Annotated in this window: 86 protein-coding genes and 2 pseudogenes (1 of these 88 cut by a window edge); 55 read left to right on the top strand and 33 right to left on the bottom strand. The window is 41.4% G+C overall.

Annotated elements, in window-relative coordinates; genetic code table 11:
* The coding region (locus AB0756_RS19750) for an AAA family ATPase (RefSeq protein WP_408104003.1) at positions 1–743 on the bottom strand (743 nt) is incomplete at its 3' end.
* Positions 744–987: 244 nt separating this feature from the next.
* Between AB0756_RS19750 and AB0756_RS19755 the strand changes: the two genes are divergently transcribed.
* Both AB0756_RS19755 and AB0756_RS19760 read left to right on the top strand, forming a co-directional pair.
* On the top strand, positions 988–1254 hold the full coding sequence (locus AB0756_RS19755; protein WP_137986558.1) for a hypothetical protein: 267 nt from the start codon (positions 988–990) through the stop codon (positions 1252–1254).
* Positions 1255–1337: 83 nt separating this feature from the next.
* The gene (locus tag AB0756_RS19760) at positions 1338–2450 is read left to right on the top strand and encodes an S-(hydroxymethyl)glutathione dehydrogenase/class III alcohol dehydrogenase (protein ID WP_038080916.1); all 1113 of its coding nucleotides are present in this window, start codon (positions 1338–1340) and stop codon (positions 2448–2450) included.
* A 224-nt stretch (positions 2451–2674) separates the two neighbouring features.
* Here AB0756_RS19760 and AB0756_RS19765 read toward each other — a convergent pair whose 3' ends face one another.
* Positions 2675–4141: a carotenoid oxygenase family protein gene (locus AB0756_RS19765; protein ID WP_038080915.1), complete on the bottom strand. Its 1467-nt coding sequence runs from the start codon at positions 4139–4141 to the stop codon at positions 2675–2677.
* Between the two features lie 183 nt (positions 4142–4324).
* A complete protein-coding gene (locus AB0756_RS19770; protein WP_137986559.1) occupies positions 4325–7021 on the bottom strand; it encodes a PAS domain-containing hybrid sensor histidine kinase/response regulator in 2697 nt (898 codons plus the stop codon).
* A gap of 263 nt (positions 7022–7284) precedes the next feature.
* Here AB0756_RS19770 and AB0756_RS19775 point away from each other — a divergent pair.
* A pseudogene (locus AB0756_RS19775) lies at positions 7285–7926 on the top strand (alkaline phosphatase); the annotation flags it as partial.
* A gap of 171 nt (positions 7927–8097) precedes the next feature.
* Here AB0756_RS19775 and AB0756_RS19780 read toward each other — a convergent pair.
* Positions 8098–8274, bottom strand: coding sequence for a hypothetical protein (locus AB0756_RS19780; protein ID WP_162002200.1), 177 nt, complete (start codon positions 8272–8274; stop codon positions 8098–8100).
* Positions 8275–8447: 173 nt separating this feature from the next.
* Between AB0756_RS19780 and AB0756_RS19785 the strand changes: the two genes are divergently transcribed.
* Positions 8448–10379, top strand: a complete 1932-nt coding sequence (locus tag AB0756_RS19785) for a protein kinase domain-containing protein (protein WP_167844796.1) — start codon at positions 8448–8450, stop codon at positions 10377–10379.
* A gap of 664 nt (positions 10380–11043) precedes the next feature.
* Here AB0756_RS19785 and AB0756_RS19790 read toward each other — a convergent pair.
* Entirely contained in the window at positions 11044–12003 is a 960-nt protein-coding gene (locus tag AB0756_RS19790; protein WP_038080914.1) for a 50S ribosomal protein L11 methyltransferase, read from the bottom strand.
* Positions 12004–12137: 134 nt separating this feature from the next.
* Between AB0756_RS19790 and AB0756_RS19795 the strand changes: the two genes are divergently transcribed.
* Complete coding sequence (locus tag AB0756_RS19795; protein WP_038080913.1) at positions 12138–13544, top strand: ATP-binding protein; 1407 nt, start codon at positions 12138–12140, stop codon at positions 13542–13544.
* Positions 13545–13700: 156 nt separating this feature from the next.
* Here the strand turns inward: AB0756_RS19795 and AB0756_RS19800 are convergent, their stop codons facing one another.
* From AB0756_RS19800 to AB0756_RS19810, 3 genes are all read right to left on the bottom strand, one after another.
* On the bottom strand, positions 13701–14927 hold the full coding sequence (locus AB0756_RS19800; RefSeq protein ID WP_038080912.1) for a cytochrome P450 family protein: 1227 nt from the start codon (positions 14925–14927) through the stop codon (positions 13701–13703).
* 107 nt (positions 14928–15034) lie between these two features.
* On the bottom strand, positions 15035–15628 hold the full coding sequence (locus AB0756_RS19805) for a TetR/AcrR family transcriptional regulator (RefSeq protein WP_038080910.1): 594 nt from the start codon (positions 15626–15628) through the stop codon (positions 15035–15037).
* 204 nt (positions 15629–15832) lie between these two features.
* On the bottom strand, positions 15833–15973 hold the full coding sequence (locus AB0756_RS19810; protein WP_153021423.1) for a hypothetical protein: 141 nt from the start codon (positions 15971–15973) through the stop codon (positions 15833–15835).
* Between the two features lie 216 nt (positions 15974–16189).
* Here AB0756_RS19810 and AB0756_RS19815 point away from each other — a divergent pair, with 216 nt between their 5' ends.
* Positions 16190–17059 carry a DUF72 domain-containing protein gene (locus AB0756_RS19815; RefSeq protein WP_082051868.1) on the top strand — a complete coding sequence of 290 codons (870 nt, stop codon included), beginning with the start codon at positions 16190–16192 and terminating at the stop codon, positions 17057–17059.
* A 27-nt stretch (positions 17060–17086) separates the two neighbouring features.
* Positions 17087–17998, top strand: coding sequence for a competence protein CoiA family protein (locus AB0756_RS19820; RefSeq protein ID WP_038080928.1), 912 nt, complete (start codon positions 17087–17089; stop codon positions 17996–17998).
* Positions 17999–18039: 41 nt separating this feature from the next.
* Here the strand turns inward: AB0756_RS19820 and AB0756_RS19825 are convergent, their stop codons facing one another.
* From AB0756_RS19825 to AB0756_RS19835, 3 genes are all read right to left on the bottom strand, one after another.
* On the bottom strand, positions 18040–19371 hold the full coding sequence (locus AB0756_RS19825; protein ID WP_038080909.1) for a serine/threonine protein kinase: 1332 nt from the start codon (positions 19369–19371) through the stop codon (positions 18040–18042).
* Positions 19372–19458: 87 nt separating this feature from the next.
* Positions 19459–19638: a hypothetical protein gene (locus AB0756_RS19830; RefSeq protein ID WP_137986560.1), complete on the bottom strand. Its 180-nt coding sequence runs from the start codon at positions 19636–19638 to the stop codon at positions 19459–19461.
* A gap of 7 nt (positions 19639–19645) precedes the next feature.
* Positions 19646–21514 (bottom strand): lipoxygenase family protein, encoded by a 1869-nt coding sequence (locus AB0756_RS19835; protein WP_050046589.1) that lies wholly within the window; start codon positions 21512–21514, stop codon positions 19646–19648.
* A 345-nt stretch (positions 21515–21859) separates the two neighbouring features.
* On the opposite strand from AB0756_RS19835, the gene AB0756_RS19840 reads away from it, so the two are divergent.
* From AB0756_RS19840 to AB0756_RS19860, 5 genes are all read left to right on the top strand, one after another.
* Complete coding sequence (locus AB0756_RS19840; RefSeq protein ID WP_237265997.1) at positions 21860–22555, top strand: hypothetical protein; 696 nt, start codon at positions 21860–21862, stop codon at positions 22553–22555.
* Positions 22542–23426 (top strand): nucleotidyl transferase AbiEii/AbiGii toxin family protein, encoded by an 885-nt coding sequence (locus AB0756_RS19845; RefSeq protein WP_063779557.1) that lies wholly within the window; start codon positions 22542–22544, stop codon positions 23424–23426. Before AB0756_RS19840 ends, AB0756_RS19845 begins: the two co-directional genes overlap by 14 nt.
* A gap of 4 nt (positions 23427–23430) precedes the next feature.
* Positions 23431–24021: a TetR/AcrR family transcriptional regulator gene (locus AB0756_RS19850; protein WP_050046590.1), complete on the top strand. Its 591-nt coding sequence runs from the start codon at positions 23431–23433 to the stop codon at positions 24019–24021.
* Between the two features lie 67 nt (positions 24022–24088).
* Entirely contained in the window at positions 24089–25045 is a 957-nt protein-coding gene (locus AB0756_RS19855; RefSeq protein WP_050046591.1) for an aromatic ring-hydroxylating oxygenase subunit alpha, read from the top strand.
* Positions 25046–25155: 110 nt separating this feature from the next.
* On the top strand, positions 25156–25764 hold the full coding sequence (locus tag AB0756_RS19860) for a Uma2 family endonuclease (RefSeq protein WP_038080905.1): 609 nt from the start codon (positions 25156–25158) through the stop codon (positions 25762–25764).
* Between the two features lie 10 nt (positions 25765–25774).
* Here the strand turns inward: AB0756_RS19860 and rfbB are convergent, their stop codons facing one another.
* The 3 genes from rfbB to AB0756_RS19875 form a co-directional block, all read right to left on the bottom strand.
* Positions 25775–26836 (bottom strand): dTDP-glucose 4,6-dehydratase, encoded by a 1062-nt coding sequence (gene rfbB / locus AB0756_RS19865; protein WP_038080903.1) that lies wholly within the window; start codon positions 26834–26836, stop codon positions 25775–25777.
* A gap of 49 nt (positions 26837–26885) precedes the next feature.
* A complete protein-coding gene (locus tag AB0756_RS19870) occupies positions 26886–27917 on the bottom strand; it encodes a bifunctional heptose 7-phosphate kinase/heptose 1-phosphate adenyltransferase (protein ID WP_038080900.1) in 1032 nt (343 codons plus the stop codon).
* A 738-nt stretch (positions 27918–28655) separates the two neighbouring features.
* The gene (locus AB0756_RS19875) at positions 28656–29930 is read right to left on the bottom strand and encodes a sensor histidine kinase (protein WP_038080898.1); all 1275 of its coding nucleotides are present in this window, start codon (positions 29928–29930) and stop codon (positions 28656–28658) included.
* Positions 29931–30133: 203 nt separating this feature from the next.
* Here AB0756_RS19875 and AB0756_RS19880 point away from each other — a divergent pair, with 203 nt between their 5' ends.
* On the top strand, positions 30134–30433 hold the full coding sequence (locus AB0756_RS19880; RefSeq protein ID WP_038080895.1) for a 30S ribosomal protein PSRP-3: 300 nt from the start codon (positions 30134–30136) through the stop codon (positions 30431–30433).
* 169 nt (positions 30434–30602) lie between these two features.
* On the opposite strand, the gene atpC is transcribed toward AB0756_RS19880, so the two are convergent.
* The 3 genes from atpC to AB0756_RS19895 all read right to left on the bottom strand — a co-directional run bounded on the left by atpC (position 30603) and on the right by AB0756_RS19895 (position 34130).
* Positions 30603–31016: an ATP synthase F1 subunit epsilon gene (atpC, locus tag AB0756_RS19885; RefSeq protein ID WP_038080893.1), complete on the bottom strand. Its 414-nt coding sequence runs from the start codon at positions 31014–31016 to the stop codon at positions 30603–30605.
* A 312-nt stretch (positions 31017–31328) separates the two neighbouring features.
* Entirely contained in the window at positions 31329–32777 is a 1449-nt protein-coding gene (atpD, locus tag AB0756_RS19890) for a F0F1 ATP synthase subunit beta (protein WP_050046592.1), read from the bottom strand.
* Between the two features lie 300 nt (positions 32778–33077).
* Positions 33078–34130, bottom strand: coding sequence for a DUF1194 domain-containing protein (locus AB0756_RS19895; protein ID WP_237265996.1), 1053 nt, complete (start codon positions 34128–34130; stop codon positions 33078–33080).
* Between the two features lie 724 nt (positions 34131–34854).
* Here AB0756_RS19895 and AB0756_RS19900 point away from each other — a divergent pair.
* Positions 34855–35673: a SirB1 family protein gene (locus AB0756_RS19900; protein WP_038092709.1), complete on the top strand. Its 819-nt coding sequence runs from the start codon at positions 34855–34857 to the stop codon at positions 35671–35673.
* Between the two features lie 37 nt (positions 35674–35710).
* On the opposite strand, the gene AB0756_RS19905 is transcribed toward AB0756_RS19900, so the two are convergent.
* On the bottom strand, positions 35711–36160 hold the full coding sequence (locus AB0756_RS19905; protein WP_038092712.1) for an SRPBCC family protein: 450 nt from the start codon (positions 36158–36160) through the stop codon (positions 35711–35713).
* Positions 36161–36323: 163 nt separating this feature from the next.
* Here AB0756_RS19905 and AB0756_RS19910 point away from each other — a divergent pair, with 163 nt between their 5' ends.
* The 3 genes from AB0756_RS19910 (at position 36324) to AB0756_RS19920 (ending at position 39448) form a co-directional block, all read left to right on the top strand.
* Entirely contained in the window at positions 36324–37964 is a 1641-nt protein-coding gene (locus AB0756_RS19910; RefSeq protein WP_038092715.1) for a mechanosensitive ion channel, read from the top strand.
* 606 nt (positions 37965–38570) lie between these two features.
* On the top strand, positions 38571–39161 hold the full coding sequence (locus AB0756_RS19915) for a fasciclin domain-containing protein (protein WP_038092735.1): 591 nt from the start codon (positions 38571–38573) through the stop codon (positions 39159–39161).
* Between the two features lie 89 nt (positions 39162–39250).
* On the top strand, positions 39251–39448 hold the full coding sequence (locus AB0756_RS19920; RefSeq protein WP_137986561.1) for a hypothetical protein: 198 nt from the start codon (positions 39251–39253) through the stop codon (positions 39446–39448).
* Positions 39449–39673: 225 nt separating this feature from the next.
* Here AB0756_RS19920 and AB0756_RS19925 read toward each other — a convergent pair whose 3' ends face one another.
* From AB0756_RS19925 to AB0756_RS19935, 3 genes are read right to left on the bottom strand one after another with little or no spacing between them, the layout of a single operon-like run.
* Positions 39674–42469: a CHAT domain-containing protein gene (locus AB0756_RS19925; RefSeq protein WP_038092717.1), complete on the bottom strand. Its 2796-nt coding sequence runs from the start codon at positions 42467–42469 to the stop codon at positions 39674–39676.
* Between the two features lie 43 nt (positions 42470–42512).
* Entirely contained in the window at positions 42513–47687 is a 5175-nt protein-coding gene (locus AB0756_RS19930) for a two-partner secretion domain-containing protein (protein WP_408019760.1), read from the bottom strand.
* A 46-nt stretch (positions 47688–47733) separates the two neighbouring features.
* Positions 47734–49566 (bottom strand): ShlB/FhaC/HecB family hemolysin secretion/activation protein, encoded by a 1833-nt coding sequence (locus AB0756_RS19935; protein ID WP_038092721.1) that lies wholly within the window; start codon positions 49564–49566, stop codon positions 47734–47736.
* Positions 49567–49907: 341 nt separating this feature from the next.
* Between AB0756_RS19935 and AB0756_RS19940 the strand changes: the two genes are divergently transcribed.
* Together AB0756_RS19940 and AB0756_RS19945 are read left to right on the top strand one after the other, a co-directional pair.
* Positions 49908–52013 (top strand): serine/threonine-protein kinase, encoded by a 2106-nt coding sequence (locus AB0756_RS19940; RefSeq protein WP_038092725.1) that lies wholly within the window; start codon positions 49908–49910, stop codon positions 52011–52013.
* Positions 52014–52247: 234 nt separating this feature from the next.
* Positions 52248–52835 (top strand): fasciclin domain-containing protein, encoded by a 588-nt coding sequence (locus AB0756_RS19945; RefSeq protein ID WP_038092729.1) that lies wholly within the window; start codon positions 52248–52250, stop codon positions 52833–52835.
* A gap of 260 nt (positions 52836–53095) precedes the next feature.
* Here AB0756_RS19945 and AB0756_RS19950 read toward each other — a convergent pair whose 3' ends face one another.
* The 3 genes from AB0756_RS19950 to AB0756_RS19960 all read right to left on the bottom strand — a co-directional run bounded on the left by AB0756_RS19950 (position 53096) and on the right by AB0756_RS19960 (position 61271).
* Entirely contained in the window at positions 53096–55891 is a 2796-nt protein-coding gene (locus AB0756_RS19950; RefSeq protein WP_167844795.1) for a CHAT domain-containing protein, read from the bottom strand.
* A 226-nt stretch (positions 55892–56117) separates the two neighbouring features.
* The gene (locus AB0756_RS19955; protein WP_050046597.1) at positions 56118–59378 is read right to left on the bottom strand and encodes a two-partner secretion domain-containing protein; all 3261 of its coding nucleotides are present in this window, start codon (positions 59376–59378) and stop codon (positions 56118–56120) included.
* Positions 59379–59417: 39 nt separating this feature from the next.
* Entirely contained in the window at positions 59418–61271 is a 1854-nt protein-coding gene (locus tag AB0756_RS19960) for a ShlB/FhaC/HecB family hemolysin secretion/activation protein (protein WP_038104227.1), read from the bottom strand.
* A 1327-nt stretch (positions 61272–62598) separates the two neighbouring features.
* Between AB0756_RS19960 and AB0756_RS19965 the strand changes: the two genes are divergently transcribed.
* The gene (locus tag AB0756_RS19965; RefSeq protein ID WP_167844794.1) at positions 62599–63015 is read left to right on the top strand and encodes a hypothetical protein; all 417 of its coding nucleotides are present in this window, start codon (positions 62599–62601) and stop codon (positions 63013–63015) included.
* A gap of 911 nt (positions 63016–63926) precedes the next feature.
* On the opposite strand, the gene AB0756_RS19970 is transcribed toward AB0756_RS19965, so the two are convergent.
* Entirely contained in the window at positions 63927–65216 is a 1290-nt protein-coding gene (locus AB0756_RS19970) for a Glu/Leu/Phe/Val family dehydrogenase (protein ID WP_038078350.1), read from the bottom strand.
* 740 nt (positions 65217–65956) lie between these two features.
* On the opposite strand from AB0756_RS19970, the gene AB0756_RS19975 reads away from it, so the two are divergent.
* Together AB0756_RS19975 and AB0756_RS19980 are read left to right on the top strand one after the other, a co-directional pair.
* Positions 65957–66619, top strand: a complete 663-nt coding sequence (locus AB0756_RS19975) for a cysteine dioxygenase family protein (protein WP_038078352.1) — start codon at positions 65957–65959, stop codon at positions 66617–66619.
* Positions 66606–67367 (top strand): class II aldolase/adducin family protein, encoded by a 762-nt coding sequence (locus AB0756_RS19980; RefSeq protein ID WP_038078354.1) that lies wholly within the window; start codon positions 66606–66608, stop codon positions 67365–67367. The genes AB0756_RS19975 and AB0756_RS19980 overlap by 14 nt, the downstream gene beginning before the upstream one ends.
* A gap of 967 nt (positions 67368–68334) precedes the next feature.
* Here AB0756_RS19980 and AB0756_RS19985 read toward each other — a convergent pair.
* Positions 68335–69432, bottom strand: coding sequence for an LLM class flavin-dependent oxidoreductase (locus tag AB0756_RS19985; RefSeq protein WP_038078356.1), 1098 nt, complete (start codon positions 69430–69432; stop codon positions 68335–68337).
* Positions 69433–69820: 388 nt separating this feature from the next.
* On the opposite strand from AB0756_RS19985, the gene AB0756_RS19990 reads away from it, so the two are divergent.
* Together AB0756_RS19990 and AB0756_RS19995 are read left to right on the top strand one after the other, a co-directional pair.
* Complete coding sequence (locus AB0756_RS19990) at positions 69821–71014, top strand: acyl-CoA dehydrogenase family protein (RefSeq protein ID WP_072040821.1); 1194 nt, start codon at positions 69821–69823, stop codon at positions 71012–71014.
* An 88-nt stretch (positions 71015–71102) separates the two neighbouring features.
* Complete coding sequence (locus AB0756_RS19995; protein WP_038078359.1) at positions 71103–72173, top strand: NADH:flavin oxidoreductase/NADH oxidase; 1071 nt, start codon at positions 71103–71105, stop codon at positions 72171–72173.
* Here AB0756_RS19995 and AB0756_RS20000 read toward each other — a convergent pair.
* A complete protein-coding gene (locus AB0756_RS20000) occupies positions 72170–72496 on the bottom strand; it encodes a hypothetical protein (protein ID WP_038078360.1) in 327 nt (108 codons plus the stop codon). The genes AB0756_RS19995 and AB0756_RS20000 overlap by 4 nt on opposite strands.
* A gap of 173 nt (positions 72497–72669) precedes the next feature.
* On the opposite strand from AB0756_RS20000, the gene AB0756_RS20005 reads away from it, so the two are divergent.
* Positions 72670–73083: a heavy metal-responsive transcriptional regulator gene (locus AB0756_RS20005; protein WP_038078391.1), complete on the top strand. Its 414-nt coding sequence runs from the start codon at positions 72670–72672 to the stop codon at positions 73081–73083.
* Between the two features lie 211 nt (positions 73084–73294).
* On the opposite strand, the gene AB0756_RS20010 is transcribed toward AB0756_RS20005, so the two are convergent.
* The gene (locus AB0756_RS20010) at positions 73295–74419 is read right to left on the bottom strand and encodes an RNA-guided endonuclease InsQ/TnpB family protein (protein WP_038081879.1); all 1125 of its coding nucleotides are present in this window, start codon (positions 74417–74419) and stop codon (positions 73295–73297) included.
* On the opposite strand from AB0756_RS20010, the gene AB0756_RS20015 reads away from it, so the two are divergent.
* On the top strand, positions 74418–74603 hold the full coding sequence (locus tag AB0756_RS20015; RefSeq protein WP_237265861.1) for a ribbon-helix-helix domain-containing protein: 186 nt from the start codon (positions 74418–74420) through the stop codon (positions 74601–74603). The genes AB0756_RS20010 and AB0756_RS20015 overlap by 2 nt on opposite strands.
* Positions 74604–74779: 176 nt before the next feature.
* Here AB0756_RS20015 and AB0756_RS20020 read toward each other — a convergent pair whose 3' ends face one another.
* Positions 74780–77164 carry a PAS domain S-box protein gene (locus tag AB0756_RS20020; RefSeq protein ID WP_167844793.1) on the bottom strand — a complete coding sequence of 795 codons (2385 nt, stop codon included), beginning with the start codon at positions 77162–77164 and terminating at the stop codon, positions 74780–74782.
* Positions 77165–77795: 631 nt separating this feature from the next.
* Between AB0756_RS20020 and AB0756_RS20025 the strand changes: the two genes are divergently transcribed.
* From AB0756_RS20025 to AB0756_RS20045, 5 genes are all read left to right on the top strand, one after another.
* Positions 77796–78476, top strand: a complete 681-nt coding sequence (locus AB0756_RS20025) for a TetR/AcrR family transcriptional regulator (protein WP_038085829.1) — start codon at positions 77796–77798, stop codon at positions 78474–78476.
* Between the two features lie 92 nt (positions 78477–78568).
* Positions 78569–79849 carry an HlyD family secretion protein gene (locus AB0756_RS20030; RefSeq protein WP_038085826.1) on the top strand — a complete coding sequence of 427 codons (1281 nt, stop codon included), beginning with the start codon at positions 78569–78571 and terminating at the stop codon, positions 79847–79849.
* Positions 79846–81768, top strand: coding sequence for an ATP-binding cassette domain-containing protein (locus AB0756_RS20035; protein WP_038085822.1), 1923 nt, complete (start codon positions 79846–79848; stop codon positions 81766–81768). The genes AB0756_RS20030 and AB0756_RS20035 overlap by 4 nt, the downstream gene beginning before the upstream one ends.
* A gap of 167 nt (positions 81769–81935) precedes the next feature.
* Complete coding sequence (locus AB0756_RS20040) at positions 81936–83036, top strand: ABC transporter permease (RefSeq protein WP_038085819.1); 1101 nt, start codon at positions 81936–81938, stop codon at positions 83034–83036.
* A gap of 12 nt (positions 83037–83048) precedes the next feature.
* On the top strand, positions 83049–84185 hold the full coding sequence (locus AB0756_RS20045) for an ABC transporter permease (protein ID WP_038085817.1): 1137 nt from the start codon (positions 83049–83051) through the stop codon (positions 84183–84185).
* 56 nt (positions 84186–84241) lie between these two features.
* Here AB0756_RS20045 and AB0756_RS20050 read toward each other — a convergent pair whose 3' ends face one another.
* The 3 genes from AB0756_RS20050 to AB0756_RS20060 form a co-directional block, all read right to left on the bottom strand.
* Positions 84242–84451 (bottom strand): type II toxin-antitoxin system HicB family antitoxin, encoded by a 210-nt coding sequence (locus tag AB0756_RS20050; protein ID WP_038085814.1) that lies wholly within the window; start codon positions 84449–84451, stop codon positions 84242–84244.
* A gap of 63 nt (positions 84452–84514) precedes the next feature.
* The gene (locus AB0756_RS20055; RefSeq protein ID WP_038085812.1) at positions 84515–85273 is read right to left on the bottom strand and encodes a DUF4058 family protein; all 759 of its coding nucleotides are present in this window, start codon (positions 85271–85273) and stop codon (positions 84515–84517) included.
* A gap of 345 nt (positions 85274–85618) precedes the next feature.
* A complete protein-coding gene (locus AB0756_RS20060) occupies positions 85619–86251 on the bottom strand; it encodes a type I restriction endonuclease (protein WP_038085809.1) in 633 nt (210 codons plus the stop codon).
* A gap of 617 nt (positions 86252–86868) precedes the next feature.
* Between AB0756_RS20060 and AB0756_RS20065 the strand changes: the two genes are divergently transcribed.
* On the top strand, positions 86869–87381 hold the full coding sequence (locus AB0756_RS20065; RefSeq protein ID WP_038085807.1) for a hypothetical protein: 513 nt from the start codon (positions 86869–86871) through the stop codon (positions 87379–87381).
* A 9-nt stretch (positions 87382–87390) separates the two neighbouring features.
* Here AB0756_RS20065 and AB0756_RS20070 read toward each other — a convergent pair whose 3' ends face one another.
* Positions 87391–88005, bottom strand: coding sequence for a YdcF family protein (locus AB0756_RS20070; RefSeq protein ID WP_408019759.1), 615 nt, complete (start codon positions 88003–88005; stop codon positions 87391–87393).
* 41 nt (positions 88006–88046) lie between these two features.
* Here AB0756_RS20070 and AB0756_RS20075 point away from each other — a divergent pair.
* The 23 genes and pseudogenes from AB0756_RS20075 to AB0756_RS20185 all read left to right on the top strand — a co-directional run.
* Positions 88047–88247: pseudogene (locus AB0756_RS20075) on the top strand (hypothetical protein); the annotation flags it as partial.
* Between the two features lie 642 nt (positions 88248–88889).
* Positions 88890–92309, top strand: coding sequence for a DUF4347 domain-containing protein (locus AB0756_RS20080; RefSeq protein ID WP_050046601.1), 3420 nt, complete (start codon positions 88890–88892; stop codon positions 92307–92309).
* A 1335-nt stretch (positions 92310–93644) separates the two neighbouring features.
* On the top strand, positions 93645–94955 hold the full coding sequence (locus AB0756_RS20085) for a glycosyltransferase family 4 protein (protein ID WP_038085805.1): 1311 nt from the start codon (positions 93645–93647) through the stop codon (positions 94953–94955).
* Positions 94956–95734: 779 nt separating this feature from the next.
* The gene (locus AB0756_RS20090; protein WP_038085851.1) at positions 95735–96160 is read left to right on the top strand and encodes a hypothetical protein; all 426 of its coding nucleotides are present in this window, start codon (positions 95735–95737) and stop codon (positions 96158–96160) included.
* A 7-nt stretch (positions 96161–96167) separates the two neighbouring features.
* Positions 96168–97007 (top strand): ABC transporter permease, encoded by an 840-nt coding sequence (locus AB0756_RS20095; RefSeq protein ID WP_050046602.1) that lies wholly within the window; start codon positions 96168–96170, stop codon positions 97005–97007.
* A gap of 311 nt (positions 97008–97318) precedes the next feature.
* A complete protein-coding gene (locus tag AB0756_RS20100; RefSeq protein WP_167844792.1) occupies positions 97319–98590 on the top strand; it encodes an ABC transporter ATP-binding protein in 1272 nt (423 codons plus the stop codon).
* On the top strand, positions 98520–99437 hold the full coding sequence (locus tag AB0756_RS20105) for an acyltransferase (protein WP_167844791.1): 918 nt from the start codon (positions 98520–98522) through the stop codon (positions 99435–99437). Before AB0756_RS20100 ends, AB0756_RS20105 begins: the two co-directional genes overlap by 71 nt.
* Before the next feature lie 13 nt (positions 99438–99450).
* Entirely contained in the window at positions 99451–100125 is a 675-nt protein-coding gene (locus tag AB0756_RS20110) for an FkbM family methyltransferase (protein ID WP_202048678.1), read from the top strand.
* 128 nt (positions 100126–100253) lie between these two features.
* On the top strand, positions 100254–101369 hold the full coding sequence (locus AB0756_RS20115) for a CgeB family protein (RefSeq protein WP_038085803.1): 1116 nt from the start codon (positions 100254–100256) through the stop codon (positions 101367–101369).
* 51 nt (positions 101370–101420) lie between these two features.
* Positions 101421–102224 carry a xenobiotic acyltransferase family protein gene (locus AB0756_RS20120; protein WP_063779558.1) on the top strand — a complete coding sequence of 268 codons (804 nt, stop codon included), beginning with the start codon at positions 101421–101423 and terminating at the stop codon, positions 102222–102224.
* A 212-nt stretch (positions 102225–102436) separates the two neighbouring features.
* Positions 102437–103456 carry a glycosyltransferase family 2 protein gene (locus tag AB0756_RS20125; RefSeq protein ID WP_050046603.1) on the top strand — a complete coding sequence of 340 codons (1020 nt, stop codon included), beginning with the start codon at positions 102437–102439 and terminating at the stop codon, positions 103454–103456.
* A gap of 57 nt (positions 103457–103513) precedes the next feature.
* On the top strand, positions 103514–104503 hold the full coding sequence (locus AB0756_RS20130; RefSeq protein WP_038085801.1) for a glycosyltransferase family 2 protein: 990 nt from the start codon (positions 103514–103516) through the stop codon (positions 104501–104503).
* Positions 104504–104526: 23 nt separating this feature from the next.
* Positions 104527–105885, top strand: a complete 1359-nt coding sequence (locus AB0756_RS20135) for a glycosyltransferase family 4 protein (RefSeq protein ID WP_038085799.1) — start codon at positions 104527–104529, stop codon at positions 105883–105885.
* A 5-nt stretch (positions 105886–105890) separates the two neighbouring features.
* Complete coding sequence (locus tag AB0756_RS20140; protein ID WP_153021424.1) at positions 105891–106052, top strand: hypothetical protein; 162 nt, start codon at positions 105891–105893, stop codon at positions 106050–106052.
* A 16-nt stretch (positions 106053–106068) separates the two neighbouring features.
* Complete coding sequence (locus AB0756_RS20145) at positions 106069–107217, top strand: glycosyltransferase (protein ID WP_237265995.1); 1149 nt, start codon at positions 106069–106071, stop codon at positions 107215–107217.
* Positions 107218–107395: 178 nt separating this feature from the next.
* Positions 107396–108496: a glycosyltransferase gene (locus AB0756_RS20150; RefSeq protein WP_038085793.1), complete on the top strand. Its 1101-nt coding sequence runs from the start codon at positions 107396–107398 to the stop codon at positions 108494–108496.
* Complete coding sequence (locus AB0756_RS20155) at positions 108493–109188, top strand: class I SAM-dependent methyltransferase (protein ID WP_038085790.1); 696 nt, start codon at positions 108493–108495, stop codon at positions 109186–109188. Before AB0756_RS20150 ends, AB0756_RS20155 begins: the two co-directional genes overlap by 4 nt.
* Before the next feature lie 9 nt (positions 109189–109197).
* Positions 109198–110205: a CgeB family protein gene (locus tag AB0756_RS20160; RefSeq protein ID WP_038085788.1), complete on the top strand. Its 1008-nt coding sequence runs from the start codon at positions 109198–109200 to the stop codon at positions 110203–110205.
* A gap of 20 nt (positions 110206–110225) precedes the next feature.
* Positions 110226–111413 (top strand): glycosyltransferase family 4 protein, encoded by a 1188-nt coding sequence (locus AB0756_RS20165; protein WP_038085785.1) that lies wholly within the window; start codon positions 110226–110228, stop codon positions 111411–111413.
* 70 nt (positions 111414–111483) lie between these two features.
* The gene (locus AB0756_RS20170) at positions 111484–112341 is read left to right on the top strand and encodes a class I SAM-dependent methyltransferase (RefSeq protein ID WP_050046604.1); all 858 of its coding nucleotides are present in this window, start codon (positions 111484–111486) and stop codon (positions 112339–112341) included.
* 16 nt (positions 112342–112357) lie between these two features.
* A complete protein-coding gene (locus AB0756_RS20175; protein ID WP_038085783.1) occupies positions 112358–113332 on the top strand; it encodes a glycosyltransferase family 2 protein in 975 nt (324 codons plus the stop codon).
* A gap of 340 nt (positions 113333–113672) precedes the next feature.
* Complete coding sequence (locus AB0756_RS20180; RefSeq protein ID WP_038085781.1) at positions 113673–115037, top strand: hypothetical protein; 1365 nt, start codon at positions 113673–113675, stop codon at positions 115035–115037.
* Between the two features lie 44 nt (positions 115038–115081).
* Positions 115082–115343, top strand: partial view of a glycosyltransferase gene (locus AB0756_RS20185; protein WP_038085779.1) — the 5' end (the start) only. It continues 896 nt past the right edge of the window; only the first 262 of its 1158 coding nucleotides appear in the window; its start codon is at positions 115082–115084; the stop codon falls past the right edge of the window.

The raw sequence follows: 115343 nt of genomic DNA on the forward strand, positions 1-115343 counted from the left end.
GGGTCAAACGGTGCTGGTATTGGCGGCAGTGCTGAAACCTGCTGTTGCAGTTGTGCGGTGCTTTGGCTTAAGTGTTCTATTTGCTGTAGCTCCGAGCGCTGGTTAAATGCCTCTGTTAACGAGCTCATAGAAGCTTGTAACTGCTGAATTTGTTGCTCTAGCCCGGTAGGGTCAAACGGTGCTGGTATTGGCGGCAGTGCTGAAACCTGCTGTTGCAGTTGTGCGGTGCTTTGGCTTAAGTGTTCTATTTGCTGTAGCTCCGAGCGCTGGTTAAATGCCTCTGTTAACGAGCTTATAGAAGCTTGCAACTGCTTAATTTTCTGGTTAAAGTCTTCGATTTCCTGCTTGGTGGCACTCTGGCTGGTAATCTGTTTTGTGTGGATAAGTGCTGTTTTCAGTTCCTCAATCTGTTGCTCCAGGTTAGTGGGGTCAAAGGGTGCTGGTATTGGGACAGCAGACAGAGTTTCAACTGAGGTGCGTACCGATTCCATCTGTGCTGACAGTTGCCGATCTACGTGTGTGACGCGAGTGCCCATTTCAGACGAGACAGCAGTTATATTCTCCTGTAAGCCCTGCTCAAATCGGCGTCGGTTGATCAGGCTCAGCGAGAGGGCTAAACTCAGGGGCGCAACCGCATAGATCAGCTGCTGGGAAAAAACTGCAAATACTGACCCAGCGACAGAACCCGCTACAGATACAGTTTCTGTTATTTCCAACCCATTGCGGTTAATGGAGTCTTTCATGCGCTACACCCTCAGTGTTTTCTTTGCCTATGATAGAAAACTTAACATATCCGCAGTCCCAGAAGAGTTGCAGAGTTTTTATAGCAAAATTCTATCCATCTTATATATAACGATAAAACTTGTCGAAGTACACAGTGACGAACTGTGCGAATTGTATCCCGTGTTAACCAGCGGTATTGATTGAAAAATCGACTTAAAGCTCTTGCAGACTTTGTTTGGCTGTGTTCAGGTAAAGGACGACCTGGTGCTTTTAAAAACAATCCCCTTGATTGTCTTTCTGGTACTGGGTCAGCGAGACAGCAGTGAAAAATTACAAATTCAACCACTAAATTTAAGTGCGATCGCGCTTCTTTATAGGGCTGTTGATGTTATGTTGGCGGTAACTCTGATAAGTCATCACCTGATGGTTGGGGACTTGGTCTTAACCAAGATTTTCAAAACTTCAAACCAATTGCCACTTAAAAAAAGAACAAAGGAGTCAGTCGTCAGAATCTTGCCTCCAGTACGCTAGAAGAATTTTAAAAAAAGATATGAAGTCATCTGCGGTTGAGTAAACTCAAGTGAGTTAGTATAGCTGATACAGGAAGGCTCAACTTGGAAGTTAAAGCAGCAGTGGCTCACGGAGCTAATAAGCCGTTAACAATTGAAACCGTTCAACTTGATGGACCCCGTGCGGGGGAAGTGATGGTTGAAATTAAAGCCAGTGGCGTTTGCCATACCGATGCATATACCCTTTCTGGTGCCGATCCCGAAGGTTTATTTCCAGCAATTTTGGGACATGAAGGTGCTGGGGTGGTTGTGGAAGTAGGGGAAGGTGTCACTAGTGTTAAGCCTGGTGACCATGTTATTCCTTTATACACCCCAGAATGCCGCCAGTGCGAATATTGTCTGAGCATGAAAACAAATCTCTGTCAGGCAATTCGTGCGACACAAGGACGTGGTGTTATGCCCGATGGTACCAGCCGCTTTTCAATTGATGGGCAAATGATTCACCATTACATGGGCACATCTACGTTTGCCAATTATACAGTCTTGCCAGAAATAGCTGTAGCAAAAATTCGTGAGGACGCACCTTTTGATAAGGTCTGTTATATTGGGTGTGGTGTAACAACGGGTATTGGTGCTGTCATCAATACAGCTAAAGTAGAACCAGGAGCCAATGTCGTGGTTTTTGGTTTGGGTGGAATTGGTTTAAATGTCATCCAAGCTGCAAGGATGGTAGGAGCCAATACAATCGTGGGAGTCGATATTAACCCCAAGAAAAAAGCTTTGGCGGAAAAGTTTGGCATGACTCACTTCGTCAATCCAAAAGAAGTTGAGGGTGACTTAGTTCCCTATCTCGTTGATTTAACTAAGGGTGGTGCTGATTACAGTTTTGAATGCATTGGCAATGTAAACGTCATGCGCCAAGCATTGGAATGTTGCCATAAAGGTTGGGGTGTCAGCGTCATTATTGGTGTTGCAGGTGCAGGTCAGGAAATTAGTACTCGTCCTTTTCAACTTGTAACGGGGCGGGTATGGAAAGGTTCGGCATTTGGTGGAGCAAGAGGGCGTACTGATGTGCCAAAAATTGTGGATTGGTATATGCAGGGCAAAATTAACATCGACGATCTCATTACTCATGTGATGCCTGTGGAACGTATCAATGACGCTTTACAGTTGATGCATGAAGGCGAATCCATTCGTAGTGTGGTGACTTTTAGTTAAATGTAGGGTGGGCAATGCCCCACCCTACCTGGGGAATTCGCCAATCCCCAACTCCATTTCTCCGATTTATACATAAGAAATATTTATATGTAAAATTACCCTTAATTATGTCAAAAGTTTGAAGTCATAATTAAAAATTTCAGAGAGAATAGAGAAAATTCTATGGTTTGCACGCTGAAACCGCCTTTTAAAGGCGGTTTTCTCTACTACCTTCATGGAGCTAGCTATGCAGGTTTCCACGTACCGTGGAAACTGTGGGGAATAACGCTTGGTAATTCCAATTTGCACGCAGGTTCTTTGTCTAAACCATCTGCGTCATAAATCCAAACTTCACTGCGATCGCCTTTGGCGCAAGCTGTACCCAGCTTATCGCAATTCCCATCATACACAACTGTGATGACCCAACCTTTGTCGGGATTTTGGGAATCTGGAGCGTAAATGGCTTCGGAACAATAGCGATTTTCACCACTATCAGCAACCGTTAAAGTATCAGTTTTGTGGTCAAAACGGGCGATCGCACCAAAGATTTCTTTTCGAGAATCGACTCCAGTACGCTGTACGGTGAGATAAGTTTGACTGCTAGCTTGTCCCTGGTGTTGTGGCGGTACCACAGGGAACTCACAATGACGATCCATAATTTCTGCCATTGCTTTGACTTTACCCGTCAAAGGATCGAGGCACATTCTCCACAATGTACTGACTGCTAAAGTATGAGTCTCTCCCGTTGCGACTTCTCTTAAATACTGGTTAGTCTGAAAATCGGGATACCTGACTATATCTACAATAACCGCTCCACCAGCATCTACATAGCCGTTAGCAAAATGCCACTGATACCACGGTTCTGCTTCACCGCGACTCACCACTTGCAATGTGTGACGGTCAACGACTAAAATTTGGGTTCCCTTGTTTGATTGCCACTGCAAAGCATGACCAAAATCACTCAAGCCTATAGCGGTCGGCAAAAGGTTAAGCCGCACGGGGGGAATACAAAAGACAAGATATTGCCCTGCAAAAACAAAATCATGCACCAATGGAACTCCATCTAGGGCGTGCGATGCTTTTTGGACAATTTTACCCGACTTATCGCTTCTATAAATATTTAAGATTGCATTTAATCCTGGAGTGACGCCAAAGTTAAAAATTTCCCCTGTCTGCGGATCGCGCTTGTAGTGAGCAGAATAAGGCATTCCCACCGTTAACGCACCTAAATCATCTTCACCGAGAGTTGCCAAAGTTTGCAAATCAAGACCGTGAGGTTTACCACCTTCCCACAATGCCAAAAGTTTATCGGGCAATGCCAGTACACTAGTATTAGCAGCGTTCTTAATCGGTTTCAACCATTGATTCCATATCGGTCCGGGTGCAGTCATGCCATAATTGCCATAAAGCAAACGATCTTTTGCTTCTTCTTCTTGATAACCAACCGTTTGTACGTAGCGATATAGCCCAGTCGCCCCTGAATCTGTAAAATGTACGGCAAGAATGGCTCCATCACCATCAAACCAATGTCCCATCTGAAGACCGTTGCGTTGCAATCTTGCAGGACCGTTACGGTAGAGTGTACCCCGCAAACCTTCAGGAATTTTGCCAGATAGGATTTGCAGTGGAGTTTGTGGAAATTCTTTGGCTGGTTGGGCTAGGGCTTTTGCCCACGCTTTTTTTGTTGACTTTTTTTTGTCAATTGTTTGCATGAATTGCTCTTAACCGTACTAACAACTGGGGTAGGGATACTACCTCTCTATAAATTTATTATCGTGGCACTTTTGTTACATTGCTTCATCCAATAGCAAGAGCTCATTGTTTCCAGTTTGTAAACAACCACTAGTGGTCTGTCGCAAAAGTTTTGTATTAGACTATACTTTTATCGAAGTGACTCATAATTGCGTATTAACAAACTGCTGAGATAGTTCCAAGAGCATATCTAGACGAAAATTATTGACCAAATCCGTGAGAACTTGAGCTAAAGAAGATTCCTTCTCTGGAATTTGCTCGATTAAGTCTAATATTATCTCGTCATTAGCGCACAACACTGCATGGTGTAGCTGTTCTATCCATTCAGGAGGCATAACACTTAGATCTTCAGCAGTCAGTTGCTTAAATGTGGCTGCAGGTTGTGGTGAGACGAGATGATTCTCTTCTTCATAGATATAACGCACTCCCAAGTGCCGAGCCATGATGTCAAACAATACTGCTTCTTGAAAAGGTTTACGCACGAAGTCATCACAGCCCGCAGACAAAATTTGCGATCGCTCTTCTTCAAATGCACTAGCAGTTAAGGCAATAATAACGGTAGACGGACCTTTGTTTGTTGCTTTAATTTGTCTGGTAACCTCATAACCATTCATCACTGGCATTCGCATATCCATCCAAATAAGATGCGGTTCCCACGTTGACCACAAAGCCAGTGCGTCAGAACCGTTAACTGCTTGATACACTTGAAATCCCAACGGTTCTAGCAATTTAACGAGTAGCAGGCGGCTCTCATCTATATCATCCACAACTAAAATGCGATAGGTTGGTTGGTTGGGTTGAAGCCCAATAACTCGCTTGCTGGTAGATGAAATTTTATTATCGTCGATAGTCGTTTTGCTAACTACTACATCAAATATAAAACTTGTTCCCTTACCTACTTGGCTGTTAACGGTGATGTTTCCTCCCATCAAACGCACATATTCTCGGCTAATAGCTAAACCCAAACCCGTTCCTTGCATTGATTGACGACCTGTTTCTGTTTGGAAAAAGGGCTCAAACAAAGTAGCTATTTCCTGTTGTTCCATTCCAGGTCCAGTATCTTCGACTGCAAACTTGATTTGGTATTGGGGATTAGCGATTGGAGATAAGAAACTCTTAGTTTTCAATTGCAAGTCTCCTGTTTCCGAACTCACTCGCAAAATCACACCGCCTTTGTTAGTAAATTTAATGGCGTTTTCTAATAAGTTAATTAAGACTTGGCGCAACTTACTTTCATCAGTTCGCACGTATTGGGGAATGTCTGCCGATCGTTCAAAGATAAAATTTAAATTTTTGACACTAGCTTTAAACTGGAGCATCTTTTGAATGTCGTTCAGTAGCTCAAACAAGTCAAAGCTATTTTCATTAAGAGTGATTTGACCTGCTTCAATTTTAGACATTGACAAAATGTCGTTAATGAGATTTAGCAAATGTTCGCCACTGCGATTGATAATTTGTAGTTGTTCTTTGTCCTTGGGGCAAAGCGAATGACTGCGAGCCATCAACTGGCTAAAACCGAGAATAGCGTTGAGTGGTGTTCTCAGTTCGTGGCTCATGTTGGATAAGAACCGACTTTTGGCAATTGATGCCGTTTCAGCTTCGGAGAGTGCTTGCTGTAGGACGGCTTCGCTTTGTTTGCGATCGCTAATATCCTCGACTATATAAGAAAATCTCGGACGACCGTTAGGACCAATTGCGATCGGGCAAACGCTAACAGAGAACCATTTAGAACCCGTAGGAGTCTCTTGAATATATTCAAATCGCACGGGTGCTTGAAGATCGTTTGCCTTTTGGTAATGGTTCATCCACAGTTGTCGGGTTGCTTGGGACGAGCCCATGTCACTGCTGAACCGATTTTGCATTTCTTCGGGAGTTCTACCGAAGAACTTGGCTGATTCTAAATTATCAGAAAGATGCAAGATATCATTATCATACAGTTCAACAATACCCATCATCATTGAGCTACTGTTGAAAAAGCTACGCAGTGTTGATTCGCTCTGCCGCAGGGCTTCTTTTGCAAGCTGACGCTTAGTAATATCAACATAAGCAATTGCCACACCATAGCCGGGAAGGGGAATCGGTGAAGCCGTAACGCTAATCCAAGTAGTCTCACCATTTGGTTTGACGATTCCCATCTCTACATTTTCCACAACTCGCTTTTCTGTAAGCGCTCTCACACTGGCAAACTCTTGGGGTGGCATGGGGGTTTTATTGAGACGAATGCAAACCCACTCAGACGCATCATATTTACGTGCTGTATGTTCGGAGCTAGATATGCCTAAAATTTTCTCAGAAGCTGGATTGACTTCTACCACTTGTCCTACTTCATCGGTAATAGAGATACCAATAGGAAAGATTTCAAACAGGGTTTTATATTTTGTTTGACTTTCTTTTAACGCCTCTTCTATTTGTTTGCGTTCGCCAATTTCACGCTCTAGTTCGCGGTTTGCTGCTTCTAATTGTGCGGGGCTCGGAAGAGCAAGTGCCTTGGGCACCATCGGGATAATTTCAATAGCTGTATAAAGTGATGCAATAGCAGTAATAGCCTTGACACAACCACTTAACCAGTAGGTGGGATACCAGAGCGTCCACACCTCCATAATATGGCTTGTGCCACAAGCAATAATAAATGTTCCAAATAGCAGAAATACCTGATTGAACGGTAAGTCCTGACGCTTGCGGACAAAATACACTAGGGTGATGGGAATTGAATAATAAGCAAGTGCAATTAAGCAGTCCGATAAAAGATGCAGTTCCACTAACTCTGGCTTCCAGAGATAGCAATGACCGTGTGGAATAAATTCAGTATAAGCAAAAAAAATTTTTGAAAGTTCTAACATTCAGTCTATTGTCAAAAACACACCATGCTTCGCATTCAGGGTAGCAAGTATTACGGATATTTGGCTTCAGAATTTATACTGAAAATTCACTTTGCAGCTAACCTTGTGCCGTAAAAGCACGCTAATAGGACATAATTATGGAATTGGCATCTATAACTTTAGGTTATTGACTTAAATTAAAGTATATGCAATTAAATTTCAAAGCGGTACAAAAAATTAACAGAAAATTTGTTGTTGATTTAGCGCTCGTGACTCTGATAGTTATGGTGGGTTGTGCTGCAATACCTACAGCCAAGACTGGTTCGCGTCAGGGTAATGTCATATTCATTCATCCTGATGGTACGAGTGCATCTCATTGGGGTGCAGCCCGAATGCTTCACTACGGTCCTGATGGGAGACTGAATTGGGATAAGATGTCCAATCTCGCTGTATACCTCGGACACATGAAAAACCAACTGACAGCAACTTCCAATGCAGGTGCAGTTACTCATGCAACAGGAGTGAAGGTGAATGCAGACTCCTATGGCTTAGATGAAGCGGGTAAACCAGTGGTAGCAGCTTCCGGTAAACCTAAGACTATTATGCAGGAAGCTATAGCCGCAGGAAAAGCAACTGCGATCGTTAACTCCGGTATTATTCCCGAACCTGGAACAGGTGCATTTTTAGCCAAATCAGCAAGCCGCCGTAATTTTGATGAAATTACCAAACAAATTGTTGAGTCAGGTGCAGATGTGATTTTGGGAGGTGGCGAAGCATGGTATCTTCCCAAAGGAACTGTAGGAAGACACACAACTGCAGAACAAGCCCAACGTACTGATGGATTGAATTTGATAGAACTGGCAAAAAGTAAGGGTTACACGGTCGTTTACACTCGTGATGAACTTTTGAATTTACCAAGCAATTCCTGGAATTGGTTGCACAGAACCAGAGCGAATTTCTGAACGTCGCTATCTGGGAACGAGGTGGTACAAAATTTCTGGAGCCCCTTAAAATTGATGTAGAAGACCACTTGTCACTGATTAGAGGACGGACTGTGGCTGCTTGCTTTCAACTATTAAGTGCTATTCCTAATATTCCTAACGTTGCAAATCATAAAAAGTGTTATCTTCCTCAACTATGGCTAATAAATAATCTGGTTTGAGTTTGATTGCTTGTTCGTAAGCTGCGATCGCTCGATTGTAATTGCCAAAATTGTTGCTGTACGTATAGCCTAGCAAGTCCCAAACCAGAAAATGATTTGGTTTAATTTTCACCAGGGATGTTTATTGCTTCATACCAATCATCCCTACAGTCTTAGCAATATAATCTCGGTTTTTGCTTGTAGTAGATTTTTGCAACATAACCGAAAAAATACCGTCAGTACTTGTAGTGATTGTTTAAGATTAAATAAAGTTTTTACTAAAAATACTTTTAACTCGGCTGTCTTATGAGCAACAACGTATCTATTAAAACAATTTTAATACTATCTGCCAATCCAAAAGGTACAACTCGGTTAGAAGGCAGTGAAGAAGTCAGGGAAATTGGCGAGGCATTGAGGCGTGCAAAGAAGCGCGAGCAGTTTAAACTAGAAATGGAGTTGGCTGTAAGGATTGATGATTTTTATCGAGCGATTCTAGATTATCAACCCCAAATCGTTCACTTTAGCGGACATGGATCTGGGGAAGATGGGATCGTGTTAGAAAATGACACGGGACAACCAGCTTTTTTACCAGCAGATGAGCTTGCTGGTTTGTTTAAGGAATTTGCTACTAAGGGTGTAGAGTGTGTGGTATTAAATGCTTGTTACTCAGAAGTACAAGCTAATGCTATTAGCCAATACGTTAATTATGTGATTGGTATGCATGAGTCTGTTGGAGATAGAGCGGCTATTGATTTTGCTGTCACATTTTATGATGCTATCGGAAGTGGAGAAAGTATAAAATTTGCCTTTAATTTAGCCCGCAATCGACTCATTCATTTAGGAGAAAACGAAGCTCCAGTATTGAAAATTAATTCTTCAGCAATCAACAAAGATACCTCAGAGGATTTATCATTAATTGAATTTAACAAACTTGTAGAGCCCAGATATCAAATATTAGGAAAAATTATTCAAAGTAGTGTTGCTCCAGTATATAAAGCATACGATCGCACGTTGGAACGGAATGTAGCTATCAAAGTCTTAGCACGTGAAGATTTACAAGTAGATTTTGATGCAAGCCTTAGAAAGGCAGTTAATATTTCCAATGAAGCAAACTTTATTACTATTTATGATGCGTATTTAGAAACACAACCTCATTACTGTATTCTGCAATTTATTGATGGGGAAACCATCCGACAAACGTTAACAGATAAAGGTAAACTACCATTTACTGTAGTCAGCAAACTCATATTAAAGATTGGAGATACACTTGTTCGAGCCAGAGAACTAAAAAATATTTATGGAAATATCAAGCCATCAACAATTATGCTTCTTTGTAAGGAGAATGAATATGAGCCTTTTATTTCGCCCTTAGACTTGTGTAAAGATTTTTCTCCCAATCGAATTTTAGAAGAACTCGAGCGGAAGTCAAAAACTTATGGAAAGCAAGCCATTTTAGAAGATTTAGCGTACTTACTTCCTGAAAATTTTAGTAAAGTATCAATCGATTCTTCTACACCCGATCAATCCGATCAGTACAGTCTCGGTCTTTTAGCATATGAACTTCTCACAGGTCAATTACCACCTACCATAAAGGATATTAAAGACTTAAAGAAAAATGGTGATAAAGCATTTAAGTCTCTCATCTCAATAACAGACAAATGCCATGGATGTCCTACTATCTTTGAAAAAGCCATTCTTAAGATGACATCACGCGATCCAGCAAATCGTTATGAAACACTTGAGGATGCGTTAAAAATTATTCGTGGTGTTAGTTTTTATTTGAACACAGCAAAGGAAAGTTATGCAAGGTGTACGAGTGATGCAGATTTTGATAAAAAGTTTTTCAAAACTTTCTATCATAAATTTTTGACACAATTTTGTCCTCATGCTGCACAAAAGTTTCTTTCTCTTGAGGCTGAAGGGCGTTGGAATCACCAACATCAGCAGCTAAAAGAAGCTATTGTTTTATTATTTGCATATTACGAACACAATGAGCGATTTCCCCAGGAAAACGAGCAAGAAGAACCCAATGTTCTCAGCCGTATTGCTGAAATGCACAGTCATACCAAGCATGATATTCCCAAAAATTTATATACAGACTTTGTCAATGCTTTGATTGATACAGTCCTTGAATTCGATCCTTTGTGTCAGGAAAATGATGATTATCAGGAATTAATTGGGAAAGCTTGGCAAAAAGTTGTGGCTCCGGGAGTTGAATACATGAAATCAAAATATTAATTTTTAACGAATACCAATTCTATGTGAAGTTGCACATTATTGCCCTCACCCTAGAAGGGTGGACGGCAGGCTAATTGTAGCATCTTCATAGAAAATTGGTATAACTAGCGTTATCAATATGAAAACTGTCAGGCTTGGAGAAAATGTTCGCAGTTGGGCTTTAGCACTAAAGCCCAACTGCGAACCTAAAAGAATCTTATATTCAATTTGTTTGAGCTTTTTATCATATGTTTGTCAATCATTACTGGTGGGTATGAAAAATAGCCCTAGTAAATGTAGAGAACAATCTGGTACGTACTTTGGTCAAAACAGCCCTAGTAAATGACATACCCACCAGTAAGAACAATCATCAAAAACAGCCCTAGTAAAAACATACCTACTGGTTTGTCCCATTAATTTTGATAGGCTGCCACCTCGTTCCCAGGCTCAGCCTGGGAACGAGATAAAACGAGAGTGGGTAGTGCGTTCACTTACCTATGAGAATTTATGCGATGGACCACTAGTAATGACATACCCACCAGTAAAAACAGCCCTAGTAAATATTGATTATCGTAAAGCTTTTACTATAAGTCCTAAATAATGCGTGTCCGCAACTTCAGTACAAGCATGGGAGGGTATTTATTTACGTATAGGTACTTTGGGTAGACTTTATCGAGCAGCACAACTATTCTTTGAGCTGGTAAGCAATAGCAACCCATTCATCCAATTGTTCCTTATCGATCGCTTCAAATCCAACTTCTGTAAAAGTTGCAGTTACCGCATCCTCATAGTCTGTATCAAAACCTGACGCAATCAACAGACCCGATCGCATCGCATCCCGACGTAAAGCTTGTCGGTAATCTGGGGCAAGGGTAATGTGTATCCGTGCAAGGATATTTGCGGTAATCAAGTCAAAGGTTTGTGTTTCCTGGATAGTTGACACATTATCAACAGTACCAATGCCCATCCAATGCCCCAATTCACTACCGCGTCCGAGGCTTCCTCGCATAACTGTGACTTGTTGCTCTACCTCATTGCGATTGACAGCATCTTGAGTGGATTGCACGGCAATACTATCGTTATCTACTGCCAAAACAGATGCTCCAAGTTTTGCCATGGCGATACTCAAAATCCCGGAGCCAGAACCAACATCGAGAACGTTCATCTTAGGGACTACGTGGCGTTCGAGGAGCCGCAGATTAAGAATGGTTGTCGGATGCAAACCACTGCCGAAGGCAAGATTGGTTTTGAGTCGCAAGACAATTTCGTCAGATGTGGGCGTGTAGGGGGTTTCGGGTGTCAGGACGACAAAGCGCTGTCCAATACGGTTAATTATAGAGTTAACTCCTCCCAACTGAGGTTTTTTCTCTACAAGAGCTTCTTGAAGAGGGCTGCACAGTCTGGCTCGTTGCAAGGATAAGAGAGAGTCAGCAATTTCTTCTATGTATGTATCGCTAGCTAGGTAGAGACGGATTGTAAACGCCCATTGGGGTTGTATGACATCTGGATTGATTGGAAGGTTTGTATCTAAATGAGTATATTGAGTTACATAAATCTCATCTGTGTAGTGGGTTGCAGCTAGCAGTGTACAAACCCAATCAACAGCCTCGTGTGTGATATTGAGGCTTAATTCTACCCATGACATATTTTCTATCTTTTATTTTAACTCATGCTTTATCATAACAAGAGGTCTGGAGTCTTTTGTTAAGGTTGCAAACCGAGCGGCAGTTAAGTGTGTTGGATAGCAAATCATCTTGATGAACGGGGAGATAGCTTGTTATGCTGTGCGTTGATGATTTACTGAAACTAGACGCCTTTCGACAGCTTACACCAAAGCAATTGGAATGGGTATGCGATCGCGTGGAACCCATCGATTTGCATCAGGGAGAACCCCTCATTCATGAAGGTGATGCTGACAGTACCACAGGCGTGTTTATCTTGGCTAAGGGAAGAATGAGCATTACTCGCATGAGCGATCGCGTTGAAATGCCCATCGGTCAACACAGTGCTCCTAATTTTTTTGGAGAAGTCCCAGTTTTGACGGAAGAACCAATGGCAGTAACTATGCGAGCCATCACAGCTTGCAAGCTATATAAACTCGCAGCTGGTGACTTTCTCTCACTGCTACATGAATGCCGTGATTTTGAAAGAGTTATTTTTCGCACCTTTGAACGGCGAATGCGGGGTTTGGAGTCTTTTATTCGCACCCGTGAAAAGATGGCTGCATTGGGAACTCTAGCAGCAGGATTAGCTCATGAAATTAACAACCCAGCCGCCGCTCTGGTGCGATCGCTCAATGGGATGATTCCCGCAGTCCGAGAGCTAGAGCGGATGAACTTGATTTACGGACAACAACGCGCAGACCCCGAACATACTCAGCAATGGCTGGACGTGAGAGATGCTGGAGTAGATTCTATTGTTAACGATTTGGTTGACCCCATTACGTTAAGCGATCGCGAAGATGAGCTTTTAGAATGGTTGGAAAATTATGGAGTTGAGCAGGCGTGGAAACTAGCAACACCTCTAGCATCAGCAGGTATAAAGGTAGAGATTCTTGAGAAACTGACCCAACCTTGGCGAAATACAACTACGGAACTCCGGGATTTGGGGATTCGCTGGCTGGCACTATCATTTGAGGTAACATCTATGATACGTAGCGGATTGCGTGGAGCCGAAAGGATCGATACATTGGTAACCGCAATGAAATCCTACTCCTATCTTGACCGAGGCGCACAACAAATCATCGACATTCATGAAGGGATAGAAGATACATTACAGTTATTCTCCCACAAATTAAAAGAGGGTATTGCGGTAAAGCGTTCTTACGATCCATCCCTTCCCAAAATCTCAGCTTATGGCAGTGAATTAAACCAAGTTTGGACAAATCTTATCGATAATGCGTTATATGCAATGAACGGTCAAGGTATTTTAGAAATCAAAACTTTATCTAAAGGACATCGCGTCCTCGTTGAAGTTATTGACTCAGGTTCGGGCATTCTCGCGGATATACAATCTCGGATTTTTGAGCCATTTTTCACGACTAAGCCTGTCGGTAAAGGGTCAGGTTTGGGTTTGGAAACCGCTAGAAGAATTGTGGAAAATCGACATCACGGAACTATTATAGTTGAGTCCGTACCTGGAAGAACCTGCTTTACTGTCTGCTTGCCCATCAATAAAGATACTTAAATCAATACCTTTGCCAAAATGCCCTCACTCTGGAAGAGTAGGGCTGTACAAACAAAGCCCACCTGCGTGGGCAACATTTATGTAGCCACAGACTTCCAGTCTGTAGGGCTTTTGAGAAATTGGCAAAGGTATTGTTAAATGCAACTGGGTATCCATTCAGAACTTGACGGGAATTGCTTTGACTCCTCGGGTAATCAGACCAGAACGCCAACGCAGATTTTCGGGCTTGACGGCGAGCCGAATATTTGGCAAACGCTCGAACAGCACTTGGAACGCAACGTTGGACTCAAGCCGTGCGAGAGGTGCGCCAAGGCAGTAGTGTATGCCAGATCCAAAACCAACGTGTTTATTGTTTTGTCGGTCTAGCATTAGCGTTTCTGGATTCTCAAATTGTGATTCATCATGATTAGCCGAGCCAAGTGCAGCAAGCACCAACTCGCCTTTGGGAACAAGCGTTCCAGCGATCTCCAGATCTTCACGGGCATAGCGTGTTGTGGCGAACAACACTGGGGGTGTGTATCTCACAAGTTCTTCGATCGCAGATCTCATCAGTGTGGGCTCGTTGCGTAAGCGATCGAGTTCTGTAGGGTGTGTTAGCAACGCCAGCACGCCATTACCAATTAAATTGACTGTGGTTTCGTGACCGGCACTTAGCAAGAGTCCGACCATACCAATCAATTCGTCTTCAGATAATTTTGAGCCTTCTGATTCCGCTTGGAGTAGGGCGCTGGTTAAGTCATCTTGGGGATTTAAACGATGTTCGCGGAAAAGTCGGCGCAGAAACCTAATGAATTGATACAAACTGGGGATGGCAAGAAGACCGTCAATAGGTTTGCTTACGCTAACCATGACGTTTGACCAACGGTGAAAAGCTTCCCGATCCCGTTCGGCTACGCCGAGTATTTCGCTAATGACAACCATTGGGATTGGCAGTGCAAAGTCACGAATTAAATCCATTTCGCCTTTGGCTTGCACGCGATCGAGCAGCTCGTGCGCGAGGAGATGAATACGGATTTGCATTTGTGCAATCAGGCGTGGCATGAACGCCTGATGTACCAAAGAACGCAACCGGGAATGATCGGGTGTGTCGGTGTCAAGCATATTAGTTTGAAGGGGCTTGATGAATCCCGGTATCCACATTTGTTGTTGCTTTTTATTGGGAGATGGAGCATTGCGGCGGTCTTTGACGAGGCGTTCATCTGTGAGAGTAGCTAGCACATCGTTGTAGCGGGTAACAATCCAGGCTCGTTCCCCAAAGGCTTGGACTGGCACAACGGGTTGAGTATCTCGCCAGCGTTTGAAAGTTGGGAATGGATTAGCTCTGAAACTGGGTGAGGTAATATCAACTTGTTCAAGGGTGATGTTTGGGTAGGTTGTTGTCATAGTGGTTGTTTGGAACTGAATAAAGGTTTGGTAAGGGTTCGAGAGCGTTTTATGGGAGCGGAGTTATTTATAACTAACTGATTAGTTATTATTAAGTCAAAAAAAAACTATCTTGCTGTTTGTAGGTTAGGATCGAGTCCTCGCCACAGCAAATTGACAAACTCCTCAAGAAAGGTGCTGGTGTCTAGGGAAACAGTCGTGTTTTGCAAAGTTTGGCTCATAGTGAAGCCAACGACAGTATGCAGTAAAGTCATAGCCGGGATAATTGGGTCGCCCCGCACAATCCGTCCGAGCGCCATCTCACGCCCGATATACGCAGCGATCGCGGTAAAATCGGGTTCTATTCCTGGCGGTTTGACGATCTCCCCAGGTTGCCGTATTGACCACGCCAGCATCATTCGCGGTAATAACTCTTCTGAGTAAGATGCAATCCGTAAAGCGATTTTTAGCAGGTCAGATCGAGGATCTCCCTGTCCAATTTCAGCTTCGAGTTCTGCTGTCCAAATGCGATCGCGAGGCGTATCTGACATTGCAGCAAAGAACAAGGATTCTTTAGTTGGAAAGTGCTTGAAGATACTAGCACTTGAGATGCCTGCACGATTTGCAACATCCGCCGTGGTAGCGCTGAACCCCTGTTCGAGGAAGACTGCTCGGGCAGCTTCAAGAATCTGGGACTGGGTAATGGTTGGGTTTCTTGCCATATTGCAATAGTAACCAGTCAGTTATTTATTGTCAAGGCATAGAGTTGTTCTGCCGATAGCTATTACGCTCGTTTCCAGGGCGGCAAAACTCGCCCGCTTACCGTCTAACGTATATTTCAACAATCAAATAGGAGTTTTGAATGAGAGCCAAAGAGGATTTTCAATTTAATTTTGAAACTGACTTGATAACCTGCAACGACCCAGTTACAGTGTGCTATTTTTACGTATAACCGCTTCTAACTTAGCAGAAATTTTGTCAATTCTCTGCTTGATTTTCTCAGGATCTATATTCTTCCAAATATCTACACCTATAGATTGTTTGTTATCTCGACTGGTATCAGACATGGCACACCTACAAATAATTGACCTAACACCTTATTCTTTACCTACTATCTTTACAAATTTTAATAATTTGGGATTCTTTCTTTCGGTGTAAATCGATTTTGTACTCCCTTATACCTTACACCCAAACGCTACAAGTTGAAACAATTTGCAAAACATTTGACAAAAGCTTTGCTAACGTAGGTACTATGAACTACGAACAAATTAAAGTCTAAGGCTGTGCTGTCCGGTCAATCTCCATTTTTTATTGGTTGTGCTGTTTGGGCTTATAAGGGGTGGGTAGGTGAACTCTACCCCCAAGGCACTCGTTCTGCTGAATTTTTACAATTGTATAGCAGGCGTTTTACCACTGTTGAAGGCAATACAACTTTCTATGCCGTACCTAATGCTGAAACTGTCACTCGTTGGGCTGCAGATACCCCTGCTGGTTTTGAGTTTTGCCTAAAGTTGCCAAGAGATATTACCCACAAAGGTTTGCTAACACCTAATATTGCTGCTGCTTTAAAATTTTTTGAAGAAATGAGCCTTTTAGGTAAACGTCTCGGACCTATCTTTGCCCAATTACCCCCAAGTTATTCACCTAAGTTAATTGATGACTTAGCTACTTTTCTTGAAGCATGGCAACAGACAGGAACTCGTTTAGCATTGGAAGTCAGGCATCCGGACTGGTTTTCAGAACCACAGACACATCATTTAACAGCATTGTTGGAAAAGCTTCACGTAGGTAAAGTCTTGTTAGACACGCGTCCTATCTATAGTGGAGATGATGACCCTCAAATACAATCAGAACGGCGCAAACCCAAACTGCCAGTACAATTTGGCGTCACAGCATCCTTTAGTTTGATTCGGTTTATTTCCCATCCCACCTTATCGGTCAATCAACCTTTTATGAAAGAGTGGGTCAATCAAATTAAGCAGTGGCTCGAGCAAGGAAAGCAAATTTATTTTTTTGTTCACTGTCCTGTAGAAGAAAAGTCACCTAGCACCGCACGCTACTTCCAAAAATTGTTAGAAAAAAGTCATGCGGAAGTTCCTTCTCTACCTTGGAATACTCTTGATAGCCCCCCCAATCAGCTGAGTTTGTGGTAATTGTGGCGTGAAATTAATGGTTTTCTTATGTGGTTAAAGTATGGTGTAGATAAAAATGGAGCATTAGTCGGTATTGAAGATGTTCCAAAAGGGAAAACTCCGTTGCAGTGTCCCTATTGTAATGGAAGTCTCACCGCTAAAAAAGGCAAGATAAAAGAGCATCACTTTGCTCATACTGAAGAAACCTGTCGTGCTGTTGCAGCGACTAATAAGGAGATACCCGTACTGCCTTTATACGAAAATTTTAATCTTCAGCTTTCAGGTAAGGAGTTCGATCGCTTACAGCTTCTTTGGCGGGAATATGGCTCGAAGAATCAAATTATTATTAGAGAATTGATTGTTACCAGCTTTTTATATCGGGAATTGTTACAAGAAAAACCTGGATTCAACCCTCCAGTTTATGAATTTACCAAATTGGGAAAAATCCCTTTTGGTGGTTTACCACTTGTACATTTTAATCAAGTGCAAGAACCACTTCTATTAAAAAAACTATCTGACTTAGAAGAGAAAACTGAACGCGCCCAACTTATCAACTTATCTAACTTACCGGAATTGCTTGTTGATTTACGAATATACCGCACCCAATTGAAAAGAATTTTTTCGACAACTCTTTATTACTTAAAAATTCAAGTTGATGGAAAAATACTCCATAAAATTGGAGTGACACAGCGGTCTGTAGATGAACGAATTGAAGAGATCAAATCCGATCTCAAAAAGTACTTTCAGACAGTGAATATAGAAGTGCTGGGAAGTTGGTTACACCGAGGAAATGTAGAAAAATATTTCAAGCATCGCTACCAAAAATTCAATTACCCTATAGGAAGTTTAACAGAATACTACAACTTCAATACTGAGGATGCTAACATTGTGTTGCGGGATTTACAACAAATGAAGCCAAAAGTTCTCAGTCAAGTTGAATTAGATATTCTCCAAACATAAGCTGAAAGAACACTTTAGTACCCTTCAAGACAGAAAAGTTTTCATGGTAGCAAAACATTCAGTATCAAGACAGTACTGCTAATCCATAACAAAATACTTATAGGGGCTGCGAATAAAATTCCCGCAATAGCCCAGCTTCTTTGATATTCTTTAAAGTGTTGGATACTGCGCCAATGTCTGCTTTTCCAAGCCCATTCATTTCCCTTTATACCAAGTGTAACAGACATCAAAAAACCTACTATGGGTACAAAACAGAGCAGTCCACTCCATACGCGATTTTGCCACAACCACAGCCAAGGTATTAAAAAAGCACCCCAGTTCCAACCTTTGATTGCTTCGGGAACTTTTTCTACACGATTTTTCAAACCGCATCCAGAGTTATTTCTCATTTCTGGAATTGGCAAATCTCGATCTTGTAAAACTAAACCAGAGTTGAGTGCATCCATTGCTTGACGAGCCGTTGAAAATCGATTTTCTGGTGCAGGTTCGGTCATTTTCTGCAACCAATTTGTAAAACTCGGGCTCAAGCTAACGCGTTCGCTAAACTGAATCTTTAAATTGCTTTGAGGTAAATCTGCTGGAGAAACTCCCGTTAGCAAATGAATCAATGACGCTCCCAACGCATATAAATCTGATGCAGGAACTACCTTACCGCCGAATTGCTCCACAGGCGAATATCCATAAGTTCCGACTACAGTGAAAGTTGCTCCCTCTGGCGAGACTTTATCTTGAACTGCACCAAAATCAACCAAATAGATTTTACCAGTTTCACCCCAAATGAGATTGCTCGGTTTGATATCGCGATGCAGCACTGCTGGATAGAGTTCGTGTAATTCTGTGAGAATATCTAAGACTTGAACAGCAATTTCTTTGACTTGGATTTCTGTAAATCGTTTGCCAGAAACCAGCAATTCTTTAAGGGACTCACCAGGAATGTATTCTTGTACCAAGCAAAACCACAGGATGCGATCGCCCTTGGCGCAAGCCGTACCCGGCTTATCGCTCTTAGCGCAAGCTGTACCCAGCTTATCGCATGGCAGCGCCGCCGTACCCGGCTGATCGCTCTTAGCGCAAGCTGTACCCAGCTTATCGCCTAGCGGCTGCTTTGTAGCATCGCCAACACAAAAATCATCAATATACTTTGGAATTTGAGGATGATGTAGATTTTGAAGTACTAGCGCTTCTCTCTGAAAAAGTTTTAAATCATCCCATTGCACGGTTTCACCAAAAGCAAGACATTTAACGACGACTTGCTTTTTTTCTACATCTGACGCCTGTAAATTCAATGCAAGCCAAGTTTGGCGAACCCCATTGTTACCAAGTTGGCGTTGGAGTTGGTAACGATTGTGTAACACTTGTCCTACTTGCAACATCTAACACCTGCTTATCACCAGCTTGATTTCTTTAATTTAGCGATAAGTTCTCTGGCTTGCATCTACCCTCCCATCGAGTTAGTTCGGTTACAAGCCAACCGCTACCGATTGAAGAAAGAAGCGATCGCTACACAGCCCGTAGACTAAGCAACATTCCCAGAGTTGCAGGCGTCCTCTACCTGCCGTGGGAACACCAGAAACGTGCATCTCAGGCATAGCCAGATGCACGTAGTTCATGTATTTGAATGTGGGGACTGCACGAAACATTTTTCGTTCAACCACTGGTACTGTTAGCCATACGAGAAGGTAAAAAGCCAGGGTAGCATTCCTCTCGGCGTTTATTTCGTTGTTCGATCTGTTTTTCTACAACCTCCAAACGATTTTGCAAGCCTTTAAGAACAGCAATAGCTCGCGGATCTTGAAAACTATTGACACCAAAATCTGTAAATGCTTTGACATCAAGTTTGACACCAATTCCCGATATGACGTTAACTTGTGCAAAAGTTGGTTCTATACCAGGAAGAAAACTTGTTAAACTCTTCTCATCTTCAATTGTTCCCTTGGTAATAGGAACAGGCTGATAAATAGCTCCAGGCATATTAGGGACAAAAGACATATACTGATATTGAGTCCAGGCAATGGCTGAGTGTTGCGGACCTGCTGTAAAAATAATTTGTGTTAGCAGGTCAATTAACTGGTCGCGGTCTTTTAGGTAGGATGGTAAAGAAGTGACACCAAAACCTCCATCACTAACAGGTGTCCGTAAAGCTTTTAACCAATTTTGTAACTCGAAATCCTCTCGAATATCTTTAGAAGATCTGTAGTAAATTCCTACATACCGACTGACATACTCGGATAGAGCATCCCAAACCAGCACTCCGTCATCTCGATAGGGAAAATCTTTTAATAAAGAGCGATCGCCAACACCGCGCCTTTGTAAATTGTTCGGCAAAGCAAAGTTGCTGAAGTTATCGAACATTTCCGAGACACCAAGATTTACAAGGTTGAGGGAGCTTTCTAAAGTACCTCCTAGAATGACATCTACGTATCCCCCTGGATTAATCAACACTCGATCGCCAAAAGCATTGATTGCCATTGTGAACTCAAAATGGGGTTTTAATAGGACGTGTACGGGATGAAGGGCAGGGAGTTCGCGTACAGTTGCCAGTGCGATGGGTTCTAGAGCAAGATGGGTTTGACCCAAGTGACGGACCAATTCATGAACGGAAAAATCAGCCATTTGAGCGATGAGCTTGGCTAGAGTCCAATCCACTCCATCCAAGGGAGTACAAAGCAAACTTTCTTGAGGAACTTGTCCGAGTTGAATGGCAATGGGAATTAAACGCCAATTACCACGGTCGCGATCGGCGTAATAAAGAGCGATAGGAGCAATGAGATATCGCTTTGTTTTTGAGGTAATGCCATCAGTCGCAAGGATTGCATAATCCGTTACAAACAGACCGCCATTTTTAGTAGCACTTTCAAGAGTTTCGCTAACATATGCCGTTCCTCTAGCAGCACCCAAAACGGTTTGAAAAATCTCATTTGTTATTCCCAGTTTTTCTTGAAGATCGTAATTGAGTGCTAGAACGTTGGTAAGTTCCATGGGATTGGGACCCCACAGCCGTTGCCCTGCAAATATCGCATCCTTGCGAAAGGTTTTAGCAATATCCGGTACGGGTAAAACTTGAAAAACATTTGTGTAGTCTTCTAATGCGAGAAAAGGTTTGGGATTTTGGAAAAATGCTTGTTGATTTTCTGTAATTTTCCGGGTTATGCTTGCCCGATTACTGCTATAGCCCCCATCAAAAGCCTCTTCGATCGGTAAAGTTGATACCCTAACAGAGTTTGGCAGTCGAGGTGTTAGCTGGTATTTAGAGCGTGCAATCTCAAGCTGCTGTTGGCGTTCTTTTTGGGATGCCAATGAATTTTTTTGAGGTAAAGTTGGGATTTGAGGATTGGCAGGAAGCGTGGGTTCTCTTGGTTGAGTGTCACTTACTATAAAATGTTCCAAGCCTGGAGCACAAATGAAACCAAGGAGCGCTAGCATGGTACGGCGCGAGAAAACGTACTGCTCGATTAATTGTTGGTGTCTTTGTTGTCGGTTTGGCGATGCTGCAAAGCAGCCGCTACGCGAACGCATAACGTGTTCTCCCCCAAAAATGTGACTTTAAACTTACAGCAGTAATACGGGCTTTGAGAGGAAAGACACGGATAAATTTTACAAAACTATATCGGATGGTTTCAGCATATATTACTACTACTGTTTGTTTGAAATTGGCAACAACAAAGCTCGATCGAAGCAGATCGTTTCAGATATTTCCCAAACTTTTGTCCGTGAGTCCGGCGTATTACAAAACTTTACAACAGTACTTGACAACTTTCTTTTGTATTATATATACTACAAAAGTAACTCTGCTTAAAGAGGTTACTCATGACACTTAATAAATTACATAAGCATTTAACTACAGAACCACCCTTTTATTAGATGGCTCCATCGAACTCTTCTATTAGAACCGACTACACTGGAACTTTTGAAGCGCACATTACTATCTGTGCAGAGTCACGAGCTACTCTACAACTCTTTCAACATATTTGTCAGCAGTTAAACGTCAAATGTGTTCTTATAGAATTACCTAACGGAGTCACGCGATCGCAACCGATGACAGCATCCTATCATCGGGGAACTCTCACTCAAGTTTGGACAGAAGTTCACAACCTCGCCCAACGAATTTGCTTAGCAGGTTTTCAAGTGACTCGTGTCAAAATTGAGGCAATGCCGTACAACCAAGATATCCCGGTGACAGATAATGAAGTCTCGCAGCATCCAGTGACGAATTACTTCGAGTTTCATATCAAAGCTCTACTTTCACAAGAGACGGATTTGGAGGGTTTGCGACAACATTGTGCTAAATTTGGGGCACATCTATCTGTAAATGCCTTCAAACTAAATGCTAGCGGACAGCATCACCGATTCATTACGTTGCGGGTGTATGGGCTTGGACGGCGATCGGCTCAAGCTCGCTTTCAAGCGCTGCTGACATCGCTACGCGCACGGCACATTTTGCTCGTGCAACCTCAACAAGAATATACCGTTTATGACAGCAACTTAGAGCTTGATGCTGGCTGGTTGATACACTCACCCGTGGAAACCAAAGGAGGTGAAGTGAATGAAGCTTTTTGAAACAATCTCTCAGGCGATCTCTCGACCTGTTGATGAAATCTTAACTTATCACCTCTTAGAAAGTCTTCTACGTCGGGTTGCTTGCTCTGCTTGCGCAAAAGACTTGGTTCTTCGAGGCGGAATGCTGACGCGGTTGTGGGTTCCTCCAGGGTATCGCATTGCGGTTGATGTCGATTTTGTAGGGTTGTATCCGTTTGGAATTGAGTCAACCGAGCAGCGCTTTCGGGAGTTGCTTGCTACCGATGGTTTTACCGATGGGACGATCTTTCATCTAGAATCTCTGGAATCTCGGGGTATTTGGATGGAAGATCCCTTTCCTGGCGTGCGCTTGTGTTTGGATGCTTCAGTGCTTGACTACCGCCAACGGCTGCAAATCGATGTGGGTTTTAATGACCCGCTCGTTCCAGAACAAGAATGGATTCAATACCCAACTTTAGTTCCAGCAGAACCCGTGCAACTCCAGGCTGCTCGACCCGAACTTATGGCTGGTTGGAAACTTCACGGTCTCATCGAGCAAGGAGCCAAACGCTGGCGAGGGAAGGATCTTTATGACTTGATGTTGCTAGCAACGTTAATCCCGCTGGATAAAGCATTATTGCCAGAAGCAATTAGGGTAGCATTTAGCAGTCACAATGCAACCCTTCAGGAAGTACAGATAATTCTAACCAACCCTCAATGGTGGAATACAGGTAAAAATCGCCGCAACTGGAGATACTACTGCCGTCAAGTTCCCACACAGATTATGCCTGAGGATTTCCTGAGTGCAGTCACAACAGTCATTGATTACTGGGGACCAATTATTAACAACCTGTGTCATTACGAAAACGCTACAAATGCTCTTGACAAACCATACCTACCTAATTTAAGTTAGGTATATGGTTAAGAAAAGCGATCGATCCTCATCCAGAGAAACGGTGCTTGACGCTGCCGAGCAGTTGTTTGCAGCTCGCGGGTATACCGCAGTAACCCTCAAACACATCGCCGAGCATCTTGGCATGAAACAAGCCTCCCTCTATTACCACTTTCCCCAAGGGAAGGAGGAGTTATATGTAGAGGTGATGTTGCGTCACCTAGAGCAGAGGCGTGTTCGCTTCAAACAATTGCTGGCAGAGGCTCCTCCCACCCTCGAAGGGCGTTTGCAGCATATTGGCACCTGGCTCATTCAACAACCCCCTTTAAATGGAGGTCGAATGGTACTGACAGACTTACCGGAGTTGTCACCTGAAAGTTCAGAGCGGCTGGAAGAAGCAATGTATCGTTGCGTATTTGCTCCGTTGGAAGAGTTGTTTGCTGAGAGTTTAGATCGATTGCATCCTTCTTTGCAATCCGATCCGGGATTTATCGGTGGCGCATTCCTGGCAAGTATCGAAGCCCTTTATACCTTTAAGCGATACGGAAGCAAATCGGATGAAGCATCAGTGGCAACTTTGATTGCGTTGTTGCTGGAAGGGGCATTGAAGCCTTAATTTTTTATTCTAAAATCTACCTAATTTTAGGTAGACTAATGTCCAACTTTTGAAGGAAAAACTTACCATGTTTGAAATATTGCAAAATTTTTGGATGCCTGTATTGCCAGTCAGCGAACTGGGTGAGAGCCCTGTATCAGTTACGTTAGCAGGAGAAAAACTTGTGTTGTTTCGCACGCAGTCCGGTGAAATTCGGGCATTGCGCGATCGCTGTTCTCATCGGAGTGCTGCTCTTTCTTTAGGGCGTGTGACTCCGAATGGCTGTATTGAATGCCCCTATCACGGCTGGCAATTTAATGGGGATGGAGCTTGTGTCCGTGTCCCTTTTAACGATGTCAACAAGATTAATTTTTCTCGTTTGGCTGTGAACAGTTTTCCCACTCAAGTCATTGCAGGTTGTGTTTGGATTTTTACAGGAGAAGGTAAGCCTCCTGTCCTGCAAATTCCCGACAGCTTGAAATTATCGGAGACAGCCTACTACATTCACCAAGAAATTTGGAAAACTCACTGGACGAGAGCGATCGAGGCTAGCTTAGATTTTGTTCATCTGCCGTTTGTACATCGTGAATCGTTTGGTCAAATCGCACAATCAGCCCTGGAGTCGGGTGACGTTTTAGACTTGAAGGTTAATGATAGCGGCGATCGCATTGAAGTGTTCACACCCTATGCGGGTGTACCGCCTACTTTTGCTTTAGAGTGGCAGCAACCGAATTTAGTCATGGTCAAGTTTGACGATCTAGGCTTTCCGGTAAAGCGAGAACATTTTTTTGCTGTTCCGATTGATGAGCATCAAACGCAATGCACGATAATTCTACAAATGGCAGAAGGAATGGATGCTCAAACTCAACAATTTGCAGCCCAAGAATTCATTAAACCGTTGGTAGAAGACCGAGTAGTCGTTGAATCTCAAATAGGTGAAATCCATGCAATTGCAGGAGAATGCCACGTACCTACAGATAAACCGACTTTATTATTCCGCCGATGGTATCATCAAACAATTGCTCGTCAACTTGTACTCAGGTAATTTAGCGTAGTTTGAGGGAGTGCGGGTTGTTCGCCCAATTCCCTTTGTTCTTGTTATTGTGGTCGTATGGAGAGCGCTATTGGTTTGGCAACAGAAATGAGGTTGATGCTATGGCTCAGGCAGCGTCTAAACTTTTAACATATGATGAGTTTATTACTCTCTACGGGGACGACGACCGCTACGAATTAATTGATGGGGAATTAGTAGATATGGACCCAACAGGACCGCACGAGCAAGTGGCAGGTTTTATTAGTCGTAAGTTAAACGTTGAGATTGACCGACTCGATTTACCTTACTTTATCCCCATGAGATGTATTATCAAACCTCTGGGGAATCTCTCAGCATTGAGACCTGATGTTGTCATTTTAGATCGAAGCACTCTAGACTCGGAACCACTATGGCAACGAGAACCAGTTATTACTTTAGGAACTTCTGTTAAGATGATTGTCGAAGTCGTCAGTACTAACTGGCAAAATGATTATGCTCGCAAGGTTGAAGATTACGAAGTTTTAGGTATTTCTGAATATTGGATTGTCGATTACTTAGGAATTGGCGGTAGAGAGTATATTGGAAAACCGAAACAGCCGACACTCACAATTTGCCAGCTTGTAAATGGGGAGTATCAAAAGCACCTGTTTCGTAATGGCGAGCCCATTATTTCCCCAACTCTCTCAGAATTAAAGCTTACAGCAGAACAAATTTTTGCAGCAGCACATTAATACTCCACCACTAAGCATAAACCTTCCTGTAATAAGCCTGATACTCCTCCGATAGCAGAGGTTCCCACCAATCGCGATGGGTCAGATACCATTCCACAGTAAGACGCAAACCTTCTGCGATCGTTACCGAAGGCGTCCAACCCAACTGTGTTTTAATTTTAGATGCATCTATAGCATATCTCCGGTCATGCCCCGGTCTGTCTTTAACAAAAGTAATCAATTGCTCTGCTGGATGCACGGGTAAATTAGGTGCCAATTCATTCATGAATTGACATAACATTTGCACGAGATTGATATTTTCCACCTCATTGTTACCACCAATGTTATAGGTTTCACCCGGTTGTCCGGAATGAATCACGACATCTAAAGCTTGACAGTGATCCCCAACATAAAGCCAATCCCGCACATTTTTGCCATCGCCGTAAACTGGTAATGGCTTACCCATAAGAGCATTGATACACATTAGAGGAATCAGCTTTTCTGGAAACTGATAGGAACCGTAGTTATTAGAGCAATTTGTAATAATTGTTGGCAATCCATAAGTATGGTGATAAGCACGGACTAAATGGTCGCTTCCGGCTTTAGATGCTGAATAGGGGCTGTTAGGCGCATAAGGTGTACTTTCGGTGAAAGCAGGAGCTGTAGGACTCAGGCTCCCATAAACCTCATCCGTAGAAACATGGAGAAAACGATAATCTCTTGGCTGACCTTTCGCTTCCCAATGCAGGCGAAAAGCATCTAATAAAGTAAAAGTTCCCACCACATTTGTTTGTACAAACGCACCAGGTCCCAAAATTGACCTGTCCACATGGGATTCAGCAGCAAAATGGGCAATGGTATCAATGTGTTCTGCTTGTAGCAACTCCGTTATGAGAGTGCGATCGCAAATATTTCCCTCTACAAAACAAAAATTTTCCCGTTCCTCAACAGACTCCAAATTCCGACGATTTCCCGCATAAGTGAGAGCATCCAACACCACCACACGCTCATTTGGATAAACTTTTAGCCAGTGATGTACAAAATTAGAGCCAATAAACCCCGCCCCCCCAGTCACCAATAACCGACGACTCATCAAAGCCCTTACTCCTCTGTTCTCTGTGTGTACTCTGTACCCGTGCGGTTCATTCCATTTCCTCCAACAAACGTTGCAAAGCCACCCTCATTTCTTCAGGTGTTGTCGTTGTTGTCCCAAACTGCCGCACTACAATACTAGCCGCTAAGTTACCCAAAACAGCTGCTTCCCAAATTGACGCCCCCGCAGTTAAACCAAGAGTTAATCCAGCCACCACGGTATCTCCAGCACCGGTCACATCAAACACCTCAGTTCTATTAAAAGCTGGAATGTCATCTTTAGTACCATCATCGTTAAATAAAGTCATCCCTTGTTCGCCACGGGTAATCAGGATATGCTTGGCGTCAGTCAATTCCAGCAAATCTTTTCCTGCTCGAGCCAGCGCAGCTTCATCAGTAATAGCATATCCTACAGCCAGTTCTGCTTCTGGTAAATTTGGAGTAAACAACATTGCTCCTCGATACCGCTTCAAATGCTTTTGAGCATCAACAACACTCCGGGATGCACAAAGGGCTGCTGAAATCACGGGTTGAGTTAACGTTCCATCACCGTAATCAGAACATACCACAGCATCAACTGTATGAATATGTTCTTGAATATACTCAGCTAATTGTAGCTGTAAATCCAAGCTAGGTAAATCTTCTGATTTTCGGTCAATCCGGACCATTTGCTGGGTCACTGATTGACGGGAATGCCCGGAAATTCTTGTTTTTGTGACTGTCGGACGCTCCTCATCTAGAAAAATACCGCCCGTTTTAATGCCTGCAGTTTCAAGCAAACCTTGCAGTGCTCTCCCTTGTTCATCCTTACCCAAAAGCCCTACAGCAAGAACTTGTCCTCCCAAGCGGGCAAAATTATAGACTGCGTTTGCTCCACCTCCCGGTACTTGCTTGGTGGTTTCATGACGGAGAATTAATACAGGGGCTTCGCGAGAGACTCTTTCTACTTGACCGGTTAGGAACTCATCTAAAGTCAAGTCCCCAATAATAAGCACTCTAGCTCCTGCAAAATTATCAATCAAATCAAAGAGGCGATCGGCAACACTACGCAGTTTAGACGCAAATTTAGGGTTCAAAGACATACAAGTATAAATGATGAAGTATAAATGATGAAGTATGAAGTAAACCCTGTAAATCGAGCTAGTACCGTAAGGCAGAAGACAATCTAATTCCTAATGTAGAATTCGTTATTATTCGGTTAGATGTGGACGAGCAGAAAATGATGTTATTTTAATTGATGCCCGTCCCGGATTTAATGATATAGGTGCGATCGCACTGTTTGATTTATGAGTTGTACCTGTATGGACTAAGAATGGTTCGCAAAGGACAGCGTAAGCATACCAGTCATAGCCATTTTGAAGCGTGAAACTCCTACCAACTCTTCTGCGATGGGACGTGTTTCTTCATAGTTATGCAAAGTAAAGCTTGTTTGGAGAACATAACACCACCAACCTACAGTACCTGCAAGCTAAAAAGAAAAGTAGGTAGGGCTTTGCCATACGTTTTACGTTCGTGGGAGCCCGCCTACTCTCTTCATAAAATTTAACAATTCAACTCTTGCTCCAAATGCGCCATCTTGTCGCATAATTGGGTGTGCAGAAAAAGTGCATAAGTCAAGCCCACTTGCACCCAATTCAAAGAAGTAGTGGCTTTGCCTCTATGCCTTTGTTTCCGTTCTGTTATGTGTGGGTTAAAACCCACACATTTCATCAGCCAATTGCTCAACTCTACAAGCGATTCATCCCAGAGGAGGCTCGTGTAAAACTAGCATGCCTTAATACTCAATCTAACATTTTAGCTTAAAACACGCTACTACAATGCTAGTATGCTGCCTTGATTGGTAGCTGTTTTTTCACGGTAAAAAAGAATGTACTCCCTTTTCCAACCTCAGATTCTACCCAAACCTTACCACCGTACATTTCTACAATCTTTTTCACTAAAGCCAATCCAATTCCCGTACTATCAGAGCTTTTATCGCTAGAAATTTTTTGAAATATCTGGAAAATTCTGGTAAATTGCTCTTTTTCAATTCCCAATCCATTATCAGCAACGCTAAAGAGCCAGTCATCGCTACCTTCATGACATTGAATCGTAATATTTCCTTGTGGTTTATCTATAAATTTAATAGCATTACTGAGTAAATTCTGAAACACTTGTTCTATTTTAGTTCTCTCGAAGTTAATCACAGGTAGGTTACCGATCGCCTCTATCTGTATACTGTCTTTGGAATCGAGAAGCTCAATAACGTCTGCCACTAATTGGTTTAAATTAACCTGTCCGATCTCCTCTTTGACACGTCCTACCCTGGAGTACTGTAAAATGCCTTCTATAAGATTATGCATTTTTTGAACTCGATTAATAAGAAGATTAATGAATTCTTGACCCTGTTCGTCGAGTTTATCGCTGTAATCTGCTAGGAGCCATTGAGATAACGAACTAATTCCCCGCAGTGGTGCTTTTAAATCGTGAGACACCACGTAAGCAAAATCATTTAACTCTTTGTTTGTACTTTCTACTTCTTTTAGTAACTGCGCCATTTTTTCCTGAGACTGCTGGCGCTGAAGAATTTCTTGCTGAAGTTGTTTGTTCGCGTGTTCTAATTCAATAGTACGTTGTTTGACTAATTCTTCTAGATGTTCTTTGTACTGTCGCAACTCTTGCTCAACCTTTTGACGTTCGGCATTTTCTTTTTGTAAAGCCCTATTTGCTTGTTCAAGCTGTGCTGGGCTCGGGAGAGCAAGGGCTTGCGGGACTAAAGGTATTAGAGTTAAAGCTGTATAAAAAGAGACTACAGCGGTAAAAGCTTTAAGAGTTCCAGATAACCAGTAAGTAGGATACCAAAGCGTCCAAACTTCCATTATATGTGTTGTACCACAGGAAACAATGAAAGCTCCAAACAACAGAAAAATAATTTTGAACGGGACATCTTGTCTTTTACGGACAAAGTAGACTAACGTGAGTGGAATTGAATAATATGAAAGCGCAATAATGACATCTGAAATTACGTGTAAGGAAACTAATTCAGGTTTCCAAAGATAACAATGCCCGTGAGGAATAAAATTGTCTGAGAAAAAACTTTGTAGAAGTTCCACCATCGACCCCCCGCATCCGTTGTCAACCCTTAACCTTAACAACAAAGATTTTAACTGGTAAGCAATGACCGATCGCTGGTAAAACTTAAGTGCGACCTAACTCCGAGCCTTCTGTCCTAATTATTGTTTGGTAAGCGGGTAGATATTGAGTTAGAATAAGCGATCGCAAAGTTAGTAAATAGCCCGGAGACTTACCGGAGGTGCCATTGTCCAAATTTCTTTTGAAAATACTGTGGTTAGACGATAATGTCGCATTGGCAGTCGATCAAGTAGTAGGCAAAGGCACAAGCCCTTTGACTAAGTACTTTTTCTGGCCAAGAAATGATGCCTGGGAAGAACTCAAGAAGGAATTAGAGTCCAAACACTGGATTACTGAACTGGATCGAGTAGAACTACTGAATAAAGCCACAGAAGTTATTAACTATTGGCAAGAAGAAGGTAGAAACCGTCCGATGGCTGAAGCACAGGCAAAATTTCCTGAAGTTACTTTTACAGGTAGCGCCTGATTTCCACATTAAGACGCATAATTAGGGTGGACAATGCCCACCCTTTTATGAAGTTTTTGTTGTTAAGTGTGTGGTAGAACGGGCGAGACGCCCGTCCCACACAAGCTAAAATTGCCACTCATATGAGCCATATTGCCGCTCATATGAGCCAAAATTGCTTTTACGCAACTTAAATCAATCCACCAGCAGCTTGAAAACGAGCACGAGCGCGTTTGTATGCTTGGGTTGCTTGGATTTGTGCTTGTCGATCGCCTTGCTGTACCTGATTCAAACGAGTTTCTGCTTCACCAAAAGCACTCCGGGCTTCCTCTAAATTAATAGAGTCACCACGTTCAGCACCGTTAACCAGAATTGTCACTTCATCTTGCTCAACTTCAGCAAAACCACCCAACAGAGCAATAGCGATCCAGCCCTGATTGCGATCGGGACGTACTCTCATGACTCCCGTATCTAGGGCGGTTAGAAGTGGTGCGTGTCCGCTAAGAATACCGAGTTGACCAGTGGTACTTGGCAAAACGACTTCTTCAGCCGCCGCATCCCACACTGTTTTATCTGGGGAAATTACACGAACAGTCAAAGTCATTCGTTTTTTGTCCTTTGTTTTTTGCTGATTGCTAATAGCTAATTGCTAATAGCTAATTGCTAATAGCTAATTGCTAATTGCACTATTAACCATTAGCCATTAGCCCTATCTTAGGAGCGGAGACGCTATGTGCAAGGCACACACTCCGCGTTGCCGCAGGCTATGCCCGCAGGGCTATACGCCAGTTGCCAGGTCGCGGGAAACCCTCCTGCAGCACTGGTCTCACCGCCTACAGAACTGGACTCACTATTAGCCATTAGCCATTAGCCATTAGCCATTAGCCATTAGCCATTAGCCATTAGCCATTAGCCATTAACCCTTAAGCTTTTCAGCTTTAGCGACGGCTTCTTCGATGTTTCCAACCATATAGAACGCTTGTTCTGGTAGGTCATCCAATTCGCCGGAGAGAATTCTCTGGAAACCTTTGATGGTTTCTTCGAGCTTCACGTACTTACCGGGAGAACCGGTGAAGACTTCTGCTACAAAGAAGGGCTGGGACAAGAAACGTTCTACTTTCCGCGCACGTGCTACGGTGAGACGGTCGTCTTCAGACAATTCATCCAAACCAAGAATGGCGATGATGTCTTGAAGTTCCTTATAACGCTGGAGAGTAGACTGTACTGCACGAGCGGTATTGTAATGTTCGTCACCAACGATGTTGGGTTGCAACATGGTGGAAGTAGAACCGAGTGGATCTACTGCTGGATAAATTCCCTTAGCTGCCAAACCTCGAGACAGTACTGTTGTTCCATCTAAGTGAGCGAAGGTGGTAGCAGGTGCGGGGTCAGTTAAGTCGTCCGCAGGTACGTATACCGCTTGAATTGAGGTGATCGATCCTTCAGTGGTAGAGGTAATGCGCTCTTGCAAGTCACCTACGTCAGTACCTAATGTCGGCTGATATCCTACCGCAGAAGGCATACGTCCCAATAGAGCTGATACTTCCGAACCTGCTTGTACAAATCGGAAGATGTTGTCAATAAACAGCAGTACGTCCTGCTTGTTTACATCTCGGAAGTACTCTGCCATTGTTAACGCTGACAGACCAACCCGCATTCTGGCTCCGGGTGGTTCGTTCATCTGACCGTAAACCAAGGCGATTTTCGATTCACTGGGGTTATCTTTGTTGATAACTCCGGATTCAATCATTTCGTTGTATAGGTCATTACCTTCGCGGGTGCGCTCGCCCACTCCACCGAATACGGACACTCCACCGTGTTCCATAGCGATGTTGTTAATCAATTCCATCATGATGACGGTTTTGCCTACACCAGCACCGCCAAACAGACCGATTTTACCACCGCGACGATAGGGAGTCAGCAGGTCAACAACTTTGATGCCTGTCTCAAACACGGATGGCTTGGTTTCCAAGTCAGTCAGTTTGGGTGCAGAGCGATGGATGGGGAACTTTTCTTCAGTATTTACGGGTCCCTTGTTGTCTACAGGTTCGCCAAGGACGTTGAAAATGCGACCCAGCGTGGCTTTACCAACTGGTACGCTGATAGGAGCGCCAGTATCAACAACGTCCATTCCACGTACCAAGCCATCTGTGGAACTCATAGCAACAGTCCGTACCTGGTTGTCACCTAGCAGCTGCTGCACTTCGCAAGTAACAGAGATGTCTTGTCCGGCTTCGTTTTTGCCTGTAATGGTCAAAGCGTTGTAGATGGGTGGCATTTTACCGCCAGGGAATTTAACATCTACAACCGGACCAATGACCTGGGTAATGTAACCAATGTTTGTTTTTTCTGCAGTGGTGACCATGCTGAGCCTAATTAATTGAAGCTATATTCCAGATAAGGTCAAGAAAGACATAAGATATTCCAATGTCATCTTCAAGATTAGCACTGAACGAGTCCTTCGCTGCGGCTTAAATTTATCCTTAAAAATTTGACTGTGTTGTTGAAGATAGGTTATTGGTCGATCGTTTCTTGACATATGAAAACAAATATGTTAAGTTTCCCTAAAAATTTATTAAAGCTAAATGTTGACAGCCAATTTTCCTGCCAAATTCTGGCTGTCTTTTCAGAAGCACTCAATTTGTATTTGTTGTGGATAAGTTTTTCAATGTCCTTTGCGTTTCTCGTTTCGTGTACGCATAGAGCCAGCGCTGACAGCACTAAATGCTAGCAAGCCCAGTATCGAAGATGCTTCAGGGACGGAAGTAGGATTTACTGTGACGGGAACCTGATTTGTGTCGGTTGCGGGAGGATCTGCTGTGACGGGAACCGGATTTGTGTCGGTTGCGGGAGGATCTGTTGTGACGGGAACCGGATTTGTGTTGCCTGTAGGAGGATCTACTGTGACGGGAACCGGATTTGTGTTGCCTGTAGGAGGATCTACTGTGATGGGAATCGGATTTGTGTTGCCTGTAGGAGGATCTGCTGTGATGGGAGTAGAATTTATTCTAATTTCTGCTTTGATCTTCTTGTCAATAGCAGTGTTGAACTCCTCAAAGGTTGCTGCTTCTACTAAGAAAGCAGGGCTGCCATCACCATTGACACCACCAAGAATTTCTTCTAAATAAAAGTTTTTCACTACAGGGTCGCTGCTAATAATGATACCGTTGATAGCATCAATGCCTTGAGCAAGAGCAAGATTCCGGGCGCTTGCTGTATCTATTCCGTCATTTTCTTCTCCATCGCCGGATACATCGATAACTTGCCTCGTTCCCTCAAAATCATTATTAAAGAATTTTGGAGTGGCGAAAGCGATCGCAGAACCAGGAGCAGTCGTGCCAGAAAATGGACGTTTTGTCGCACTAATAGCATTAGCAAATTGTTGTGAAGCTGCTACGCTATCGATTAGAGACCATCCTACAACTTCTTGCTGCTGTAGTGAGTTAGACCAGTAGATCATGTTGACCGCGATCTTACCTAATGGTCCTTTAGATATAAAGTCTTTGAAAAGATTGGGATTTAAAAAAGTATTTACATAACCCTTTGTTTGCAAGTCAAATTCCCTATCATCAATACTGCCCGATACATCTACAAGTAAAGTCAATTCTGTGTCTACTGCAGTGAGAGTCGCTGCTTGAGTACTTGTTGAAATAGCTAAAATTGACAAACTAAAAGATACTGCTGTTAATATTTTACGAATAAACTGCCAACGTTTCATATTGAGCCTTATGACTTTAAGAAAGCAAATTTTAATGAAAAAAATGCATACTAAGAAAGCTCCTAGTATGCAATGCCAGCATTTGAGCAGAATTATAAAATTTCTAATTAGTTACCAAAAATATTAAGTATTTTTAACAGGGTTTTCTTTACCTTTAACTGTTTATAGAGTACTGTAAAATTTGTTTCGCTCCTATGGTTTTTACTGAGATTCATACAAGAATTACATTGACGATAATGTAAGAGCGTGTATGAAAAACAGTCACGATAAAGCTTTGACCAATATTTTGCTATAAAAGAATGATATAAATTTTGTAAAAAAACATTTTTCTTTAAGAAAATTTTATTTAAAAAGCCCGTATTTACCGCATGAATGCTGATAAGTTTTATCATTACCATACAAGTATTACGCTCTTTGAGCCAGAAGATTATCTATAGACCTCTGGTTTTCAGGCCAACGCGCTGCCTCGGCTATACAATGGGTTATGGGAAGAGAAAATAGCAGATTTAGGGCTTACGCTTAGCCTCCCTGAAAAAGGCAGGGTGGTGAGCGCGATCGCCTCTAGAATCGGGCGGAGATGGAGGGATCTGCAACGCGTGAAATCCCTAAAATACTGTTGAGATTGTGTCAGTCCTGAGATTGCTTCTTTCCACATATGCTATGCCCAACGCCCAATGCCTCATTTTCAAGCTAGTTTGTTGTTTTGCAATCTAACCTTCTGCTTATGAACATCTCGTCAGCGCGACAGTATTTTTACAAAGAAGTTCAGCAGCCTGATGAGTACATCGACTTAGCAAGAGCAGCTTTGTACATCGCACAAGAAGAGTACCCCTACCTAGATATTGAAGAATACCTCAATGCTTTGGAGACAATGGCATTGGAGTTACAAGAACGGCTCCCTCAGGAACGCTATCCTCTAAAAATTATTCAAACGATTAATCAATATCTCTACGACGATCTGGGTTACGGCGGTAATAAAGATAACTATTACGACCCCCGTAATAGCTTTTTAAATGACGTAATTGACCGGAGATTGGGCATTCCCATTTCTTTGGCACTCGTTTACCTGGAATTGGCAAGAAAAATTGATTTTCCCATGGAAGGAATTGGAATGCCAGGTCATTTTCTGATTCGACCTAGCATCCCGGACATAGAAATTTTTGTTGATGTGTTTAATGGTGGTGACATCATGTTTCCTGAAGATTGTCAGGAACTACTCAGTCAGATGTATCAACAGCAGGTAACGCTACAACCAGAATTTTTTCCTGTTGTTAGTAAGCGGCAATTCTTAGAACGAATGCTGAAAAACTTGAAATACATTTACCTCAATCAACAAAATTTGGAAAAGTCTTTAGCATCAGTTGAACGGATTTTGATACTTTTTCCCGACCAAGTACAAGAATTACGCGATCGCGGTCTTTTGTGTTATGAACTCGGTCGATTTTCTCAAGCGTCAAGAGACTTAGAGACTTATTTGGCACAAAGCCCCAATGCCAAAGATGCTCATATTATCAGGCACATACTGTCTCAGCTCGGTAGATAGTTGTTAGTTGTTGGGTGTTGGTTGTTGATTGTTGGATTTAACCACCAACCACTAACCCTTCTGCAACCCGTTTCAAACGGCGCAGTTGAGCTTGCATATCGCTTTTTGTCCAATTTTCAGCAAAAGTTTTAAAGCCCCAACTGACTATAGGGTTGGGAATATCAAATTCAAACCTGTTCAGCAGTTGCGTTCCCTTGTCTATGGGTCGGCATTCCCAGCGATCGCGCCCTTCAAAAAAACCTTGAAATTCCCAGACAACCAAACCGGGCTGTCTCTCCACAATTGTACTGTGTAACGTGGGTTTGAGAATTGGTGTTTGAATAACGAACAAGCTTTTGCCACCAATTTCAGTACTCCACTGACCTAAAGGTTCACAGCGTAAAGCAGGGTTGAGCCAGCGATGCATTAACGTCAGGTCTGTAATGCATCGCTCCACGTCTGTCGCTGTCGCATTAATTTGAATCGATTGTTCAAAAACTTGAGACACAGTAAAAAATTTCTCGTGATATTAACTCATTTGTATGATTTTACTGGTAATCTACTGGCAAAACACTGTTAAGCATCAGGGTGTAGGATTGTCTTAACAATCCCTACTACGGATGCATTTAAGTGTTTTTTATTACAACACTTAACCTTTCTTTCAAAAAACCATGAACGCAACTTGGCAAACAGTATCCCAGGTGATAGATGTTGGTTTTTCGATGAGGGTCTGCTCGTTGGTTGCACAATCTCCAACCTTACCATCCGAACAAGTTGATGGATTGGATTACTTTCAGGCGACTCTGCAACAAATCATCCAGTTTCTGCCTCGATTGGTAGGGGCGGCGTTGATTTTGTTAGTAGGTTGGTTGATTGCTGCAGTCGCTAAATCTGTAACCCGTTCCCTCCTCAACCGCACGAATATCGACAATCGCATTGCTTCAGGAGTTACGGGAGTGGAATCTCCCCAGGTTGAGGGCATTATCGCCAACTTAGTCTTTTGGGCTATCCTCCTGATAACGGTTGTTGCGGTTCTAGATACCCTAGAACTGAGGGTTGCTTCTCAACCTCTAAATACTTTTCTCAACCAAGTTGGGGACTTTTTACCCAGGTTTGTTGGTGCTGTATTTATCTTCGCAGTCGCTTGGTTAGTGGCTACCCTGACAAAATTGATAACAGTACGGGGGCTACAAGCATTGCGGTTGGATGAACGATTAAATCCACCACAAGATAATAATGCTACCAGTCTCAATCAGATCTCATTGAGCGAGACAATTGGTAATGCTTTGTATTGGTTTATCCTTTTGGTGTTTCTCATCCCCGTGCTCGATAGCTTGGGGTTGAACCAGGCGTTGCTACCAGTACAAACTCTGGTTACACAAATTATTTCCATTCTTCCCAACATTCTAGGTGCAACACTGATTGCCACTATAGGCTGGTTTGTGGCTAACATTGTCAGACGGATTGTAACCAATTTGTTGATGACAACAGGTATTGACCATTTGGGAAGTCGGTTTGGATTGAGTGCAGCTGCGGGAACGCAATCGCTATCAACGATTATTGGTACGATTGTCTACGTATTAATTTTAATTCCTGTTGCTATTGCTGCACTGAATCAGTTGCAAATCCAAGCGATTTCCGTACCTGCGATCGCAATGTTGCAACAGATTCTTAACACTCTGCCATCAATCTTTACAGCAATAGCAATTTTGCTGATTGCTTACTTTTTTGGAAGATTTGTGTCGGAGCTAGTGACCAGTATCCTCACTAGTATAGGATTTAACAATATTTTCTCGGTTTTAGGTCTGCCATCACCTACCAAACGAGTTGTTATTCCAGAAGAACCTACACCCTCTGCGATCCCAAACCGCACTCCTTCAGAAATCGTTGGCATTGTTGTCTTAGTAGGCATTATGCTGTTTGCGACTGTTGCTGCGGTGAATATCCTGAATATTCCCGCACTGACAACACTCGTGACAGGGATTGTGATTATCTTAGGCAGGATTTTAGCTGGTTTGGTCGTATTTGCTGTTGGGTTGTATCTAGCAAATTTGGCATTTAGCATTATTGCGAGTTCTGGCGATCGCCAAGCACGAGTTTTGGGTCAAGTTGCCAGGATTGCTATTATTGCTCTGGTGTCTGCAATGGCATTGCAACAAATTGGCGTTGCTAGCGATATTGTGAATTTAGCTTTTGGGCTTTTGTTGGGTGCGCTTGCAGTCGCGATCGCCCTAGCATTTGGTTTGGGCGCTCGCGATATTGCTAGAAACCAAGTTCAAGAATGGCTGGACTCTTTTAAAGGGAAAAGCTAGAAACGGCGATTGCGCTGATACCCATAGGAATCATACAGTGATTGACGAAAAGTGTTAGGTACTGTTGGGTGGACATTGCCCCACATAAGGCTTTTTGTGGGTAATACCCGACGCCACTCCTCCCCTGCGCGGAAACCTCGCCCACGAGGACGGGTCCCCGACGTATGTTTCAAAAATCAAATAGGAGTCCTATAGGTTGAAGGAAAGTCAAAAGTAAAAAATCTTTTCAATTTTTTACTTTTCATTTTCCTTCTTAGTTTTCTCTCTAGAATCATCTCTTATTGTTAAATTAGACCATAGTTAAAGAAATTAACTGTTTATGGTATAATCTTCGCAGTCTAAGGTCGAGAAGTTCAATGTTCGTCTTGAATAAGGCCAAGTATGAGAAACTGTTTGCCAAAATGCAAACAAAACATAGGAAATCAGAAAAGAGTAAGTTGTAGTTAATCCATGAAGTATGAAGAGAGAAGGAAGGATTGGTGGCTCATATTGGTTGAGCTATGAATCTTTCTAACTTTATCCTTCAGCCTTTATCAATTCGTCAACCAGAATTTCGGCTTAAGACCGGGAATGCATCAAAGAGTTCATAAGGAACTTACACAATTTATGCTTATTCAAAAAAAAACTACTCAGAATACCAAACAGTTGTTTAAAAGGTTGGCTTTGATTGTAGGAATGGCTGGTGTTACTACCTTCATCAGTTTTCCTGTGCTGGCCAAATTTTATCCTCCCTTGGCACTGTTTCAACCTTCTGCTTATCGTAGCTATCCTTCCTATCGGAATTCTGAAAAGAACATCGCTGATACCCTCGTAGCAGAGAAGGGTAAATTTGCCAATTTTGTTTATGAATTGCAACAAGCAGGTCTTCTGGATGAGTTGAAGCAACAGGGTTCTTTCACAATTTTTGCTCCATCTGATGAAGCCTTTAATGCTTTACCCAAAGATGTCTATCAGCGATACAGTCAGCCGGAAAATCGGCTCAAAGTCCTAAAATATCATCTGGTTTCACGTCTCATTACAGAGAAAAACTTAAATGGTGCAGAAATCCCAACGGTCGAAGGTAAGAGTGTTAAAGTGACTGTTGGCTCTGATGGTGTTGTCAAACTGAATAATGCTGTTGGAAAGCCTCCCTCTATTCAAACAAAGAATGGTGTGATCGTTGAAATCGATCGGGTGCTTTTACCTCCTGGCTTCTAGTCATTAACTTCATCAAGCTCGGAAGACTGCAAGAACTCGACTTCTTGGAGGCTAAAGCGCATCAATGGGGGTGACACATCTCTGATTTAATGGCACTCCCTCATCTCTCGTTTCTAGCCTCTGGCTGGGAATGCAGGCTGTTAAGCTCTGCCTTGCTTAACAGATCGAGCACGGAAAACTACCAACATCGAATATCGGGTATTGTTCGCCCAACTTCACCTTGTTCGCGATCGCAACGGGAAAATTTCGTTGCGATCGTCCAATACCGTTCAGTTAATAAGATCTAATCCTTGAAGATTCCCCCAACTCCTCGATCGCAAGGGGGGCTTTATTCCCCCAATTCATCGGCTGCGGTAGTGTACACAAGTCTTATATAATGCATTTTTACAGTTTCGCTCCCCCCTAACCCCCCTTAAAAAAGGGGGGAACTGAATTCCACCGAAGGCATGTTGAGCCACCGGCTCGAGGCGGTCAGCCCACGATGAGCCAATAGCATCGTGAGTTGTCGGGCGCTACTGCCAATTTCCAACGAGAATGAAAGGTGCCCAAAAATGCGGATGTCTGTACTTCTCGTATTTTTCCATAACATTGAGTTGAGCTCTTCTCAGTGCTTCTGCTTTATTTTGGTTTGTCTTTTTTGCTTCTTCTAGCTGACTGTAGAATTCAGTCATGATTGTAGCAGTCGTTTCATCCACGACTGACCATAATGTTGCCAGCGTACTGCGAGCACCAGCCCGCACGGCGACACCGGCGAGCCCCAATGTAGCCCGTTTATCCCCACTTGCTGTTTTACAAGCACTGAGAACTAGCAACTCAATGGGTTTATTCTGATACAAAGAATGATTCTGCAATAACTGACCCAACTGATTCACGTTGATACGACTGTCCCAAGAAAGGATAAAGGTTTTTTCAGGGCTGGAGCTAAACTCACCGTGAGTTGCTAAGTGAAGTATGGGAGGAACGCGAGAAGCAATAATTTGTTGTTTGAGTAGCTTGCTTGTAAATTCTTCGTTGAGAACCAACCGTCGAGAGATTCCAAGACGCTTAATTTGTTGCAGTTCAGTTTCAACATTGCTTAATTCTCTAAAATCTTTGTGTGGCGCAAATCCCGGACGAATTTTACTGAGCCCTGCAGTAAAAGCTTTTAACTCAACTTGCGAGATTGGTTTTGGATCGACTAGCTGCAAACCAGGTGTGACAGCAAGGGCATACTTTTGTATGAGATATTGCTTGCCATCATATAGAATCGACATGGGAATATTTCGCAAGTCTCCATCTAACACGAAGGCTAGAGTTGTAACATTACTGTTTTTCAACTCTGACTCCATTGGTTTAATCAGCCAATCATACAACTTTTGGTAATATATGCGAGCAGTTTCCTCAACACTGACAGGATCTATTAGGGAACGTTGCACCTCATCTAGAGTTTTCTTAAATTCATCTGGTTCAAATGATGTTGTATGAAAGATTAAATTTGGCTTTTGAGGTAGGCTCAGGATAACTGTTAAGTTGTTTGACGAAACAATTGTGTAGATAATTCCTGCCTTTTTATCTATGTTATCAATTGGTTTGGATTTTTCTTCTACACAAGCTTCTTTAAAAAAGTTATTGAGTTCGGCTAATTGAAGAGACTCAATGACTTTACGAGCTTGAACTATCAGTTTTTGGCTGTCTTCATTCTTTCCTGCTGTTTTCAAGCTATGGGCATATCCTATGTCTAAATCCACTAACTCTCTGTATATTGGTTCAACACTTTTCTGAAAAGAAAATTGAACTTCCGGGTTAATCGTGACTAAGTCTTTACGTAATAACTGAAGAGCTTCATAGGCATTGGTGTAAGATGCGATCGCTTCTGGTATATCTCCTTGAGCCTTCTGTATTTTTCCCAACTGTCTGAAATGCTGATAAGCTATATCTGGGGTGTTAAAACTGGAATCAAAACTCAAAGCTTGTCTTGTCAATTTTTCTGCCTGAGGCAAATTATACATGGTTTCATTCATATACAATTTTCCCCTAGTTCCCAAAGCATAAGCTTCGGCTCTTTTATCTCCCAAACTCTCTGCTTGTTCTACTGCTCTAGCCAAAATTTTATTCACATCCAGAGCCGTTGGAAGTTGGGAATTACTCTTGAGTTGGTAGTTACTTTCTTCAGTGAGATCTATAAAGTTTTGAGCAAAGTTAATTTGCAGGTAAACGCCCGTGCGGCTTGGAGATAGGCTGTCGAGTTGGGGTTTAAGCGATCGCCATAATTCTTCGGCTTCGTTCCATCTCTCGAGTTTCATCAATAAACTGAGTTGATTCAGTTCTGCTTGCTGTCGCGCTATTGGTAGTGAGGACAAACTCAATACCATATTATACGAGTCTAACGCTTTTAATTCATAAGACTGCACTTCACCACGAGCTTCTTTAACTTTAGCTAAATCTCGTTGCGTATTTCCCAAACTTAGATATGTCGCTGCTTGCTCTTGAGGAGAATTTAATTTTTTAGCTAAATTTTTACTTGTTTCTAAAATCAGTTTAGCTTGTTCTAACTGACCCTCCAATCCCCTCAATTCACCAAAACTTCTCAATGCTATAACCGTCACCAATTTAGGAGATTCAGTTGTAGAGATCTTCTCAAGTTTTTTTTGTAATTCTTCTAAAGAGATTTGAGTGATATTGTCACAATTTTCAACGTCTATTTCTGGCTTCAACACTTGTAACAATGTATTGCAAGCACGGGAATAAAGACCCAAGTCTTGCATGGCTTGGGCTTGATTGATTGTGCTTTGAGTCAATTTCTCACTCTCGCCTATTTGGCTGTATATTTTAGTAGAATCATGCCAACTTTTGAGAGCATCTGACGAGCGTCCTAATTCCCGTTGTAAATATCCTTGAATATCTAAAGTTTGAGCTTGAATTTTTAGTTTATCTTTTCCTTCTTGAGTTGACAAAATTTGCAAGCTGTCTTCGATAGCTTTTTTTGCTTTATCCCACTGTCCTATTTTCTGATGAGTCAAAGAGAGATTGCTCAACGCCATTGCTTGATTTAAACCATCGCCTTGAGCCGCAAAAATAGCTGCGATTTTTTCCCAGACGACTGCCGCTTTTTGGAACTGTCCCGAGCGGTATAATTGAGTTGCCTCACTCACTAACTGTCCTGCATCTTGTTGAGATTGAACAACGGGAGTTGGTGAAGAAACTTTGGCAACAACAGGTGAGATAGTTGAGAGAGTAAATAATAAGGCTGCAAGAAAAAGGGAACGTTTTCTGTAGATCTTTTTCAAGAAATTTTGCAATTTCCAGAATTTGGGTTTTGAAGGGACCATGGTCAGTTTCTCCTGTCAATATGGGTTCTTACACAAAAGACTTCTAGCGTGCAGCACAACTGGTAGGTCTGAGAGTTTGTAAGGGGCGTTGTGCGTTCGTGTTAGCAGGATCGTAAGCTGTCAGCACGATTTCACCTTTTTGGTTAAAGACCCATCCTTGCGCTGGAACAAACTGTTTGGGATTGGGGTTGGTGGATGACACCGTTGTATGACTGATACTTGCAGAATTACCAGCAGTGGAAACAGGCTCAAGTAAATCGACTTGCACGTTGTTGCTGTTGGCGGTTTGACCGGGACTCGGTGGCAAACCACCACGTCCGGTGACGATAAATCGACTACCTATACCGCGCTGACAGGGATTCTGGGCAATTTCTTTTGAGGGGTCTGTCACTTCTTCAGGTAACTCCACCAACCCGCGATTGGGGTCGATTTCGGTATTGAGTTGTACTGTACCTTCTTGTTGCGGCTGTTGTTGGGAAATTGCAGTGATATCGCTTGTGGGTACATTATTTGGATCGAGTCCGTTGGGATCGAATTGCTCGAGCTGTTTTCGGGTGAGTGGAGCGATTCCAAGCAATGCACCTCTAATAGAAATATTTCCACCCCGACCGTTAAAAGCATTGGCTGTGATGTCGCTATTTTCTTGAGGAAAGGCAATGATGACGCCATCAGGAATGTTGATGGTGATGTTTCCACCGTCGCCACTCCCCTGAGATCTGCCTGCAGTGGCAGAAATTTTACTTCCACGACGCAAGATGAGTAAGTCTTGCAAATTTAACTCGATACTACCACCCTGAGCACTCTGGGTTTCTGCGGTAATTTTGGCATTGTCCAATCTGAGAGTTCCTGCCCCAATTTTAATACTGCCACCGTTGCCGCTACCTTCACTATTTACAGATATTCTCGCGCCATCGCGAAGAATAAATTCTTTGGGGTCAATGTCAATGCTACCACCATCACCTTGAGAGTTTGCTTCGGTGTTAGAAAACAATCCACTGTTACTGCCAGAAAGAAGGATGCGATCGCTTACCCTTAAGATAATATTACCTGCTTTGCCACCCCTACTAGTAGATGTAGTCACCCGTCCACCATTGCTTACTTCAAAAGTCTTAGCGTTTATAGTTATGTTGCCACCATTACCATTATTAGCTGTGAGTGCTTCTACAATTCCACCGTCTGCTAAACGAAAATTATTAGTGGTGACAGTAATACTGCCTGCAGCCTGTGCTTCAATATTAGTTGTTCCTCTTTCAGCACTAGCAAGCAATGCGCTTGAAAATCCTACTGTTGGGAAGGAGACGGGAAATTGAATAGAACTGGAGCCAGAAATATTAACAAAATCTTTAGCATTAATTTCGATATTGCCTGCTTTTCCCTTTCCCCCATTTAGACCATTTCCTTCACGAAAAACAATACTACCTATCTGACCACCATCTGTTAGGGTCAGCGATCTTGCCTGTACATTAATATTACCAGCAATTCCTTCGCCTCCCTGTTCTACATTACTCCTAATGTTACTCAATTTCGTGAGCGTGACAGGGCCATCAATTTGCAGTGACACCTTTCCAGCATTTCCCCGACCAGAAGTTGCAGTACTTAGCTCGCTAAGATCGTTCATTGATAGGGAGCCTGCTTTTATGTCAATGTTACCTCCTTTACCTGTTGCATTCTGACCTACAAAGCTTGAAATTTGATTAAAAGAACCAGAAGCGGTTCCTAACGTGGTAAATCCAAAGAGATTAACAGCGTTGCGGACAGCAATTTTAATGTTTCCAGCATCTCCTGTGCCAAAAGTACTAGCGCTGATTTGTGCGCCGTTACTCATCAATAGCGAACCATTTTCGATAGTGAGATTGATATCACCACCATTGCCTTGTGCCTCTGAGCCTACGGTACTGAATATGGAACTGGGTAGTTTATTTGCTCCACTACTGACTCCGTCAAGTGTCACATCACCTCCACGGACTGTGACATTCACATTTCCCGCATTCCCAATGCCAGCCGGGATGTTTTTCTCCGTATCTGCTTGACGAACGATGGTTAGCAGTTGCCCGCCACTACTAAGGGATAAAGACTTGGCTGTGATATCGATAATACCTCCCTTGCCATCACCGCCTGCTTCTATATTGCTTCCAATAACAGCATCCGTATCCAGGGAGACAGAACCATTCTCCGCTCGCACAGTTACATTGCCAGCATCGCCCTTGCCATAGGTATTGGCATTAATTTGTGCGCCGTCACTCATATTGAATGAGCCTTTGCCAACGGTGATATTGATGTTGCCACCTTTGCCTTCGTCCCCAGATTCTAAAGTGCTAAAAATTCTAGTGTTTCTCCCAGTAAGGGAAAAACCGTTCTCAGCCCGCACGTTGATATCTCCAGCAATGCCCTTGCCAAACATACTGGCAATAATTCGGGCACCATTACTCATGTTCAGCGAACCATTTTCGATAGTGAGATTGATATTACCACCATTGCCTTGTGCCCCTGAATCTACGTAGCTAGCTATGAGACTGGGTAGTTTATTTGCTCCACTACTGACTCCGTCAAGTGTCACATCACCTCCACGGACTGTGACATTCACATTTCCCGCATTCCCAATGCCAGCCGGGATGTTTTTCTCCGTATCTGCTTGACGAACGATGGTTAGCAGTTGCCCGCCACTACTAAGGGATAAAGACTTGGCTGTGATATCGATAATACCTCCCTTGCCATCACCGCCTGCTTCTATATTGCTTCCAATAACAGCATCCGTATCCAGGGAGACAGAACCATTCTCCGCTCGCACAGTTACATTGCCAGCATCGCCCTTGCTATAGGTATTGGCATTGATTTGTGCGCCGTCACTCATATTGAATGAGCCTTTGTCAACGGTGATACTGACGTTACCACCTTTGCCATCACCGCCTGATTGTAAAGTGCCAAAAATTCTAGTGTTTCTTCCAGTGAGGGAGACACCGTTCTCAGCCCGCACGTTGATATCTCCGGCAATGCCTTTGCCAAACATACTGGCACTAATTTGAGCGCCATCACTCACATTCAGCAAGCCATTTTCGATAGTGAGATTGATATTACCACCATTACCTTTGCCAAACATACTGGCACTAATTTGAGCGCCATTACTCATGTTCAGCGAACCATTTTCGATAGTGAGATTGATATTACCACTGTTGCCTTGTGCCTCTGAGCCTACGGTACTGAATATGGAACTGGGTAGTTGATCGATACTACTAATTCCGGAGAGTGTCACATCACCTCCACGGACTGTGACATTCACATTTCCCGCATTCCCTTTACCTGCAGGACGCTGATTCTGCGATTGACGAACGATGGTTAGCAGTTGCCCGCCACTACTAAGGGATAAAGACTTGGCTGTGATATCGATAATACCTCCCTTGCCATCACCGCCTGCTTCTATATTGCTTCCAATAACAGCATCCGTATCCAGGGAGACAGAACCATTCTCCGCTCGCACAGTTACATTGCCAGCATCGCCCTTGCCATAGGTATTGGCATTAATTTGTGCGCCGTCACTTATATTGAATGAGCCTTTGTCAACGGTGATATTGATGTTGCCACCTTTGCCCTCACCGCCTGATTCTAGAGTGCCAAAAATTCTAGTGTTTCTTCCAGTGAGGGAGACACCGTTCTCAGCTCGCACGTTTACGTCTCCAGCGTTGCCTTTGCCATAAGTGCTGACATCTAATTGACTCCCATTATTCATAATGAGGGAGCCATTTTCAATAGTTAGGTTGACATCACCACCCTTGCCCATTGCCCCTGTGTCTATGTAACTAGTTATGAGACTGGGTAGTTTATTCACACCACTACTGACTCCAGCAAGTGTCACATCACCTCCACGGACTGTAACATTTACATCTCCAGCTTCCCCAGTGCCACCTTGACGAATCAAGGTTTGTAGTTGAGCACCATCGTTGAGAGATAATGACTTCGCGGTAATATTAATTCCACCTGCTTTGCCATCGCCTCCGTCTTCTATATTATTAAATATATAAGTATCACCTATAAGTGAAACAGAGCCATTCTCAGCTCGTATGTTGATGCTTCCGGCATTTCCTTTTACATAAGTGCTGGCACTTAGTTGAGCGCCACCAGACATTGAGAACGAACCTGCTTTAATATTAATGTTGCCACCGTTACCACTGATAGTATTGCCACTGTAGTTAAAATTATTAACAACATTATTGTCAATCCAACTGAAACCTGATATTTCTATTGCCCCTGTTGCATTGAGCGTAATATCTCCGGCTTGAGCACCCGTTACCACTGTAGGTGATAAGCTTATCCCGCCTCGCACTAAACTATTGTCGCTAATCTCTATATCTTTGGCGTTGATGGCGATACTTCCACCACCGCTACCACGTACAATGACGTAACCTTCATTCTTCAGTCTTACATCTGCTCGCGCTACATCATCAGGAAAATTTAACTGTAGAGTATTCCCGTCTAGCCCTATTTCACCTGTTCCTCTGACTCCTCCTAACTCAATGCGACCACTCCTAGCGGCTAGTGTGCCATAATCTACAAGCACATCACCGCCCACTAATGCTATAGATTTTCCATTTGGAACTTCAAGACCAGTATAATTACCGTTGATGTCCTCAGAGTACGATTGAACGGTAATATTGGCAGGATTCGTGGGATTAACTGGATTGTCTCGAAAACGCAAACCAGTGGGAATATTCACGGTTAACAATTGTGGCGGTGCTAGTTTGCTAGTGGCGCTAAATTCAAACTGGTTGCCAAATAACAAGCTACTTGCGGTACTTCCCAAAAAGGAACCGCCCACGTCTAATTTGGCATTTGGTCCAAACAAAATGCCATTGGGATTGATGAAGAATAAGTTAGCACCGCTCAATACACCGAGCGTCCCTTGAATGTTCGATGCATTTCCCCCTGTCACTCGACTGAAAATATTCTGAATGCCAGTTTGGGGATTAAAGTAGACTCTCCCATTAGCATCGACATCAAATTTCTCAAAACTGTGAAACAAACTTGTCCCGCGAGTCGCACCGCCATCAATGCGATCGCCAAGACTGCCTTTCACATCAACATTAGTATTTACAATAGAATTTTCACTCCCTAGGGTATTGTCGGGAATAACTTGTTGTGCCTTTGCAGGAGTGATAGGTGCAAGGCTTGCAATAGAGTACAAGGGGAAAGAGAAGAAAAAGAGCGATCGCTTGGATGGTTTCATGATGAATGCCTTATCTTATAAAGTGTTTTTTTCTTCCAGAGAATTCTTAAAAAGGGCTGTAATTGACTGAAAAGTAAAAACCTTGTTCTTGTAAAGTCCTTTCTCTTGACTCAACATCAATTAACGGAATTCCGTAGTCAAAGCGAGCATTTAAGTTGTTACCCATTTGCCATTGCAAACCCAAACCAACACCCAGTAAGGTATTGCGATCTGGATCTGGATTGCTTTCGCCGGAGCTATTCCAGCCAATGCCAAAATCGATAAAAGGCACGACTTGTAAAACTCCTTGAATATCTTGTACTCTCAAAACAGGTAACCTAAACTCTGCAGAGGCAAAAAAGCCATTATCGACCAAAAGCTGGTCTTGTCGGTAACCTCGGACGCTTTGCAGACCTCCTATGCCTATTTGTTCTAAAGGTACTAAAGCTCTTGTTGCTAACTGTAGGTTAGAGCGCAATACTAGCAAAGTGTCTCGCGCCAAAAGCCTGACATACTGTCCTTGTCCGCGCCACGAGAAAAAGCGACTGTCGGGAGCATCGCTATTGATAGTGGCGTCCAACCATGCTACTCCAAGATTGAATTGGGAACGAACAGCCAAGACTTGTTGCGGGCTGCGTTGTATGTATTCCTGAACAAACCGCAAAGCTGATATGCGAGTTTCTCCATTCTCATCAGCTCCTGGTGAAAGTGGAAAGCTCTCTCCCTCAACTTCTGTCAGACTTTGCTGTCGTACTAGATTCAAACCTAAGGCAAATTCTCGGTTGGGAGTTTGGATAATCGGCTGGCGGAAACCTATATCTATGTAAAAAGAGTTACCTGTAATATCTGCTTGGTCGAAGGGGGGTTCAATGACTGTAGTGTCTGTAAATCCACCAGCCAAACTAATAGACCCATTCCGGGGATTGATGGGAACTGTATAGCTAAGGTCAAGGGAATTACTACCATCAGTATTGGTATATATTGCATCAAAACCATCACCCAAACCAAATACATTGCCTTCAGAGATCCGGACACCACGTCGGAAACTCCCTACACTTGGCGCACGAGCATTATCCAGAAAGAATTCTGTCCTGAAGGAGTCTGCTTCTACAACCTTCACTTCCAGTACGCCCTGCTCCAAACGAGAGCCAGGAGACAATTCCGCAGAAAGGTTTTCAATCAAGGGGTTCAGTTGCAATAGCTGTAGGGCTTTTAGCAGGCGGTTGCGATTGAAAGGTTGAGAGGTACCGAGTTTTAATCGACTGCGTATGTAGTTTGGATTTAACCGTCGAGTCCCTGTGATTTTTATTTCTTCCACTCCCCCTTCAACAATCTGAACTTTAACAACTGCTCCTTTTGGTGATAAGGTTTGCCCTGCGGGGATAAAAGCACCAGAATTAATGTATCCTGCATCAATGTAAAGCTTTGCGATCGCAGCTTCTACTTCCAGCAATTTGGAAAAAGGGATCGGTTTATCGATAAATTCAGCTGTTATTTCGCTTAATTTTCGATCGCTAAATGCCGTGTTCCCTTCAAACTCGAACTTAATAACTCTGATACTTCCGGGAATGTCAGGACGTGTTTGTGAAGGAGAAGGTGTTGTGGGGGTAATATCAAGTGGAGTTTCTGGTGGTGGTTCTGGGGCGGGAATCGGCTGAGGTGGTGGGGGTACTGGAGTAATGGGATTTGGAACCTGAGATAAAATAGTAGACGCTACGGTATTGCTATACGTAAACTCTGAAGTCTCAAATTGAGGAGGTATGGCGTCTGTTTCCTTAAGACCTTCCATTGGCAAGCTTTCAGCCGAGGCTTCACAAGCATAAGAGGTGATTAGCACTTTGAAAATCAACCCTACAACTAGATTGAGCTTCAACCAGCTAACTACTTTACCCCGACTCATGGTATTATGCACTCCCAGTAAAATTGTTTAAAGTAAATAGCGATTGCGTTATTATACCGAGTTAAATATAATTAATCTATCCTAAGGAATATCTACCACATATTCCCAGTGCTGTCTCCCTTTTTGTAGATAATTATTTCTTATCAAAACCCGTAATGTCTCGGCAGACTCCCATGTTTAACTCTCTAGGATAAAACTCTTACTTTTAAACGATCCTCATTCACTAAAGACGACCCTGAGTAGTTAAGTTTAATTGTGACGATATACTTAATTAAATGTTGTCTGCCTGCTTCGTTAAAAACTATCGCTTAATATTAATTTATATTTAAAAACCAAGTTATATGACCGAAGAATTATTGGGTGGACGCTACGAAATTATCAGGGAATTGGCACGAGGGGGTTTTGGTGTAACTTATTTAGCCAGAGATACTTTATCAACTGACCCTCCTTGTGTTGTCAAAAAACTAAATCCTCAAATTGCTGATGTTGAAGCAGCAAAGAGATTATTTCAAAGAGAAGCCCATATTCTTAACTATTTACAGCAAAGTCAACAGATCCCTAAATATATTAATTACGTCGAAGAATGTCAAAATTACTACATAGTTCAAGAGTATATACAGGGTAAATCATTGGATAAACTTATGGATCGGCGATGGTCCAAAGAGGAAGTTCTGAATTGTTTACACGAAATTTTATCAATCTTAAAACATCTTCATCAGATAAATATTATACATCGCGATATCAAACCTTCTAATATCATGAGAAGGGATATCGATCGCAAGTTTGTCTTAATTGACTTTGGTGCAGTCAAACAACTATACCCAACAGACTCATTTCGGCAATCATACAACCAGCAGTTACCACCTCATACTATGATTGGAACGCCGGGATATGCTCCTGCGGAACAGTTGGAGGGAAGACCCGGTTTAAATAGCGATATTTACGGCTTGGGGATGACAGCAATTCATCTGTTAACAGGAATCGAGCCAAAGAATATCAGGCGGGACAGACAAACAGACAAGATTGTATTTCCTGAAGGAATTGAGATCGATGATTTCTTAGCAAATATTTTAACCAAAATGGTAGACCCGAGTCCCGATCGTCGCTATCAATCTGTTGTTGAAGTTCTAGAGAGTTTGAATGCGATCGCGCTAAGACAAAACGGTCATTCTCACAATCATTCTCAAAATGGAAGCACACCACCAATCGAATTTTCAACTTCCCCACCCTTACCGTCATTTTTTCCTCAAAATAATGCTATAACTCGACAAGTCTCTTTACATTTCGCTTTACAGCTTTGGTACATTCCCATCTTATTAGCAGTGGTTGGAGCGATTGTCATCACTGTAGAATTGATTAACCCATTTATCCGACCCTTTTATTACGCATATCGAGGAAATGAGTTACTCGATATACGTCAACCTGAAGCAGCTTTAGAACAATTTGAAAACCTCATAGCAATGAAACCCAACTCAGTTGAAGGTTGGAAAGGTCGAGGTGATGTTCTTTTAAGCTTGGGGCGTGATTCAGGAGCCTTGGGGTCGTATGATAAAGCACTCTCTCTACAACCAAAGAATGTAAAAGTGCTCAACAATAAAGGTAAGGTTCTCTATAAATTTCGCAGGTATAAAGAAGCCTTAGATATGCACGAAAAAGCTCTGCGTATTGACTCTAACGATGCTGAAGCTTGGAGTGGTAAAGGCTTAGCTTATATGGGACTGCAACAGTATAGGGAAGCATCAGATTCCTTCGATAAACTCAGGCAAATTAGACCTGATGAGCCGAAAATTTGGTACGAAATAGGGTTGGCTACAGAACAGTTACAGGGACCGCAATTTGCAAGAGAATATTATAAAGAAGCGCTAGAATCTTATAATCTTTTGCTGAGAAGACAGCCAAAAGATTTAATTGCTTGGACCGACCAAGGAACTGTTTTACTAAAGTTAAATCGTCCCAAAGATGCACTGGCTTCTTATCAGAAAGCACTGGCAATTGATGAAAATTTTTATGAAGCTCTACTTGGTATGGGTAACGTACTTTTTTCTATGGGTACAGAAAAACGTGAAGAAGCCCTTTCCGCTTTCGATCGCGCCAGTAAACTCCGTCCGCAAGATTATCAAGTTTGGTACAATCGGGGTATTGTACTGGCTCAATCCTTTAAAGACCATCAAGGGGCATTAGAATCTTTTAATAAAGTTATTGATTTGAGGAATGATTTTTATCCTGCTTGGCAAAGCAAAGGACTAGCACTACTAGAGCTACAACGCTACAATGATGCACTAGACGCTTTTAACAGAGCCAAAGATATAGAACCTAAGAACCCTTATATTTGGGCTAATCGCGGGTATGTCTTAGAGGTGCTAAAGAGAAATCAAGAAGCTCGCGAGTCATATGACAAAGCAGTTGAATTAGGTTTTCCCCGCGAACAATTACAGAATTTGAAATAATTTTTACACCAAGAAAGCCAAATTGTAAATTCAAAGAGGGTTGCTATAGCTTGAACAAAGTTTTCTAAAGATGCGTAATTAATGAGTTTCTTACTGATATATATATATGGGAAAAGCTACCTGTAAATCAGGTAAGTTGTAATGCACAAAATCAAAATTTTGTAAAGACAAAACTTTTCATCTTAATCAGAAGTTGTAAAAGTATTTATTCGTTTACATCAAAGGTGCTCGCTTATGATTCCTCAAAATTTAAAGAACTCAATCCCCAAAAATTGGTTGAAAAAGTTGACCGCCGCGCTTGCGATCGCTGGTGCTAGTACCGCTATTTGTGTTCCTGTTTTGGCTAAATTTTATCCTCCATCGTCTCTTTTCCAACCTTCTGCTTATCGTAACTATCCTTACCGGAACTCCCAAAAAAATATTGCTGATACCCTGACTCAAGAAGGGAAATTTGCCGATCTTGTTTATGAATTAAACAAAGCTCAACTTCTGAAAACCCTCAAAAATGGTCGTTACACAGTTCTCGCTCCAACCAATGAAGCTTTCAAAGCTTTACCTAAAGATGTGTATCAGCGATACAGTCAGCCAGAAAATCGACTCAAAGTGCTGAAATATCATTTAGTTTCGGGGGTCATCTCTGATGAAAAGTTAGATGGTAAAGAAATACCAACTTTATTAGAAGGTCAAACAGTCAAAGTAACAGTCGATGAACCCAACGGAACAGTCAAGCTAAATGATGCGATCGGTAAACCACCATCCCTCGAAGCACAGAATGGTGTCGTTGTGGAAATTGATAAGGTACTTCTTCCTCCTGGATTTTAAGCAGAGTCTTTTTAATAAACACTCCACCGCAAACCTAAGGATTGGAATCAAATTCCCCTTACAAAGCTATAGTGATGTACAGATCTCTAGAAAAGAGATGAAACATCGTGAAAAAGGAGAATTGGAATGAAGTTCCCCCCTTTTGTAAGGGGGGTTAGGGGGGATCGAACTTGTGAATGCAGCCTGCGAAACTCTGCAAAGCTGCATTGAAACGGGAGGCGGAGTCACCAGAGCGTTGTGTTTATGGGATGCTCCGGTGCTTATTGCCAGTTTCCAACGAGTACAAAAGGTGCCCAAAAGTGAGGATGTCTGTACTTTTCATACTTATCAATAAAAGCCAGTTGTGCTTTTCTCAAAGCTTGAGCTTTACTGAGATTTGTCTTCTTGGCTTGTTCTAACTGGCTGTAAAATTCACCCATAATCTGAGTTGTCGTTTGATCCACAACAGGCCACAATGTTGCTATGGTGCTGCGAGCACCAGAGCGGACTGCGACTCCTGCTAGTCCTAAAGCAGCCCGTTTATCTCCACTAGCTGTTGCACAAGCACTTAGAACCAATAATTCGATGGGTCTACTCTGGTACAAACGAGCGTCTCGCAATAAGTCACCTAAGCGTTTAACACTGATGCGTTCATCCCAAGCAAGGATAAATGTCTCGCTCGCTTTAGAGCTAAACTCACCATGCGTGGCTAGATGGACTAGGGGAGGAATACGAGAAGCAAAAATTTCTTTTTTGAGCTGCGTGCTGGTGAATTTCTCGTTAAGAATCAATCGGTCTGAAAGACCAATTTGCTTAATTTGTTCGAGTTCTCGTTCTACATAGTTTAATGCTTTAAAGTCTTTATGTGGCTCGAAGCCCTCTCGGATTTTGCTGAGCCCTGCGGTGAAGACTTTTAAATCCACTTTTGCAATTGGTTTTGGATCGACGAGTTGCAACCCTGGAGTTAAGGCGATCGCATACTTTTGTAGCAGATACTGCTCGCCATCATAAAGGATACTCATGGGGAGATTTCGCAAATCTGCATCCAATACAAAAGCTAAAGTTGTGACTTTAGAGTTTTTCAATTCCGTCTCTATAGGTTGAATGAGCCAGTCATACAACTTTTTGTAGTAGACTCGCCAATCTGACTCGATACTATTGGGATCTGTGAGGGAACGTTGTACCTTGTCTACAGTGTCTTCAAATTCACCCGGCTTAAACTCGTATGTATGAAAGCTCAGAGTGGGTTGCTCTTGATTGGGTAAGCTAAGAATAACCTCCAACCTGTTTTGTAACACAATTGTATAAACAACTGCTGCTGTCCGATCTATGCTATCAATTTGTTTGGATTTTTCCTCTACGCAAGCTTCTTTAAAAAAGTTGTTGAGTTCAGCAAGTTGCAATGACTCTATGACATTACGGGCTTGAACTAAAAGTTCTTGACTTTCTCGATTTTTCCCCGTACTTTTTAAAGATTTTGCGTATTCTAGGTCTAACTCCACTAACTCACGATAGACTGGCTCTACAGTGTTTTGAAAAGAAAATTGGACTTCTGGATTGAGCGCTACCAAATCGTTCCGTAATGATTGCAGAGCATCATAGGCTTTGGTATAAGCTGCGATCGCATCTTTAATATCTCCTCTTTGTCTACGTATCTGTCCTAGCTGCCAGAAAAACTGGTAAGATACGTCTGGGGAATCAAAAGTTGAAGCAATACGCAGAGCTTGCTTTGTTAGTTCTTCAGCTTGAGGTAAGTTCTGTATTGAGTGAGTCATGTACAAATTGCCACGATACCCCAATGCATAAGCTTCAGATCTTTTGTCTCCCAAACTTCTAGATTGTTCGACTGCTCTTGATAAGACGCGATCGACTTCGTTTAAAGTTGGAAGTTGGGAATTCGCTTTTGTGAAGAGACCTGTTTGTGCTAACTCCACAAAGTTATGAGCAAAGTTGATTTGAAGGTAAACACCCGTTCGACTCGGGGGTAAGCTCATTATCTGAGGTTCGAGCGATCGCCATAATTGTTCTGCTTGTTGAAATTCCTCAGACTTTAACAATAAATTAAGTCGATTGAGTTGTGCTTGCTGTCGTGTTATTAACAATGGAGATAGAAGGATTGCCTTATTATAGTAGGAGAGCGCCCTTTGTTCGTAATCCTGGATTTCACCGCGAGATTTTTTGCCTTTTGCGATATCTCTTAAAGTATTGCCCATACTAAGATAGACAGCAGCCTGTTCCCAAGGAGAATTCAGTTTTTGTGCTAAGTTTATGCTGGTGTTTAAGATAGTTTCAGCGAACTCTGGCTGACCCTGGAATCGAAACAGTTCGCCCAGGCTTCTCAAGCCTACTAGTATTGGTAAAGATGAATTCTTGCTGACTTTTGTCAGTTTTTGCTCTAATTCTTGTTGAGACAGTTCTCTTAATTTTTGGCAATTTTGAATATCAATTTCTTGAGCTAACACTTCTAGTAAAGTATCGCAAGAACTATTATAAAGACCAATATCTTGCATGGCTTGAGCCTGATTAATTTTGCTCTGGGCTAACTTGTCTGGCTCATTTAGTTTGCTGTAGATTTTTGTAGCTTCTTGCCAAGATTTTAAAGCATTTGCTAACTGTCCTAATTCGCTTTGTAAATTTCCTTGAATATCCAAACTTTGAGCGTAAATTTTTAATTTTTCCTGGTTGTCTGGTTGATTTTCTAGAATTTTTAAGCTGTCTCGAAGTACTTTTTCAGCAAGATTCCACTGTCCGAACTGTTGGTAAGTCAAAGAAAGATTGCTGAAAGCCATTGCTTGGTTTAAACTATCTCCTTGAGTGGCAAAAATATTTGCTAATTGTTCCCAGACAGTTGCAGATTCCTCAAATTTGCCATTGCGGTATAATTCACTGGCTTTTTGGGTCAGTTGTTTGGGCTCTTGCTGAGCTTGAGCAATAGAGATGGGTACAGAAACTTTGGCAATAACAGGTGAAATTGTTGAGAGGGTAAATAATAAGGCTGCAAGGAAAAGAGAGCGCCGTCTGTATATTCTTATGAAGAAATTGTGTAATTTACTCAGTTTAAGCTGCTTTAAAAGCATAATTTTTCCTCCTGTCATTTTGGTCTCACCCAATAGGTTGTTTGAAAAGTGGTGAGTTGTGTTTAGGTACTTAGCGATCCCCCCTAGCCCCCCTTAAAAAGGGGGGAAAATACTCTTAAAGTTACCCAATTTACCGGGGGATTTAGGGGGATTTTGAATGTTTTGCTACTGATGAAAGGACTTTTCAAACATCTTCTAAAGGTGCAAAGAAGAGTGTGAAAACAAATCAACGTGCAATACACCCAGTACGGGTTCGTAAAGAACGTTGCGAACCCGTACTCGTATGGTCATAAGCTGTCAGTACCACCTTACCTTTGCTGTTCAATACCCATCCTTGGGCTGGTATAAGCTGTTGAACAGTTGGAGTGGGAGAGGGTGAAGTGAAATGACTTGGAGTTGCAGACGTTGCGGTACTTGCAACTGGCTCGATTAAACTAATACGTGCATTGCGACTGCTGAGAGCTTGGGTTGGGCTTTGTGGTAACCCACTGCGTCCGGTAACTACAAAGGTACTCCCTACTCCTCGCTGACAGGGATTTTGAGCAACTTGTTGTGTCGGATCTATGACTTCCTCTGGCAATTCTACCAATCCCCGATTGGGGTCAATATCTGGCGTGTTCAGCTGTACTGTACCGTCTAACTTTGGCTGCTGTTGGGAAATGGCAGTGATGTCACTTGTTGGTAGATCGCCTGGTTTGAGTTTACTGGAATCTGTCGTATTTAAGCGTCGCTCAAGCTCTGTACGACTGAGGGGGGAGATTCCAAACAAACCTTTTGCCCTAATTCTGACATTTCCTCCTCTGCCACTTATAGCGTTGGCAGTAATATCATTATTTTCGGGAAAAGCAACAATGAGAGGGACATTTATGTTGATGTTACCGCCGTTTCCACCAGATTGCGTCCCTTCTGCGCTTGTGGAAATTGCACTGCGTTGACGCAGCCGCAAAACATCTCGCAAATTTAGCGTGATATTACCACCTTCCGTGCTTCGCGTGTCTGCCGCAATGATTCCTCGATCGTTAAGTGTCAAACTATTTGCTTGAATTGTAATATCGCCCGCTTTTCCTGCTCCTTGAGAACTGACTATTATTCCACTATCTGGGTTCTCAACAGTTAATGTTTTGGATGTAATTGTAATACTCCCAGCCGTTCCTTGTGCATCCCTTTTAACTCCAGCAAGAATTTTTGCTCCACCAGCCACAGAAAGCGATTCAGTGTCTATCTTCACATTACCTGCTAAATTTTGTCCCGCCGTACTGGCATTGATTTGAGCGTTCTCAATGAGGGAAAGCTCCCGAGCTTTAATCTGAATCTCTTGTAGTTTGTTTGAAATATTATTTTCTATATTTCCTTCTGCAAGGCTAAAAATAGCACTCGTGTTCGTTTTAGAAAAACTTTGAATTAGGATGCGATCGCTAGCATCAACATAAATGTTACCAGGAGATCCATTTCCTTCAGAAGAAGCATTCAATGTACCCCCATTAGTCAGTTCAAGCAATTTGGTCTTAACACGGATATCTCCGCCATTGCCCACACCATCTGATTGCACTACGCTGAGAATACCACTACTGTTATTTTTTACCCTGCCATCAAAGGTGACTCGCTCCTTGGCATCAATAATGACATTGGCACCAGCCCCCGTTCCACGGACATATGCAAACACTCCGCCACCATCTTTTGCTACGAGGGAGTTGGTAGTAATGCGGATTTCGCCACCATTTCCTGTGGCGTTTGGTTCTACTCTGTCAAAAATAGCACTACCATCACCAAGCAACTCAACGCGATCGGCATTGATGATGACATTACCTGCATTCCCTATTCCATTTGTATCAGCCAACAGTTGACCTTTATTGGTAAGAGAAAACACTCCGGTTGTTATTTCAATATTTCCACCCTTACCCTGACTGTTGTTGGTTAAACTGTTATTAAATGTAGCTTCATTGGTAAGTTCTAGAAATTTGGTCTTGATGCGGATGTCTCCGCCATTGCCCACACCAGTTGATTGCACTACGCTGAGAATACCACTACTATTATTTCCTACCCTGCCATCAAAGGAAACTCGCTCTTTGGCATCAATAATGACATCAGCACCATCACCCTTTCCGCTTATATCTGCAAACAGTCCAGCGCCATTTTTGGCTTCAAACGAATTGGTATTAATGCGAATTTCACCACCATCTCCTACAGCGTTTTGTTGTACTCTGTTAAAAATAGCACTATCGGGACCAACCAATTCGACCCGCTCGGCATTGATAACTATATCGCCAGCCTTCCCTTTTCCATCTGTATCAGCAAACAACTTAGCACCATTGGTTAGGGAAAACACTCCGGTTGTCATTTCAATACTTCCGCCTTTGCCCTGACCTATCCTTGTTAAACTGCTATTGGCTCTACTTCCCGAATCGATCTGAATGCTGTTACCCGCATCTAGGATAATCTTACCTGCAGTCCCCTGTCCGTAAGTACGGTTATCTATTTTTGAATTATCCGTAACTGAGATAGACTCAATTGCATTGAGTTTAATATTCCCAGCAGTAGCGTTAACCGATTGCACGTTTTGGCCGATACCAGCTGTTACTATGCTGATATTTGAAATGTTAATGTTTCGTCCATTAATCGTAATGCTTCCACCACCCTGGTTGTTATTTGTAATGACATTGATTCCCGAGCGTTTAGTTACGGTTACATCAGCTCGTTGCACTCCTTGAGGAAAGATTAAAGTGCTGTCCTTTATCTCTACCGTTCCCTGTGTTTTCAAACCTCCTATCTCGATTTGACCCCCAGGAGCTTGCAAAACGCCACTATCTAAAGTCACATTACCCCCCACAAAAGCTAAAGTCTTTCCGGCTGGGACTTCAAGTAAAGCGAGAGCGTTCTGTCCTGGGATGTTGTTCAGATTAGTACTATTGAAATTTGCAGATGCACCCATTGTTGGTTCCAATTTATGACCGTAACCCTTCACTGTAATTGTTTCGGGTTTATCCCGAAAACGCAAACCAATAGGAATATTAATATTTAATGTTGGTGGTAGTGCTTGCGGATTGGTGGCGCTAAACTCAAATCCATCAAACAACAAGCTTTCCGCAGTACTGGCAAAAAATGAACCACCAATCTCCAATCGAGCATTTGGTCCAAAGATAATACCCGCAGGATTCAGTAGAAATAGGTTAGCACTACCTTGGGCTTTCATCAAACCATTGATGTCAGAAACAGAACCGCCTGTGACTCGGTTGATAATGTTTTGCACGTCTAAAGCATTGTTGAAGATGACCGAGCCAGCACGGGGAGAAAATTCTTTGAAGCTGTGAAACAGGTTTCCTCCAACTCGATCGCCGTTATCGATAGTGAAGTCAGGACCATTGGGGGTAACGGTGGTAGATAAAGTCCCATCAGAACTGACTTGTGCTTTAACAATGTTGGTAGAAGCAAAACATCCCAGTACTGTTAGGGGTAGGGATATTAAAAAAAGCTGCTGCATCTGTTTCATAATTAAGTCCGCAATTCAAAAGTATTCTGGCGAAAATCCTTAAAAAGGGCTGTAATTGACTGAAAAATAAAAACCTTTTTCTTGTAAAGTGCGATCGCTATCCCTCAAATCACTGTTGATGAGAGGAATACCGTAATCGATACGGGCGGTTAACGTGTCGTTCATCTGCCATTGCAATCCCAAACCAACACTCATCAAGGTATTGCGATCTGGGTTGGGGGTATCTGAACTGTTCCAGCCAATACCAAAATCAACAAATGGAACGATCTGCAAAACTCCATTAACCTCTTGTATGCGTAGAATAGGAAACCTAACTTCTGCTGAGGCAAAAAAGCCATTATCAACCAACAGTTCATCCTGTCTGTAACCCCGGATGCTTTGAAAACCCCCTAAACCAATTTGCTCTAATGGGACTAGGGTTTTCGAGGCAAACTGCAGATCGGAGCGAAATAACAGTATGGTGTCTGGTGCTAAAAGCCGTATGTATTGTCCTTGTCCCCGCCACGAGAAAAACCGACTATCTGGAGGATCGTTATTAATGGTTGCATCAAATAATCCTATACCAACACTAAATTGAGAACGCAATGCAAAGACCTGTCTCCGATTGCGCTGTGTATATTCTTGTACAAACCGCAGTGCTGATATACGTGTTTGTCCATTGTTGTTAGCGCCCGCAGAAATGGGAAAGCCTTCTCCGTCAATTTCTGTCTGGCTTTGCTGGCGGGAAAAAGATAAGCCCAGGGCAAATTCTTGAGAGGGTGTTTGGATAATCGGTTGGCGGAACCCAGCTTCTATGTAAAAAGAATCGCCTGTAATATCGATGCGATCGAAGGGAGGTTCAATCACTGTAGTCTCAGTAAAACCACCTGCTATGTTAATAGAGCCGTTGCGGGAATTGACTGGTACACTGTAGCTCAGGTCAAGAGCGTTACTCCCATCGGTATTTGTATAGGTTGCTGAGAAGCCATCACCTATACCAAAAACATTGCCTTCACTAATACGGATACCCCGTCGAAAACTACCTACACTGGGAGCACGACCATTATCGACAAATAATTCTGTTCTAAAAGAGTCTGCTTCAACGACTTTAATTTCCACTACACTTTGTTCGGGACGCGAACCCGCAGACACATCAGCAGACAGCCTTTCAATTAAGGGATTCAGTTGTAGTAATTGCAGTGTTTTGAGCAAGCGGTCTCTATTTAAAGGTTTAGAGGTACCCAGTTTGATACGAGAGCGAACGTAGTTTGGATTTAACCGTCGAGTTCCCGTAATCTTAATTTCCTCAACTCCACCTTCCACAATCTGAACTTTAACGACTGCTCCTTCGGGAGATAATTCCTGTCCTGCAACGATCACAGCACCAGAATTAATATATCCAGCATCGATATAAAGCTTTGTTATGACAGCCTCAACTTGCAGCAGTTGGGAAAAAGTGATTGGTCGGTTAGTATATTCTGCTGTCTTTTTGCTTAAGGTTTCATCACTAAAGGCTGTATTACCTTCAAACTCAAATTTTTTAACTGTGATAGTTCCGGAAAGCTCGGGACTGGTTTCTGAAGAAGGAGGTTTAGGTGGAGTGGTATCAAGTGGAGTTTCTGGTAAGGGTTGTGGGTCGGGGACAGGTTGTGGAGGTGGTGGTGTCGGAGTCAGGGGATTGGGGAGATCGGGAGAATTGGGAACCTGGGATATAAGATTGTCGGACGCTGTCTTGCTACTTGTAAGAGTTAAGATTTTTAATTGAGAAAGGGGCAAACTTTTGGAATTAAAGCGATCGTGAGGTACACTCTCAGCGGAGACTTTACAAGTGCAAGAGGTAGCTATTAACGCTTCAAGCACTAACGAAACAGCGAAATTGAGTTTTACATAACCGGGCTGTTTGCCCATACTCATAGTACAATGCACTCCTTAGTTAAATTGGACTCTTGCGAACAACGATCGCACCTGATGTTTTAAACAGGTTCAGAGTTATTTTTTCTACTTAATAGGACTTACGCAACCTCAACGTCATTTTGGGTATTTTACACGTTATCGATCCCCCATCTCCCCCCAAACCCAGAGGGAACCCTTAGCCTACCGTAAGAAGGCTACGGTAGTGTACATCTCTCTAGAAAAGACATGAAACATCCTAAAAAAGGAGGAATTAGAATCAACTTCCCCCCTAACAAGCTACGGTGGTGTACATAATCTTTAGAAAAGACATGAAACATCATGAAAAGAGAGAATTGGAATCAAATTTCCCCCTTTTTCAAGGGGGGTTAGGGGGGATCGAAACCCCAAGAAAGCACTTTAAAAGAATTGTGTACACCGTATCTTAAAAAGGGGGCTATGCGTAAGTCCTACTTAGGAACAATTACCACAGTTTTCCTTGTCAGTCACTTAAATTTAACAATCCTTACATAATACCAAATCATGAATAATCAGAAAAAACTGCCTCTATTCCTTATTTAGAAAGGTTTTCTCTGAGGAAAAACTTCATATAATCCATCGTATAGAAAAGTATCGATTTTTAAGCAAAGCCTGTAAATCCACATCTGCTTGAGATAACTAATGTAAATACCTGAGCCAGAATCGAGTATAGAAACTTAAGAAAAAGTCTGAAAGAATACTATATTAAATTCCGTTTCTATAAAAAGTGACAAACTGTTACTGAAAAATTAAGAACTAAGTGTAAAAAAATGGCGAAACACACAGAAGGTTAAGAGTTGGACACTATCAAATTGTTTGAGAACGATCGCTCTAGTACAGTAACGACAGTTTAGAAACCAGTTGTTTGAAATCTAGAATGATAACAGATTTCAATAAGGTTGAGTTAGACATCCTAAGTAAGGGCTTTCGCGAACGCAAGTGCGTACCGACGCTATTAAATAGATGTTAATTCGTTTCTACAATTAAGAGTGTTTAAAGTCAAGAATAAAATCTTCATACTTTTTTGAGTTCAGTTGTCGTATTACGGTCTTTGATAATAAAATATCTAATTTGATATGCAAATATCAAAGCAGAGGGGTTGAAAAAATTTTTTCTAGATAAAATTAACAGAGTCAACAATCAGTAGGTTGTAGTTGTTTTGCATTGTTGAAAAAACTGTAAATTCCAATTTTTGAGAAAAATAGAAAATAAATAAAAATTTTGAATTCAAAATTTAAAACTGGTGGGCGGTAGCATAACTTCTGATGGCGGGATACTGACAGCCTCTGGTGGTTGAGTCGAGTTGGGAGGATTGGCTGGAACAGGAACGGTTGGGCTGAATGCTGATGGTAACAATTTTCTTGGCTTGGATTTTCCCGATAATTTAACGCGTGCAGATGTATCACTCACCAATGGTGCTTATGTTGATATAAGTGCTGGAGGAGGTTGTAGTATAGCAGTTAACGCCCGAAACTTAAATATTTCAGCAAGTGCCTTGTACGCCGGGATAAACCCAGATCTTGGATCGGCTAGCAGTCAGGCGGGAGATATTACGCTGAATGCTAGAGGGACGACAACTGTTACGAATGGCTTTATTTACAACTATGTAGCTTCTGGGGCACTTGGTAACTCAGGGAACCTAACCATTGAAACCGATCGGTTAAGCGCCAGTAATGACTCACAAATCGCCACTTTGACATCGGGTCAAGGGAATGCCGGTACTGGATAACAGGGAGGTAATTCCAATTTCCCCCCAATTTATCGGGGGGTTAGGGGGGATCGAAACTGCTTTTAATGCACTATATAAGACTTGTGTACACCACCGTAGCCTTTTTAAGGGAAGCTAGGAGCGATCGCATCCGCAAGAATGCACTTTAAAAGACTTGTGTACGCCACCGTAGCTTTAAAAAGGGGCTAGGCCGTGTTTTCACACATATTTGTTTAGTCTCATAATTTTTTAGATCCCCCTAAATCCCCCTTAAAAAGGGGGACTTTTGAGTATCTTAGCCCCCCAATTTATCGGCTACGATGGTGTACAGATCTCTAACAAAGAGATGAAACATCGTGAAAAGGGAGAATTGGAATTCAGTTCCCTCCAATTTATCGGGGGGTTAGGGGGGATCGAAACTGCTTTTAATGCACTATATAAGACTTGTGTACACCACCGTAGCCTTTTTAAGGGAAGCTAGGAGCGATCGCATCCGCAAGAATGCACTTTAAAAGACTTGTGTACGCCACCGTAGCTTTAAAAAGGGGCTAGGCCGTGTTTTCACACATATTTGTTTAGTCTCATAATTTTTTAGATCCCCCTAAATCCCCCTTAAAAAGGGGGACTTTTGAGTATCTTAGCCCCCCAATTTATCGGCTACGATGGTGTACAGATCTCTAACAAAGAGATGAAACATCGTGAAAAGGGAGATTTGGAATTCAGTTCCCCCCTTTTTTAAGGGGGGCTAGGGGGGATCGAAACTGCTTTTAATGCACTCACTTTAAAAGACTTGTGTACACCACCGGAGCTTTTTTAAAGGAAGCTAAGAGCGATCGCATCTGTAAGAATGCACTTTAAAAGACTTGTATGTACACCTTAGCCTGCGAGGAGAGGGGCTTGAGAGAGGTCTGTTTTGACTTCATCGAAACGGGTTAAGGATACAGACCGCGATCGTGAAGTGCTTGAGCAACGCGACCAACACCCAAAGTATATGCAGCTAACCGCAGAGGTATGTGACGTTGTTCGGATTGTTGTATGACTTGACGATAGGCTTGCACCATCAGCAATTCCATTTCCCTATTGACACGATCTTCATCCCAAAATACATAAGAAAGACCTTGTACCCACTCCAAATAACTCACCACAACACCGCCCGCGTTAGCCAAAATATCTGGTAGTACCGTGATACCTCTAGCTTCTAAAATTTCATTTGCCTCAAGAGTGACAGGACCATTAGCAGCTTCTGCTACAATCGTTGCGTCTACTTGATGGGCGTTTTTCTCCGTGATTTGATTCTCTAACGCTGCAGGAACCAAAACATCACAAGACAAAGTTAATAGCTCGGCATTACTAATTGGTATTGCATTTGGGTAACCAACAATATTCTTGTCGTTTTGTGCTGCATAGTCTTTTAAAGCAGGAATATCCAGCCCAATATCTGAATAAAGTCCTCCATCAGCATTAGAAACAGCAATAATCTTTGCTCCGGCTTGATGCATCAATATAGCTGCGGCTGCACCTACATTTCCAAAACCTTGAATGACGACTCGCGCTCCTGCTAACGATTTACCTATATCTGCTAGGGCTTCACGTACAACAATCATAGTCCCGCGTCCGGTTGCCATTTCTCTTCCTCTCGAACCACCGATGGAAATAGGTTTACCAGTAACGACTCCCGGTACGGCATGACCTACATTCATAGAGTAAGTGTCCATCATCCATGCCATCTCACGAGCAGAAGTTCCCATATCCGGTGCGGGAATGTCTTCTGACGGACCGATATCTTTAATTAACTCTGTTGTGTAACGGCGGGTAATTCTTTCAAGTTCTCCAACACTGTAGAATTTTGGCTCGATCGCAATACCTCCTTTCGCACCTCCATAAGGCAACCCAACGAGCGCACATTTCCAAGTCATGAGCATCGCGAGTGCTGAAACTTCTTGTAATGTGACAGCCGGATGGTAACGCGTACCGCCTTTATAGGGACCTAAAATGTCACAGTGTTGTACCCTATGTCCGGCAAGAACTTCAACCTCTCCATTATCCCTCTTCACGGGAATAGAAACTGTAATGACTTTGCGTGGGTGTCTTAGAAGCTCCAACAAACCCCGCTCCAAATTCAATTCTTTTGCAGCCTGTTCTAGATAACTGCAGGCTTGATCGAACGGACAAATATGCGCGGGGCTTGGAGCCACCAATGGAATTTCGCAAGAGGAAACCATAAAATTTTCTCCTTATAGCTCTATTTTCGCTTTTTCAGACGTTTACGATTGTTAGTTCCCGATAAACTCGTACATGGGGTCAAATCTATACTTTTTCATAGTTTTATCGATTACTTGCCACAGCAATTTTTGAATTGGGATATCTTTCCCAACCAAATCGATCGACCACATGTAACTCCAACTGCTTTCAACCCTTGGCGATTGTTACAGTTGGAGGAGGGGTAGTATATCCTCCAGCACGCAACATGACTTTTCACATGCGATCGCGTAACAAGTAGTGTTGGTTTATACTAAAAGAAATTACTTTGTCAAGATTCGACCACATTTGATGGAACTATGCTTAGCGTATCCTTTTTTTCTAAAAAAATATCATTTTTGTAAATTTCGTTACAATTTTCTGCGATCCCTTGTGCTTTTAAGTTGAGACTAGGCATTTTTGCGATCGCTGGCTCAAGTCAGGAAGATCCTATGGAGCTAGAATAATAGAGCGTTTGATGTCTTATGCATTACAAAGATAGCGAGTGCTACCGACAAAAAATAGTGACTTGATTTTTTCACCTGTTTGTGGGATATTTCTGCTGATACTTCAAATAGCCTATATATCTATCAATTTACCGTATTTTATATTGAATGGTTGTGGTTGAGCTAGTTGCGGAGGTTCTCATCTGCGGATAAAGGGATAAGAGGGGAACAAGGGCGACAAGGGAAATTTTTGTAACAAATCCAAAATCCAAAATTTTATGAGCGATTTAGAAATATTAGAAGCAGATCAATGGTTTGTAGATAGCCTTGAACTTAAACAATTTGTTGCTATGGTTCATGAAATTAGCTATCGTACAAGGGAGAACCGCAGTGAGACTTTAACTGCCCTTGAGCCGCTTTTTACAGAGTTATTAGCCCAACAAGGATGGTTACCGGAAAAATTTGCTCAACCCAATCCACAAAGTGCTATGGGGGGTGGTATCGGGCAATGGTTGTTGTATAGAGCAAAAGACCGATCGCTCACTGTTTTTAGTTTAGTCATTCCCCCAGGTTCTACAACTCCCGTTCACGATCATCTTGCATGGGGGCTAGTAGGTTTGTATAAAGGAAGACAAGAAGAAACTGTTTATCGACGTGTGGATAAGGGCGATGAGGAAGGACACGCCCAATTAGAGGTTGTCGAAGTGCGTCAGCTAAGACCGGGCGATATTTACCAACTTCTACCTCCAGAAGGAGATATCCACGCAGTTAAGACAACGACTGTTTTCGCACCATCAATATCCATCCACGTTCTTGGCAACGATACTGGATGTATTTGGAGACACCAGTACAATCCAGAACAAAAAAGCGTTAGTTCTTTTCGTTCTGGATATTCAAACGCCCCTTGCAAAGAGGAACAGAAAAATCATGCCAAAGTATGAGAGACCGCAACCCCCTATTTTTGCTAGCGTAGAAGAGGAACGTCTTTACCGCAAGCAACATCTAGCTGCAGCCTTTCGTGTATTCGCACGTTTTGGTTTTAGTGAGGGTATAGCAGGTCATATTACAGCTCGCGATCCGGAATTTACAGATCATTTTTGGGTAAATCCGTTTGGAGTCAACTTTGCTGAAATCAAGGTTTCAAACCTCCTTTTGGTAGATGCAGGGGGAGAGGTTGTTAAAGGCGAAGGTGGTGTGAATCGAGCGGCTTTTGCCATCCATTCCCAAGTGCATGAAGCACGACCTGATATTGTCGCTGCAGCACACGCTCATTCACTTTACGGGAAAACTTGGTCAAGTTTTCATCGCTTGCTCGATCCCCTAACTCAAGATTCTTGCGCTTTTTATGAAGACCACGCTCTATTTGATGACTATACTGGCGTCGTACTAGATCCCCAAGAAGGTAAGCGCATCGCTGAAGCATTAGGCAACAAAAAAGCAGTAATCTTAAGCAATCACGGTCATTTGACAGTAGGTCAAACCGTTGACGAAGCAGCTTGGTGGTACATTAGCTTTGAGCGATCGTCCCAGGCGCAACTATTGGCTGAAGCAGCCGGTCAACCCCGTCTGATAAAACCTGAAACCGCACGCCTGACACGCAGCCAAGTAGGAACCCCCATAGCTGGGTGGTTTAGTTTTCAGCCAATCTATCAAAAGACGGTACGGGAAGAACCCGATTTGTTGGAGTAGGGATAAGCCCAGGTTGAGAAACTCTCGTGCTTTCCCCAGACTCAGCGCAAGGCGATGCTCTCCACCCCACTATTTTTACGTTTTACATTTGGCATTTTGGCACTTATGTTAATTGTGAGATGACTAATATAAATATATTCTTGCTTCAAGAATTACATGACAAAAAGAATACCTCCTCTTCCCAGTTAACTACCAAATTAGATATCAATAATGGTAAAAAACATAGACGTGATACCGTTTCGGTATAAGTATCGCGGGAGTTAGGAATCAGGGATAAGGGAAGAGCGGTTTTTTTCTTAAGTATTAAATTTTCTCTTGAATAACTCAATATTATTTTGGATAGAACGTGAGTCTAAATTAGAACTTTACAAACATTCTCTCACTATCTATCGCAGTCTTTGTATCAATTGGTAGAAATAGAAATTCTAATTTTAACTACAGTGTTACAGTAAATTTGCTGACGCGAAAAGTCATAATTATTTTTAACATTTTGCTTTCCTGTTTTTCTCTCTCTATCTTGTAAATGGAATTAGAAAATTTAGATTTTCAGGGAGCATCGTGTGAACACTAGTGATGAACGTGGCAGTGGCAGATTTTACTTTTAAAAATTTGTAATGCTCATTAATACTTGATACCAAATCCGTTTTAATAACCCCGATAAGCCCTAGTGATTGGAGATCGCGGCTATACAAACGAAGTCCGCAAGGCAAGGACTACAGCAAATTTCAACCTGGTGAGGTATAAAAATTACCCCCCTCTGTCCTCCCTTACCAAGGCTACGGTGTATACAGTTCTCTAGAAAAGATATGAAACATCCTGAAAACAGGAGTATTTGATTCCAATTCCCCCCTTAAAAAGGGGGGAAAATACTCTGAAAATTCACCAATTTATCGGGGTATTTAAAGGGATATTGAATGTTTTGCTACTGATGAAAAGACTTTTCCAACATCCTCTAAGGATAAAGATGTTAAGCAACACTGACAGTGTGATGCTCCCGTCGGGCAATTTCCGCACGAACGAGAGGTATGACTTCACGTCCGTAATCAATAGCATCTTGTAAAGGGTTAAAACCTCGAATTAATAAGGTTGTGACTCCAGCATCGTAATAATCCACTAAAGCTTCTGCAACTTGTTCGGGTGTTCCTACTAGAGCAGTCGTATTACCAGCAGCTCCAGTAGCTGCTGCTATTGGCGTCCACAATCGCTTATCGTAAACTTCTCCTTGGGCTGCAAAATCTAGCAATCGTTGCGATCCTACAGCTTGCGGTCTTGCTGAGGATGTTACTTTTTGCCCGCCACGTAATTCAACGACTCTTTCTAATATATCTTTTGCTCTTTCCCATGCCTTTTCTTCTGTTGTTCCAAGAATGGGACGTAAAGAAACACTGAAACGTATTGTTTTTCCGGGCGGTAGTGCTGCTTTAACTTCAGCAATCCGCTGCTTAATTGCTGCAATGGGTTCGCCCCACATAGCGTAAACATTTGCGTGTTTGGCACCTATGGGAACAGCTGCTTTAGATGCACCGCCAAAATAAATAGGAATGTGGGGCTTTTGTAAGGGTTTGACATCCGAGAAAGCTTTTTTGACTTGATAAAATTTACCTTCCCAATCAAAGGGAATATCGCTCGTCCATATTTGCTTGATTATGTTTAAGTATTCGTCGGTCCGTCGATAGCGATTGTCATGGTCTAGCCAATCCCCATCACGTTGTTGGTCGGCGTCATTTCCACCGGTAATGATGTGGATGGCAATACGTCCACCCGTAAAATGGTCTAGCGTTGCTGCTTTGCGAGCTGCTAATGTAGGTGCAACGAAACCCGGTCGGTGTGCAATCAAAAATCCTAATTTTTCAGTCCATGAAGCGGCGTAGCTAGCAACACCAAAGCCATCAGGGCTGCTGGAGTTATAACCTATTAAGACTCGGTCAAAATCACCTTGTTCGTGAGCTTGTGCAAATTCTCGAACATAGGCTGGATCGATAATGTTATCGGAAATTGTTCCTGGAGGTCCGTCTAATTCTGATACGGGTTTAGTCCGGATTAAGCCAATAAATTCTACCGGCATAAAAAGTCTCCGCTAGGGGTTTGGGTTTGGATGGGGGAAAAAGGCGTCTTTATGGTTAAGGCTCTAAAACTTATAAACTCTATGAAACCATTTCTTGGGGAGATTAGCGTCTCCCCAAGTCAATGGAAACATCAACCGCTTACTGGTGTTGTCCAAACAGATGAGAGATTCTACTAAGAATACACTTTGACTAGCCGATTATTCTTTTAAAATACGGCATATCAATCAAATTATGCTATTTTAGCAGTATAGAGAAAATTACCATAAATGTTTTTTCTATGCAAGGCTTTATTTTCAAGTTGAAAAATGTGCGATTGGCAACAACGCTTAACGCAACTACAAAAAAGTTTAAAGCGATCGCATAATGTCGCGAAAGAAAGGATAAAAGATGAAAAATTTCAACTTAACCCTTGATAGTTCAAGCTTCTCACCAACCGAAACCACTTCTAGTTTATTGGAGCGCGTAAAGGCTTTGGCAGCTGATTTTGCGACTCGCGCCGCAACACACGATCGCAACAGTACATTTCCTTTTGAAAACTTTGAAGCCCTCCACAAAGCTCAGCTTTTAAGTCTGACTGTTCCATTAGAATTTGGTGGTCGGGGTTTGGGCTATTCCACAATTTGCCAAGTTATTGAAACCATAGCTCGGGGAGATGCATCGACGGCTCTGGTGCTAACAATGCATTATTTACAATATGCTAACGCAGCTAGTTCTCGCCGATGGCATCCTGCTATCTATGAAAGACTGTGTCGGGAATCTGTTGAAGGTATAGCCTTACTCAACGCGGCGCGTGTTGAACCAGAACTAGGAACACCAGCACGAGGGGGACTACCTGCAACAATTGCCCAACGCCAGCCTGGTGGTTGGTTGCTCTCAGGTCACAAAATTTACACCACAGGCAGTCCCATCTTGCGGTATTTTGTGGTTTGGGCAAGAACTGATGATAAAGATGTGCAAGTCGGTAGCTTTTTAGTTCCTCGCGACCTTGCCGGTCTGCGTATTGTAGAAACTTGGGATCACTTGGGAATGCGTGCAACTGGCAGCCATGACCTAATATTGGAGAATGTTTTTATCCCAGAAGAGTATGCTTTGGATATCCGTCCCGTACAGGCTTGGTCACCTCCCAACCCTCTTTTACTAACAGGTGGAAGTTTGTTACTGAGTGCTTTGTATCAAGGAGTAGCAAAAGCAGCACGAGATTGGTTGGTACAATATTTAAACAAGCGATCGCCTGCTAACTTAGGCGATAGTTTGGCAACTCTGCCCCGCTTTCAAATAGCAATTGGTGAAATAGAAGCTTTACTTTACGCCAATCAGCGACTTATCTATGGTTTAGCAGCCGAAGTTGATGGAGGCGAGTCCAGCAGTTCCCTAGGTTCTCAAGCACAAACTGTGAAATACCTCACGACAAATCACTCAATTCGTGCTGTAGAAATTGGACTCGAACTCATTGGCAATCCGGGACTATCAAAAAACAATCCGATAGAACGCCATTATCGAGATGTTCTGTGCAGCCGCATCCATACTCCACAAAACGATGTTATTTGCTTGTCTTTAGGAAAACGCGCACTCAAAGTATAAAGGATGAAAGATAAACTATAAAAGAATGAAACAGCTCCTACTTCATAATTCATAATTCATACTTCATAATTCCTACTTCCTACTTCCCATGTCACATCTATTTGAATCGATTACCCTTGGCTCGGTGACTTTTCGCAATCGCATCGCCGTTGCTCCAATGTGTCAATATTCCAGTACTGATGGTTATGCCAATGATTGGCATCTAGTCCATTTAGCTAGTCGTGCGGCTGGTGGTGCAGGTTTAGTCTTGACTGAAGCGGCGGCTGTAGAACCGCGAGGACGCATTAGTCCTCAAGATTTGGGCATTTGGTCTGATAAGCATATTGAACCTCTGGCAAAAATTGTGCAACTTATTCATAATTTGGGTTCTATTGCTGGTATCCAACTCGCTCATGCTGGAAGAAAAGCGAGTACAGCACCTCCTTGGGAAGGCGGACAAATTCTAGATGAATCGGTGGGCGGTTGGCGTCCTGTAGTTTCTAGCAGTCCTCTTGCTTTTAGTGATAAACACCCAGTTCCACAACCCTTAAGCATTGAAGAAATCCAGCAAGTGACTGACGCTTTTGTACAAGCAACCAAACGTTCGGTTGAAGCTGGGTTTAAGGTTATTGAAATTCATGCAGCCCACGGCTATTTATTACATCAGTTTTTATCACCTTTGAGCAATCACAGAGAAGATGAATATGGGGGTAGTTTTGAAAATCGAACCCGTTTTCTCAGAGAAGTTGTTAGTGGAGTCCGAGAAGTATTACCTGAAGGGGACTCCTCGCTTTGGGTCCGAATTTCTGCAACTGATTGGGCAGAAAATGGTTGGGACATTGAACAAAGTATTGCTCTTGCAGATAAACTCAAATCGCTGGGAGTTGATTTAATTGATTGTTCGAGTGGGGGTACTCTGACAAATGCCAAAATCCCTTACGGTCCCGGTTATCAAACTCCCTTTGCGGCTAGAATTCGCCATGAGGCAAATATTCCTACTGGTGCTGTAGGCTTAATCACGTCGCCCGAACAAGCAGATTGTATTGTTCGTACCGGGCAAGCTGATATTGTGTTGTTGGCACGGGAACTTTTACGCAATCCTTATTGGCCCTCTCATGCGGCTAAGCAATTGAAGCAAGATAAAGTTTGGCCCGTTCAATACGATCGCGCTTGGCTTTAGGCTTCAAAATAATTGAATAAATCGAGATTAAAGTTGGTATCGCTATCCGCAGGTAACTTTAATCTTTCTAGCCTTGCAGTTTCTTCATATTCCAGCCAATGACCCATTCTTGAGGGCTCGAGTTTGAGTTTCTCGTATTTGTAGGGGTAGTTGTCCGGCTCCTTGGAGTCTAACTGTTCCAAAGCCCATATAGGGAGATTCTCGTTCTGTATGGCCGGAATATCCAGCAGTTGGTAAATATCTTTATACTCCAAAGAGTTAGCGTCTGTATTGGCTAATTCTAAGTGAGTTTCTTCATTATTATCATTTTTATCGTTCATCATCTTTCTTTAACCCCACCTGTTGGAGAAGCTACTGTTAATAGCTTTCCCTAAAATTTTGCAGAATTAACAGGGGGCATTACTCGTGGTTCTCTTGACTCTCCATCTTACTGGAGGGTTTACAATGAAAATGGTAATTCTCTCTCATGCAAGGGGAGAGGAAGGTTAAGGTAGGTATGTTAATTCAAGAACCGCTAAAACAAATAGGCGAAGTTGCTAAAGAAAGTGGCGTTCCTATTAAAACGATCCGCTATTACGAAGAGCTTGGATTGCTTCATGCTTCAAGTAGAACTGAAGGTGGATTTAGATTATTTAATTCTGAGGTTTTGGCACGGTTAAAATTTATTAAACGCGCTCAAAATCTGGGTTTAACTTTATTGGAAATTAAAGAGTTTTTAGATGTTCATGATGATGGGTTTATGCCCTGCGATCGCATAAAAGTTCAGTTAAAAAACAAGCTATCAGCTATTGATGAACAAATTCAGCAATTATTTCTCTTAAAGTCTGAGTTGGAGGGGCTTCTTTCTGGTTGGGAAAAAATAACCGAACAAGGTGAAGAAACTATTTGTCCTATTATTGAACGGAATTGAATGAATGTGAGTTCGACAGACCTCAGACTAAGTCCGCGTCTTATACCCCTTTATAATTTAGTCCGCGTAGGCGGTGAGTCCAGTCCTGCAGGCGGGTTTCCCGCCGTAGGGAACTGGCAAACCCGAAGGGGCTTTGTTTGTATAGCCGTGATTTCTAATCACTAGGGCTTTTTGACATACTCCCCAGCCTAAAGGCGTGGGGATTCTAGGCTCAGACAGCGATTGCAGGCACAGCCCGTCTTACATCACCTAACCCAACAGTTGATGCCCCAACTGCACAAATATTTTTAGCTGCATTTTCGTCCCTCCCATTCACTAACTGACAGGACGGACAGCGCCACTCTCTGACGGACAAATCCAGCTTTTCTAGAACGTGTCCACAACTAGAACAAGTTTTAGTAGACGGATACCATCGATCTATAAATATGACAGAATTGCCTTTCTTTTTGGCAATCCACTCTAAAATTTGTAGAAATTCTCCAAAAGCTAGGTCTGATATTTTCCGCCCCCAAAGACGTTGCATTCCTTTGAGATTGAGCGTTTCAAAACACAACACATCAAACCTATTAGTTAGACTGTGAGCTAGTTGCCAAAACCAATCGCGTCTAGCGTTTAAAACATCCTCGTACTTGCGTACCAGATTTTTTCTGGCCCTTTCTCGGTTGGATGAGCCTTTTAGTTTTTTGGAATGCTGTTTGCTAGCTTTTTTAATTGTGCTGAGAGACTGTTTGAGAAATTGAGGAGATTCAATACTCGAACCATCAGAGCAAGTGAGAAACGTCTTTAAGCCAAAATCAAATCCCGCTATTCTACCAGTCGTGAATTTGATTTCTGGTTCAACTACACCGTCAACTACAACCACCATAAACAATTCACCCAAAGGTGTGCGCTTGATGGTTAGTGTTTTGACCGTTCCCTCCCAACTTCTAGACTTCCAAAATTGATAAACTCGATTTCCAATCTTGACTCTATTGCCACCTAAAAACTTGTACCCTGCTTGCTTTAGGGTGAACGATTTGTATTTCTTGACTTTCTTGAATCCCGGTGGACGAACCCCCTTCTTGTTGTGCTTAAAAAACAATTGGTATGCCTTCTCAATGCGCTGACAGATATCCTGTACTGCCTGAGAGCCTACCGACTGCCAAAACTCACTACGTTTCCGCAACTTGGCAATGTGTGATTGAAGTTTCGTGCAACTCAAGTGTTTACCCCACATACGATAGTATCGTTTGTGCAAGGCAATGCAATGATTGTAAATTACCCCAGAAGCGTTAATCATCCGCTTGAGGTACTTATTGCGCTTGTGTTCGTACAACTTAAACTTCAATGTTTTCATGCTACTATTATACCACCATCGACGGCAATATGACGGCATGAAAAAATTAACAGTGCGGTGTTCAGACGAAGAGTACGAGATACTAGTAGCGCATTGCAAAGAAACAAATCGCACTCAAAGCGATGTGATTCGCGAGTTAATTCGGAAATTGAAGAAAAGCCGTCCTAGAAGGACGGGGCTTTAAACCCAGATTTTTGGTAAGGATGCAGTGGTGTACACAAGTCTTATATAGTGAATTCTTGGGGTTTCGATCCCCCCTAACCCCCCTTAAAAAAGGGGTGAACTTCGAGGTGACTTCATCGAACTCAGGTTGAATGAAAGCGGAGGCGGAGCCACCGGAGCGAGAGCAGTCCCCAGTCCCTATTTCTTAGCAGAGAGTAATTCTACCCAAAATCGGCTGCCCCGATCTATCTCCGACTCAATGCCAATTCGTCCTCCCATGCGTTCTATACCTTTACGCACGATCGCCAGTCCAATACCAGTCCCTGGATAAACCTCAACACCGTGTAACCTTTCAAAAACTCGAAAAATGCGTTCTTGATGTTCGGGTGCAATGCCAATACCGTTATCTTCTATCCACAAGCGAACCCACCGCTCGCGTTCTTCAGCCCAGACCCGTACTGTGGCTTGTCTGTTAAGAGGTACGAATTTGATGCCATTGGAAATTAAATTAATGATGACTTGAATTAAGGTAGTGCGATGACCTATGACTGATGGCAGTGGTTTTTCTACGATGACTTGAGCGTGTCGCTCTTGAATCTCTGCTTCTAGTTGAGTTAATATTTCTGTCATTATAAATGACAAGTTGAGTGTAGCAAGTTGCAGATCGGTACGGCTGAGACGACTGTAAGCTAATAGATCTCTAATGAGGTCGTCCATTCGTTTGGTAGAAGCCATAATGCGATCGATATAATCGCGACCGTTGGCATCTAAAATATCGGCATAGTCTTCTGAAAGTGCTTCGGAAAATCCTTGCTGGCTTCGCAAAGGAGCGCGTAAATCGTGAGCAACAGAATAAGCAAATGCTTCGAGTTCTGAATTAGCTTCCTGCAATTGCAAAGTGCGTTGTGTCACGCGTTCCTCTAGTTCTAAGGTATAGTGTTGCAGTTGCTCTCGCAAATTGGCTTGTTGCAAGGCGATCGCTAGCTGTCTGGCGACTTGAGAAGCAATTGCTTGATGCTCTGCGTTTAATCCTGTAGATTGACTTAAAATCAGGGCGAGTTCTCCAACGAGCGCTCCTTCAACAAGCAAAGGTATTCTGAAGCAGGTGTCGTTCTCTTCCAAAAGGGGAGTTAACAATTGCTGCGAAGCGTGACCTGTTGCAGTCACGGACTCTGCACCCTGAGTCATGTCTTGTTGTAAAACTTCATTAGAAATGAAGTTGTCAATCGGTATGGTAACTCTTCGTTGAGAAAGGAAATTCTCAGCACCGCTTCCCGGTATTGCGTAAGCTTCGCTGTTTTCAAAATTGTAGACAATAATCAGCGATCGCTTGCAGGGTACCAAACGCTGCATTCGCACGAGTGCTTCTCGAACAATATCTCCTGAAGATTTAGCTTCTAGAATAGCTCGGTCAATTTCATATAAACCTGTCAATCGTTCGCTAGAACGGCGGAGTGCTTCTTCGACTTGCTTGCGTTCGGTGATATCAAAACGAATGGCAAGATATTGTTCGATCGTTTCGTTATTTAAAAATGGAACAATTGTAGTTGCTACCCAATAAAATGTTCCATCTTTAGCTTTATTTTTGATTTCTCCATGCCACACTCGACCGCTAGAAATAGTTGACCAAAGGTTTTGAAAAAATTCTTTGGGATGGTAACCAGAATTGATAATGCGATGATTCTGTCCGATCAGTTCGTCTCTAGAGTACTTGGAAATTTCGCAAAATTTATCATTTATATATGTAATATTTCCTTGGCGATCGGTCGCCGCTAAAATAGCGGCTTCATCTAGAGCAAACTTGATATCAGATAACTGTTTGAGAGAAGTTTGAAGCTGTTCCTCTGCTTGTTTGCGATCGCTTATGTCTCGGGTCACGCTGACAAAACCCCGCAACTTTTGCAAATCGTCGTGTAATGCTGTCATAACAACATTTGCCCAGAAGAACGAGCCATCTTTTCGTTGTCTTAAACCCTCTTCTTCATACCGACCTTCCGCTGTCGCTATTTGCAATTCCTGTTGGGGTTTTTGGCGTGCGATCTCTTCTGGTGGATAGAAAATGGAAAAATGTTTCCCCAAAATTTCTCCCGAGCAATATCCTTTAATGCGTTCTGCTCCAGAGTTCCAACTTACAATCAGCCCGTTGGGATCTAACATGAAAATTGCATAATCCTTGACTCCTTCAATTAGTAGCCGATTGTGTTCCTCACTTTTCTGTAAAGAGAGTGCAGTCAATTCAGCTTTGTGCTTGGCAACTCTTAACTCCTCGTTTAACCAACTAATAAGCGCCCCCTCTGCTAAGAAGATACATATACGAACCACTCCGATCGAATCAACTACTTTTAGGGTAAATGTCGGTAGAATAAAGAAATATGTACCGAAAAGCGCACTTAAGACAGTTGCTAGCAGACCCGGTCCAAAACCCCCATACCAAGAACTTACAGTGACTGCCAAAATCAGACCTAGAAGAGGGGCGTTGTCCCCAAGAAGTGGGTGTAACAACCAACGGAGAGCTAATGCAACCAAGCTGATTAATACAGCTACACCATAGTCTAATACTAACTTTCTCCTAGCTTTTGGCATTTTTTCAAGTTCCGGTAGCAGAGCAATACAGATGCTGCTGCAATTTTATACGTTAAACTCGTTTCACAAACAATACCTTTGCCAAAACGCCCTCACTCTAGAAGAGTGGACGGCAAGCGCTACAACGGGGGTTCCCCCCTCCGGGTTCACCAGTCCCCAGGGCGCGGGAAACCCTCCTACTTTCTCTGGATTCACCGCAACGCGCTGCCTCGGCTATACAAACAAAGCCCACCTGCGTGGGCTTTGGGGTCCCCACGAAGTGGGGTTGGGGCGAACCCAGAGCAGTCACTTCAACGGGGGAACCCAGAGCAGTCGCCTCAAGGGGGGGAACCCTCCGAAGTTTGCGGCTTGGGGGTTTCCCCCAAGCCGCAACTTCTCTGGGAACGGCGCTGCTCTTTGCAACGTGCTGCTCTCCGCAACGCACTGCTCTTTGCAGCCCACCTGCGTGGGCTTTAGGTTTTAGCCCACGCAGGTGGGCTTTGTTTGTATAGCCACAGACTTCCAGTCTGTAGGGCTTTTGAGAAATTGGCAAAGGTATTGATAAAGACATGGGTATTAAGAAAAATTGACTTTTTTATCTTCGTGATTGAGATGTGTTAGTGTTTGATTGACTAATCAATCAATTGTAGTTATGCCTCCACGTGTCGAACAAGACTTTGAAGGTCGGCGACAGCAAATTATTGATGGTGCTTTGCAAGTCTTTTCCCACAAGGGCTTTGAGAAGGCGACCAATAAAGATATTGCTGCTGCGGCTGGAATTGGCTCGCCCGGTTTGATATACCACTACTTTAAGGATAAAGCTGATTTGTTTCGGCAAGTGGTGGAACAACGTCTACCAGTGCTGCAATTGCTAATTCACAACGAGGAAGAGATGATGAGCAAACCTCCTAAGGTTGTGCTGACCATCTTTGCTAAGGCTTTTCTGACAGTCTTGGATAATCCAACGTCTATAGCGATGATGAAATTGCTATTTTCAGAAGCGTTTCGCCATCCTGCTGTTGCTGAGATGATTAACAAAATAGGACCGAGTCGTTCCATCTCTTTTTTGACTCGCTACTTGGACAAGCAAATGGCTGCGGGAGTTTTCAAACCAATGGACTCAGCAGCAGCAGCCCGTTGTTTTGTTGGTTCGTTTCTTGCCTATATCATTACGCGTGAGGTTTTTCTACAGCCCGATGCTCGGCAAATTAGCTTGGATACTATGGTGACGACGGCTGTTGAGGTCTTTTTGCAAGGCATGCTTGCAACTCCTGAAACACCGCCCTCTACAGCAGGCGCGAACGGAAACTACAGCACCCATTTTTCAAGATAAATTTTTTTAGCGCAATATTGATTAATCGGTCAATCAAGTAAGCTGTGCAATACCCACTCTACTGCTGAAGTCTTAAATATGAGGAAGTTTTTATGACGCAAACACCAACGGAACCCATTCATGACGATCGCGACACCAATGTCAGCCCTGTAGAAGATAAGATACAAGTTTCTCAACCACAACCTTCTCCACAAAAACCCCGACGGCATATTCCCAAACCAGTCTTGATATTAGGAGCGATCGCACTGATTGCAGGTGCGGGATACACGGTTTATCGGACTTTTATTTATCAACCGGAACCTGAAGGTCTATTTTTAAGCGGGCGGATAGAGGGTTATGAAACAGATATATCAGCAAAAATAGGGGGTCGAATTGCGAGTGTAGCGGTGAGAGAAGGAGATTTTGTTAAGCCCGGTCAATTGTTAGTACAAATCGATGATTCAGAACTCACCGCTCAAATTCAAGGAGCAGCAGCCCGCGTTCGTGCAGCACAAGAACGGCTAGAAAGAGCCCGCCAGCAATTACCTGTCTTGGAAGCCCAACTCCAGCAAGCCAATCTTACGACACAACAAGCAAAACAAGAAAGCCAGGGTCGAGTCGAACAGGCAGAAAACGCACTAGCCGCAGCGCGATCGCAACTTGTAGAAGCCCAAGCGAATTTAGAACTATCGCGGGTAAAACAACAAAGAACCAGTTATTTATACGGTCAAGGCGCTGTCTCAGCCCAGAGCAAAGATGAAGACAATGCTGCTCTCAATGTAGCCCGAGCCCGAGTCGCCACAGCCAGACAACAAGTACAGTCAGCCCAAGGAACCCTTACCCAAGCCCAAGCAACACTTCGCAACACGCCGATACGAGCGGCTGCTGCATTACAAATAGAAAAACAAATTTTCCAAGCCCGTACAGATATTGCCGTAGCCCAACAAGAAGTCAAAGATGCTCAAGCCACACAAGCACAAGTGCAAGCAAACTTAAACTACTTAAAAATCAACAGCCCCCTAGCAGGTAGCGTCATTACTCGTTCGGTAGAAGCAGGCGAAGTTGTTGCAGCCGGCGCGCCACTCGTGACAATAGTCAATCTAGATAATCTTTACCTGCGTGGCTTTATACCTGAAGGAGAAATAGGAAAAGTTAAAATAGGTCAGCCCAGCCTGGTTTATTTAGATACATATCCCAAGCAACCGTTGAAAGCAACAGTCACCCGCATAGATCCCAAAGCCAGCTTCACACCAGAAAATATTTACTTTAAAAAAGACAGAGTTACACAAGTCTTTGGAGTAGAACTTACCCTTAAAAATTCCCAAGGACTGGCAAAACCGGGAATGCCAGCTGATGGGAGGATTTTGGAGGGACAAGGGGGACAAGGGAGATGAAAGATCCCACTCAACCAACAAACACCCCTGTCATCTCCATTCGGGATTTACGCCACTGCTACAACAAGCACATAGAAGCAGTAGCAGGTATAAACTTAGACATTTATCAAAGCGAAATTTTTGGGCTCATAGGACCCGATGGAGCGGGGAAAACCACTACATTCCAGATTCTCTCTGGAGTCATGGAGCAAACAAGCGGTATTGTAGAAGTCTTCAATTCCAAGCCGTGGGATGTGCGCTTGCAAATGGGCTATCTCACCCAACGCTTTAGTTTATACCAAGACATGAGCATTTGGGAAAACATACGTTATGCAGCAGGTTTGCGTGAAGTCAGTGAAGCCGTATTAAAAACCCGCAGCGATCGCTATCTCAAATTACTGGATTTAGCCCAGTTTAAAGATCGTCTCGCCGGACGCCTTTCCGGAGGGATGAAACAAAAACTGGCTTTGTGCTGTGCGCTGATTCACCAACCCAAAATTTTGTTGCTAGATGAACCGACAACAGGTGTCGATCCCGTGTCGCGACGGGAATTTTGGGACATTATTGCAGAACTGGCTGTAATGGAAGGGATGACGACGGTTGTTGCAACTCCTTACCTTGATGAAGCCGAACGCTGTTCGCGGATTGCTTTGATGTATGAGGGTAAAATTCAACAGTGCGATACACCTTCTCGCGTTAAGGCTAGCTTGGGGATGAAACGGTTAGAAGTGTATTTGCCAGTGTCGGAACTTGATAAAGCAGCCGAGATCCTGAGTCAAAATCCTGAGTTGCAAGGAATGATTTCTGACGTGCAGCGTTTTGGCGATCGCTTGGATGTGCTGACAGCAGAACCGGGAGAAACCAAACAGAGAATTCAGTCTATTTTAGAAAGAGAAGAGATTCTGGGGGAAAACTTTGTTGTTGATACCCCGACGCTTGAGAATACTTTTGTCGCTCGATTGCGGGAACAAAAAGGGAGCGTTCCTGCTAGCAATTTCCCTCGCATATTCCACCAGGAAATGTCTTCTGGAACAGCCATTGGCGCACAAGATTTAAATAAAGTTTTTGGTAATTTTCACGCGGTTAAAAATATCAATTTAAATATTAAATACGGTGAAGTTTTTGGTCTTTTAGGAGCAAATGGTGCTGGGAAAACAACAGTTATCAAAATGCTGTGCGGTTTCTTGCCTGCGAGTTCTGGAAAAGTTTCTTTAGCAGGAGAAATCGGTCAATTACGCAGTACAACAGTGCGGCAAAAAATTGGCTATATGTCACAAAAATTTACGCTATATGATGATTTGACTATTGGACAAAATTTAGAATTTTATTGTGGTGTTTATGGTGTTCCCCGCCGCTATCGACAAGCCAAGAAAAATTGGGTATTGCAAATCAGCGACCTTGTAGGTCAAGAGGAAAAGCTAACTCGCGATTTACCCGGAGGTTGGAAACAGAGAGTTGCTTTTGGTGCAGCAGTGATGCACGAACCAAAGGTTTTGTTTTTGGATGAGCCAACCTCTGGCGTTGACCCCCTAGCAAGAAGAGAATTTTGGCGTTGGATTAACCAGTTTGCGAGAGAAGGAATGGCAATATTGGTTACAACTCACTATTTAGAAGAAGCCGAACAATGTCACCGTTTGGGTTTTATGGTTGCAGGAGAACTCGTAGCACAGGGAACTCCACGCCAAGTCAAGCAGGAACAACCAGGGCGATTGGTGGAATGGGAGTGCGAACCCTTGCAGACAGCATCGGATTTGTTGAAGCAAAAGTTAAAACGTTCTTCAGTCTCAATTTTCGGCTCGCGCTTGCATACGGTGTTGGATGAACCGCGCTTGCAGATCCCTCAAGTTCAGTCTTGGCTGCAAGAGGCTGGGGTCAAAGTGCAAAACTACAGAGAAATTGAGTTTTCTTTGGAAGATGTGTTTATTGGTGTGGTGAGTTGAATCTAACATTGAACCGTTATTGTTGGGTTTGGTTCATTGAACTCTTATAGCAGTCCTAAATGAAATATAAGAATAAGAGTGAAGACGGCTAATAGCTAATTGCCTTTTGACCATTAGCAATTAGCAATTAGCTATTAGCCATTAGCCATTATAAATCATGTCTAACTATGAAACGCATTTTTGCTCAAACTATAAAAGAATTATCGCAGTTGGGACGCGATCGCCTGACTTTGACTTTGGCTCTTTTGTTGCCTTTGATGCTGCTGCTGTTGTTTGGCTTTGCGGTATCGTTGGAGGTAAATAAGATTAATTTTGCAATTCAAGATTTGGATAGAACTCCTAGCAGTCGGGAGTATATTGCGACTTTTGAGCGCACAAATAAGTTTAATATTGTTGCTTCTGGTCCGGAGGTGAATGTCACTCGGTTGTTGGATGGGGGTAAAGTTGCTGCTGGTTTGATTGTTCCTCCAAAGTTTGCTCGGGATTTGCAGCGAAATGGGGGCGGGGCTGAGGTGCAGATTTTAGTGGATGGTACTGATGCTAATACGGCGAATATTGTTAGGGGTTATACTAAAGCTACGACTAATGCTTTTATGGAGAATCTCCGGGGAAGTCGAGAACCTCTGGTGAATCTTCAGTTTCGCTTGTGGTATAATCCGGGTCTTGATAGTTTGAGATATATCGGTCCTGGGGCGATCGCAATTACCGTGACTCTGTTTCCTCCATTGCTTGCTGCTTTGGCAACGGCGAAGGAATACGAACAGGGGACTATTCTGCAAGTTTACGCTTCTAGCTTGACAGGTACGGAATATTTGTTTGGGAAGGCTGCAGCATTCTGGCTGGTGGGTATGGCGGAGGTGTTGTTTGTCAATGTGGAAGCATGGCTGTTCTTTGGATTGTGGTTTGTGGGCGATCCGACACCGATGATTTTCAGTTCGATGCTTTACATTGCTTGTGGTGTTTTTTGGGGGATTTTTGTGGGGAGCAATACCAAAGTTCAGAGTGCTGCTATTCAAGCAGTTGCTTTTACTGCATTTTTACTTTCACTTCAGTTGTCTGGGTTTATTTATCCTATAGCCAATATCCCCGCTAGCATTCGCTGGATTTCTAACATTATCCCGGCTCGGTATTACATCGAGTTAAGTCGCGATGCTTATGCGCGTGGTGTAGGTTGGTTGGGTATTTGGTCTCAGGTATTGGCGTTAGGTATGCTGTCTGGGTTGTTCTTCTTTTTGGCTTGGCGCAAATTGCAGAGAATGAGGGTGTAGGGATTTTGGCTTATGTTTATCAATTTAATTGACTCAATTTTAGGAAGCCGATTTTGGGCGCTGTTCCGCAAGGAGTTTGCTCAAATATTTCGCAACCGCCAGCTTGTGATTCAGCTGCTCGTACCGCCGACAGTCTTTTTGATGCTGTTTGGTTTTGCTTTAAATCCGGAAGTGGAAAATCTGAAGGTTGGCATTACCGATTACAGCAACAGTAGTGCTTCGCGGGAATTTGTACAAATATTCGACCAGACGGATGCATTTGTGGTGAGTCGGTATTACTCCGAGCAGAAGGATATGGTAGCGGATTTGGCAACGGGAAAACTAACAGTTGCTGTGACAATTCCGCGAGAGTTTGCTGGGGATGTTGCTAAAAAGCGTTCTGTGGAAGTGCAGGCATTATACGATGCTGTTGATGCAAATACGGCAAGTATTGCGTCGAGTTATATCACTCAATTGGTGAGCGACTATAACTCGCGACAGCGAGAGATGGGAGATTTGCAAAAGAACCAGGTACGAGTTGAGACTTCGATTTTTTACAATCCGGGGCTGGAAAGTTCTTGGTTTATTGTATCGGGAATGTTTGGTATCGTCCTGACGGTGATTGGTTCTCAAGCGGCTGCTTCTCTGGTGGTTAGGGAAAAGGAAGCAGGGACTATCGAGCAGTTGGTGATGACTCCTGCTTCCAATACTGAGGTGATTCTGGCTAAGGTGTGTCCGTTGCTGGTTTTGCTAACGTTGGATGTTTTGATTGCTCTTGGTATTGCACGGCTGGTATTTGACGTCCCACTGCGGGGGAATTTGTTAGTATTTCTGATAATTGCCGTGCTTTACTTTTGGGTAGGTATTAGTATTGGGATTTTGATTGCGACTTACTCAAAGAGCGAACAGCAGACGCAGTTAACGGCTTTCTTTATCAATCCACCTTTGGTTCTATTGTGTGGGGCGTTGACTCCTATTTCTTCAATGCCAACTTTTATACAATGGCTCTCTTATTTAGATCCCTTGCGCTATTTTATTGAGGTTTGCCGTGGGGTGTTATTGAAGGGGGTGGGTGTGGAGACGCTTTGGCCTCAGGTACTGATTTTACTGGTTTTTGCCACGGTGCTGATGTCTTTGAGTATCCGACAGTTTCGCCAACAGTTGGGGTAAATCTCCGTAAGGATGATACAAATCAATCATGTAGAGACGCGCTGTTTTAAGCGTCTTTATGAAGCCTCGACATATTCACACAAAGTAGTTGGCTCAGGAATCGGTAATCCTTCTTCTCGCAATCCCTCCAAATGAAAAGCGATCGCTTCTTTAATTTGCTGGTTAACTTCTTGAAGAGTTATACCAGTAGCAACACATCCAGGTAGATCTGGTACATAAGCTGAATAGTTGTTTGCTGCTTTTTCAATCACAATTGCATAACACATTAATTTTTCTCTAATTTTTTATTGTGCATCTTGATAGAGATTTAATAACGTTGCAACCCACTCTCAATCTAGTGCTGATAGTGCCGGAGGTGGGATAGGTTGGCTATAATCAATTCGCGTGGAATAACGGGCGCGATCGCATACGCCGTTGAAGATATCTTGTAATGGTACCAGAGGTTCTTCTTCGTTGGGCTTTAGGGGAATTGGAAATGATGGTAGTTGTTGTTGCAAGGAAAAGCTGTATAAATCGGCTGCGGGGCGTCGATCGCTCCGACTGATGAGGATGCGGTATGCTGTTGTCGATCGCATTCCCAGAATTGCCATCGGTTTACCGCCGCGTAGCAAGTCCAGTTCTACTAAGTGAGTGGCGCTACCTAGAATGGCCCGTCGCTTTTTCTCATAAGCTGTCCTACCATCTCCAGAACGCTTATTCTTTGGAGATAAAAGTTCTATTACGGTTATGACCTCGTCTGTAACGATTTCCCGGACTTCTAGATAGCGCTCGTTTACAGTTAAAGGCATGGGGATTTCAACTCGTTCGGGTCGGATCTGGGTAGCTGTGGAGCGATCGCCTGCTATTGGTTGTTCTTCTGTGGAATTATCGGAGCGATCGGAGAAGATAATGGCATCTGGAATACCAATGAGTAAGCCATCTTCACTATCGTCGCTTTGATAAGTGCGAGTTTCCACTTCTACGTAGTACTGGGAGCCGAGTTGTGGTTCTATTGCATCGGCAATGGCTATAATGAGTCGGCTGTGAAATGAAGACCAAAAGGTAGGTTGTTCCAGATAGGGGTCCATACCCGGAAATGGTGAGGGCATTTGTCTGCTCCCATCACGCAAGAGTTTTTTCCAGTATACTTATCGCTTGGCGTCAAACGCAAATGCTTGCAAAATCATTCAACCAATTTTTGCTGGTAAAGGAAAACGTTATGAATTGATTTTACTCGTTTTTGCTACAGTGCTGATGTCTTTGAGTATTCGGCAGTTTCGGCAACAGTTGGGGTAAACAGTGACGATTTTCGAGCAGCAACTTGACTTTAGCAAGAGTCCAGGTTTAGTGACTGAGGGTTGCGCTTAAAATTCCCTCACATTGGAAATGTGGGGCTATACAAACAAAGTCCGCCTGCGCGGACTTATTAGAAGCATCTTTATACAAAAATGGTATTAGGAAGTAGCAATTAACTCTCCCATATGACGCATAATCTTTAACACCTCGTATAAATCTCCTTCATTGATAATGCTGAATTTGCGAGACAATCCGTAAATAGGGGTTTGTTGTTTAACTAATTTAATAAATATAAAATCTTCGCCTCCTGTTAAAATACCAAATGTTGGCTTATCTACATCAGGCTGACATAGCATATATGCAAGTGCTTGAGGTATCCCTAACGAAAGTGAAAATGTAGTCCGTTTGGCTTCTAGTACCCAAACCCAAAATTGATTTTGTAAAACTAACGCGTCAATTCGTCCTTGTAAAATTTCCTCTTCCGTTTCTACTTGCAGTGTTACAGATAGCTCAAATCGTGTTTTGAAAGGTGTATCGTAAAAACCTGCTATATCGAGTAGCGGACCTACTATCATCATTTTCACTCCACTTTCTAGCAGCGCTCCTTCATCGAGTTGATAAAAGTACCGAGAACGCACCCTGTCCAAAAATATTTTATCTGCATCACTAATTTGTGGTAGGTTTTCATACCACTCTGGAAAAAACTGACGCTCGTCATTGCGTTGCAAGTTAAAATTTTGGCGTAAATATTTAAGTGTAGTTTGTTCTGAAATGGGGATGGTTTGAACCATAGATGTGCTTCGTTATTAGAAAATTATTTTAATTATATATATGGTCAGACATTAGTAATATTAGTAAGTAAGCTGAAGAAAATTGGTAAACTCAGATCTTGCATCAACGTATTAATATTGAAAAAATTGTCTTTTAATAAACATATATTTTTGTCATCAAAACGTCAAATTAAGCTTATTAGCCTGCGGAGGCAGGCTTTGTTTGTATAGCCTCACCCTTCTAGGGTGTAGGTGCAAGAAACAAATAAAGGAAAACGTTACGAATGTAAATTTCAAGGAGAAGTATTGTGAGTCGTAGTGCGATCGCATGGTGTACTGAGTGAAGGTTGTGCGGTATGCGAAGCTGAATGGGTTAAGTCGTATCGCGTCACAGTGAAGGGATGGGGAGTGGCATTGCATGAGTTTTGAAGGAGTGATTTCAATCTCTGGGTTGACGTTTTTTACCACTGGGATATTTACGGTGAAAGGAAATCCATTTCTCTAAAAGCAAACTGCACGTTGAAAAAGGTTTGTAGTGGCGATGAATGCCCTACATCCGACAATGGGTAGCGTTACTTGCTTGGGCAAGAGAGTAAGAGATTTTGTTGGTGAAAAAATGACACACTGGGGATAAAGTGATGAATTATCTTTTTGCAGTTTTACCGGATAGGAATAAAGCAGAGGAAGCTTACACGGCTTTGGAAAAGGAAGGTTTACCGACCAATCAAATAGACATTTTGGGTCAGGGGTACAAAAGTGCGGATGAGTTTGGGTTGATTGACCCGAACAAGCAGGCGAAGAAAGGATTTGCGCGTTTGAATTCTTGGCTGCTTCCTTTTGGTTTTGTGGCTGGGTATGCTTTTAACGCTTTGACGGGGATTGAGGTATTGCCTGTTGGAAATATTGGCAATCACATCATTGGTGGGATTTTTGGAGCGGCGGCTGGTGCTATGGGTGCATATTTTGTTGGTGGCGGAGTTGGTTTAGCTGTGGGGAGTGGAGATGCTTTACCCTATCGCAATCGGTTGAATGAGGGGAAGTATTTGATTGTTGTGAAGGGCACTCAGGAATTGACGAATCAGGCGACTCGCATTTTGCGCCAGTTTGAGCCGGAAAATTTGCAGGGGTATGCGGAACCGACGGGGGCTTAGATGGTTCTCCTAAGTGCATCTCCGTATCGGGAATGAAGCAGGTAAATTAGGATTTAGGCTAGCTCCTGTGCGACCTGTAATAATCCACAGGAGCGAGCGACCACCATCGCGCAAAATATGTAAAAGCGATTCTTTTGGTTGGCGAGCGCGGACGGATAAAGGGGTGAAGGTAATGCCCTGACTGCCAAGGACAAGGGTTGCTATCACTTTGGCTCTGGGCATATGATAGTCGGATGTGATGACGTAAAGATGGTGGATTCGGCGTTGCTTGAATTCGGGTATGAGGGATGTGAAGTTGGTTACGGTGTCAACAGCTGTGTAGTCGAGGTGAAGGCGATCGCTGGGAATCTCTGCTTTTTGAAAGATGGGGCAGACTACATCGGGAGGGGTTCCCGTGGAAACCCAAATGTCTAAGTTGGGATAGTATTGTGCAATATAAGCAGCGAATTGTTCTCTTTCTGGGGGACCGCCAAGAACAAGGATTGCTTGCGGGTCGGGGGCTTGGTAAGAGGCGATCGCCAGACGCAGGGGAATAATGCTTGTGATGGCGATCGTTAAGCCTACCAGAGCAAATAACCAATATTTTTTGAGATAGCGATGTAAGACTATCACGGCTGAATTCACTGTTTTGTTATGCTACTTCACTTAAGTTATCGCATATGAATATGGGTGCATATTTTATTGGTGGCGGAGTTGGTTTAGCTGTGGGGAGTGGGGATACTCTACCTTATCGCTAACGTTTAAATGCTGGGAAGGATTTGATTGTTGTGAAGGGGTCTCAGGAATTAACAAGTCGGGCGACTCGCATTTTGCGCCAGTTTGAGTCGGAAAATTTGCACGAGGCATACGGAACTGACGGAGGCTGAATTGTATATACGTAAAGACGCAAAATACTGCGTCTTTACACAAGCTCTAGAGATCGGCAGTTTGCCTGCTTTTAAGAAAGATTTATGATAGTGAAGCATTTCACGTAATAGTGATGTGTTTGTGGGATATTTTTTATATAAGGTTATTGTGTTCTTTTTATTGAACAACTTAACGATATTCGGTCTATTACGTAAGTAATACGTATATTTTGGCTTTACAAATAGCATATAAAACGAGTTTTATTATAAATTTTTAGAAAAAAAAGTAAAGATAATTAATCAACACTTAGTGGATTCTTGAAAAGCAAATTTCCGCATATTTTCGCTTATCTTTTATCTGCTTCTGACAATATACCTATATATAAGGTGATTTTAGTTTGCATCCCACAATCTAAAGTCACTAAATTTAGGGAGCGTTTAAGTAAGTCTGGCAAATTAAAAGTATATATAGATACCTAACACCAGTAATAATTAAAGTCATCTACTCACGCTTTTTGTTTTCATTCTCTCAATTTTGCCAACTATACTCCTTTCAGTTTCAGGTTTTTAAAAGCCTGAAACTCGGCGTATTTATCTGTCTTGCCTACTTTGCAATTTTTTCTTTGATAAATCCATTCATTTTAAGTTAAAGGAAAATCCACAATGTCTCACGTTATATCTCTCGATACCGATAATTTGAAAAGCTCGTATCAGCTCGTCACACGCTGCGACAGCAAGGAACAGTCACTCAATATACTGGTGGTCATCGATCCTGGTGTAACGGACTATCAAATGCTGGCTGCTGGAGTCGTAGCAGGTGCAAGAACTCTAATTCTTGATGCTAATCGTGATGGTATAGAACAAATCACAGAGGCGTTGCAGAGCAAGAGCAACACTAGCTTGCACCTTGTTTCTCACGGTTCTCCTGGTTGTCTCTATTTGGGTAATACTCAACTGAGTCTTGACACTCTGGAAAGTTATACAGAAGAGTTGCAAAGTTGGTTTCTATCGTCGCTTATTCTTTATGGCTGTAATGTTGCGGCTGGAGATGCTGGTGCAGAGTTTATTGAGCAGTTGCACCAAATCACTAAAGCTCAAATCGCTGCTTCTAATAAGCCTGTTGGAAGTAATGCGTTGGGAGGAGATTGGGAGTTAGGAGTCAGGATTGGGGCTGCAAATGTTGACTTCGCATTTCAGATTTCTGTAATTCAAGAATATAGTCATACTTTGAATACTGCACCCACCCTTACAGCTAATGCTACCTTGAGTTCAGTAAATGAAGATACTATCAATCCTCTTGGGCGCACTGTTCTTGAACTATTTGGCGATCTAGTTAGTGATAATGATACAGATGAGCCTTTGGGCGGTATCGCTGTAGTTAGTAATACTGCTACCACTACGCAAGGAAAATGGCAGTACTCTACTGATGGTAGCACTTGGTTCGATATTGGTAGCGTAAATGATGGTACCAACGCTCTAGCACTCTCTCAAGATACTAAAGTACGCTTTCTTCCCGGTTCTAATTTCAATGGTACGCCATCACCACTACAACTGCGAGCAATAGATAATACTTACGCTCTTGGTTACACTATTGGAGGAAATCGTGTCAATATAAATACAACTAATAATGGCGGCTCAACATTAATTTCTCAAGAAATTGGGTCTTTGACAATTAAAATTAACTCTGTTAATGATGTACCTATTGCTGGTACAATACCCAATCAGGCTGCAAAAGCTAACATACCTTTTAATTTTAAACTTCCATCAAATGTCTTTACCGATCCTGATATCGCTACTAACGGAGACGTACTAACTCTTACTACTGGTGCTGGGTTGCCTAAGTGGTTGTCTTTTAATGCAGCGACCCAAACCTTTAGTGGTACTCCAGGAAATGGCAACGTAGGTACTGTAAGCGTTAAAGTTAAAGCCACTGATTCGGATGCAGAAACTGCTGAAACTACTTTTGTCATTAATGTTGCGCCTCCAGATGGAGGTATTGTCGGTACAAATTCTAATGAGAATTATACAGCAACAAGTGGAAGTGATTTTATTGATGCTTCAGGCGGAAATGATACTATTGTCACTACCTTTGCCAATCTTCAACAAAATGATACCTTCAGCGGTGGTGCTGGAACAGATACCTTTATTCTCTCTGGTGGCACTAGTTCAAACACAATAACCATTAACTTAGCAACTTCTTCCAATCAACTTCAAGGTATTGGTAGTACGACTGTATCAAACTTTGAAATTTTCAAACTAGAACATTTTGTCGGTAATGTAACTTTTACTGGCACGAGTGGCAATGATACTTTTGTGAGTGGGGCAGGTAATGACACTCTTAATGGAGGGTTGGGCAATGATAATTTCTATGGTGGCTCTGGCAATGATACTCTCAATGGTGATGCTGGCAATGATCAACTAGACGGTGGCGCTGGGAATGACTTTATTTATGGGGGAGCAGGAAATGACCAACTTCAGGGTTCAGCAGGAAACGACACTCTCATTGGTGGCGATGGTAATGACAGTTATTACGTTGATGCTGTAGGTGATTCCATACAAGAAAGCAGTACTGGTGGTATAGATACTGTTTCCGCATCTATCAGCTATTCTTTCTTAGGAACTAACTTAGAAAACCTCTACCTTATAGGTAATAACGCCATTGACGGTACAGGAAATGCTGCTAACAATTACATTTTAGGTAATAGTGCTATCAACATGCTTTCTGGTAACGAGGGCAATGATACTCTTGATGGCGGGGCTGGTAATGACAAGCTTGACGGTGGGGCTGGTAATGATACACTCAATGGTGGGTCTGGTATCGACATCCTCATTGGTGGTGATGGCAACGACATCTACTATGTTGACGATATCAATGATTCTATTCAGGAAACTGATACGGGTGGTATTGATATTGTTTATGCATCTGTAAACTACACTCTAGGTACTAATGTAGATAACATTACCCTTTTAGGTAGTAATGCAATTAACGGCACAGGTAACAGCAATAATAATTATATGCTGGGTAACAGCAGTGCCAATATTCTGACTGGTGGTGATGGAAATGATATTCTCAACGGTGCAGCTGGTAACGATACCCTTATTGGTGGTAATGGGAATGATATCTACTATGTTGATGCTAACGACATAGTTAATGAAATTGGTACAAGCGGTACTGATACTGTTTTTGCCTCTCTAAGCTTTACCTTAAGTGATAATGTGGAAAACCTCTACCTTTCTGGCAATGCTGTCAATGGTACAGGTAACGCCAGTAATAACTATATTACTGGTCATAGTGGTGTCAATTTCTTATTTGGTGAAGATGGCAATGACACTCTTGAGGGTAATGGTGGTGATGACACTCTTGATGGCGGGAATGGCAATGACTCTCTAGTCGGTGGCGCTGGTAGTGACACTATGATTGGAGGTAACGGCGATGACATTTACTATGTTGATAGTGCTAGCGATATCATCAAGGGAGAAACTAGTACTGGTGGTATAGATATCGTTCGCGCATTTACAAGCTATGTGTTACCTACTTATGTAGAAAATCTTTATCTCATAGGTAGCAATGCAGTTAACGGTACAGGTAACGCTTCTGATAACAACATTGGAGCTAACAGCCTTGCTAACAACTTATCTGGCGGAGATGGTAATGATTCTCTATTTGGTGATAGTGGCAATGATACTCTAGATGGTGGATCTGGTAATGATATCCTTACTGGTGGTCTTGATAGCGATCGCTTCCTCTTTAATTCAAATGCTGCTTTTGTTGCCAGTGCTGTTGGAATTGACAGGATTAGTGACTTTACCTCTAATTCTGACAAGATAATACTTGATAAGACCACCTTCACTGCTCTTAACAGTGGAGTAGGTATTGGTTTCAATGTAACGAATGAATTTGCAATAGTGACAGATGATTTTGCAGCATCAATCAGTACAGCTAAGATTGTATACAATTCTGGTAACGGTAAATTGTTCTACAACCAAGATGGGGTAACCTCTGGTTTTGGTACAGGTGCTCAGTTTGCCACCATTGCCAACAACCCATCTCTCACTGGAAACGATTTCGAGATCGTTTCTTAGTGAAAGATAAAATCTCTTGAGTTACTAGTCTGTAGTTGCACTATTTTAAAGCAGGAGAGTAACTGGAAACCCATATGTAGTGTTCCTACATTAATTTTACAAGCCTTAACCTTTGGGTTGAGGTTTTTCTTTTTCCAAATCCTGCTCCAAAAGGACGTTAAGGATTGAAATAGGCAAATTACATCATGCAAGTTGCTTGATTATCAAAGGAATCATGGCAACATAATTTCTATTTAGGCAGTGACGCCAATTGAACTCAACAAACGTTTTCATCAACGTGTAAACGCTCGGGTAACATCATAAAACCTCTTTGTTCCATAGAAAAGAAGTGCTCAAAACTGTGTTAGGAACTTTTCAATTTCTCTAAGAGTCACTATAAATGAAGTTTTTGCTTATATGTAGAAAGAGTAAAACTGTTTGCCCTCCATCACCTTATGCTTTTATCTGTTGTTAATTCTACTCTATTGCAATCGAGTTGGCGTTATTCTATTGCGTAATATGTTCAAGATACTTGTATATTTATTTACTAATATACTAGTTTAATTAGTAATGTTTGATTCTAGGGTAAAGTTGCTAAAACCACCAAACCTAATAAGTAGAAAATCAAGTATAAATTAGAGAAAATAACTAAAAAAGAATTTATTCAGCTTTTAGTCAACATCTATAATGAGCTTAAATTAAGTGCTAAATTCTTTTTCTCAGCTTTCCTTACTTCGAGTAATATCTAAAATTCAGTATTTTTACCAATATCTATACTGTGTAAAAAGAGTATCATGTATATGTCCATGTGAATGTGAAAGCACAAGGAATAATACATATACCATATCAACAAGCAATCAAATATTTGGTTTAATTAATTTACAGTTTTGTCTACTGAAGACTGGGAAAATCCTATTAACTAGAGCACTAGTTTTCTAGTTAAATGTTTGAATTGGCTAAAGCTTATTAAGTACTATATTGTACAAAGTTTGTAGATCTTCTAAAGCGGGGGTTGCTATAGATGTAATACCCTCATTTTTTTTGGGTATCGCAACTACGTAATATAAGTACTGCGAACTATATAAAATGTCCTAAATAATACCAATTTATTATGAAGCTGCACACGATTTTCCCCCTCCTAACCTCCCCTTACTAAGGACAGGTGCCATAGGCGGTAGGGTTCTTTCTATGCATCTTCATATAGAAAAGGTATAAACTTAAAAGTTCATATTTTAATAAATCTGGACTTGTAATAGGAATTTTATTTCCTAGTGAAGTACTTGCAGCAAAAGCATTAGCCTAAAAAGTGTTTTTTCAAAACGTATTACAGTTTCCATCTGCAAGAGCATACCATCTATGACACAGAGTGAAAGACTACAACAGTTCGTTCAACCAGACTATGATCTCTCCCAGCATATCAATGTAAGTGATTTTTTAGGGATAGAGCAATTTATTAAGTTGTCCGTTATTACTCAGTTTTTTCCCCCAGACTTTGCTGCTACTGGACAGTTAATTGATGAATTGGTTCGGCAATTGGAAAAACAAGGGGTAGATATTGAAGTCTTCACTGGTCAACCAGGTTATGCGTTTAAGTCTGATAGTGCTCCTCAAGTCGAACAGTCAGGTGGGTTAAAAATTCGACGTTCTCGTACTACTCAACTCTGCCCTCAACGAATTCGTGGCAAAGCGATCAACGGTATTTTATTTACCCTACGTGCTGCCTTCTATTTGTTCAATGCTGCTCGGCGTCGTAATGTTGCCTTACTAACAACGGCTCCTCCATTCTTACCAGTCTTGGGGTATCTTGCACATATTTTTTTTGGGTTGTCTTATGTTTGTATACTCTATGACCTCTATCCAGATATTGCGATCGCTTTGGATGTGATACCAAAACGCCACTGGATTGCTAAATTTTGGAAGGCTGTCAATACGCAGATTTTAAAAAAGGCTAAGGGGATCGTTGTTCTTAGTCCTGCAATGAAACGACAAGTGGCGTCCAATTATCCGGAAATTGCTCATAAAATTTCTGTGATTCACAGTTGGGCAAATCCAGACTTTATTGTGCCTATTAACAAAGAAGATAACTGGTTTGCTCATCAATATAAACTAGTAAATAAATTTACAGTTTTATACTCAGGTAACTTAGGTCGATGCCATGATGTACACACAATGTTAGAAGCTGCTAAATACTTGCAGGATGAGCCTATCCAATTTGTGTGTATTGGTGGTGGAGCTAAACGTGAGGAACTTATTAAAGAGGCAGAGCGATTAAATCTGAATAATTTTCTATTTCTTCCATATCAGGAAAAAAACGTGTTACCTTATTCCCTGACGGCTTGCGATCTATCTCTGGTTAGTGTAGACCCCGGTATGGAAAGTTTAGTTGCACCAAGCAAACTTTACCCTGCTCTTGCAACAGGACGACCTGTCGCTGTTATTTGTCCAGAGCAATCATACTTAAAACAACTGATTGCACATGGAAATTGTGGAAAGACGTTTGAGAACACGGATAGTCTTGGTTTAGCTGAATTTATTCTTGAGTTGAGTCGAGATAAGAAGTTTGCACAAAAGATGGGTCAAGCCGCACGCGATTATGTTGAGTGCCATTTCACTCCTCAGGTGATATCGAAGCAGTATCTCAGGGTATTGCAGGAAGCTATTTTGTAGAGTTATTGGGACAAGGGGGAGAGGAGATAAGAGGATTAGAGACTTAGGAAAGTAGCATCTATTTATAGGTGTACGAAATATAGAAGTCCTAACCTGAGAAGATGTGGAGAGTATAGTACTTATCTCTGATGTGCAGCGATTGGACTCCGACCCCTCTCTTTATAAAGAGATGTAACATATTAAGTTTTCCCGCTTTAGTGATTTTACTTATATTAACTGCATATAAAACTATGATTCAGTAGTTTTACGAATAGCAAAATTTTAACTAAGCAATATTATATAAATGTCAATTTAAAAACACGGAGAGTAGTATGCCTAGCTAACAGATGGCTTAATGAAGCATAACGCTATACTAACTAACTTACCAAAATCTAAAGTTTGATTATTTGTTAAGCAATTCATTTTAGGGCAACTTATTTGGTAGATGCGATACTTAAGATGGCTTAAGTTTAGACGAATCGAGGGCTTAACTGCATAGCGAAATAGTTGCAATAGAACTCTCTTCAAAAAAAATACTTGTTAAGTTTTGTTGCTAAAATATTAGCAATGAGTATTTTTTGGGAAATCTAGGCTTGGCAAATCAAAACAAGTTTCGGGAGGAGGACAAAGTTCTGTAAAATCTCGTAGAAGACATTGCTGTAGCGCTAGACAAACCTTTTTGAAATTAAATATCTCAACTTAAATTATAGGAGCGGGCTTCGATGGTCTTTGGATCTCAGTCCCTCCCCCACAAAACCTTCAATTTGTCTGTGTATTATCTGTTGATAAAGGAGGTTGAAATGCAGAGAAGGTGTGACCGAAATCGCAAGCGTTCAAAACGGCGGGCTATTTATTGCCCAATACATGGTTGCAATCTTGATAGCGTCAGCCAAAAATACACGTTATTTGCAGATAAGGCTGGACAACTTCAGCAACGAGGGATGGGGCGAAAGAGTTCTCTATTGTTAATAGGGCGCAAAACCACGGTACTTTTAACTGGTGAATGGTTGGAGGCTTTTTGGTGCCAACACTGTCAGGAGACAAAATGGTATCACGTGCGGAAAGGGGATAACATTTATGAGTTGTCTGTTGCACCTCTAGAACTTTGGCAGCAGGCAATGGGAGTGATTCCTCTACAAGGGAATCCATCTGTAGGAGAGTTTAGTTTGCGGCACTCAAGAAAAGTTGGTAATAGGTGCATGGAGGATTTTAAATTTGTTGGATGAGCCAATGATGAATGGTCAAGAAGCTACAAAGCATGAGTTAGTTCTTGAAGCCGGACGCATTGAACGGCAGTATTGGAAGGACTTGTGGCGTTACCGAGAATTGTTCTATTTTCTGGCGTGGCGAGACATTCTTGTACGGTACAAGCAGACTGCGATCGGTATTGCTTGGGCATTGATCCGTCCGTTTCTGACAATGGTGGTTTTTTCTGTGGTATTCGGGCAGTTGGCAAAGTTACCTTCTCAGGGTGCTCCCTACCCAATTCTAGTCTTTGCTGCAATGTTGCCTTGGCAGTTTTTTGCTAATTCTCTCTCTGAATGTAGTAATAGCCTCATCTCTAACTCCAACTTAATTTCAAAAGTTTATTTTCCACGGTTGATTGTACCGATAAGCACTGTAGTTGTCAGCTTCGTGGATTTTTTAGTTTCGGGAATGATTTTGCTAGGGTTAATGGTTTGGTACAATTTCGTCCCTAGTTGGCGTATTCTGACACTACCATTGTTTATTGGGATTGCTGTTGCTGCTTCTATGGGAGCAGGATTGTGGTTAGCATCTTTAAATGTTCAGTATCGAGATTTTCGCTTTGTTGTTCCCTTTATTGTGCAATTTGGTTTGTATATTTCTCCAGTAGGATTTAGCAGTAGCATTGTTCCTGAGAATTGGCGATTACTCTATTCATTAAATCCAATGGTAGGGGTAATTGATGGATTTCGTTGGGCGGTTTTAGGGGGAGAGAGACATTTGTTTCTTCCAGGCTTTATATTATCTTTGGGACTAGTTGCTTTACTTCTCTTAAGTGGTATTTGGTATTTTCGTAAGATGGAAAGAACTTTTGCAGATGTGATTTAAACGGGATAATAATAGATATCAGATAATTTTCTTAGCTTAAAAAATGCATAAAATATAAATGAAATTTATGTAACATTAATTCTACAATACCAATTAGAAATCAAACACTTACCTATGTTGGCATTGATATCGGTGAATATGTTTGATTGGTTACAAAATTTTTCCAGATTATTCCATTACAGTTGGGGTATCTACAGAAATTATCGGTAAGAGGGGGATCTGATTCTATTAATTAGAAAACAATTGATTTCTGGGAACTGCAATCAATAAAATGTATGCAAAGCACAGTAATTCAGGCGGGAGTGTAAGAGGTGTCAGATATAGTTATTAAAGTTGAAAATCTTGGTAAAAAATACATAATTAATCATCAACAGCAAGAGCGCTATACAGCCCTACGTGATGTCATAATTCATCGTACTAAGACTTTATTTAACCCATTTCAAAAAAACAAAGAGCAAATCCAAAATTCTACTAAAGAAGAGTTCTGGGCCTTGAAAAATGTCTCTTTTGAGATTAAGCAAGGTGATAGAGTAGGAATAATTGGAAGAAATGGCGCAGGCAAATCAACACTATTAAAAATCTTAAGCCGAATTGTAGAGCAGAGTACAGGAAAAATTTCTATTAAAGGACGGGTAGCAAGTTTATTAGAAGTTGGGACGGGATTTCATCCAGAATTAACAGGAAGAGAAAATATTTTTCTTAATGGTGCAATTCTAGGAATGTCTAAAAATGAGATTCAAAGAAAATTTGATGAAATTGTAGCATTTTCAGAAGTCGAAAAATTTTTAGATACTCCAGTTAAACGTTATTCTTCAGGAATGTATGTCCGTCTTGCTTTTTCTGTAGCTGCATATCTTGAACCAGAAATTTTAATTGTAGACGAAGTTTTGGCTGTTGGAGACGCAGCTTTTCAAAAAAAGTGTTTGGGCAAGATGGAATCTGTAAGCAAAGATGGTAGAACTATCTTGTTTGTAAGTCATCAGATGGCAGCTTTACAAAATCTATGCCAACGTGCCATTTTACTAAAACGTGGAGAAGTGATTTTTAATGATAAGACAGACGTAGTTGTGACTAAATACTTAGCTGAAACTTCAAATCTCATGCAAACACCTTTATCAGAACGAAAGGATCGACACGGTACTGGGGATATTCGTTTTACGTCTATATTTTTATATGATGAATTTGGAAATAGTATAAACTCTTTTTATAGCGGTCAAACTGTAAGAATTGTATTTGAATATGAAAATTTTCAAAACTTTGAACTATCAAATGTCTACTTCGCAATTGGGTTAAACGATAACTTTGGTAATCGAATAATTTTTTTTAGTAATGAACTCACCAATTATACATTTCCAAATATTCCTCCTGGTTTAGGAAAAATGGCTATTGATATTTATAAATTACCAATAGTACAAGGACGTTATACAGTGACAATTTACTGTACAGTTAGTGGAACTATCTCTGATTGGATTCAGGATGCTGGTACTATTAATGTGGAACAAGGCGACTATTATGGCACAGGTAAATTACCAAATTCATCTCAAGGTATTTGTCTGGCCAATTATAAAATACTCTTGTTATAAAAATGCTCTCTTCAAAATTTTTAAAGGAACTATGCTTCACAAAATGTTCTTTTTTATTAAAATGAAATTTAGCCAATGGAAAAAAACGATTAAATATTATCATTTAAAATTATATTTAAAATCTCATAATATAGATATTAAGAATAAGAATTTAAATTTGCAAGGTGAGGTAATTATAGAGATTTCAAAATCCACAAAATTTACAATAGGAAGCAATGTTACCTTATCAAATTGCTCGATTTATATGAGTGATAATTCAGAGCTAGCTATTGGTGATAATTCAATTTTAAAAGGAGTAACTATTTATTTAGAAAAAACCTCTATATTTCAAGTTCATAAACAAGTTTTAATAGAACAGATTAATCCGTTTCCGCAAAATATACATCTTATAAATGCCAGTATTGAGATAGGTCAAGCTTCGCGAATCCGGTGTTCTATACTAGCCCAAAATGGAGGAAAAGTCACAATTGGTCAAAAGACATTTATTAACCAAGGTACTCAGATTCGATGCGATCGCTCGGTGCTAATTGGAGACTACACATTAATTTCCTATGAAGTAGATATTTTTGACACCAACACACATTGTACAGATTGGAGGGAAAGGCGTCACGCAATTACACAAAGCCCTTTACATACTATATTAGGTGAGCCTTCTCCCATATCTAAACCTATAGTGATAGGTAATGATTGCTGGATTGGCAAGAGAGCAGCGATTCTTAAAGGAGTTACTCTTGGTGACAAAACAATCGTTGGATTAGGAGCTATTGTAACTTCCTCTATTCCAGAAGAATCAATTGCCTATGGTAATCCTGCTAAGTGGAAAAATCAGTCACATTCTATAAATTAGAATAGGTAACAAAATGAATATTTTGAAAAAAGTTAAGAACAGATATAACTCGATAACTAGTGCCAAATCCTTTTCTCTAAATCAATTAGATTTGAAACTTAAAAAGTATTTAAATTATAAGCACGGCTTCTTTATTGAAGCAGGTGCTAATGATGGAATTAATCAGAGTAATACTTTGTATTTTGAAAAAAATCAAAATTGGAAAGGGCTTTTAATTGAGCCAATTGCTGAACTAGCATACAGATGTAAGATTAATCGACCAAAATGTATCATAGAAAATTGTGCTCTTGTGCATTTTGATTATGAAAGTAATTATATTGAAATGCGATATTCTAATCTTATGTCTCTTGTTAAAGGAGCTATGAAGTCAGAAGAAAAAGAGATAGAACATATTAGAAGAGGTTGTGAACTTCAGGACATTGAAAGCTATGAAGTTCAAGTACCTGCTAGAACACTCAATTCAATTCTTGAGCAACATATCATTGAAAAAATAGATTTTCTCTCTTTGGACGTTGAAGGTTTTGAACTGAGTGTTCTTCAAGGTATTGATTTTGACAAGTATAGACCAGCGTGGATGCTGGTAGAAGCGCGTTACAGAGATGAGATAGATTCATTTTTAAAACAGCTTTATGAGCCAGTAGCAGAGCTATCTCATCATGACGTTTTGTATAAAAATCTAAAATTTTAAAACTTATGCGTCTAATTCGTCTTACTACTAACTATTCTACATATATAAAACAATTTTATAATACTCATTCTACACTACAAAATGAGAGTTATATTACACAATATCAGACACTGATGTCCGATTGCTATATGTGGGCAGACTTTTGGACTCATGCTTTAAAAAAATTGGCATATGAGGTTTGGGAACCAGTTGCTAATGCAGAATTTATGCAGAAGGTATGGGCAAGGGAAAATGGAGTATATTACGATGAAAATTCTTGGTTAACTGATATCACATTGGCTCAAGTAAAGCATTTTCAACCTGATATTGTTTTCGTATTTGATTACAATAGTTTTTCATGTGACTTTCTCAAATATCTTCGGAGTGAATGTTCTTCAATAAAGCTCATTATAGGATGGTGCGGGGCTCCAGCATTTACCAATATTGATGTCTTTAAAGCATTTGACCTAGTACTTTCAAATATACCTACGTTAGTGGAAAAATTTAATAATAATGGTTACAAATCCAAATATATGTGCCATGCTTTTGCTCCTCAAATTTTAGATAAAATTAATCAACATTTAGAGAAAACAATAGATTTATCCTTTATTGGATCTATTGTGAAAAATCAACATTTCCATAACCAAAGAGAAAATTTACTGAAGAAATTAGTTCAAAAAACTAATTTGCAAATTTGGGCAGATATTAATCAACCTTCCTCTACTGAGTTAAAACTTCTTTCTTTGAAGCAATCATTATATGATTTAGGACAATATACAAATCAATTTTACTGTTTAAAAACTATACTTAGAAAAATTCCCAAAATGAACAATTTTATAAATATGAAATATCGTCCAAATTTATCGCATTATGTTGATACAAGTATTGCTAAACGTTCACAACCACCTGTTTTTGGAATTCAAATGTATCAAAAAATTACTGAGTCTAAATTAACTTTTAATAATCATATTGATATATCTGCTAACTTTGCTTCAAACATGAGACTTTATGAAGCAACAGGGGTAGGAACTTGTTTGATAACTGATTGGAAAGAAAATTTACAAGAATTATTTGAACCAGATGAGGAAGTGATCGCATATCGTAGTGCAGAAGAAGCTATGGAAAAAGTAAGTTATTTACTAGAACATGATGATGAACGTCAAAAAATTGCTGTAGCAGGACAACGCCGAACTTTAAAAGAACATACATTTGAAATTCGTGCTTTTCAATTAGATAAAATTATTCGTAATAGTTTATCTATATAGTCTATTCCAATAAATAAACATAGAAAATATACTATCGATTGGTCTAAAAGAATGAAAAAGCTTCTTAAATTTTTATATTATAAAAAGCATTATTCTCAATCAGATATTGCATTTGGCTCATGTATTATACCAGTTACAACTCTAGGTAAAAACACAAAAATTAATAAAGGTTGTACAATATATAATTGTACCTTAAATGATGAAGTATCAGTCCATGAATTTTGCTATATCTCTGATTCTAAACTTGAAAAAAATATTCAGATTTATCCCCGTTGCAATTTACGCAATGTCTCACTTGGAAAATTTAGTTACATATCTCAAGATTCTATATTAAACCTAAGTCAAATAGGTAGTTTTTGTTCCTTAGGACCACATTTAATTTGTGGATTTGGTGAACATCCAACTGATTTTTTAAGTACTAGTCCAGTTTTCTTTTCAACTCTTAAACAATGTGGTGTTTCTTTTTCAAATGAAAACTTCTTTCAAGAAGTAAAAAAAATTACTATTGGTCATGATGTCTGGATTGGAGCAAGAGTTTTTATTAGAGATGGAGTGAGAATAGGGAATGGAGCCATAATTGGTGCTGGCTCTGTAGTTGTTAAAGATGTTCCTGATTATGCGATCGTTGGAGGAGTTCCAGCAAAAATTATTCGTTTTCGATTTTCTAATGAAATAATTCAAGAATTACTGAGAATTCAGTGGTGGAAGTGGCCTGATATGTATTTACAAAGAGCACAATTATACTTTACACAAAAGGATATTACTTCTTTCATTAATTGGGTGCATGAAGAATCTTTATACCTGCATGTAGAAGATGGCAATTTATACGAATCACTTAGCTCGTCAGTTTCTTAAATTGTAAGCTAGCTTTATTAAACCGAGTTATATCTTGAAAAACGTATTTTATTAAAATAATAGAAAATCTACAATTCAAGCTATAACTAGCTAGTTTAATCTATGAAAAAATCCCATGTTTCAAAATCGATAAAGTTTAAGATGTGTATAAATGCAGAGCCTTAACTCTCATTAAATAATTTAGTTACTTTAAGTCAAAATCTCGTTTACTCATGCCTATAATTACTAAAGCACTGACCTTAGAAGATTTACCTCCACCTCCACTAGGAAAAACTGGCTGGCCTTGGACTGAGCAAAGCGAACCACTCCCCGATCGGATGCCAAACGTTTATGAATGGTCCCGCATTAGTATTGTGACACCAAATTATAACTACGGTCACTTTCTTGAAGAAACCATCCGGTCAGTTTTGCTGCAAGGATATCCAAATTTGGAATACATCATTACTGATGGCGGCTCAACTGATGGGTCGCTAGAAGTTATTGAAAAGTATGCTCAATGGCTTGCCTACTATGTAAGTGAAAAAGATAAGGGACAATCTGATGCAATAAATAAAGGTTTTCAGAAAGCCACAGGAGAAATTTATGCTTGGCTAAATTCTGATGATGTTTTTTGTCAAAATACATTACTAGAGATTGGGCTTTTTTGGAGCAATAATACCAATTGTCATTTTCTGACTGGGGACGGATATTTTTTTAGTATAGAGAATTGCTCAGAAAAAATAGAATATTACGTAAAAGCGCAAAATTACTCACTTCAAGATTTATTCGAGTATCATCATGATAAATATTTGCCCCAACCTTCTGTATTTTTTAGTCAACATATATTTCATCAGCTAAATGGTTTAGATGTTTCATTATCATACGCAATGGATTTAGACTACTGGTTACGCATAAGAAAGTTATATCCATTGCACTACCTACCTAAGTGCTTTTCCAAGTTGAGACATCATACTGATGCAAAAACTTGGAAAAGCAATCTTATTGCAATGGCAGAAGTCAAAGAAGTTATTGAAAAGTACGATCGTCATCTCAAACTATTTAGCAGATTTAGAAATAAGTTAAGCTTGAGATTATTTTATGCTTCTGCCATGCTTAAACATGGATTATTTGAATATTCAATTGGCAATAAGATCGAATCAATAAAATGGTGGTGTAAATCAGCACTATTTTGCCCCAGTATTATTGGCTTTGCTAATTACTGGAAATTGATTATTAAAATTTTATTTATATAAACATATACTAAAGCATAATCTTTTTATTAAAAAAATGATTTTGGATGATCGGTTACAATGCTCCAATTTCCCTTAATATCAGTTATTATTCCTTGCTATAATGCAGCACGCTTTTTAGAAGCAACCCTAGAAAGTGTTTTTGCACAAACATTTAAAAATTTTGAAGTTATTGTCATTGATGATGGTTCAACTGATGAGACAGCAACTTTGATTCGCTCTTTTGGCTCAAAACTAAGAGCAGAATTCACTGCCAATCAAGGTGCTAGTGCAGCGCGTAACCTCGGTACTGCGTTAGCACAAGGTCAGTTTATTCAATATTTAGATGCAGACGATCTTTTACGACCTGATGCTTTGGAAAAACGAGTCAATGTGTTGATAGCTCATGATGCTGATGTAGCATACTCTGATTGGCAACGGCTAGAGGAAGGTGAAGATGGCAAATTTCATCTGGGAGCTATTGTAGCTAGGCGTATTGAAGAGGTTCATCCCGATCCACAAATTGCATTATTTACTAATTTTTGGGCACCACCTGCGGCTTTACTTTACAACCATCGTATTGTAGACAAGATTAGTACCTGGAATAAGTCTCTACTTTTTATCCAGGATGCTCGCTTCTTCCTGGATGCTGCTTTGATGGGGGGTAAATTTATCCACGTACCTGGCGTACAAGCAGATTATCGAGTACTGGCAAGTAGTACTAGTTTATCAAGGCGTGACTCTGCTGGCTTCATGAATGATTGCTTTATAAATGCCTGTCACGTAGAAGAATTTTGGACAGTTCATGGGGGCATAACTTCAGAACGACGAATTGCGTTGGAGAAAGTCTATGGTCATTTAGCCCGATTCTACTTTGAACGTAACCGTTTGAAGTTTTCTGAAGTGCTTGCTAAAATTAACCGCTTGAATCCAAACTATATTCCTTCAAGTCCAAAAGCTTTGCACCAGTTATCTCAGTGGGTGGGGTATGAGCAAGCTGAGGCAATTTCACTAACCTATCGTCGCACGAAAAAACAAATACACCGATTAGTACAAAAATTTTCTTTTTAGAACTGTGTTCTACTAATAGTGGCATGAAAGTTATTCACGTTCCCTTCTGTTTTTATCCCAATGCTATAGGTGGTACTGAAGTCTATGTAGAAGCATTATCACGGCATCTACAACAGCAAGGATTGCAAATTTTAATTGCTGCACCAGGAAATGTCAACGAGTCCTACTCTCACAATCGCTTGTCGGTATATCGTTTTGCTGTATCTAATCAAGTTACAAGGCTTCAAGAGGTTTATGGGGAAGGGGATCGACAAAGCGCAAATGAATTTGGCAAAATTTTGGATGAGGAACAACCCGATCTTGTTCACTTACACGCATTTACAAGAGGTGTTTCTTTACGACTTGTGCGCGTTGCCAAGCAAAGAAAAATTCCAGTTATTTTTACTTATCATACCCCTACTGTAAGCTGCCAACGAGGAACTTTAATGCGTTGGGGTACACAAGTTTGTGATGGAAAAGTGAATTTACGTACTTGTTCTCAATGCACTTTACAGGGACTGGGATTAAACTGGATAAGCGCAAGTGCGATCGGTAATATACCACCTATGGTTGGGCGCTGTTTGGGAGGGCTCCATCTTCATGGAGGTGTTTGGACTGCTATCCGCATGACCGAATTGGCAAGTTACCGCTATTCTGCCTTGCAAAATTTGTTATCTGAGGTTGACCATATTGTTGCAGTCTGTGATTGGGTGAAAGATCTTCTCATTCGCAATCACGTATCTCACGAGAAAATTACTGTCAGTCGTCAGGGGTTGTGTCAGGAAATACAATCGGCAAAAATCAGTCAATTAGGAAAGAATTACACTGGGAATAGTTCAATTCTCAAAATTGCTTTTTTAGGACGGCTTGAACCCATCAAGGGAATAGATATTTTGCTGAAAGCTTTTCAAAGAACTCCACAACTGGCTGCTACCTTAGATATTTTTGGTATCTCACAAAATTCAGCAAGTGATGCTTATCAAACACAACTATTGAACTTGGTAAAACACGACACAAGAATTTCTTTCAAATCTCCTGTGTCTGCAAAACAAATTGTAAACTTATTAACGGATTATGATTTACTTGCAGTACCATCGCAATGGTTAGAAACAGGACCATTAGTAGTTCTTGAAGCATTTGCCGCTGGTATTCCCGTCATTGGTTCCAATTTGGGAGGAATTGCGGAATTAGTTCAGCACGAAATCAATGGTCTGCTTGTGGAAGCTGCTTCTGTTGAAGCCTGGAGTCGATCGCTTCAAAGACTAAATCAAGAAAGAGATTTACTGATTCGTTTGCGTCATGGTGTTCGTCCACCGCGACACATGGAAACAGTTGCGAAAGAAATGTTATCTCTGTATCATTCCATACTGCAAAAAAGTGATAAGGCACTTTATAGAAAATGAACAGCATGACAAAAGATTGTTCAATAACCGCTAACAAGATTAAATTCTATTCACAATTACTTGAAATTCGTCCAGCCCAACTGGGCGCTTTTTACCATCTATCCGGTCTTGAAGATAAACTTCAGCCTTTAGGGGAATTGCGTACCGATTGTGATTGGAATGAATAACAAAGAAACAAGCATTATGCCTCGCATATTGTATATACAGTACACAAATCCTGCCGGTTATCCACCTCTTGAACACAGTTCGCGTATACTAGCCAATGATGGCTGGGATGTACTTTTTCTTGGGACTGGTTCTCTGGGTTCAAATTCTCTGTGCTTTCCGCCTCATAATAGAATTACAGTAAAACAACTACCTTTTTGTCCTGGGGGTTGGAGGCAAAAGCTACATTATCTCTGGTTTTGCTTTTGGATACTTGATTGGGCTATACGCTGGAAACCACAATGGGTTTATGCTTCCGATCTCCTCTCGTGTCCAATTACTTTGCTGTTAAGTGTAGTACTGAGAAGTAAGGTTGTATATCACGAGCATGACTCACTGACTACAGCACCTGAAAACGCTCTTATAAAGCTATGTCTAAAAACACGGCGGTGGTTAGCTCATCAAGCAAAAATGTGTATCTTACCCAATCAACAGAGAATTGAGCAATTCATCAAGGACAATGAACCTGTTGGGAATGTTTTCTGTGTGTGGAATTGTCCTGCACAAGCAGAAGTTTCTTCTGCACGTTTAACAGATGATTGCAATCATCTCTGGATTCACTATCATGGCAATATTGGACCATCTTTGTTACCGATTACAGTGCTCAGTGCTTTGGCAATGTTACCTAAAGTAGTAAAACTACGGGTTATTGGGTACGAAACAATAGGCAATCAAGGTTACGTACAACAATTACTACAAACATCTGTAGACCTTAGAATTAGCGAGAGAGTTGAATTTCTAGGAGCAATGCCAAGAAAAAAACTTCTTGAGTACTGCCGCATATCTGATGTTGGCATAGCTTTTATGCCAAAAGTCAGTACAAACCTTAACTTACAAAATTGTACTGGTGCCTCCAATAAAGCTTTTGACTATCTTGCCTGTGGTTTAGCTTTGTTAGTATCAGACTTACCTGATTGGATGCAAATGTATGTTGAGCCTGGTTATGGATTAAGCTGTAACCCTGATAATCCCGAAAGTATTGCAACTGCCATCAATTGGTTCCTACAAAATCCCAATCAAATGCGACAAATGGGAGAAAATGGCAGAAGTCAAATTTTGGCTCGTTGGAATTACGAGCAACAGTTTATGGGAGTTTATCAAATGATGAGTCTATCGCAAACCAAATAATGGCTTTGTAGAAACGCGAACTATCGCGTCTTTATAGAAAGTTCTTTTCCGACTGCTTGATTACAATACATTATTAGTTACCTCAAATTCACGCTTTGAACCTGTTAGTATCATTTTCCTTTTGGGAATACTTGAGTTTAAAGCTTGCTGACAAGGGTAAATCATATGGTAAATTCACATGGAAGTTAGTCGCATTCTTGTAGAGAATCCTTTTTTCTCAATTTGCATTCCTCAATATAACAGAACTTCATTTCTAATCGAAGCCTGTAAGGTGTTAGCATCACAAACCTTTAAAAACTTTGAGGTTTGCATTTCTGACGATCGCTCAAATGATGGCAGAGAGCAAGAGTTAATTGACTATTTGCAGGATTCGGGTCTTTCTTTTATATACCAACGACAGGAAAAAAACTTAAGATACGATGGCAATATTCGTGCCAGTATTGCTTTAGCACGAGGTCACTACTGCCTTCTTCACGGAAATGATGACTGCTTGGCTTCTACCACAACACTCGCTCTGCTATACGAAGAAATCAAAAAATATGATTCTGTTGGAGTGGTCATTCCAAACTTTGAAGATTGGTCAACAGGGCAAGTAACAAAGCGTATTCGGAAATCTGACCTCATTGGTTCTGGACCCGAAATTGCCGCTACTCATTTTCGTAACGTTGCTTTTGTTACCGGAGTTATTCTAGATCGAGTTCAAGCACAGAGCCATAGCACAGATAAGTGGGATGGTTCAGAAATGTATCAAATGTTTATTATGGCAAGAATCCTTGCCAGTGGTAGCTCTTTACTCGAGCTAGATATCTCAGCAGTACGAAAGGATATTCAAATCCAGAACGAAAGCGTAGATAGCTATGCTGTAAAGCCCAAGCTTAACCCATGTCCCATTATTGAAAGAAAACTCCCTTTTATACATATTGGTCCCTTAATATCTGATGCGATCGCTCCTTATCTAACTCCTACAAATAAGTCCGAGATTGTAGAAAAAATATTTCTTCAACTTTACTTGTTTACTTACCCATTTTGGATTGTAGAATATCGTCGCGTTCAATCTTGGAACTATGCAATGGGCATTTGTCTTGGTATAAAACCAAAAAATGTATTTTCCGAAGTTGATTTTGGAATTTTCAGAAAAATCAGAGTTTATCTTCTTTATTTTACTATCTGTTTTTTTGGATTAAGTTTGCCTGTAGGATTTTTTGATAAGGTTAAACCTTTCATTTACTCAATCTCCAAATCATTATTCTTTAAAGTCAATACAAGGTATAGCTCATGATAATAACTAATCGGAAATTAGAGGAGCGAATTCTCCTAAATTTAGGATGCGGTCAAACTCGTCCTCTAGGATGGATCAATACTGATTCCTCTCTCAATAGCTTATTTCAAAAGTATCCCATCATTCAACACCTGATGATAAAGATACATAAATCTATTAAATATAGTACGTCTAATGTTATATTTATGGATTTACGCTATGCATGGAAATTTAAGGATTGTAGCGTTGATGTTGTGTACGCATCTCATGTTTTTGAACATTTAACGTTAAAAACATCACAGTTATTTATGAATGAAGCTTTTAGGGTACTACGTCCTAATGGTATTTTAAGAATAGTTGTTCCTGACCTTTATCAACTAGCTAAAAATTATGTATCTCGCTATGAACAGGGTGATGAAATAGCAAGTCAAGAATTCTTAGAATTTATCAATTTACATAAAGAAGGAACATACTCTAAAAATCGGAATATTTTTGTTAAAATCTTGAATTTTTTACAAAGCTATCCACACCAGCATAAATATATGTATGATGCTCTATCTATTAAACATTTTATGAGTGCTAATGGCTTTGTTGATATATGTGAATCTACTTATGGAGAAAGCAAGTACATATCAGAAATTAGTCAAGTGGAGTTTACAAAAGAAGGAGTTCCATCTATTTATATAGAAAGCAAAAAAGTTAGGGCTTTATAATAATATGCTATGAAAATTATCATAACTGGTGGAACAGGTGGTACAAATGTTGGTGATGCTTTGTTCAAAGCTGCACTTAATTCTAATCTGAAGCCCGTGTTTGTCAATATGCAATCAGCATTTGAGGCTTCAAAATTTATTAAGTCTGTAAATTGGCATTTACGGGGAAGATATCCATCTCGACTGCAAGATTTTAGTAAGAAAATTGTTCAAAGTTGTCTGGAGCAAGAAGCTGAGATTCTCATTACAACGGGGATTGCGCCAATATCTCACCAAGCGTTATCTGAACTTAGCGATCGCGGAATTAAGAAAATTAACTTTCTTACCGACGATCCTTGGAATCGAGTGCTGTACTCTCCTTGGTTTCTAAAAGCTCTGCCCTATTACGATATAGTTTTTTCTCCCCGTCGTGCTAATATCAACAATCTTCGACAAGTTGGATGTCCTCACGTCCAATATTTACCCTTTGGCTTTGATGAAGAGTTATTTTATTCTGACACTTCAATCACTCCAGAAGAAAAATGTCAGTATGATTGTGATGTTATTTTTGTCGGGGGTGCCGACAGCGATCGCAGACCCTGGATAAATGCACTCATTCGCACTGGTGTGAAAGTTCATCTCTACGGTGCATATTGGGAACGTTACCCAGAAACCAAATCAAGTTTGCGAGGATATGCAAATCCACGGACACTTAGGTTAGCTACTCGCACGGCTAAAGTAGCACTATGTTTGGTAAGAAAATCGAATCGTGATGGTCATGTCATGAGAAGCTTTGAAATTCCAGCCATTGGTAGTTGTATGTTGAGCGAAGATACTCAAGAACATCGAGATATTTTTGGAGACGATGGCGAAGCAGTTGTTTATTTTAAAACTATTCCAGAAATGCTAGAAAAAGTTCAGTGGTTGTTAAATCACGATACCGAACGCAATTGCCTTGCTCGAAAGGCTCATTTACTAATCACTCAAGGTAAACACACATACAAAGAGCGATTAAAAACTATGTTGTCTTTAGAATAATATCATCTGCAACTTCAATTATGAAACTTAAAATTGCGATTGTTGTTCATGGACGCTTCCATGCTTTTGACTTAGCACGAGAACTAATCAACCAAGGTCATGATGTTACTTTGTATACTAACTATCCTAAAAGGATTGTAGAAAAATTCGGCATATCTCAAAAATGTGTTATGAGCTTTTTATTACATGGTCTTCTAAGCCGTGTTATTTATAAAGTCCATAATGCTATAGGTACTCCTGATTTTGAAGCTTGTATCCATTCCAACTTCTCTAGATGGGCTGCTCACAAGATTGTGCAACGTGACTACGATGTAGTCCATGTCTTTAGTGGAGTTGCAGAGGAAATTTTTCAAGCTTTGTCTCATAAACGTGTCTTAAAAACTCTTGTGAGAGGTTCTGCTCATATACGTACTCAATTCAATCTTTTATCTGAGGAAGAAAAACGAGTAGGTACAAAGATTAATAAACCTAGTAATTGGATGATTGATAGGGAAGAAAGAGAGTATCAACTAGCTGATATAATTATATGTCTTTCGACTTTTGCTAAACAATCTTTTCTTGAGCAGAATGTAGAAGCAGATAAACTTAAAGTTTTACCTTTAGGTGCTCAATTAGAAAAATTTCGTCCTAGTGAGCAAGTTATAGAAGCTCGATATCAAAGAATTCTTTCCGGAAAATGTCTTAATGTTTTGATGGTTAGTAATTTTTCTTTTCAAAAGGGTATTTACGATCTTGTTAATATAGCTTGCAACACAAATTATTTTATTTCATTAAAATTTATAGGTTTTATTACTAATGAAGCAATAAATTTTAAAAAAAATATTAGTAATTCTATTCAATTTATTTCTAAACAGGCTCAGTTTGATTTACCTATGTTTTATGCAGATGCAGACGTTTTTATATTTCCTACTATTCAAGATGGTTATGCTATGGTTCTCGCTCAAGCTCAAGCTTCTGGGTTACCAATTTTAACTACTACAAATTGTTCTAGTTTAGACATAATTGTAGAAGGTCAAACAGGCTGGGTGCTTCCAATCCGAAGTCCTGAAAGATTTATCGAAAGACTAAAATGGTGTCATGAACATCGACAAGAACTGGCACAAATGGTAAGGAGCATTTATGATGGCTTCAAACCAAGAGACTGGACAGAGGTAGCAGCAGACTTTGCTTCTATCCACACTAATTTGTTAGGACACAGCAGAAAGTAAAAATGCTTGCAGGTATTTTAACGCTCTCAATTGGTTACTAGAAAAACTTTATGGAGGTTTATAAAAGACTATGACTTTCTTAAGCAAAAGATCGAATAGTGCATACTTATCATCTATTGAATCATCCAACAAAGATACTTTAGTACAGTTTCAACATCAAATGTCCAATTACTATTTAAAATCTCCTTATCATAGCAATTGGATTAAGGGTATCAATGCCTCCTGGCAAAAAGAAACACATGGTGCTCAAATCACTATGTGTGAGTTAATCCCAGAAAACGCCAATGTGTTGGAAGTTGGTTGTGGAGATGGTAGTGCGGCTCAAGAACTTGCTATTCGTATCAAAGGTATTAAATATACAGGCGTTGATTTAAGCTCGGATATGTGGCAAGAGAGAAAAGATTTTAATTTTATTGCTGCTCGGGCAGAACAACTGCCATTTCCATCAGCTTCATTTGATGTTGTTTTTTCTATGTTTGTAATTGAGCATCTTGTGTTTCCAAATGTTTTTTTGGATGAAGCATGGCGAGTTTTAAAACCAGGTGGAAGTTTAATTACCATAGCACCAAATTTTGATGTAAATGCTATGCCTTCAGAACATATGGGTTTTAGTTATGGTTCTGGAAAAATTAAACTAACACAAGGCAAACTACTTGACGCAATATTAACTTTTTATGATAGTCGTATTCGATTGCCACAAGTACGTTTAAAGCGTAGAAAGCAAATACAAGGAGGAGCTATATCCTTTCCTATCTTCATAAAACCACGCTGTTTAGAATTACCTGATTTTACACCAGACTGTGATGCTATATACCCAGTCATGATAGAAGAACTTATTAATTATTTACATAAAAGAAATGATTATTATGAAAGCGAAATTTTCTACCGTAATAACTCGGTTTTTGGATTGCGTCTTAGTAAAAACTAGTTAGATTTACAAAAAAATGACACAATTTTCTATTCTGATACCATCTTATAATAGCGAAAATACTATTGGTGAAACTTTGGAGTCAATTCAGATTCAAGACAGCCAATTAAACAAAATTTATGCTATTTATCTTGCTGATGACTGCTCAACAGACGAAACAATTGAAGTAGCTATAAAAACTTGGAAGTCACAAATTCCATTATTAGTATTAAAAGGAGAAAAAAACCTTGGTGAGAGAGGAAACGTTAATCGTGCTCTTGAAGTTATTAAAAATTCTACTGAATGGGTTTTAATATTACACTCAGATGACATTGCAAAGCACAATTGGTTAGAGACAATCGCATTGCGAATAGAAACTTGTTCAGAGAAAGTAGCTACCATTTGCTCAAGTTGGGACAATTTAATGCCTGATGGATCTGTTGAAGTAGGAGAAGACAATCCTAATAGGCAAATTGAAGTGATTGAAGGTAATGATAAATCCGTTAAAAGTACGTTACTGAGAGGATGTTGGTGGCATATCTCAGGTTGTGCAATACGAATAAAGGCTTTTGAATCACTAGAAGGTTTTAATCCAAAACTTCCTCAATTGGGTGATTGGGAATGGCTATTGCGTTGTCTGAGTAATGAATGGTATGTAGAATATATACCTAGGACACTTATCTTATACAGACAACATCAAACAAGTGTTTCTTCTCAATCTTTCCAGACTAATCAAGACATCAAAGAATTTTTGAAAATTGTACCTAATTATGCAATTTTCTTAAATCGAAATGAATTAATTTATATTTATCTATTAAGAGTAAATTACGTATTAAAGAGAGCTTTAAAATCTTTAATTACATTTAAGATTAAAAGATTACTATCATCTTTACAAGTCTTTGTCCTGTTAATTAAAAATAGTTGCTTAACTGCGTTTTCAGCGAGATGTTATCAGAACGGCTCTAAATTATCGATAAGTACTTCTATATCACACTCAAAATCATCGCATTGAGTAAGTATTTCTACGTAAGTGAATCAAATAATTATCACTGTTTGTAGTTGCGATGCATATGTTCGCTGCTAGGTCTGCCGCAGGCATAGACAGCGCAACTACGAGCCAAATACAGAAAGTTTACTTTTCGTTACATGGGTTGCTTTTTTCTCACTAACTTACTTAAGTATTTAGCCTAAAAGTTTCACAAAATTGTTAAAAAGGTATTACCAAAATTGAAAAAGATGTGGCATAAATGTGACGGAGAGTTTATGATAACTTCATCTCAAAGCATTGGGTAAAAGTAACAGCAACCTCTGCTGCTATTTATATGTTTTTGAAGAATAAGAGATAAGTAATAATGCTGAAAGAAGATCATTTATGGTTAATATTTTGGTTGTTTATTTGGCTGATGGTTGTTCATTTAGTCGTTCGCAACCAGTGGAATCAAAAACGAGCAAGTGCGGGATTACCACTGATTTATTTGCTAACCCTGTCCATGATTCATTGGTTTGGGGCTTTAATTTATGCGTTTCCTTGGTATACTCCCACCTCAGAATATTTAATGAGTCAAGATGTTTCTATTGCTCATGTCTTAGCTGGTTTTCATCAAAGTGTTTACGGTGTCATTGGGTTTGGAATTGGTAGCACTCTTGTAGCACCTTGGGTACTCAGAGAGATGAGACCTGTTTGGCTGTCTGAAGTTTCTTACAAGCCTGACTTGAAACTCCCCAAGACTTACATTTCGATAGGTCTGTTTATCTGTGTGGCTATAGCTCCTATTTTGCTTGGTGTTCCTGGTTTGTCTGCCATAACAACATCAGGTGTATCTCTCTTCGTTGTGGGCTTATGTCTTGCTTGTTGGAAATCTTGGTATATGGGTGATAGTAAAGCCTTTCTGACATGGCTGATAATTGCTTGTAGTATGCCACTTGTAACTGTGTTAACTTTAGGGTTTATTGGGTACGGAGCCGTTGCGTCATTAGTTGTACTCATTTTTGTCTTTAACTTCTATCGCCCACGATGGAAAGTTGTTGTTACTGCGTTACTTCTGCTTGTATTTGGACTATCCGTCTTCGTCAACTATATGCGAGATCGCGTTGAGATTCGTGCAACAGTTTGGGGTAGTCAGAGCGGACAAACAAGAATTGAGCGGTTGTGGCAAACAGTTACTACCTTTGAATTTTTCGATCCATTTAAACAAGAACATTTAGAAGCGATTGACGCTCGCCTTAACCAAAATACTTTGGTAGGTCAAGCTGTTAACCATATTACAGCAGGATTTGTTGATTATGCTGATGGGGGAACCCTAGAACAAGCAGCGATTGCAGCAATTCCTCGTCTTGTTTGGCCAGATAAACCAGTGCGTGCTGGTAGCCCTGAAATTGTTAGTCGTTACACTGGTCTGCAGTTTGCAGATGGCACGAGTGTAGGAGTTGGGCAGGTTATGGAATTTTATATCAACTTTGGTTCTACAGGTGTGTTGTTGGGTTTCCTTATCTATGGTACTCTACTGCGAATTGTCGATATTGCAGCCGGACAAAAATTAGTCAATGGCAATTGGTCGGGATTTGCTTCATGGTTTTTACCTGGATTGGGTTTAATTCAACCTGGTGGCTCTTTAGTAGAAGTTGTAGCCAGCACATCAGCTTCCATTGTCTTAGTATATTTTCTCAATAAATTTTATCAGTCAAAAACCAAGCGAGGACAAGCACTGTCTCTTTAATCACATCCCTATTACTATTGATGAAAGGACGGTAACTCAGAACCATGTATTCAACTCAAAATCAATTTCACTGTCATCTGTGGTTACCTGACTTATTTGACTCTACAGGGGGCATCCAACGTTATTCTTCTTTTTGTGTTCGGGCTTTTCAAAGCGTATATCCTGACTTTAATTACGATATTTTTATCAAGCACGATATTCACTTACCTCTTGTTTCTCCTTATTTACGCTTTCATGGGTCTGGGCATTTGCCTTTGTCTCTACGTACCCCTGCTTTTGCTGCTCAATTGCTTGGGTTTGGTCTTT

The organism is Tolypothrix campylonemoides VB511288_2 (assembly GCF_045999855.1).
Taxonomy (GTDB): domain Bacteria; phylum Cyanobacteriota; class Cyanobacteriia; order Cyanobacteriales; family Nostocaceae; genus Scytonema; species Scytonema bouteillei_A.

Bases quoted from the DNA above. Each gene is read 5' to 3' on its own strand.
- AB0756_RS19765 (WP_038080915.1), bottom strand. From the start codon at position 4,141: ATGCAAACAATTGACAAAAAAAAGTCAACAAAAAAAGCGTGGGCAAAA.
- AB0756_RS19770 (WP_137986559.1), bottom strand. From the start codon at position 7,021: ATGTTAGAACTTTCAAAAATTTTTTTTGCTTATACTGAATTTATTCCA.
- AB0756_RS19785 (WP_167844796.1), top strand. From the start codon at position 8,448: ATGAGCAACAACGTATCTATTAAAACAATTTTAATACTATCTGCCAAT.
- AB0756_RS19790 (WP_038080914.1), bottom strand. From the start codon at position 12,003: ATGTCATGGGTAGAATTAAGCCTCAATATCACACACGAGGCTGTTGAT.
- AB0756_RS19795 (WP_038080913.1), top strand. From the start codon at position 12,138: ATGCTGTGCGTTGATGATTTACTGAAACTAGACGCCTTTCGACAGCTT.
- AB0756_RS19800 (WP_038080912.1), bottom strand. From the start codon at position 14,927: ATGACAACAACCTACCCAAACATCACCCTTGAACAAGTTGATATTACC.
- AB0756_RS19805 (WP_038080910.1), bottom strand. From the start codon at position 15,628: ATGGCAAGAAACCCAACCATTACCCAGTCCCAGATTCTTGAAGCTGCC.
- AB0756_RS19810 (WP_153021423.1), bottom strand. From the start codon at position 15,973: ATGTCTGATACCAGTCGAGATAACAAACAATCTATAGGTGTAGATATT.
- AB0756_RS19820 (WP_038080928.1), top strand. From the start codon at position 17,087: ATGTGGTTAAAGTATGGTGTAGATAAAAATGGAGCATTAGTCGGTATT.
- AB0756_RS19825 (WP_038080909.1), bottom strand. From the start codon at position 19,371: ATGTTGCAAGTAGGACAAGTGTTACACAATCGTTACCAACTCCAACGC.
- AB0756_RS19830 (WP_137986560.1), bottom strand. From the start codon at position 19,638: ATGTTTCGTGCAGTCCCCACATTCAAATACATGAACTACGTGCATCTG.
- AB0756_RS19835 (WP_050046589.1), bottom strand. From the start codon at position 21,514: ATGCGTTCGCGTAGCGGCTGCTTTGCAGCATCGCCAAACCGACAACAA.
- AB0756_RS19840 (WP_237265997.1), top strand. From the start codon at position 21,860: ATGGCTCCATCGAACTCTTCTATTAGAACCGACTACACTGGAACTTTT.
- AB0756_RS19845 (WP_063779557.1), top strand. From the start codon at position 22,542: ATGAAGCTTTTTGAAACAATCTCTCAGGCGATCTCTCGACCTGTTGAT.
- AB0756_RS19850 (WP_050046590.1), top strand. From the start codon at position 23,431: ATGGTTAAGAAAAGCGATCGATCCTCATCCAGAGAAACGGTGCTTGAC.
- AB0756_RS19855 (WP_050046591.1), top strand. From the start codon at position 24,089: ATGTTTGAAATATTGCAAAATTTTTGGATGCCTGTATTGCCAGTCAGC.
- AB0756_RS19860 (WP_038080905.1), top strand. From the start codon at position 25,156: ATGGCTCAGGCAGCGTCTAAACTTTTAACATATGATGAGTTTATTACT.
- rfbB (WP_038080903.1), bottom strand. From the start codon at position 26,836: ATGAGTCGTCGGTTATTGGTGACTGGGGGGGCGGGGTTTATTGGCTCT.
- AB0756_RS19870 (WP_038080900.1), bottom strand. From the start codon at position 27,917: ATGTCTTTGAACCCTAAATTTGCGTCTAAACTGCGTAGTGTTGCCGAT.
- AB0756_RS19875 (WP_038080898.1), bottom strand. From the start codon at position 29,930: ATGGTGGAACTTCTACAAAGTTTTTTCTCAGACAATTTTATTCCTCAC.
- atpC (WP_038080893.1), bottom strand. From the start codon at position 31,016: ATGACTTTGACTGTTCGTGTAATTTCCCCAGATAAAACAGTGTGGGAT.
- atpD (WP_050046592.1), bottom strand. From the start codon at position 32,777: ATGGTCACCACTGCAGAAAAAACAAACATTGGTTACATTACCCAGGTC.
- AB0756_RS19895 (WP_237265996.1), bottom strand. From the start codon at position 34,130: ATGAAACGTTGGCAGTTTATTCGTAAAATATTAACAGCAGTATCTTTT.
- AB0756_RS19900 (WP_038092709.1), top strand. From the start codon at position 34,855: ATGAACATCTCGTCAGCGCGACAGTATTTTTACAAAGAAGTTCAGCAG.
- AB0756_RS19910 (WP_038092715.1), top strand. From the start codon at position 36,324: ATGAACGCAACTTGGCAAACAGTATCCCAGGTGATAGATGTTGGTTTT.
- AB0756_RS19915 (WP_038092735.1), top strand. From the start codon at position 38,571: ATGCTTATTCAAAAAAAAACTACTCAGAATACCAAACAGTTGTTTAAA.
- AB0756_RS19920 (WP_137986561.1), top strand. From the start codon at position 39,251: ATGGCACTCCCTCATCTCTCGTTTCTAGCCTCTGGCTGGGAATGCAGG.
- AB0756_RS19925 (WP_038092717.1), bottom strand. From the start codon at position 42,469: ATGGTCCCTTCAAAACCCAAATTCTGGAAATTGCAAAATTTCTTGAAA.
- AB0756_RS19930 (WP_408019760.1), bottom strand. From the start codon at position 47,687: ATGAAACCATCCAAGCGATCGCTCTTTTTCTTCTCTTTCCCCTTGTAC.
- AB0756_RS19935 (WP_038092721.1), bottom strand. From the start codon at position 49,566: ATGAGTCGGGGTAAAGTAGTTAGCTGGTTGAAGCTCAATCTAGTTGTA.
- AB0756_RS19940 (WP_038092725.1), top strand. From the start codon at position 49,908: ATGACCGAAGAATTATTGGGTGGACGCTACGAAATTATCAGGGAATTG.
- AB0756_RS19945 (WP_038092729.1), top strand. From the start codon at position 52,248: ATGATTCCTCAAAATTTAAAGAACTCAATCCCCAAAAATTGGTTGAAA.
- AB0756_RS19950 (WP_167844795.1), bottom strand. From the start codon at position 55,891: ATGCTTTTAAAGCAGCTTAAACTGAGTAAATTACACAATTTCTTCATA.
- AB0756_RS19955 (WP_050046597.1), bottom strand. From the start codon at position 59,378: ATGAAACAGATGCAGCAGCTTTTTTTAATATCCCTACCCCTAACAGTA.
- AB0756_RS19960 (WP_038104227.1), bottom strand. From the start codon at position 61,271: ATGAGTATGGGCAAACAGCCCGGTTATGTAAAACTCAATTTCGCTGTT.
- AB0756_RS19970 (WP_038078350.1), bottom strand. From the start codon at position 65,216: ATGGTTTCCTCTTGCGAAATTCCATTGGTGGCTCCAAGCCCCGCGCAT.
- AB0756_RS19975 (WP_038078352.1), top strand. From the start codon at position 65,957: ATGAGCGATTTAGAAATATTAGAAGCAGATCAATGGTTTGTAGATAGC.
- AB0756_RS19980 (WP_038078354.1), top strand. From the start codon at position 66,606: ATGCCAAAGTATGAGAGACCGCAACCCCCTATTTTTGCTAGCGTAGAA.
- AB0756_RS19985 (WP_038078356.1), bottom strand. From the start codon at position 69,432: ATGCCGGTAGAATTTATTGGCTTAATCCGGACTAAACCCGTATCAGAA.
- AB0756_RS19990 (WP_072040821.1), top strand. From the start codon at position 69,821: ATGAAAAATTTCAACTTAACCCTTGATAGTTCAAGCTTCTCACCAACC.
- AB0756_RS19995 (WP_038078359.1), top strand. From the start codon at position 71,103: ATGTCACATCTATTTGAATCGATTACCCTTGGCTCGGTGACTTTTCGC.
- AB0756_RS20000 (WP_038078360.1), bottom strand. From the start codon at position 72,496: ATGATGAACGATAAAAATGATAATAATGAAGAAACTCACTTAGAATTA.
- AB0756_RS20005 (WP_038078391.1), top strand. From the start codon at position 72,670: ATGTTAATTCAAGAACCGCTAAAACAAATAGGCGAAGTTGCTAAAGAA.
- AB0756_RS20015 (WP_237265861.1), top strand. From the start codon at position 74,418: ATGCTACTATTATACCACCATCGACGGCAATATGACGGCATGAAAAAA.
- AB0756_RS20010 (WP_038081879.1), bottom strand. From the start codon at position 74,419: ATGAAAACATTGAAGTTTAAGTTGTACGAACACAAGCGCAATAAGTAC.
- AB0756_RS20020 (WP_167844793.1), bottom strand. From the start codon at position 77,164: ATGCCAAAAGCTAGGAGAAAGTTAGTATTAGACTATGGTGTAGCTGTA.
- AB0756_RS20025 (WP_038085829.1), top strand. From the start codon at position 77,796: ATGCCTCCACGTGTCGAACAAGACTTTGAAGGTCGGCGACAGCAAATT.
- AB0756_RS20030 (WP_038085826.1), top strand. From the start codon at position 78,569: ATGACGCAAACACCAACGGAACCCATTCATGACGATCGCGACACCAAT.
- AB0756_RS20035 (WP_038085822.1), top strand. From the start codon at position 79,846: ATGAAAGATCCCACTCAACCAACAAACACCCCTGTCATCTCCATTCGG.
- AB0756_RS20040 (WP_038085819.1), top strand. From the start codon at position 81,936: ATGAAACGCATTTTTGCTCAAACTATAAAAGAATTATCGCAGTTGGGA.
- AB0756_RS20045 (WP_038085817.1), top strand. From the start codon at position 83,049: ATGTTTATCAATTTAATTGACTCAATTTTAGGAAGCCGATTTTGGGCG.
- AB0756_RS20050 (WP_038085814.1), bottom strand. From the start codon at position 84,451: ATGTGTTATGCAATTGTGATTGAAAAAGCAGCAAACAACTATTCAGCT.
- AB0756_RS20055 (WP_038085812.1), bottom strand. From the start codon at position 85,273: ATGCCCTCACCATTTCCGGGTATGGACCCCTATCTGGAACAACCTACC.
- AB0756_RS20060 (WP_038085809.1), bottom strand. From the start codon at position 86,251: ATGGTTCAAACCATCCCCATTTCAGAACAAACTACACTTAAATATTTA.
- AB0756_RS20065 (WP_038085807.1), top strand. From the start codon at position 86,869: ATGAATTATCTTTTTGCAGTTTTACCGGATAGGAATAAAGCAGAGGAA.
- AB0756_RS20080 (WP_050046601.1), top strand. From the start codon at position 88,890: ATGTCTCACGTTATATCTCTCGATACCGATAATTTGAAAAGCTCGTAT.
- AB0756_RS20085 (WP_038085805.1), top strand. From the start codon at position 93,645: ATGACACAGAGTGAAAGACTACAACAGTTCGTTCAACCAGACTATGAT.
- AB0756_RS20090 (WP_038085851.1), top strand. From the start codon at position 95,735: ATGCAGAGAAGGTGTGACCGAAATCGCAAGCGTTCAAAACGGCGGGCT.
- AB0756_RS20095 (WP_050046602.1), top strand. From the start codon at position 96,168: ATGAATGGTCAAGAAGCTACAAAGCATGAGTTAGTTCTTGAAGCCGGA.
- AB0756_RS20105 (WP_167844791.1), top strand. From the start codon at position 98,520: ATGGCACAGGTAAATTACCAAATTCATCTCAAGGTATTTGTCTGGCCA.
- AB0756_RS20110 (WP_202048678.1), top strand. From the start codon at position 99,451: ATGAATATTTTGAAAAAAGTTAAGAACAGATATAACTCGATAACTAGT.
- AB0756_RS20115 (WP_038085803.1), top strand. From the start codon at position 100,254: ATGTGGGCAGACTTTTGGACTCATGCTTTAAAAAAATTGGCATATGAG.
- AB0756_RS20120 (WP_063779558.1), top strand. From the start codon at position 101,421: ATGAAAAAGCTTCTTAAATTTTTATATTATAAAAAGCATTATTCTCAA.
- AB0756_RS20125 (WP_050046603.1), top strand. From the start codon at position 102,437: ATGCCTATAATTACTAAAGCACTGACCTTAGAAGATTTACCTCCACCT.
- AB0756_RS20130 (WP_038085801.1), top strand. From the start codon at position 103,514: ATGCTCCAATTTCCCTTAATATCAGTTATTATTCCTTGCTATAATGCA.
- AB0756_RS20135 (WP_038085799.1), top strand. From the start codon at position 104,527: ATGAAAGTTATTCACGTTCCCTTCTGTTTTTATCCCAATGCTATAGGT.
- AB0756_RS20140 (WP_153021424.1), top strand. From the start codon at position 105,891: ATGACAAAAGATTGTTCAATAACCGCTAACAAGATTAAATTCTATTCA.
- AB0756_RS20145 (WP_237265995.1), top strand. From the start codon at position 106,069: ATGCCTCGCATATTGTATATACAGTACACAAATCCTGCCGGTTATCCA.
- AB0756_RS20150 (WP_038085793.1), top strand. From the start codon at position 107,396: ATGGAAGTTAGTCGCATTCTTGTAGAGAATCCTTTTTTCTCAATTTGC.
- AB0756_RS20155 (WP_038085790.1), top strand. From the start codon at position 108,493: ATGATAATAACTAATCGGAAATTAGAGGAGCGAATTCTCCTAAATTTA.
- AB0756_RS20160 (WP_038085788.1), top strand. From the start codon at position 109,198: ATGAAAATTATCATAACTGGTGGAACAGGTGGTACAAATGTTGGTGAT.
- AB0756_RS20165 (WP_038085785.1), top strand. From the start codon at position 110,226: ATGAAACTTAAAATTGCGATTGTTGTTCATGGACGCTTCCATGCTTTT.
- AB0756_RS20170 (WP_050046604.1), top strand. From the start codon at position 111,484: ATGACTTTCTTAAGCAAAAGATCGAATAGTGCATACTTATCATCTATT.
- AB0756_RS20175 (WP_038085783.1), top strand. From the start codon at position 112,358: ATGACACAATTTTCTATTCTGATACCATCTTATAATAGCGAAAATACT.
- AB0756_RS20180 (WP_038085781.1), top strand. From the start codon at position 113,673: ATGCTGAAAGAAGATCATTTATGGTTAATATTTTGGTTGTTTATTTGG.